Annotated in this window: 110 protein-coding genes, 2 tRNA genes and 2 pseudogenes (2 of these 114 cut by a window edge); 41 read left to right on the top strand and 73 right to left on the bottom strand. The window is 50.6% G+C overall.

From position 1 onward, the window contains the following. Nucleotides 1-942, top strand: the 3' portion of a protein-coding gene (locus ACYVI1_RS08310; protein ID WP_460908734.1) for an aldose epimerase family protein. It extends 90 nt beyond the left edge of the window; 942 of the gene's 1,032 nt are visible here — the last part of the coding sequence; its start codon lies off the left edge, out of view; its stop codon occupies nt 940-942. Between the two features lie 121 nt (nt 943-1,063). Here the strand turns inward: ACYVI1_RS08310 and ACYVI1_RS08305 are convergent, their stop codons facing one another. Continuing rightward, complete coding sequence (locus tag ACYVI1_RS08305; RefSeq protein ID WP_460908732.1) at nt 1,064-1,615, bottom strand: MOSC domain-containing protein; 552 nt, start codon at nt 1,613-1,615, stop codon at nt 1,064-1,066. A gap of 247 nt (nt 1,616-1,862) precedes the next feature. Here ACYVI1_RS08305 and ACYVI1_RS08300 point away from each other — a divergent pair, with 247 nt between their 5' ends. Both ACYVI1_RS08300 and ACYVI1_RS08295 read left to right on the top strand, forming a co-directional pair. Continuing rightward, nucleotides 1,863-2,102, top strand: a complete 240-nt coding sequence (locus ACYVI1_RS08300) for a DUF433 domain-containing protein (RefSeq protein ID WP_460908730.1) — start codon at nt 1,863-1,865, stop codon at nt 2,100-2,102. Nucleotides 2,103-2,144: 42 nt separating this feature from the next. Next, on the top strand, nt 2,145-2,306 hold the full coding sequence (locus ACYVI1_RS08295; protein ID WP_460908727.1) for a DUF5615 family PIN-like protein: 162 nt from the start codon (nt 2,145-2,147) through the stop codon (nt 2,304-2,306). Nucleotides 2,307-2,860: 554 nt separating this feature from the next. Here ACYVI1_RS08295 and ACYVI1_RS08290 read toward each other — a convergent pair. Further along, on the bottom strand, nt 2,861-3,607 hold the full coding sequence (locus ACYVI1_RS08290) for a DoxX family protein (RefSeq protein ID WP_460908725.1): 747 nt from the start codon (nt 3,605-3,607) through the stop codon (nt 2,861-2,863). A 490-nt stretch (nt 3,608-4,097) separates the two neighbouring features. On the opposite strand from ACYVI1_RS08290, the gene ACYVI1_RS08285 reads away from it, so the two are divergent. Continuing rightward, complete coding sequence (locus ACYVI1_RS08285; protein ID WP_460908722.1) at nt 4,098-4,307, top strand: hypothetical protein; 210 nt, start codon at nt 4,098-4,100, stop codon at nt 4,305-4,307. A 310-nt stretch (nt 4,308-4,617) separates the two neighbouring features. On the opposite strand, the gene ACYVI1_RS08280 is transcribed toward ACYVI1_RS08285, so the two are convergent. Together ACYVI1_RS08280 and amaB are read right to left on the bottom strand one after the other, a co-directional pair. Next, the gene (locus ACYVI1_RS08280) at nt 4,618-5,346 is read right to left on the bottom strand and encodes a 3-keto-disaccharide hydrolase (protein WP_460908720.1); all 729 of its coding nucleotides are present in this window, start codon (nt 5,344-5,346) and stop codon (nt 4,618-4,620) included. 139 nt (nt 5,347-5,485) lie between these two features. Beyond that, the gene (gene amaB / locus ACYVI1_RS08275; protein ID WP_460908718.1) at nt 5,486-7,009 is read right to left on the bottom strand and encodes an L-piperidine-6-carboxylate dehydrogenase; all 1,524 of its coding nucleotides are present in this window, start codon (nt 7,007-7,009) and stop codon (nt 5,486-5,488) included. A gap of 137 nt (nt 7,010-7,146) precedes the next feature. Here amaB and ACYVI1_RS08270 point away from each other — a divergent pair, with 137 nt between their 5' ends. From ACYVI1_RS08270 to ACYVI1_RS08250, 5 genes are all read left to right on the top strand, one after another. Beyond that, nucleotides 7,147-8,211, top strand: coding sequence for a fasciclin domain-containing protein (locus ACYVI1_RS08270; protein ID WP_460908716.1), 1,065 nt, complete (start codon nt 7,147-7,149; stop codon nt 8,209-8,211). 238 nt (nt 8,212-8,449) lie between these two features. Continuing rightward, complete coding sequence (locus tag ACYVI1_RS08265; protein ID WP_460908714.1) at nt 8,450-9,004, top strand: RNA polymerase sigma factor; 555 nt, start codon at nt 8,450-8,452, stop codon at nt 9,002-9,004. Beyond that, nucleotides 9,001-9,825, top strand: a complete 825-nt coding sequence (locus ACYVI1_RS08260; RefSeq protein ID WP_460908712.1) for an anti-sigma factor — start codon at nt 9,001-9,003, stop codon at nt 9,823-9,825. The genes ACYVI1_RS08265 and ACYVI1_RS08260 overlap by 4 nt, the downstream gene beginning before the upstream one ends. Nucleotides 9,826-9,856: 31 nt before the next feature. Continuing rightward, nucleotides 9,857-10,360 carry a peptide-methionine (R)-S-oxide reductase MsrB gene (gene msrB, locus ACYVI1_RS08255; RefSeq protein WP_460908710.1) on the top strand — a complete coding sequence of 168 codons (504 nt, stop codon included), beginning with the start codon at nt 9,857-9,859 and terminating at the stop codon, nt 10,358-10,360. A 333-nt stretch (nt 10,361-10,693) separates the two neighbouring features. Beyond that, nucleotides 10,694-13,267 (top strand): penicillin-binding protein 1A, encoded by a 2,574-nt coding sequence (locus tag ACYVI1_RS08250; protein ID WP_460908708.1) that lies wholly within the window; start codon nt 10,694-10,696, stop codon nt 13,265-13,267. Nucleotides 13,268-13,487: 220 nt separating this feature from the next. On the opposite strand, the gene ACYVI1_RS08245 is transcribed toward ACYVI1_RS08250, so the two are convergent. The 6 genes from ACYVI1_RS08245 to ACYVI1_RS08220 form a co-directional block, all read right to left on the bottom strand. Further along, nucleotides 13,488-14,321, bottom strand: a complete 834-nt coding sequence (locus ACYVI1_RS08245; RefSeq protein WP_460908705.1) for a metallophosphoesterase family protein — start codon at nt 14,319-14,321, stop codon at nt 13,488-13,490. Next, complete coding sequence (gene arsB, locus ACYVI1_RS08240; RefSeq protein WP_460908703.1) at nt 14,318-15,376, bottom strand: ACR3 family arsenite efflux transporter; 1,059 nt, start codon at nt 15,374-15,376, stop codon at nt 14,318-14,320. The genes ACYVI1_RS08245 and arsB overlap by 4 nt, the downstream gene beginning before the upstream one ends. Then, nucleotides 15,369-15,815 carry an arsenate reductase ArsC gene (locus ACYVI1_RS08235; protein ID WP_460908700.1) on the bottom strand — a complete coding sequence of 149 codons (447 nt, stop codon included), beginning with the start codon at nt 15,813-15,815 and terminating at the stop codon, nt 15,369-15,371. The genes arsB and ACYVI1_RS08235 overlap by 8 nt, the downstream gene beginning before the upstream one ends. A 30-nt stretch (nt 15,816-15,845) precedes the next feature. Next, the gene (locus tag ACYVI1_RS08230; protein WP_460908698.1) at nt 15,846-16,427 is read right to left on the bottom strand and encodes a DUF6428 family protein; all 582 of its coding nucleotides are present in this window, start codon (nt 16,425-16,427) and stop codon (nt 15,846-15,848) included. 68 nt (nt 16,428-16,495) lie between these two features. After that, a complete protein-coding gene (locus ACYVI1_RS08225; RefSeq protein ID WP_460908696.1) occupies nt 16,496-16,822 on the bottom strand; it encodes an ArsR/SmtB family transcription factor in 327 nt (108 codons plus the stop codon). A 208-nt stretch (nt 16,823-17,030) separates the two neighbouring features. Beyond that, nucleotides 17,031-18,056, bottom strand: coding sequence for a sensor histidine kinase (locus ACYVI1_RS08220; protein WP_460908694.1), 1,026 nt, complete (start codon nt 18,054-18,056; stop codon nt 17,031-17,033). A gap of 213 nt (nt 18,057-18,269) precedes the next feature. Between ACYVI1_RS08220 and ACYVI1_RS08215 the strand changes: the two genes are divergently transcribed. Beyond that, entirely contained in the window at nt 18,270-19,214 is a 945-nt protein-coding gene (locus ACYVI1_RS08215; RefSeq protein ID WP_460908692.1) for an alpha/beta fold hydrolase, read from the top strand. A gap of 60 nt (nt 19,215-19,274) precedes the next feature. Here ACYVI1_RS08215 and ACYVI1_RS08210 read toward each other — a convergent pair whose 3' ends face one another. The 3 genes from ACYVI1_RS08210 to tsaD form a co-directional block, all read right to left on the bottom strand. Then, nucleotides 19,275-20,147, bottom strand: a complete 873-nt coding sequence (locus ACYVI1_RS08210; protein ID WP_460908690.1) for a UbiA prenyltransferase family protein — start codon at nt 20,145-20,147, stop codon at nt 19,275-19,277. A 37-nt stretch (nt 20,148-20,184) separates the two neighbouring features. Beyond that, a complete protein-coding gene (locus tag ACYVI1_RS08205; RefSeq protein WP_460908687.1) occupies nt 20,185-21,054 on the bottom strand; it encodes an MOSC domain-containing protein in 870 nt (289 codons plus the stop codon). Between the two features lie 98 nt (nt 21,055-21,152). Beyond that, the gene (gene tsaD / locus ACYVI1_RS08200) at nt 21,153-22,151 is read right to left on the bottom strand and encodes a tRNA (adenosine(37)-N6)-threonylcarbamoyltransferase complex transferase subunit TsaD (protein ID WP_460908685.1); all 999 of its coding nucleotides are present in this window, start codon (nt 22,149-22,151) and stop codon (nt 21,153-21,155) included. Nucleotides 22,152-22,284: 133 nt separating this feature from the next. Here tsaD and ACYVI1_RS08195 point away from each other — a divergent pair, with 133 nt between their 5' ends. From ACYVI1_RS08195 to ACYVI1_RS08175, 5 genes are all read left to right on the top strand, one after another. After that, a complete protein-coding gene (locus ACYVI1_RS08195) occupies nt 22,285-26,970 on the top strand; it encodes a translocation/assembly module TamB domain-containing protein (protein WP_460908683.1) in 4,686 nt (1,561 codons plus the stop codon). A gap of 144 nt (nt 26,971-27,114) precedes the next feature. Further along, the gene (locus tag ACYVI1_RS08190) at nt 27,115-28,176 is read left to right on the top strand and encodes a glycoside hydrolase family 43 protein (RefSeq protein WP_460908681.1); all 1,062 of its coding nucleotides are present in this window, start codon (nt 27,115-27,117) and stop codon (nt 28,174-28,176) included. Between the two features lie 66 nt (nt 28,177-28,242). Next, nucleotides 28,243-29,391 (top strand): cellulase family glycosylhydrolase, encoded by a 1,149-nt coding sequence (locus ACYVI1_RS08185; RefSeq protein ID WP_460908679.1) that lies wholly within the window; start codon nt 28,243-28,245, stop codon nt 29,389-29,391. A 216-nt stretch (nt 29,392-29,607) separates the two neighbouring features. Then, a tRNA-Asp gene (locus ACYVI1_RS08180) sits at nt 29,608-29,684 on the top strand. A gap of 115 nt (nt 29,685-29,799) precedes the next feature. Further along, nucleotides 29,800-30,984 carry a tyrosine-type recombinase/integrase gene (locus tag ACYVI1_RS08175; protein WP_460908677.1) on the top strand — a complete coding sequence of 395 codons (1,185 nt, stop codon included), beginning with the start codon at nt 29,800-29,802 and terminating at the stop codon, nt 30,982-30,984. Between the two features lie 243 nt (nt 30,985-31,227). Here the strand turns inward: ACYVI1_RS08175 and ACYVI1_RS08170 are convergent, their stop codons facing one another. From ACYVI1_RS08170 to ACYVI1_RS08150, 5 genes are all read right to left on the bottom strand, one after another. Next, nucleotides 31,228-32,004: a hypothetical protein gene (locus ACYVI1_RS08170; protein WP_460908675.1), complete on the bottom strand. Its 777-nt coding sequence runs from the start codon at nt 32,002-32,004 to the stop codon at nt 31,228-31,230. 326 nt (nt 32,005-32,330) lie between these two features. Further along, nucleotides 32,331-33,017, bottom strand: coding sequence for a nucleotidyltransferase domain-containing protein (locus tag ACYVI1_RS08165; protein WP_460908673.1), 687 nt, complete (start codon nt 33,015-33,017; stop codon nt 32,331-32,333). 236 nt (nt 33,018-33,253) lie between these two features. Beyond that, on the bottom strand, nt 33,254-33,421 hold the full coding sequence (locus ACYVI1_RS08160; protein WP_460908671.1) for a hypothetical protein: 168 nt from the start codon (nt 33,419-33,421) through the stop codon (nt 33,254-33,256). Nucleotides 33,422-33,432: 11 nt separating this feature from the next. Next, entirely contained in the window at nt 33,433-33,636 is a 204-nt protein-coding gene (locus ACYVI1_RS08155; protein WP_460908669.1) for a hypothetical protein, read from the bottom strand. Nucleotides 33,637-33,679: 43 nt separating this feature from the next. Next, nucleotides 33,680-34,024: a hypothetical protein gene (locus ACYVI1_RS08150; RefSeq protein WP_460908666.1), complete on the bottom strand. Its 345-nt coding sequence runs from the start codon at nt 34,022-34,024 to the stop codon at nt 33,680-33,682. Nucleotides 34,025-34,518: 494 nt separating this feature from the next. On the opposite strand from ACYVI1_RS08150, the gene ACYVI1_RS08145 reads away from it, so the two are divergent. The 3 genes from ACYVI1_RS08145 (at nt 34,519) to ACYVI1_RS08135 (ending at nt 37,303) form a co-directional block, all read left to right on the top strand. Next, entirely contained in the window at nt 34,519-35,115 is a 597-nt protein-coding gene (locus tag ACYVI1_RS08145) for a recombinase family protein (RefSeq protein ID WP_460908664.1), read from the top strand. A 170-nt stretch (nt 35,116-35,285) separates the two neighbouring features. Continuing rightward, nucleotides 35,286-36,335 (top strand): GmrSD restriction endonuclease domain-containing protein, encoded by a 1,050-nt coding sequence (locus tag ACYVI1_RS08140; RefSeq protein ID WP_460908661.1) that lies wholly within the window; start codon nt 35,286-35,288, stop codon nt 36,333-36,335. Beyond that, the gene (locus tag ACYVI1_RS08135; RefSeq protein ID WP_460908658.1) at nt 36,332-37,303 is read left to right on the top strand and encodes a hypothetical protein; all 972 of its coding nucleotides are present in this window, start codon (nt 36,332-36,334) and stop codon (nt 37,301-37,303) included. Before ACYVI1_RS08140 ends, ACYVI1_RS08135 begins: the two co-directional genes overlap by 4 nt. Here the strand turns inward: ACYVI1_RS08135 and ACYVI1_RS08130 are convergent. The 9 genes from ACYVI1_RS08130 to ACYVI1_RS08090 form a co-directional block, all read right to left on the bottom strand. Further along, nucleotides 37,300-38,244: a BsuBI/PstI family type II restriction endonuclease gene (locus ACYVI1_RS08130; protein ID WP_460908656.1), complete on the bottom strand. Its 945-nt coding sequence runs from the start codon at nt 38,242-38,244 to the stop codon at nt 37,300-37,302. The two genes, ACYVI1_RS08135 and ACYVI1_RS08130, sit on opposite strands and share 4 nt — an antisense overlap. Then, nucleotides 38,241-39,722: an Eco57I restriction-modification methylase domain-containing protein gene (locus ACYVI1_RS08125; protein ID WP_460908654.1), complete on the bottom strand. Its 1,482-nt coding sequence runs from the start codon at nt 39,720-39,722 to the stop codon at nt 38,241-38,243. The genes ACYVI1_RS08130 and ACYVI1_RS08125 overlap by 4 nt, the downstream gene beginning before the upstream one ends. Before the next feature lie 235 nt (nt 39,723-39,957). Beyond that, complete coding sequence (locus tag ACYVI1_RS08120; protein WP_460908652.1) at nt 39,958-40,143, bottom strand: hypothetical protein; 186 nt, start codon at nt 40,141-40,143, stop codon at nt 39,958-39,960. Between the two features lie 117 nt (nt 40,144-40,260). After that, nucleotides 40,261-40,386 carry a hypothetical protein gene (locus ACYVI1_RS08115; protein WP_460908650.1) on the bottom strand — a complete coding sequence of 42 codons (126 nt, stop codon included), beginning with the start codon at nt 40,384-40,386 and terminating at the stop codon, nt 40,261-40,263. A 5-nt stretch (nt 40,387-40,391) separates the two neighbouring features. After that, a complete protein-coding gene (locus ACYVI1_RS08110; protein WP_460908648.1) occupies nt 40,392-41,039 on the bottom strand; it encodes a hypothetical protein in 648 nt (215 codons plus the stop codon). Continuing rightward, nucleotides 41,036-41,815 carry a hypothetical protein gene (locus tag ACYVI1_RS08105; RefSeq protein ID WP_460908646.1) on the bottom strand — a complete coding sequence of 260 codons (780 nt, stop codon included), beginning with the start codon at nt 41,813-41,815 and terminating at the stop codon, nt 41,036-41,038. Before ACYVI1_RS08105 ends, ACYVI1_RS08110 begins: the two co-directional genes overlap by 4 nt. Then, complete coding sequence (locus ACYVI1_RS08100) at nt 41,816-42,481, bottom strand: hypothetical protein (protein WP_460908644.1); 666 nt, start codon at nt 42,479-42,481, stop codon at nt 41,816-41,818. Between the two features lie 6 nt (nt 42,482-42,487). Further along, nucleotides 42,488-43,033 (bottom strand): hypothetical protein, encoded by a 546-nt coding sequence (locus tag ACYVI1_RS08095; RefSeq protein ID WP_460908642.1) that lies wholly within the window; start codon nt 43,031-43,033, stop codon nt 42,488-42,490. 29 nt (nt 43,034-43,062) lie between these two features. Next, complete coding sequence (locus tag ACYVI1_RS08090; RefSeq protein WP_460908640.1) at nt 43,063-43,872, bottom strand: hypothetical protein; 810 nt, start codon at nt 43,870-43,872, stop codon at nt 43,063-43,065. Between the two features lie 129 nt (nt 43,873-44,001). Here ACYVI1_RS08090 and ACYVI1_RS08085 point away from each other — a divergent pair, with 129 nt between their 5' ends. Beyond that, the gene (locus ACYVI1_RS08085; RefSeq protein WP_460908638.1) at nt 44,002-44,250 is read left to right on the top strand and encodes a hypothetical protein; all 249 of its coding nucleotides are present in this window, start codon (nt 44,002-44,004) and stop codon (nt 44,248-44,250) included. A gap of 801 nt (nt 44,251-45,051) precedes the next feature. Here the strand turns inward: ACYVI1_RS08085 and ACYVI1_RS08080 are convergent. After that, the gene (locus tag ACYVI1_RS08080; protein WP_460908636.1) at nt 45,052-46,257 is read right to left on the bottom strand and encodes a DUF4249 domain-containing protein; all 1,206 of its coding nucleotides are present in this window, start codon (nt 46,255-46,257) and stop codon (nt 45,052-45,054) included. Nucleotides 46,258-46,263: 6 nt separating this feature from the next. Beyond that, a complete protein-coding gene (locus tag ACYVI1_RS08075) occupies nt 46,264-48,654 on the bottom strand; it encodes a TonB-dependent receptor (protein WP_460908633.1) in 2,391 nt (796 codons plus the stop codon). Between the two features lie 68 nt (nt 48,655-48,722). On the opposite strand from ACYVI1_RS08075, the gene ACYVI1_RS08070 reads away from it, so the two are divergent. Continuing rightward, nucleotides 48,723-50,000: a DUF4249 domain-containing protein gene (locus tag ACYVI1_RS08070; protein ID WP_460908631.1), complete on the top strand. Its 1,278-nt coding sequence runs from the start codon at nt 48,723-48,725 to the stop codon at nt 49,998-50,000. A 530-nt stretch (nt 50,001-50,530) separates the two neighbouring features. Here ACYVI1_RS08070 and ACYVI1_RS08065 read toward each other — a convergent pair. Beyond that, nucleotides 50,531-53,848: a S41 family peptidase gene (locus tag ACYVI1_RS08065; RefSeq protein WP_460908629.1), complete on the bottom strand. Its 3,318-nt coding sequence runs from the start codon at nt 53,846-53,848 to the stop codon at nt 50,531-50,533. Nucleotides 53,849-54,306: 458 nt separating this feature from the next. Here ACYVI1_RS08065 and ACYVI1_RS08060 point away from each other — a divergent pair, with 458 nt between their 5' ends. Beyond that, complete coding sequence (locus tag ACYVI1_RS08060; protein WP_460908627.1) at nt 54,307-54,480, top strand: hypothetical protein; 174 nt, start codon at nt 54,307-54,309, stop codon at nt 54,478-54,480. Between the two features lies 1 nt (nt 54,481). Here ACYVI1_RS08060 and ACYVI1_RS08055 read toward each other — a convergent pair whose 3' ends face one another. The 18 genes from ACYVI1_RS08055 to ACYVI1_RS07970 all read right to left on the bottom strand — a co-directional run bounded on the left by ACYVI1_RS08055 (nt 54,482) and on the right by ACYVI1_RS07970 (nt 72,741). Next, nucleotides 54,482-54,874 carry a site-specific integrase gene (locus ACYVI1_RS08055; protein WP_460908625.1) on the bottom strand — a complete coding sequence of 131 codons (393 nt, stop codon included), beginning with the start codon at nt 54,872-54,874 and terminating at the stop codon, nt 54,482-54,484. A gap of 685 nt (nt 54,875-55,559) precedes the next feature. Continuing rightward, a complete protein-coding gene (locus ACYVI1_RS08050) occupies nt 55,560-56,081 on the bottom strand; it encodes a dienelactone hydrolase family protein (protein WP_460908623.1) in 522 nt (173 codons plus the stop codon). 774 nt (nt 56,082-56,855) lie between these two features. Next, the gene (locus ACYVI1_RS08045; RefSeq protein ID WP_460908621.1) at nt 56,856-58,835 is read right to left on the bottom strand and encodes a sensor histidine kinase; all 1,980 of its coding nucleotides are present in this window, start codon (nt 58,833-58,835) and stop codon (nt 56,856-56,858) included. A gap of 51 nt (nt 58,836-58,886) precedes the next feature. Beyond that, nucleotides 58,887-59,336 carry a nuclear transport factor 2 family protein gene (locus tag ACYVI1_RS08040; protein ID WP_460908619.1) on the bottom strand — a complete coding sequence of 150 codons (450 nt, stop codon included), beginning with the start codon at nt 59,334-59,336 and terminating at the stop codon, nt 58,887-58,889. Nucleotides 59,337-59,417: 81 nt separating this feature from the next. Next, on the bottom strand, nt 59,418-60,629 hold the full coding sequence (locus ACYVI1_RS08035; RefSeq protein ID WP_460908617.1) for a DUF1624 domain-containing protein: 1,212 nt from the start codon (nt 60,627-60,629) through the stop codon (nt 59,418-59,420). 16 nt (nt 60,630-60,645) lie between these two features. After that, nucleotides 60,646-62,139: an amidohydrolase family protein gene (locus ACYVI1_RS08030; RefSeq protein WP_460908615.1), complete on the bottom strand. Its 1,494-nt coding sequence runs from the start codon at nt 62,137-62,139 to the stop codon at nt 60,646-60,648. A 19-nt stretch (nt 62,140-62,158) separates the two neighbouring features. Continuing rightward, nucleotides 62,159-63,403 (bottom strand): DUF1624 domain-containing protein, encoded by a 1,245-nt coding sequence (locus ACYVI1_RS08025; protein ID WP_460908613.1) that lies wholly within the window; start codon nt 63,401-63,403, stop codon nt 62,159-62,161. 109 nt (nt 63,404-63,512) lie between these two features. Beyond that, a complete protein-coding gene (locus ACYVI1_RS08020) occupies nt 63,513-64,007 on the bottom strand; it encodes a RidA family protein (protein ID WP_460908611.1) in 495 nt (164 codons plus the stop codon). A 153-nt stretch (nt 64,008-64,160) separates the two neighbouring features. Then, nucleotides 64,161-64,652 carry a YybH family protein gene (locus tag ACYVI1_RS08015; RefSeq protein ID WP_460908609.1) on the bottom strand — a complete coding sequence of 164 codons (492 nt, stop codon included), beginning with the start codon at nt 64,650-64,652 and terminating at the stop codon, nt 64,161-64,163. A gap of 33 nt (nt 64,653-64,685) precedes the next feature. Further along, complete coding sequence (locus ACYVI1_RS08010) at nt 64,686-65,018, bottom strand: MoaF-related domain-containing protein (RefSeq protein ID WP_460908607.1); 333 nt, start codon at nt 65,016-65,018, stop codon at nt 64,686-64,688. Nucleotides 65,019-65,087: 69 nt separating this feature from the next. Then, on the bottom strand, nt 65,088-66,071 hold the full coding sequence (locus tag ACYVI1_RS08005) for a dioxygenase family protein (RefSeq protein WP_460908605.1): 984 nt from the start codon (nt 66,069-66,071) through the stop codon (nt 65,088-65,090). Between the two features lie 139 nt (nt 66,072-66,210). Then, nucleotides 66,211-67,548, bottom strand: a complete 1,338-nt coding sequence (locus ACYVI1_RS08000) for an MFS transporter (protein ID WP_460908603.1) — start codon at nt 67,546-67,548, stop codon at nt 66,211-66,213. A 141-nt stretch (nt 67,549-67,689) separates the two neighbouring features. Then, nucleotides 67,690-68,784, bottom strand: coding sequence for a DUF4440 domain-containing protein (locus tag ACYVI1_RS07995; RefSeq protein WP_460908601.1), 1,095 nt, complete (start codon nt 68,782-68,784; stop codon nt 67,690-67,692). Between the two features lie 85 nt (nt 68,785-68,869). Further along, nucleotides 68,870-69,409: a nuclear transport factor 2 family protein gene (locus ACYVI1_RS07990; RefSeq protein WP_460908599.1), complete on the bottom strand. Its 540-nt coding sequence runs from the start codon at nt 69,407-69,409 to the stop codon at nt 68,870-68,872. A 38-nt stretch (nt 69,410-69,447) separates the two neighbouring features. Then, a complete protein-coding gene (locus tag ACYVI1_RS07985) occupies nt 69,448-69,942 on the bottom strand; it encodes a YybH family protein (protein ID WP_460908597.1) in 495 nt (164 codons plus the stop codon). Nucleotides 69,943-70,005: 63 nt separating this feature from the next. Beyond that, on the bottom strand, nt 70,006-70,947 hold the full coding sequence (locus tag ACYVI1_RS07980; RefSeq protein ID WP_460908595.1) for an NAD-dependent epimerase/dehydratase family protein: 942 nt from the start codon (nt 70,945-70,947) through the stop codon (nt 70,006-70,008). A 79-nt stretch (nt 70,948-71,026) separates the two neighbouring features. After that, nucleotides 71,027-71,803, bottom strand: coding sequence for a hypothetical protein (locus tag ACYVI1_RS07975; RefSeq protein ID WP_460908593.1), 777 nt, complete (start codon nt 71,801-71,803; stop codon nt 71,027-71,029). Nucleotides 71,804-72,003: 200 nt separating this feature from the next. Further along, complete coding sequence (locus tag ACYVI1_RS07970; RefSeq protein WP_460908591.1) at nt 72,004-72,741, bottom strand: LytR/AlgR family response regulator transcription factor; 738 nt, start codon at nt 72,739-72,741, stop codon at nt 72,004-72,006. Nucleotides 72,742-72,956: 215 nt separating this feature from the next. Between ACYVI1_RS07970 and ACYVI1_RS07965 the strand changes: the two genes are divergently transcribed. The 7 genes and pseudogenes from ACYVI1_RS07965 (at nt 72,957) to ACYVI1_RS07935 (ending at nt 78,070) form a co-directional block, all read left to right on the top strand. After that, entirely contained in the window at nt 72,957-73,409 is a 453-nt protein-coding gene (locus tag ACYVI1_RS07965; protein ID WP_460908589.1) for a DUF4158 domain-containing protein, read from the top strand. Nucleotides 73,410-73,511: 102 nt separating this feature from the next. Beyond that, nucleotides 73,512-75,356 (top strand): annotated as a pseudogene (locus tag ACYVI1_RS07960) (Tn3 family transposase); the annotation flags it as partial. Further along, nucleotides 75,292-75,660: a Tn3 family transposase gene (locus ACYVI1_RS07955; RefSeq protein WP_460908794.1), complete on the top strand. Its 369-nt coding sequence runs from the start codon at nt 75,292-75,294 to the stop codon at nt 75,658-75,660. The pseudogene ACYVI1_RS07960 and the gene ACYVI1_RS07955, both read left to right, overlap by 65 nt. Further along, nucleotides 75,629-76,060, top strand: coding sequence for a Tn3 family transposase (locus ACYVI1_RS07950; RefSeq protein ID WP_460908587.1), 432 nt, complete (start codon nt 75,629-75,631; stop codon nt 76,058-76,060). The genes ACYVI1_RS07955 and ACYVI1_RS07950 overlap by 32 nt, the downstream gene beginning before the upstream one ends. A gap of 149 nt (nt 76,061-76,209) precedes the next feature. Then, nucleotides 76,210-76,506, top strand: coding sequence for a type II toxin-antitoxin system HigB family toxin (locus ACYVI1_RS07945; protein WP_460908585.1), 297 nt, complete (start codon nt 76,210-76,212; stop codon nt 76,504-76,506). 11 nt (nt 76,507-76,517) lie between these two features. Beyond that, nucleotides 76,518-76,904 carry a helix-turn-helix domain-containing protein gene (locus ACYVI1_RS07940; RefSeq protein WP_460908583.1) on the top strand — a complete coding sequence of 129 codons (387 nt, stop codon included), beginning with the start codon at nt 76,518-76,520 and terminating at the stop codon, nt 76,902-76,904. Between the two features lie 215 nt (nt 76,905-77,119). Further along, the gene (locus ACYVI1_RS07935; protein ID WP_460908580.1) at nt 77,120-78,070 is read left to right on the top strand and encodes a DUF4007 family protein; all 951 of its coding nucleotides are present in this window, start codon (nt 77,120-77,122) and stop codon (nt 78,068-78,070) included. On the opposite strand, the gene ACYVI1_RS07930 is transcribed toward ACYVI1_RS07935, so the two are convergent. From ACYVI1_RS07930 to ACYVI1_RS07895, 8 genes are all read right to left on the bottom strand, one after another. Next, nucleotides 77,965-80,133, bottom strand: coding sequence for a formylglycine-generating enzyme family protein (locus ACYVI1_RS07930; protein WP_460908577.1), 2,169 nt, complete (start codon nt 80,131-80,133; stop codon nt 77,965-77,967). The two genes, ACYVI1_RS07935 and ACYVI1_RS07930, sit on opposite strands and share 106 nt — an antisense overlap. Before the next feature lie 45 nt (nt 80,134-80,178). Further along, a complete protein-coding gene (locus ACYVI1_RS07925) occupies nt 80,179-81,180 on the bottom strand; it encodes a GRP family sugar transporter (protein ID WP_460908575.1) in 1,002 nt (333 codons plus the stop codon). 68 nt (nt 81,181-81,248) lie between these two features. Beyond that, complete coding sequence (locus ACYVI1_RS07920) at nt 81,249-82,079, bottom strand: phytanoyl-CoA dioxygenase family protein (protein ID WP_460908573.1); 831 nt, start codon at nt 82,077-82,079, stop codon at nt 81,249-81,251. Between the two features lie 26 nt (nt 82,080-82,105). Further along, nucleotides 82,106-82,933 carry a sugar phosphate isomerase/epimerase family protein gene (locus ACYVI1_RS07915; protein WP_460908571.1) on the bottom strand — a complete coding sequence of 276 codons (828 nt, stop codon included), beginning with the start codon at nt 82,931-82,933 and terminating at the stop codon, nt 82,106-82,108. A 17-nt stretch (nt 82,934-82,950) separates the two neighbouring features. Next, nucleotides 82,951-83,982 carry a ribokinase gene (locus ACYVI1_RS07910; protein WP_460908569.1) on the bottom strand — a complete coding sequence of 344 codons (1,032 nt, stop codon included), beginning with the start codon at nt 83,980-83,982 and terminating at the stop codon, nt 82,951-82,953. Nucleotides 83,983-84,131: 149 nt separating this feature from the next. Then, nucleotides 84,132-85,712: a RagB/SusD family nutrient uptake outer membrane protein gene (locus ACYVI1_RS07905; RefSeq protein WP_460908567.1), complete on the bottom strand. Its 1,581-nt coding sequence runs from the start codon at nt 85,710-85,712 to the stop codon at nt 84,132-84,134. Nucleotides 85,713-85,743: 31 nt separating this feature from the next. After that, nucleotides 85,744-88,938: a SusC/RagA family TonB-linked outer membrane protein gene (locus ACYVI1_RS07900; protein WP_460908565.1), complete on the bottom strand. Its 3,195-nt coding sequence runs from the start codon at nt 88,936-88,938 to the stop codon at nt 85,744-85,746. Between the two features lie 1,059 nt (nt 88,939-89,997). Continuing rightward, on the bottom strand, nt 89,998-90,723 hold the full coding sequence (locus ACYVI1_RS07895) for a GntR family transcriptional regulator (protein WP_460908562.1): 726 nt from the start codon (nt 90,721-90,723) through the stop codon (nt 89,998-90,000). Nucleotides 90,724-90,837: 114 nt separating this feature from the next. Between ACYVI1_RS07895 and ACYVI1_RS07890 the strand changes: the two genes are divergently transcribed. The 5 genes from ACYVI1_RS07890 (at nt 90,838) to ACYVI1_RS07870 (ending at nt 94,227) form a co-directional block, all read left to right on the top strand. Further along, nucleotides 90,838-91,629 (top strand): helix-turn-helix domain-containing protein, encoded by a 792-nt coding sequence (locus ACYVI1_RS07890; RefSeq protein ID WP_460908560.1) that lies wholly within the window; start codon nt 90,838-90,840, stop codon nt 91,627-91,629. A gap of 42 nt (nt 91,630-91,671) precedes the next feature. After that, nucleotides 91,672-92,691, top strand: a complete 1,020-nt coding sequence (locus ACYVI1_RS07885; RefSeq protein ID WP_460908558.1) for an N-acyl homoserine lactonase family protein — start codon at nt 91,672-91,674, stop codon at nt 92,689-92,691. Between the two features lie 224 nt (nt 92,692-92,915). Beyond that, nucleotides 92,916-93,305, top strand: a complete 390-nt coding sequence (locus ACYVI1_RS07880) for a hypothetical protein (RefSeq protein ID WP_460908556.1) — start codon at nt 92,916-92,918, stop codon at nt 93,303-93,305. Further along, a complete protein-coding gene (locus ACYVI1_RS07875; RefSeq protein WP_460908554.1) occupies nt 93,299-93,643 on the top strand; it encodes a hypothetical protein in 345 nt (114 codons plus the stop codon). Before ACYVI1_RS07880 ends, ACYVI1_RS07875 begins: the two co-directional genes overlap by 7 nt. After that, complete coding sequence (locus ACYVI1_RS07870) at nt 93,640-94,227, top strand: IS3 family transposase (RefSeq protein ID WP_460908792.1); 588 nt, start codon at nt 93,640-93,642, stop codon at nt 94,225-94,227. Before ACYVI1_RS07875 ends, ACYVI1_RS07870 begins: the two co-directional genes overlap by 4 nt. A 563-nt stretch (nt 94,228-94,790) precedes the next feature. Here the strand turns inward: ACYVI1_RS07870 and ACYVI1_RS07865 are convergent. Then, the gene (locus tag ACYVI1_RS07865; RefSeq protein WP_460908552.1) at nt 94,791-95,132 is read right to left on the bottom strand and encodes a hypothetical protein; all 342 of its coding nucleotides are present in this window, start codon (nt 95,130-95,132) and stop codon (nt 94,791-94,793) included. Between the two features lie 145 nt (nt 95,133-95,277). Between ACYVI1_RS07865 and ACYVI1_RS07860 the strand changes: the two are divergent. The 3 genes and pseudogenes from ACYVI1_RS07860 to ACYVI1_RS07850 all read left to right on the top strand — a co-directional run. Beyond that, nucleotides 95,278-95,451 (top strand): annotated as a pseudogene (locus tag ACYVI1_RS07860) (transposase); the annotation flags it as partial. Then, nucleotides 95,448-95,714 carry a hypothetical protein gene (locus ACYVI1_RS07855; protein ID WP_460908550.1) on the top strand — a complete coding sequence of 89 codons (267 nt, stop codon included), beginning with the start codon at nt 95,448-95,450 and terminating at the stop codon, nt 95,712-95,714. The pseudogene ACYVI1_RS07860 and the gene ACYVI1_RS07855, both read left to right, overlap by 4 nt. A gap of 88 nt (nt 95,715-95,802) precedes the next feature. Next, nucleotides 95,803-96,327 (top strand): transposase, encoded by a 525-nt coding sequence (locus ACYVI1_RS07850; RefSeq protein ID WP_460908548.1) that lies wholly within the window; start codon nt 95,803-95,805, stop codon nt 96,325-96,327. 444 nt (nt 96,328-96,771) lie between these two features. Here the strand turns inward: ACYVI1_RS07850 and ACYVI1_RS07845 are convergent. Further along, nucleotides 96,772-96,845 (bottom strand) — tRNA-Ala (locus tag ACYVI1_RS07845). A gap of 168 nt (nt 96,846-97,013) precedes the next feature. On the opposite strand from ACYVI1_RS07845, the gene ACYVI1_RS07840 reads away from it, so the two are divergent. Next, nucleotides 97,014-97,268, top strand: a complete 255-nt coding sequence (locus ACYVI1_RS07840) for a GIY-YIG nuclease family protein (RefSeq protein WP_460908546.1) — start codon at nt 97,014-97,016, stop codon at nt 97,266-97,268. Nucleotides 97,269-97,332: 64 nt separating this feature from the next. Here ACYVI1_RS07840 and ACYVI1_RS07835 read toward each other — a convergent pair whose 3' ends face one another. The 3 genes from ACYVI1_RS07835 to ACYVI1_RS07825 form a co-directional block, all read right to left on the bottom strand. Then, nucleotides 97,333-97,953 carry a C40 family peptidase gene (locus ACYVI1_RS07835; RefSeq protein ID WP_460908544.1) on the bottom strand — a complete coding sequence of 207 codons (621 nt, stop codon included), beginning with the start codon at nt 97,951-97,953 and terminating at the stop codon, nt 97,333-97,335. 68 nt (nt 97,954-98,021) lie between these two features. Further along, nucleotides 98,022-100,157, bottom strand: coding sequence for a Tex family protein (locus ACYVI1_RS07830; protein WP_460908541.1), 2,136 nt, complete (start codon nt 100,155-100,157; stop codon nt 98,022-98,024). 189 nt (nt 100,158-100,346) lie between these two features. Next, entirely contained in the window at nt 100,347-100,538 is a 192-nt protein-coding gene (locus ACYVI1_RS07825; protein ID WP_018620078.1) for a cold-shock protein, read from the bottom strand. Nucleotides 100,539-100,863: 325 nt separating this feature from the next. Between ACYVI1_RS07825 and ACYVI1_RS07820 the strand changes: the two genes are divergently transcribed. Beyond that, on the top strand, nt 100,864-101,655 hold the full coding sequence (locus tag ACYVI1_RS07820; protein WP_460908790.1) for a M23 family metallopeptidase: 792 nt from the start codon (nt 100,864-100,866) through the stop codon (nt 101,653-101,655). 53 nt (nt 101,656-101,708) lie between these two features. Here the strand turns inward: ACYVI1_RS07820 and ACYVI1_RS07815 are convergent, their stop codons facing one another. The 3 genes from ACYVI1_RS07815 to ACYVI1_RS07805 all read right to left on the bottom strand — a co-directional run bounded on the left by ACYVI1_RS07815 (nt 101,709) and on the right by ACYVI1_RS07805 (nt 104,011). Further along, nucleotides 101,709-101,915, bottom strand: coding sequence for a hypothetical protein (locus ACYVI1_RS07815; protein WP_460908538.1), 207 nt, complete (start codon nt 101,913-101,915; stop codon nt 101,709-101,711). Nucleotides 101,916-101,987: 72 nt separating this feature from the next. Then, nucleotides 101,988-103,454: a CCA tRNA nucleotidyltransferase gene (locus ACYVI1_RS07810; protein ID WP_460908536.1), complete on the bottom strand. Its 1,467-nt coding sequence runs from the start codon at nt 103,452-103,454 to the stop codon at nt 101,988-101,990. After that, nucleotides 103,451-104,011: an L-threonylcarbamoyladenylate synthase gene (locus ACYVI1_RS07805; RefSeq protein WP_460908534.1), complete on the bottom strand. Its 561-nt coding sequence runs from the start codon at nt 104,009-104,011 to the stop codon at nt 103,451-103,453. Before ACYVI1_RS07805 ends, ACYVI1_RS07810 begins: the two co-directional genes overlap by 4 nt. Before the next feature lie 181 nt (nt 104,012-104,192). Between ACYVI1_RS07805 and ACYVI1_RS07800 the strand changes: the two genes are divergently transcribed. Then, a complete protein-coding gene (locus tag ACYVI1_RS07800) occupies nt 104,193-105,314 on the top strand; it encodes an AI-2E family transporter (protein WP_460908532.1) in 1,122 nt (373 codons plus the stop codon). Here ACYVI1_RS07800 and ACYVI1_RS07795 read toward each other — a convergent pair. Then, a complete protein-coding gene (locus ACYVI1_RS07795; protein ID WP_460908530.1) occupies nt 105,311-106,318 on the bottom strand; it encodes a nitrilase-related carbon-nitrogen hydrolase in 1,008 nt (335 codons plus the stop codon). The two genes, ACYVI1_RS07800 and ACYVI1_RS07795, sit on opposite strands and share 4 nt — an antisense overlap. 162 nt (nt 106,319-106,480) lie before the next feature. Between ACYVI1_RS07795 and bshB1 the strand changes: the two genes are divergently transcribed. After that, on the top strand, nt 106,481-107,200 hold the full coding sequence (gene bshB1 / locus ACYVI1_RS07790; protein WP_460908528.1) for a bacillithiol biosynthesis deacetylase BshB1: 720 nt from the start codon (nt 106,481-106,483) through the stop codon (nt 107,198-107,200). A gap of 34 nt (nt 107,201-107,234) precedes the next feature. On the opposite strand, the gene ACYVI1_RS07785 is transcribed toward bshB1, so the two are convergent. The 7 genes from ACYVI1_RS07785 to ACYVI1_RS07755 all read right to left on the bottom strand — a co-directional run bounded on the left by ACYVI1_RS07785 (nt 107,235) and on the right by ACYVI1_RS07755 (nt 113,075). Continuing rightward, nucleotides 107,235-107,951, bottom strand: coding sequence for a membrane or secreted protein (locus ACYVI1_RS07785; RefSeq protein ID WP_460908526.1), 717 nt, complete (start codon nt 107,949-107,951; stop codon nt 107,235-107,237). A 64-nt stretch (nt 107,952-108,015) separates the two neighbouring features. Then, a complete protein-coding gene (gene porG, locus ACYVI1_RS07780; RefSeq protein WP_460908525.1) occupies nt 108,016-108,687 on the bottom strand; it encodes a type IX secretion system protein PorG in 672 nt (223 codons plus the stop codon). Between the two features lie 104 nt (nt 108,688-108,791). Beyond that, the gene (locus tag ACYVI1_RS07775; protein ID WP_460908523.1) at nt 108,792-109,796 is read right to left on the bottom strand and encodes a DUF6089 family protein; all 1,005 of its coding nucleotides are present in this window, start codon (nt 109,794-109,796) and stop codon (nt 108,792-108,794) included. Nucleotides 109,797-109,937: 141 nt separating this feature from the next. Then, complete coding sequence (locus ACYVI1_RS07770; RefSeq protein ID WP_460908521.1) at nt 109,938-110,813, bottom strand: NAD kinase; 876 nt, start codon at nt 110,811-110,813, stop codon at nt 109,938-109,940. Between the two features lie 84 nt (nt 110,814-110,897). Continuing rightward, a complete protein-coding gene (locus tag ACYVI1_RS07765) occupies nt 110,898-111,566 on the bottom strand; it encodes a CBS domain-containing protein (RefSeq protein ID WP_460908519.1) in 669 nt (222 codons plus the stop codon). 119 nt (nt 111,567-111,685) lie between these two features. Then, the gene (locus ACYVI1_RS07760; RefSeq protein ID WP_460908517.1) at nt 111,686-112,462 is read right to left on the bottom strand and encodes an alpha/beta fold hydrolase; all 777 of its coding nucleotides are present in this window, start codon (nt 112,460-112,462) and stop codon (nt 111,686-111,688) included. After that, the gene (locus ACYVI1_RS07755) at nt 112,416-113,075 is read right to left on the bottom strand and encodes an anthranilate synthase component II (protein WP_460908515.1); all 660 of its coding nucleotides are present in this window, start codon (nt 113,073-113,075) and stop codon (nt 112,416-112,418) included. Before ACYVI1_RS07755 ends, ACYVI1_RS07760 begins: the two co-directional genes overlap by 47 nt. A 221-nt stretch (nt 113,076-113,296) precedes the next feature. Between ACYVI1_RS07755 and ACYVI1_RS07750 the strand changes: the two genes are divergently transcribed. Next, entirely contained in the window at nt 113,297-114,622 is a 1,326-nt protein-coding gene (locus tag ACYVI1_RS07750; RefSeq protein WP_460908513.1) for a protoporphyrinogen/coproporphyrinogen oxidase, read from the top strand. Between the two features lie 104 nt (nt 114,623-114,726). Here ACYVI1_RS07750 and ACYVI1_RS07745 read toward each other — a convergent pair whose 3' ends face one another. Continuing rightward, a protein-coding gene (locus tag ACYVI1_RS07745) for a carboxylesterase/lipase family protein (RefSeq protein WP_460908510.1) crosses the window boundary here: on the bottom strand, nt 114,727-114,947 show its final stretch. It continues 1,396 nt past the right edge of the window; only the last 221 of its 1,617 coding nucleotides appear in the window; the start codon falls outside the window, past its right edge; it ends in the stop codon at nt 114,727-114,729.

Raw genomic sequence — 114,947 nt, 5'->3', positions numbered from 1 at the left:
GGCGAGTTTATTACGGTCATTCCTGAATTTGGCGCTGTTCTCCGGCGATTGGTTTTACGCAAGGGTCAGCAGCTATTCGCACTAATTCAGGCCCCTGAGTCCCCACAGGCGCTACTCGCCGACGAAAGTTATGCCAGCGCGCTGCTTTATCCCTTTCCAAGCCGCATTCGGCATGGCGTTTATTCGTTTGAGGGAGAACGGTATGCGCTGAAACTGAACGAAACCCGCCGGGACAATGCCCTACATGGGTTCGTGCATGGGCGCGTATTTTCGGTTGTTGGTCAGGACGTTAGCCCAACCCACGCTCAGGTCGTGCTGCGCTACGATTATGCCGGTGATACCTTTGGCTATCCGTTTCCGTTTGCCCTGACCGTCACCTATGAATTAGTGCAGGCTAACCGGTTGCCTTATGGGCCTAATCCTACTGACGACCGGATGTGTGCCCTGCGGATTAGCTACTCGGCGCAGAACACCGGCCCAACCCGCTGCCCGGCGGCCTTCGGCTGGCATCCGTACTTTACGTTTTCCGACGAGTCGATTGAGGAAGCGGCCCTGTCGTTACCTAACCGAACGCCCATCGCGCTTGACGACCACATGATTCCGAACGGACAAAAACCAGCCGAAAACGCGGGAACGATCAACCTGCGCGACCAGCAATTGGATACGGCCTTCCTGATTGAGCCAACGGGCCATTCAGCCGGTTATGATGCCTTTGCCGAAACCGTGCTAACGTCGCTCAAAACAGGCGTTAACCTCATTGTGGGACAGCAAACCGGCGAGGGAAAACTTAATTATTTAGTGTGTTTCACGCCCACCCGACGCGACAGCATCGCGATTGAACCGCTTACGGCCAATGTCGACGCGTTTAACAACGGCGAAGGAGTAGCCATTCTGAATCCGGGCGAGAGCCTTTCGGGCACAATCTGGGTGCGGCTGGAGTAGGTGATCGGCAGAGCCGTACACAGGTTAATCGGCGCTGGTTAGGCAACACCCGCAAAGGCTTTGCTCAGCCTGCTTACTGTTTAGTTACCCGTTGGCAGACACTAACTACCCATAACCAGGTTTATACCCGTTCGAGTTTTTCAACAGGTTCTTCAGGAAGCATAATTTCTATTAAGTCACCTGGCTTAATCACGCCACCAGCCAAAACAATCCCCATAATTCCTGCCTTTCGGACAAGATTTCCATGCTCATCTTTATCCAGAACCGCTTTCAGTAAACCTGGCTGGATACCGTCCAGTTGAGAGCAGGGATTTCTAAGGCCCGTAACGTTTACACGGGCAGTTTCACCGATGCGTAGAATTGTATTTTTGGGTAAACTAAGTAATTCGATACCTCTTGTGGTAATATTCTCACCAATCTGACCGCTGCTGATGCGAAACCCTTTTTCGGCAAGTTCGTCGAATAATTCGGCGTGGACCAAGTGCACCTGTCTTAGGTTTGGCTGCGTTGGGTCCTGGGCAACCCGTGAACGATGTTTAACCGTTTTACCGCAATGGGCATCTCCTTCAACCCCTAATCCCTCTAACAGATTGATGCTGTCCTTAGTTGGTTTCGACATCGTGTGTGCAGCACTTTTACTGACAGCCACGACAACGGCTTTATTTACATTCATCTTTATGTACGAATAGAGAACGACCTGTCAACGCGAACCTGAGGTGTAGACTCCAACACCCACAGGGGTTGATGGATGAGGACGCTAGGTCCCTAAGCACGAACAACTTGCAACCTTTTCACCCCTGCCTGGTTGGGCTACCGACTTTCCTTCGGGACGTGCTGCCTGTCACAGGAAACCCGCCAACGAACAACTCGTACCGAACGGAAAACAAAAAGTCGTAATTTCGTTGAAATATCTACCAATTATGGAAAACCTGCTTGCTCGTATAACCCTTAATCCGGCTGTTAGTCAGGGCAAACCAACGCTTCGCAATATGCGATTTACAGTGGCGCAACTATTAGAACTGTTGGCTGCCGGAATGACCAATCAAGAAATTTTAGCTGATTACCCTTATCTGGAAGAAGCTGATATTCAGGCATCTTTGCTGTATGCGGCTCATATTGCCAATGCCCGCACCATTATTGCTCTGCCCTTGGCCTCTTAATTAATTGTGCTAAAGTTTATTGTTGACACCCAGCTACCACCAATGTTAGCAACCTACCTACGGTGGAAAGGTTTTGATGCTATTCACACTACTTATTTCCCGGATGGCCATCTGTTGCAAGACGCTGACATTGCTAAAATAGCGACTGAAGATAATCGAATTATTGTCACTAAAGACTCTGACTTTCCTGTTCGTTTTTCCTGAAAGGTGCGCCACCCCGCATTATTCATCTTCGACTGGGCAACCTTCGCAATCGTGAGTTAACGGCTTTTCTGGAGACGCGCTGGTCCCTGATTGAAGACCTTTTAGGCCAGGATTCAGGAATGCTTGTTTTGAGCCAGGAGCAACTCATTAGTTATTAACAACAGCTATCCTGTCGAGATGTGCTGTTTGTCACTGAGAACCAGCTTTGTCCCGTCGAACTATTCACACTGGGGCGTTCACTCTGTCGACCGGGACCCGCCCAACGAGCCAAAGCCTGCCTGTCGGGACGTGCAAGTTGTCGCCGAGACGCTGATTTTCACGTACTTTTTAACAGCTTGTTCGGTTCACCCAACGCCCGTGAGGGCTGATGGAAAGCAAGTTAGCTTCCTGAACGCGAGTACCTCCAACCTTTACACCCTCACCTGCGTTGGGCTGAACGCCTGCCTTCGGGGGCGGGCAACCTGTCGCCCGCAACCCGCCCACGCGGAGCGAACAACGATATTCAGTCACTTCCATCCGCCCCTTTTTTATAAATACTATGTTGGTGGCAGGTTTCATTTATCGTTTTTTGTACTCAAACTATCAGTTTTTAAACTTTCTTTTGCCTTGTTATACACTTCTAAACATTGGTCAAGCGGTTTGCCTTTGTTATGAATACAATCACAAAATTCTTCGCAAGCCTTTGGATTACTATTTCCAGGACATCCATTCCAGCATTCCGCTGGTTCATTGCCAGGTCGAATGTCATAAATGACATTGTTTAAAAATACAACAGTTGCAAGAGTAGCCACTACACCTCCAAAAAACATGAATGGAAATTTGTTATTCATTTGTTTTTCATTGGCCGAGTTAGCATCCATTTGAACTTGCTTGAAAGGTAGAATAGATTTAAGTCGGTTGTAGTCCCAACACAATAAAAATAAATTGGCTAATAGCATAAATGTTGCGCCACGAGTGCCTTCAAACCGAACAGCATATGTCAGTACGCAAATGTTCAGTATAATGGGGAAACTGCTAATGGCACCGAGTAGTGCAGTTCTTGGAATGAGTAATAAGAGAGCAACTATTACCTGTCCAATCCCAATAAATGTATAATAGTATCCAGTATTGAGTAAGGCATCAAAATATTGTCCTAATGGATGATTATGAGATAGGCCGGCAGCAAAGCGTTCTCCTTTAATTTTTACTAATCCTGAAATTATCCATGCAACAGCCAAGATCAAACGGCAAAAAACGGCAAAGTAGCCATACCATTTGTTCCTCTTTGCTTCATAATAATATTGCTCAAGTTTATTCGACATTTTGATTTGGATTTAATGCCTACTCTATTCGGTTTTCGGCATCCCCATTATCAAGTGCAAATAAAATCAAAGTACTTTGAAAAACAAAGTGAATTTGAAAACGTTTTTTTCTTTGAAGACTTCAGCTTAAACTCGTTTGCTCAACCTGCCAAATCGGGGCGTTTGCGCTGTCGGGGGAGGGCTGACTGGCAAACCTCAATCTGTTCCAGTCAGGCGGTTGGCCTGTCGCCAAGACCCCGAATTTGAAGCCTAAACCTGCCCAACCGGGGCGTTCGGCTTGTCGACCGAAACCCGGAAATACAAGCCGAAAACCTGACCTCTGCGGCCTGCAACCTGTCGCCGGAACGCTGCCGAACAAGCACTGCTTATATGGAACACCCAACGCCAACAAGGGCTGATGGAGGAGCAGGATAGCTACTATTGGTGAGGTCGTTTCGACCTTTTCACCCTTGTTTGGTTGGGCTGAAAAGCTTCTTTACCGGCGAGCATCTTGTCAGCGGTGACCTGCCCACGCGGAGCGGACACGACGCACGAATCCGATTTCTATGGCGAGCGCGAAGCTCAACAACGCACTTCATTCGCTTTGCCCAACCGGCCTAAGCGGGGCGATTCTGGTGTCGCAAGGAAGCTGGCTCACCTGTCAAAGCCCGACTGTCGGGGCCTTCGCCCTGTCAGCCCAAAGCTGGAAATGGAAGCCTAAAAGCTTTCCTATCAGGGGCGTTCAAGTTGTCGCACGAAGCCCGGCACTCACGCTTTTTTTATACTTGGTCGGTTCACCCAACAAATCATTGTACGTAACACCGCAGCACCAGAGTTCGTAGATTACCAACGGTTTATGGCTCCCCAAATGCCTCAATTACGCCTGTGGAATTGGCTTAGGAATAAAGGAATGGTTTAGTGGTAATACTTCCAAATGAAATGACTAAACGGTCGATATGGCTTTCCGTGCAGTGATTGGCGTAGCGGAGTGAGTCAATAAGAAGTACGCGTCACGCGCCCAGTCCATCCAATTACAACGAACGGATCTTAACGTTCCGGAACCAGACGCTGCTGCCCCAGTCCTGCAGGCCAATTCGGCCAGCGAGTCGGCCTTTGCTGATGGGCGCGTTGTTGAGTTTACTGTTGGCGAGTCGTTGTTTCCAGTCGGCGCCGGTCAGGTCGTGCTCCTGAATGCTGAAGCCGTTCAGCAATACGGTCAGCTTGTTTTTCTTCAGAATAAAGTGGACTTTGTTCCAGCCGCCCACCGGCTGAATCTCCCGGACGCGGGCATTGGCAACACTGAAAAAATCGCCCGCCCGGTGTTTGTTTTCGTCGGCCCCTTCATAGATGGCGTCGTCCAGCACCTGAAGTTCCAAACCTGTGTCGTATATATTTTTATAGGCCGGGTCTTCCTGTACAAAAAAGAAGATACCACTGTTGGTAAATCGCTCCACCTTCCATTCAGCTTTGAACTCAAAATCGCCAGGGAAGACCGCATCGGTCACTAAGTCGCCACCGTTGGGGGCTTTATTGCCAATTCGATTGGGGACGTGTAGGTTCAGGGCACCATTATCAATTTGCCAGGACGCCCCAACGCTTTTGCCGCCATAGGTGTGCCAGCCTGCTGTATTCTGCCCGTTGAACAGCAGTTTCCAGCCTTCTTTTTTTTCCTGAGCCGATAAGGTGTTCAGTTGTTGCGCCAGCGTAACTGTGTAAGCCAGACATAGAAAGGTAATTAACAGGGAGCGTGTCGGTAGCATAGTCGTAGGATTGGCATGAATTCAATAAAGTGAACGGCCCCCGCAAACTCCTCATGTTTGTCAGGACGTGCGTGGAATAGTGAAGTAAGGGCAGAATGTACGGCTGCACGCATCTCCCCCTCCACGCACGCCACTACGCTCACAACTCGAACGTAATGCCCTGTGCCAGGGGCATTGTGGTTCCGTAATTCAAGGTGTTTGTTTGTCGGCGCATGTAGGCTTTCCAGGCATCGGAGCCCGATTCGCGGCCCCCACCCGTTTCTTTCTCGCCCCCAAACGCCCCGCCAATCTCCGCCCCCGACGTGCCAATGTTAACGTTGGCAATGCCGCAATCGGACCCGGCCACCGACAGAAACCGTTCGGCTTCGCGCAGGTTCAGGGTGAAAATAGCCGACGACAGGCCCTGCGGCACACTATTTTGCTGGCTAATGGCGTCCTCTAACGTACTGTATTTAAGCAGATACAGAATCGGCGCAAACGTTTCGCGCTGCACGACCGGCCATTCATTTTTAGCTTCGGCAATGCACGGACGAACGTAACAGCCCGACTCAAATCCAGGCCCCTCAACAAGACCTGGCTCAACGACAAACTGCCCGCCCTGCTCCCGTATTTCCCGAACGGCGGCCTGATACCCGTTTACGGCGGCCTGATCGATGACCGGCCCCACATGGAACGACTCGTCGAGCGGGTTGCCGATGCGGAGTTGTGCGTAGGCATGCTTAAGTCGCCCTTTCACGTCGTCGTAAATGCTTTCCTGCACAATGATCCGGCGGGTAGAGGTGCAGCGTTGCCCCGCCGTGCCAACCGCCCCGAACACAATAGCCGGTATGGCCAGGTCGAGGTCGGCGTGGTCCGAAACGATGATGGCGTTGTTGCCGCCCAGTTCGAGCAGGCTCCGCCCCAGCCGCCCAGCAACGGCTTCGGCAACGGCTTTGCCCATGCGGGTGCTTCCCGTGGCCGACACTAAGGCCACACGCGGATCGCGGGCCAGCCACTCGCCAGCATCGCGCCCACCGGTAATCAGGCACGACACGCCCTCAGGAACATCGTTGTTACGCAACACCTCGCCAATGATTTGCTGACAGGCTAAGGCCGTCAGTGGTGTTTTTTCGGAAGGTTTCCAAATGCACACGTCGCCACACACCCAGGCAATCATGGCGTTCCAGGACCATACCGCCACCGGAAAGTTGAACGCCGAAATAATGCCAACGATGCCCAGTGGGTGCCACTGTTCCATCATGCGGTGGGCGGGCCGCTCGGAGTGCATCGAAAGGCCATAGAGTTGACGCGACTGCCCGACGGCAAAATCGCAGATGTCGATGATTTCCTGCACTTCGCCCAGCCCTTCCTGGAGCGACTTGCCCATTTCGTAGCTGACGAGCGTCCCCAATTCGCGTTTGTAGCGTCGGAACTGCTCGCCCATCTGCCGGACAATTTCGCCCCGGCGCGGAGCGGGCACTAAGCGCCACTCGGCAAAAGCGGCCTGCGCCGTGTCAATAACGCGGTCATAGTCGGTGCGGGTCGAGGTGTGAACACGGGCAATCAGTTGCCCATCGGCGGGAGAGTACGAATCGAGGGTTTTGTCTGTTGACTGCCAGAACTGCTGGCCGGTGCTGGTTCCGGGCTTAACGGGTTGAGTAGGCAATGGAAGAATCGACTGCATAACACGGTTGTGGTTTGTTGACTGATGGGACAAATCTACCGGCCTCGGGCAAACAATGCCTATTCCGCCCTAAACTTTTTAAGCTACAAGCGGTTAAATCAGGATAATTAAGAACCCTCAACGAAAGAAACAGCGTTATGAAAATCTGGAAAACACTTGGCCTTGCTGCGATAGGAATCGCACTGGTCACGACAACAAACTGGGCGCAAACAACGCCCACCGGAACGTCGACCTCCATAACCTATCCACAGGGAGCCGTTGCCCCCGATTCGATGCCCGCCAAACTGTCGCGGGCGCAACGACGGGTTATGAGACAAAACCGGAAGATGACTAATCAGAATTCAAAAGCGAATGCGGGCAGTACGACCAATACCTCTACACAGGATGCCCGCTATCGGCAAAGCTCATCGAGCAACGGTACAGCCATAAATAACAGCAATTCGACAAATTATAATAGCAACAACGCAACGAACGCGCCTACCGGCGCGGGAAGCAACCCCAATACGGCAACGACACCAGCACCAGCCGCCACACCGGCTACGCCACCCAATCCAGGTGAGCAGGTAAGTAATGGGCAGAATAACAGTGCTGCCCGAAGTTCTTCAGGCAGTAGCGGAAGCGGATATGCGCCCAACACAGGCGCAACTAATGCCAACGCAGGGTCGGGAGCCGCCGTATCGGGGGCTAAAATGACCGAAACTCCCGCCGTGACAGCAGGCAGCACGGTTCGTAATACCAGTGTTGGCGATTTTATAGCCTCATCGCCCAACTACACAACCCTGCAAAACGCCCTTCAGGCAGCCGACCTGCACGAAACACTGAAAGGCACCGGGCCTTATACGCTCTTTGCCCCCACCAATAGCGCGTTCAAAAAGTTACCGGCTGCCACACAAGCGGGGCTACTGGAAGGACGAAATCGGGAATCGCTGAAGCAATTGCTGTCCTACCATGTTGTGAGTGGCTCGCTGAGTGCCGACCAGTTAACGAAGCAAATTAAAGACGGGAACGGGAAAACGCAGGTGAAAACGTTATCGGGTAGTATGCTGACCCTCCAGCTTGACCCAAATGGACGTATACAACTCACCGATGAGCAAGGCGGCACAGTTTCGGTAGAGGCAACCGATAATCGTCAGATGAATGGTATGGTCTATGGCCTCGATACCGTACTAATGCCCAAAATGGGGGTCAATTCGTTTCGGTAAGTAGAAAACCAGCTCACGTTGCCTAAATTGGTATTAAGGTAAGGGAATGGCCGCCTGGCAAAAAGCAGCCTTGTATACGCATGCGCTTGCCTGTAAGGCGTTGGTATAAGCTACAGCTTTAGATGTATACAGTCGGTATAATTAGGCCGATCCGGACTTGTATGATAAATTCGGCATTCGCTTTGTCAGGTCATTTTTTAAAATTCTGTCTATATTTGGCTCACTTAACACCGTCTGCGTGAAACGCCAATCTTCATTAGTTTCGGAAAGTATCCTGATCGAAAAGCTAACTCAGCGCGATCAGCAGGCTTTTCAATGGCTTTACGATCAATATTCACCGGCTCTGTATGGGGTTGTTCTGCGTATAGTGCGCGATGACGAGCAGGCGGCCGATTTATTACAGGATATCTTCGTCAAAATCTGGAAAAATTTATCGGCTTACGATGCCAGCAAGGGTCGTTTATTTACGTGGATGCTCAATATCGCCCGGAATACGGCTATTGATTCATTACGGGCGCGTAAGACCCAACCGTTTGCTGCAATCCGAACAGACGACGAGAACGTACATATAGTTGATCGGGAACATAACACGGAGCAACCCAACCCAGACCACATCGGTATTAAGGAGGTTGTGGATCAGTTAAGACCCGAACGCAAGCAGCTTATTGACTTGGTGTATTTTGGTGGCTACACGCACGAAGAAGCCGCCGAGAAACTGAATCTGCCATTGGGTACGGTAAAAACCCGGGTACGGGCTGCCTTGCAGGAACTAAAGCAATTATTTAAATCATGAATGTCACAGAATACATAGCGTCGGGTATCTTGGAATCTTACGTCATGGGTGCGGTGAGCGACCAGGAACGGCGAGAGGTCGAGTGCCTGTCGTCTATTTATCCGGACATACGGCGCGAACTTGACCAGCTATCCGAAGCACTGGAAAATTATGCCCTGACACACAGTGTTGAACCACCAGCATCCGTAAAAGAAAAGCTGCTTCAACAACTTGACTTTGAACCAAAACAACAGGAAACTATTGTTCGGCCAATGCCGGTCGATCTAACGTCCGTAACAACCGGACCTACATTTCGTGTTACCTGGATTGTTGCAGCCTCAATGGGCTTGTTAGTATTATTATTTTCATTCTATCTGCTTTCGCAATTACGAACAAATCAAAAGACCCTGGCATCGGTTCGAACCGTTAACGGTTCGTTGCAGTCCGAAGTGCGCCAACTGCGCGACCGGCAGATGCAGGCCCAGCAGCGATTAGCTGTCTTACAGCGAGCCGGCATGCGTGTTATTCAGTTGCGCGGTAATGAGAAAGCCCCCAGTGGCGATATGCTGGTCTACTGGAACACCATAACCAAACAAATCAGTGTAGACATCAAGTCGTTGCCCACGCTCCCGCCCAATCAGCAATACCAGCTTTGGTCAATGGTGGGGGGCAAGCCCGTAGACGCCGGTGTGTTCGATGCCAACGGCTCTACGCACCTGTTTCAGCGTTTAAGCCGACCTGTTGGTCAGGCCGATGCGTTTGCGGTAACGGTTGAAAAACGGGGAGGTAGCCCTACTCCTACCCTGTCGACCCTGCTGGCCTTGTCGCCCGTGAATGCCTGAACGCACTTACTCAATTTCTTGTTAAATTTTCATGAAACTCACCTTGCTTTTCATCTTATCAGCCTGCTGCGTGTTGGGTGTTGCGTTCAGGAACGCGCTCCCTTCCGATCAACTGGCTACGGTTGCCAATCACGACGACCCACCCCGGCGCGTTGTTAAAACCAATGCTGAGTGGAAGAAAATTCTGACACCTGATCAGTATGCTGTCCTGCGCGAACACGGTACGGAACGCGCTGGCACCAGCCCCCTGGTTGATAACCATGAACAGGGAACTTTCCACTGCGCGGGCTGTCACAATCCCCTATTCTCATCGACGACCAAGTTTGAATCAGGAACGGGCTGGCCGAGTTTCTACGCCCCACTAACCAAAAATGCGGTTAAAGAAAACTCCGACAAAGCCTACGGTATGGTTCGTACAGAAGTACTTTGCAGCGTATGTGGCGGGCACTTAGGCCACGTTTTCAACGACGGTCCCAAGCCTACCGGTCTCCGCTATTGCATGAATGGCGTGGCCATGACATTTGAGAAGAAGTAAGCGGTATTGGTTAGTAAGTTAGTGAGAGACAGCGTCTGCGAATTATTTACTAACCAGTAATCACTCGGGCGGGCCAGCCAATCGCTGCCATCCATTATTTGGGCAGTACACGTTAGTTAATTTCCTCAGAACCAGCCGGGCTGCTTACACAGCCCGGTTTCTGTATATAACATCGGCTGAAAATACGTTATATTTGACGCCGGTCTGGATCGGTCACGGTAGGTTATCCACATCTATCCCAATAAATTTGCTTTACTGTTTTTATAACCGCATACATTGCTGGCCTTCGGGCAGAGCCATGCCAGGTGTATTCGGCTTCTTTGATTATAACGCATGAGTCAATACAGGGAGCGATTCCGCGCCGTCCGGCACGCGTTTGGTGCATTCCGACGACGAATTCGACAACGCCAGCAACAGTTAGGTAGTGTCAGACGCGGAGTAGGCCGGCACATTTACCGGCTGGCTGGCGAAGAACGTGTTAGTTCGTGGGCGAGTACGTATCACTCTTACCGCAATCGCCTTCGTTCGGTTGTTCATCAATACATCGATCCCAATTCCTGGTATTATCCTTATCTCCGAAAAACCATTACCGTGTTGCTCTGGGGCTTGTTCGGGCTGGGCTTCTATGTGTTCATGCTGAACTATAACTTCCTGTATCTCACCGGGCCGATGCCCAGCGTTGAGGAGTTAAAAAATCCGAAGCTGAACCAGTCGTCAGAGATTTACTCACAGGATGGCGTGATGATCGGGAAGTTTTACGCCGAAAACCGAACCCCGATTAAATACGAAAATATTCCAAAACAGCTCATCAATGCCCTGATTGCTACCGAAGATGCCCGTTTTTATGATCACAGGGGTATTGACCCGCGCGCCATTGGCCGGGCCGTTATCAGTCTTGGGCGCGACGGGGGCGGCTCGACCATCACGCAGCAGTTAGCCAAAAATCTCTTCAAAACCCGCCGAAAGACCGATTCGGGCCTGCTCTCCCGAATTCCATTCATTCGGAAAATCATCTACAAGTCGAAAGAGTGGTTGATGGCCCTTAAGCTGGAACGGAATTTCTCAAAAAACGAAATTCTTACCTACTACTTCAATACGGTCGATTTCGGCAGCAATGCGTTTGGGTTAAAAACAGCCGCCCGCATTTTCTTCAATAAAGTCCCTGATAGTCTGAATGTGCAGGAAGGCGCTGTGCTGGTTGGTCTGCAAAAAGCTACAACCAGCTATAATCCGCTCAAAAACCCGCAACGTTCCCGCGAACGCCGGAATGTGGTGATTGGTCAAATGGCCAAGTACGAATTTCTGACTAAGGCACAGGCCGACTCGATTAGCGGATTGCCCTTAGACACTGAATTCACACCTGAGAATCCCTATTCAGGGCCAGCCAGTTACCTCAAAAATGCCGTGCAGGACTACGTCAAAAAATGGGGCGAAGAGAATGGCTATGACCTGTATAGGGATGGTCTGCGGATTATTACGACCATCGACTCGCGGATGCAAACTTATGCCGAAGCAGCCACAAGCGAGAAAATGAAGCAGTTGCAGCGAACGTTTGATAACCACTGGCGCGGGCGCAACCCCTGGACCGACGAAGATGGCAACGAACTTCCGGGTTTTATTGATTCGGTGGCCCAGCGAACGGAACGGTACAAAACCCTTAGCCAACGGTTTATGCCCCTGTATCCTGACTCGATCATGTACTACATGAAAAATGTGAAGTACAAGATGCGGGTGTTTAGCTGGAACAATAAGCGCGGCTACGACTCGACCGAGATGACGCCCTACGACTCCATTGCCTATTACAAGCATTTTTTACAGGCGGGTATGGTGGCCATGGACCCCCGCACGGGCTACATTCGGGCATGGGTGGGTGGCCTGGATTACGACTATTTTAAGTACGACCACGTCAAACAGGGTAAACGACAGCCAGGGTCAACCTTCAAGCCGTTCGTGTATACGACCGCTATCGACGACACGCTTATCAATCTCAGCCCCTGCGACCGGATTCAGGACCGGCCCTTCCGAAAGGAATACCGGGAAAATGGCGAAGATAAAATCTGGGAACCCCGCAATTCGGTTGGTTACTACTCCTACGCGCACATGACCCTGCGCCGGGCTATGGCGCGCTCGGTGAACTCCATAACTGCCCAGCTAACCGACCGGGTCACGCCCGAGCGCGTAGCTGAATACGCACATCGCATGGGCATAAAAAGCCGGTTGGAGGCCGTCCCTTCCATAGGGCTGGGTTCGTCGGATGTGTCGTTGTATGAACTGGTTGGGGCCTATTGCACCTTTGTCAATGACGGCGAAACAACCGATCCCATTATTGTTCAGCGCATCGAAGACCGGGATGGCACGGTTATCGAAACCTTTACAAGCCAGCACAAACGTGCTATTAGTACCGAGACAGCTTTTCTCATGCGGTATATGCTCCAGGGAGGGTTGCAGGAGTCGGGCGGTACGTCGCAGAATCTGTGGTCATACAATCTGTTCAAAAATCGCAACGAAATGGGTGCCAAAACCGGTACGACATCGAACAATTCCGATGGCTGGTTTGTAGGTGTGTCGAACAACTTAGTGGTGGGGGCCTGGGTTGGGGGCGACGACCGCAGCATTCACTTCCGCTCAACGGATCTGGGCGAAGGCGCCAAAACGGCCCTGCCTTTAGTCGGACGTTTTCTGGAGAAAGTGTATGCCGATCCGAAATTCAAACCGTTGCAGGGGCCTTTCCCGAAGGCAGAAGGCATCACCAAAGAATACCTGAACTGCGGCTATTCGGGCGAGGAAGAAACGGAGGAGGAATCCGATTCAACCGATACGCCGGACGTAGTTGGCGACTCTACGTTCTTACCAACAGCCCCCGAAATTGACCCAGCCCCACCCTCCGACACGACACGAGCGCAATAGGACCAGGAAAGGTTTACCCAAAATGGGCATGCTGTTACATAATAGGTATAGGACTCTCGTTTCGGGCCTATACCGGCGATTTAAACATCACTCAGCAGCGTCCAAATTTGATTTGCAAACAAATGATTGAAACACGGCTCGTCTTTCAATCAACATCCTGAGCGGGGCAATGATTGGGAAAAAGTATGCCTGCCAGAATCAGGCTGGTTTTCATCACTCATCAGCGGGCAATGCGTAGTGCCTGGGCATAAGCATCGGGTAATTCGCTTTGCTCAACGGCCTGGGCCGCTTTCTCTACGTCGTAGGCGACGCGCACGAATTCCACGGCAATCCCTTCGCGCGAACCGGGCCGCGCCCCTCCAGGCCGGGCCGTTTCGTCAATACTCAACAGCACATAACCAGCCCTCGGATCACCGTCCTTTGGCTTGCCAACCGAACCGATATTGATGGCGTGGCGGAAATAGGTCGCTTCGTCCTCCGGCTCCGCGCTGACCACTTTATGAAAGGGTTTGTGCGTATGCCCGAAACAAAGCACATCGGCCCCGGCTCCCTCAATCACGCGCCCCAAACTGCGGTCGCCCCGATCCTCGAACAGGTATTCGTTCACGCGCCGGGGGCTGCCATGCACCAGCAGCAATGTAAACGGGGTTTGTTGCTGCCAAAGGTGTTCAGGCGGTCGGTCGCTGCCGTCATTACCCAACTCAAATTCCACCCGAATATGGGTGGGTAGTGTCCGCAAATACTGCCGCTCGTCATTGCCTACATGCTTGTTGGTATAGGCAATGGATACTTTGCCATTGGCTTTTTCTTCTTCTTCGCGGTAGGCGCATCCGCAATCCTCCGAGCTGCGACCGATACCATAATCATAATTCCCGGCGATTGTCGGAATGCCGCGTTTCCGAATGGTGCGGATGACTTCATTGGGCCATATGTTGTAACCGACCAGATCACCTAAACAATACACCGCGTCAGGCTGTCGGCTGTCGATGTCGGCCAACACCGCATCGAGGGCGGGCAAATTGGCGTGAATGTCCGAAAACAGGGCAATTTTCATGCGTGTTTTTGAAAGGCTTTTGTATAATGGGGAACAAACTTCTTCTCTTGTTTCAGCGCGAAATTGACCAGTAGAATCAACGCAGGAACTTCGATCAGGGGGCCGATGACAGCAGCAAAAGCCGCTCCGGAATTGATGCCGAAAACGGCGATGGCCACTGCAATTCCCAGCTCGAAATTATTGCCCGCTGCGGTGAAGGCCAGCGACGTGGATTTGGCGTAATCCGCTCCTGCCCGTTTGGACAGGTAAAAGGCTGAAAAGAACATGATGGCAAAATAGATCGTCAGCGGAATGGCAATGCGTACCACATCGAGCGGGATAGTAACGATCAACTGCCCTTTTAGGCTGAACATTACAACGATGGTAAACAGTAGTGCAACGAGCGTTATTGGGCTGATGGAAGGTAAAAACCGCTCCTCGTACCATTGGCGGCTGAACACCCGCGTTAGGATAATCCGGGAAAACAACCCGGCCAAAAACGGCACACCCAGATAAATAAAAACACTCCTGGCCACCTCACCTATCGTGATGTTGACGGTATAGCCTTTCAGCCCGAACAGGGGCGGTAACACGGTAATAAAAACGTAGGCATAGACCGAATAGAACAGCACTTGAAAAATGCTGTTGAAGGCCACCAGGCCAGCAGCATACAGCCGGTCGCCTTTGGCCAGGTCGTTCCAGACCATCACCATGGCAATGCAGCGGGCAATGCCGATCATGATTAAGCCGGTCATGTATTCGGGTTTGTCAGGCAAAAAGACCACGGCAAGCCCGAACATCAGCAGCGGGCCGATGATCCAGTTTTGCAGCAGCGACAAACCCAATATTTTGGGGTTGGCAAACACCTTCGGCAATTCGCCATAACGCACTTTAGCCAGCGGTGGGTACATCATCAGCACCAGGCCAATGGCCAATGGAACATTAGTCGAGCCGGAATTGAATTGATTGATGAAGCCTTGCGACTGCGGGAAGAAATACCCGATGCTCACGCCGATCAGCATGGCCAGGAAAATCCATAGCGTTAAGAAGCGATCGAGAAACGAAAGTTTAGGCATGGGTGGCGTGGCTCGTCGTTACGTTTTCCTCGATGAATTGTTGGCTGTACGCTTTGATCTCGTCACGCACCGCGCGAAACTGCGCCAACCTGTCATCGCCGGGGGCATGGGATGGATCGGTGAAGCTGTGATGCACTTTCTTGGCCGTGGATGGAAAATAGGGGCATTGTTCGCGGGCATTATCGCAAACCGTAATCACATAATCGAGCGGTAGGCTGGTGTATTCGTCGGCGTGGTTAGACGTGTGATGCGAAATATCTATTCCGTCCTCGGCCATGACCTGAATCGCCATCGGATTGACCCCGTGGGGAGCAACGCCCGCGCTGTAAACCTGGGCGCTCTCGCCCCGGCCCGCCGTATCGGCAAAATGTTGCAAATAGCCGTGGGCCATCTGGGAGCGGGCGGAATTGCCCGTGCAAAGCACTAAGATAGTTTTCATGGGGATTTTGTCTGTCAGGGATGGATTCAATTAGCAGCAGCCGGAATCAGGAGTGCAGGCCGGGGCCGGGGCTCCGATGAGTTCCAAGACGGGTTTGGCCGTTTCCTTCCCGGCGGCTGGGGCACAGCAGGATTCGCCGGAAGTGGTTGTGCCGCAACTCTGCGACCGGGAAAGGGCTTTACACTGCGTGTAATCAGGCGTCAGGCTGACCGTGAAACTGTCGCCTTCGGTCGTTAGCTCGCCGGGATACATTTGGCGGGTGTCGAATTTGGAATTACCGAACTCGATTTTGACCGTGGCCACCGGATTTAGGGGCAACGATTTTTCTACCAGGTTGATGATCGAAAGAGCCTTGCTCACTTTCATGGAGCGGTCGGCCTCTTTGGCTTGCGGCTCCCAGAGCTGCACAATTACTTCCGTCCAGCTGTTCATCTGGCCACCGCAATCGACCGACACGATGGGGGCTTGCTTGATTTCGGTGATATGAAACGACGGATGAACAAATTCGCCCCTGGCGTACTGGAATTGCAAAAATTTGTCGGGATTCTGGATCAGCGTATTTTTAAACGCTTGCCAGGTGATTGGCTCAGATTGGGTCATTCGATTCTCCATTGATTTATTGTAATATTACGATTGAAAAGAACAAAAAATACCTGTCGCTTCGGCCCCCCGGTCCTGAGTCAGCAGCAGGACGTAACCGCGAACGATTCCAGCAAGGCCCCAAACGCTTGCTGGGCTTCCTCCCATACGGGCGGGTTGATGCAGTAGCAAACGCGGGGCGGGGTAATTTCGCCCTGAATGATGCCAATGCGTTTTAGCTCCTTCAAATGCTGGGAAACCGTCGCCTGGGCCAAATCCAATTCGTCCACCAGATCACCACAGACACACGCTTTCCTGGCGATTAGCAGTTGCAGAATGGCCACCCGTGCGGGATGCGCGAAGGCTTTGGCCAAATCCGCAATGCGGTTTTGCCTGTCGGTGAAAATTTCGGTTTTCGTTAGCCCCATGCCACAAAGGTAACAGGAAAATTAATTCATTGCAATATTACGATGAATATGTACGCTGCTGATTCGGCGGGATGAACTGCAAATCCGGCTGGCTTCCCAAACACCCGGACATGGCTGGTATCGGCTTTACTGCGGTCTTGGGCGGGATTGTAATTTTCGTGCACCGTCAGCCCGGATGGATTGGAGCAAAGAACGTTATCACTCCCCCTTAGTTAAGCAAAGGCAGCAAGACCGTAAAATGCTCGTCTTCGTCCCGGATAATGATGTCGGTTTGGGCCAGCATTCGGTATTTGGCCGCAATATTGGCTAAACCAACCCCATTGCTGGCAATCCGCCCATTCTTACGCTGAAGGTTATTTCGCACCTGCAATTGCCCCGTTTCCGTTGTGCTAATCTCAATCAGTAGTGGATGGTCGACCAGAACAACGTTGTGCTTGACCGCATTTTCGACCAGCAGTTGCAACGTTAGCGGTGGCAGGTAACGGGCTAACTGATCGTCAGCTACCCGCATTCGAACGCTGACCCCCGTGCCATGCCGCGTTTGCAGGAGATGCGCGTAAGACTCAATAAACGTCAACTCCGTGCTGAGCAAAACCAATTCCCGATCATTGGCCTGGAGCAGATAGCGATACATCGTTGATAATTCATCGACAAACAGACTGGCCTGCACGGGCGACTCTTCAATGAGGGCCGAAAGGGCATTGAGCGAGTTAAACAGAAAATGCGGGTTAACCTGACTCTTCAGCGAATTAAAGCGGGTTTGCCACTGGATTTTTATGAGTTCTTCTTTCTCTAAGTAGGTCTGTCGCCACTGGCTCAACACGTACCAGCCCTCGTAAAGGCTGAAATAAACGACGTGGTAAAACAATTGAATACCTAAAGAAGTAACGTAATCGACAAGACCAAGCCACAAGGCCTGGCGCGAACCCAGCAGGATATGCAGGCTGAACCGAAAAAAAACGGCTCCGTTTACCAGCAGTGGAGTCAGGAGCAGTAACAGGAAGAGCCGCTTCTGGGTGCGTTTGAGGCCCGGAAACTGACGCTGTAAATACAGAATAATCCAGCGATTGAGCTGCCAGAACAAAAACCCCGCTCCCAGCCCAACCAGTGCGGAGTGAATGAGCGCACGCACAGGGGCCTCTAACCAAAAAGAAAGCCGAAAAAAAACATTACCGAACACAAACAGACCAACGGGGCCAAGCCAGCGCAGGCGGGAATCGTTGATGCGTATCATGGCAGAACACCTCCAGTCACGGCTCTATTCTTGCAATTCACTTAATGGTTTTTTAATCGGTCAACTAATTCTCTTGATAAAGTTAATAAAACTACCTGCTCACACCAAACTTATTGCTCCAATTCAGATTAAGTTAAGGAAGACACTTGAACCAGCATTCATCTTTAAACTTTTAGCACGGGTTTTGTAGTTATATACCCACACTACGGTACTATGAAACGTTTTCTGCACACCATTTGCTGGATTTTACTGGCAATTTCAGGACTAACAGCCGCCCTGTTGATAGTCGCCTGGTTCATCGATTTCCGGCAAACCGACCAGGAACTGGCCGAAGAATTTAAGAGCCAGCGTATTCGCCCAAAGGTGCATTATTACCACGTTGTCGGGAAGTTACCCGCCGAACCTCCCCGCACAATTCGGTTTCTGGAAACGCCGGTTGGTCCGGGTGGCTCCACACGGCCCGTTGTCGTATTTATTCACGGCGCTCCGAGTTCACTATCGTTTTTCAAGGAATTTTTCAAGGATACTACCCTGCTTAATCGTGCCCAACTGGTAGCGGTAGATAGGCCAGGTTATGGATATTCTGACTTTGGCCGGGTCGAAACGTCCATTGTTCGGCAGGCCGAATTGCTCCAGCCCCTGATTGACCGGTATCGGAAAGCGCCGTATCTGATGGTGGTTGGCTCGTCGTATGGGGGGTCGGTATCGGCGCGGTTGGCCATGAACAACCCCGGTCGGATTAACCACGTTGTATTTGTTTCATCCGCGCTGGGGCCAGGCCTGGAGCGAACGTATTCCATCAGCTATCTTGCCGACAGCCCGCTTATCCGGTGGGTTGTCGCTCCGCTGCTTCGGCTGGCAAACGACGAAAAATTAGCGCATCGGAAAGCCCTCGAAGCTATCCTGCCCGACTGGCCCAAGATTCGTGCCAACATCACGATGCTGCACGGCCAGCGCGACAATCTGGTGTATCCTGCAAATGTGTCATTTGCCCAGCATCATTTGGTCAATGCGCGAATGAAACAGTTTTTATTGCCCGAAAACCGGCATGATATTGTGTTCAACAAACGCAGGTACATGACCGAAATCCTGCTCGATATTCTGACCCGGCGCGATGTGAAGGAAACCATCAAAGAGAAGTCGATGGCGGTGAAATAGCATGGGGCGGGGAGCAAGAATATAGAGGAAGCTTTTCCGTGCTCCCCGCCCCATACCTCTTCACAACACCAACGCCGACATCCAGAACACACCATCGCCAAGCCAGCGATAGCGTTCATCTTTGAGAAAATAAGCAGGATACCGCTGAATTACATAGAGCGTCAGGCTCATCAGCGCGAGGATAAGCGCCGATCGCTGTGCAAAGCGGTCGCTCGTCAGGAAGCAAAGCGCAAAACCCGTTGCCACAACAATGAATGTGATCCAGCGCAGGGTGGTATCGCAGCGTTCGTCGCCCAACTCGGTTGCTACCGAAAACAAGGTTTTACCAGACCGGTTCGCAACGGTCGGAGCGTCGCCCGGCAGTTCGCGTTTTTCCATCACGGCAAACAAAAGCAGATTCTGAAACGCAATGCCCATAAACATCAGGCATTCGGCACTGTCGATGCGGGTTATTGCCGGTCGTTGCACCCACACGCTTCCCCAGATACCAGCCGCATACAGCATTGCCACAAGGGGTTCTTTAAGCAATAAAGCCGGATGACGGGCCGGTAGTCGGAAAACAGCCGCTACGTAGGCAGCGCATATCCCACCCAGCACAAGACCAAACCGAACAACGCTGCCCGGCAGGAAAAACGTTAGAATGAGCGCCAGACCAGCCGCCCCCAGCACAACCCGCCACAGCAACGGAGCATGTTGGCGGTGAAACTGATGCCGGGCCGTTAAGGGCTGGCTGGTAGCATCAGCCTTAAACTTCTCGACATCAAGAAGCCGATCGACGGTGTAGATAATGAATACGACCAACCCCAGCACAACGGGCGTAGCCCAATGCACAGGGTCAACATCAGATAGTCGGGTGGCCAGCCGGTTGGATAATACAGCCCCAATGACAACGGGCATGCTCAGGTAGTAAAGCTGGCGCAGATAAGTAAGCAAAGGATGTAGTGTAGGGGTGAACGTATACCAAAACTAATTAAACCGGTTCAGGCAGCGGAAGCCACGGTTCCTGGCGGCTGATTACCTCGACCGGCTGCCCCACGTGCAGTGTACCTAACACCGGCTGGCCCGTCGATTTAACCAACACGTTCTGGCCAAACAGTATTTTAGATTTCCATTGGCGATAGGTTGCCAGCGTTTGTAGGGGTTCTTTGCCTTTCGCCCCCGTTTCGGGGTTTATGGTCGTCAGCACACAACGGGCACAGGGCTTAACGCCGTAGAAATCGATGTCGCCCATTTTGAACACGTTCCAGGCATCCTCCTCGTTTGGCAAACTACCGTCCACCACAATATTTGGCCGAAACCGAAGCATCGTGATGGGTTCGGCCAGTCGCTGGTTCAGATGGTCAAGTGAGGCTCGCCCAATCAGCAGATATGGATACCCATCGGCAAAGCTAACGGCATCATTAGCGCGGGCATAAGCCGGTTCGACCGCCCGGTGGGTAGTTTCGGGCATAAACACCAACCGGCAGGGTTTGCCCAGGGCATTGGTGAACCATTGATCAGCTTCAGCACTGACGGTCTGCGCCGGAACGGCCTTACTGTCCCAAATAGTGACAAGCATTGTTTCGGTTGGCGCATCAACGGCTAACGGGAGCTCTAACACATCGTCGGGCCTGTTTCGATGCCGGACATGCAGCCGTTCACCCGAAACGTCGGACCGCTGAATGGCTACGTCGATCAGCGCCATGTGGTGATTGGTTCGCTGCGTCATAAATTCCCCCGCCGGCGAAACAAGCATAAATCGCCGGTCGTGCCGGAAGCCTTTTTCTTCAACAATCACCTCAGATACGGAAATGCCGCCGAGCGATTTGATGGGATAAATACGCAGTTCGGAAATAGTCATAGTAGTCATTGGTCAAGAGTCGACAGTCGTTAGTCAAGAGTCGATAGTGGCTGACGCGTCCGCTACTGACCGACCACTACTGACTATCGACGATTGACTTACATACTCATTCTTGGCAGTGGGCTAACAGTTTGGTCGGTAAACTCGCCCTGTTCGTATTTAAACTGGGCGGCCATTGCAATCATAGCGGCATTGTCGGTGCAATACTCAAAACGCGGAATATACACGTTCCAGCCCTGTTCGTCGCCCAGTTGAAGTAAGGCACTTCGCAAACCGCTATTGGCCGACACCCCCCCGGCAATGGCAATATCCCGGATGCCGGTTTCGCGGGCGGCCCGTTTCAATTTCGTCAGTAGCATCTGGATAAGTGTATGCTGAATACTGGCGCAAATATGGGTCAGATTTTGGGTTATGAAATCAGGATTGATTTTCGTGTTGTCGCGCAGAAAATACAGGATAGCCGTTTTGATGCCGCTAAACGAAAAGTCCAGGCCGGGCAGGTCGCTCATCGGAAACCGAAAGGCCAGCGGGTTGCCTTCGCTGGCGTATTTGTCGATGAGTGGGCCACCGGGATACGGCAAGCCCAGCAATTTAGCCGATTTATCGAAGGCTTCCCCCACCGCATCATCCAGCGTTTGCCCGATAACCGCCATCGTCAGCGGGCCATCGACGCGTATTAGCTGCGTGTGTCCGCCACTGACGGTGAGACACAAAAAAGGAAACGCAGGCTTCGGACTCTCGATAAAATGAGCCAGCACATGTGCCTGCATGTGATTCACTTCGATGAGCGGAATCTGCAGCCCCAGCGCCAGGGCTTTGGCAAAGGAAGCACCCACCAACAGCGACCCCAGCAGGCCCGGCCCCCGCGTGAAGGCCACGGCGGATAAGGCATTTTTTGGTAGATTTGCCTCGGCCAATGCCCGCTCCACTACCGGCAAAATATGCTGCTGATGCGCGCGCGAGGCCAATTCAGGAACCACGCCCCCGTATTGCTCGTGAATTAACTGGGTGGCAATTACGTTCGACAGCATATGCCCGTTGGCTAAAACTGCCGCCGATGTTTCGTCGCAGGAAGACTCAATGGCTAAAATATTCACGCTGCAAAACTAATGGATAATGATTTCTACCCGAATGAACAAGGAAAGTTGTGGCTAAACCGTTCACTCAGTTAGTGGTCTAAGCCATACGTTTTTTGCCTTATTCGTTGTACATTAGGCCTTTCCGTACTGGATGCATCAGTTTTTCGCCATATTCCTTAAAACGCTGCTTTACCTGTTCCTGACGGTGCTGGTGCTGGCGTTGGGCGTTTTGCTGAGCCTGCAAATTCCGGCAGTACAAACGCAATTAGCGCAGAAAGGCGCCGAATATCTCTCCCAAAAGCTTCTCTTTCCCGTTGCTATTCAAGGAGTTTCCATCAAATGGTTCGATTCACTAACGCTTGAGGGTGTCCGCATTCAGGATCGGCAGGGAAAGCCCATGATTACCGTTGGGCGGCTCGATGCCAATTATAACTTTCGGTATTTGATTGATTCGTCGGCCTACAACCTTCATTTAGATGAGGTTGTCCTGTATCGCCCTGATGTGCAGATGATTAAAAATCCCAAAAACGGCGATACCAACCTCGATGAGTTTATTGCCCGCATCGAAGAACTGACCGCTAATCCCGACAAGCCCGGAATTCCGAATCAGAACGTCCCCTTTACGATTGGCCACATTCATTTGGTCGATGGATCCTACACCCTCGAAGACCCGCGCGAGCCGTTCATGCACGACCGTAACCGCTTCGACTACAACCACTTTACGCTCCGGAATCTTACTGCCGAAGTTAGTAATTTTTTGATCCTGGGCGATACAATTGCCTTCGAGGCAAAGGGGTTGTCGGGGGTTGATCGTGACTCCCGGATAATAATCCGCCAGTTGGATACGCGCTTTTTGTACTGCAACACGAAAATGGAGTTGGGCCAGCTATACGCCCACATTGGCAACTCCATCATCCGCAACGAACTGACCTTTCTGTACGACAAACCGTCGGCCTTCAGCGATTTCAACAGCCGGGTGCTGATGCAGGCCCGCTTCCGGAACAGCGATGTGAAATCGAAAGACCTGGGCTATTTTTCGGACTACCTGGCCGGACTGAACGAAACCTGGCTGCTGACGGGTAATTTCACCGGAACGGTCGAGGACTTCAAGCTACAAAATACCGACCTGCGCTTCGGCTCCAATGGCCGCAGCCGGTTAGTGGGCGATATTGCCTGGAAAGGTTTGCCCGACATGGACAACACAACGGTCAATTTTGCCTTTGCCCCCTCAGTTGTCAACATGGCCGACATCCGGCAGTATTACCCTGATTCATCCTTCAACCACACCATTCAGAAACTCGGCACGGCCTCGTTTGATGCAACGTTTGTGGGCGCTTTCGATGATTTCAAAACCAAAGGTACATTCCGAACGGCCATCGGAAATGTGTCGGGCGAACTGGCTCTCAAATTACCCGAAAATACTGACCAGACGACTTATACGGCTACTTTGCGGGGCGAAAACGTTGATCTTGGCCAGTTAATCAATCAACCCGATCAGTTTGGCAAACTCACCGGTGAGGGACGGATTGCCGGACACGGCACCAACCTCAAACTGGCTACTATTGATCTTGACGGGCGGTTCGACCGACTCGACTGGCAGCGGTACGACTATCGACATGTGGTGGTTCGGGGCAATTTGCAGCAGGCACTTTTTGGTGGTCAACTCGCCATTAACGACCCTAACCTGGTGTTTAATCTCGATGGAGAATTCAATTTAAGCGCCCCCAGAAATCACTACGACCTGCGGGGAATGGTGGAACACGCCGATTTGCGGGCGTTAGGGTATCTGCCTGATTCATTAGTTATCAAAACGGGGTTGGATATTCAGTTGGAGGGCAGCAAACTCGATGATATTGTGGGCCATGCCGTGTTTAACAAAGCAACCCTTAGTTTAAATAAACGGACGCTGGATGTTGATAAACTCACGCTGGCTTCCTCTATCGAACGCCGGACCGGGGTAGCGCCCGACTCGGTGGGTACGCAGCGTTATTTTGATCTTGATTCTGATTTTTTCACCACCCGTTTACAGGGAAATTTTCAGCCACAGCGCACCATTGACGACCTAACCCGGCTGGCGGGCGAATACAACCTGTATTTTAAGGGGGATGCCGCCGGGATGAAAGCGTATTACGAGCAGAAACAACGACAGGCAGCCCGACTCGCCAGTGGCAAGCTACCCGCTCCGCCCCAACGCTATGGGGTTGACTATCAACTTATCACGAAGAATAATACCGCCTTATTAGCGTTCCTGAACTCATCGGTCTACGTGGCGCCCAACACGCGGCTGGAAGGCCGGTTTACGGTTGATAACACGTCGTTTCTAACAGCGGCTGTCAAAACTGATTCGGTGCGGTTTGGGACAATTGGTTTCGGCCCCAGCGAACTGGACCTGACCACTTCGAAGTTTACCTACAGCCACGAAGTACTGGCCTCGGCGGTTATTTCTTCCAAACGGCAGGCGTTCAGTTCATTCCTGCCTACCCAGAACCTTCAGGCCGAAGCGTCGTGGGATGTTGACCATATCGACTTCACGAGCGATATTGAACAAGCCGACAGCAGTGGCCGGTTTACTAATCATGCTGATTTGAACGGCGAGCTGCGGTTCAAAGGGGATGCCATCGACCTGACGTTTCGCCAATCGAAACTGCGGGTGCTGGATGGCGACTGGATACTCAATCCTGAGAGCCTGATCCGAAAAGTGGGCAACGAGTACACCATTCGGAATTTGTCGGTACTGAATGAAAATCAACTGATTCAGGTATCGGGGGAAGTCTCCGCCGATTCGTCTGAACACCTGGCTATCGAAGCGCAGAACTTCCTGCTGTCTTCTCTGAATTCGGTGCTGAACACAACGCTGGGCGGTACCCTGAATGGCTCGCTGGCGATCCGAAATATCTATAACACACCCATAATAGAGAGTGCCCTGTCGGTTCGGGCGTTGTCGTATCAAAACGCGCTGATTGGTGATGTTCGGGGGCAGGGTGTGTGGGATCAGCAGGCCCAGCGACTCAACGTCGATGCCCGCGTTAGCCGCAACAGCGCCGACCTCATGACGCTGATAGGCACCTACACTCCGCAACGTAAAATCAATCCGCTGTCGTTGAAAGCAAAGCTCAATAACGCTGACCTCAACCTGCTGGAGCCATTTACGCTGGGGCTGTTCTCAAACCTTGGGGGCACGGCCAACGGCACGGTATCGGTGGGCGGAACCCCCGCAACTCCCCTGCTCAAAGGTGAGGTAGCGATAGCAGGCGGTCGTGGGCGGTTCGATTACCTCAAAGCCGATTTTCTGTTCGAGGACACCATTTATATCGGCGAAAACGAAATCATTGCCCGCCAACTGACCCTGCGAGACCCCCAGGGCAATATCGCTCAATTGCGCGGAGGTGTTTATCATGAAGCTTTCCGGTATTTTACCTTAGGTTTCGATGCCGATTTTAAGAACTTCAAAATCATGAATACGGCCGCCAAAGATAACGATGCCTTTTATGGGCAGGCCGTGGTGACCGGAAAAGCTGAATTGTATGGCCCAACGGATAATCTGACCATCCGCGCAAACGTGTCGAGCAACAAAGGAACCCGGATTTACATCCCCCTGGATGGAGCCACATCCGTAGCCGCCGATGACCAGATCCGGTTTGTGAATCGAACCAGATTAGCCACGGGTAAACCCGGAAGTCAAACCGCTACCAAGCCCGGAAATCGCCTGACGGACGAGATTGACCTGTCGGCAATTCAAATGGATTTCAACTTTAACATCACCCCCGACGCGTATTGCGAAATCCAGTTGGATCGCCAAACCGGCGATATCATCAAAGCGTATGGCCAGGGGCGGGTAGCCATGAAAGTAGATACCCGGGGTGAGTTCACCATGACCGGCAATTACGAAATTCTGAAGGGTGATTATACCTTCACGTTCCAGAATATCATCAACAAACGCTTTGAAATCCGGCCCAACAGCCGAATCACCTGGACCGGCGACCCCTACGGTGCGCTGTTGGATGTTACGGCGGCTTACACCCAGTACACCTCGCTGGCGCCCCTGCTGGCCGATCAGAAAAGCAGTGCCGACCAAACCCGGCGCTACCCGGTCGATTTGGTTATCAAATTAAACGGCGAACTGGGCAGCCCGGCCATCAGTTATGACCTCGATATAAAAGAATATCCGTCGTCATCCAACTTTCGGCAGGCAGTTACCGCCTTTGAGTCGCGCATTCAAAGTAACGATCAGGAACTGACCCGGCAGGTAAGCAGCGTTCTGTTATTCAATCAATTACTTTCCGAAAATACCAGCCTGTTTGAGCAGGGGCAGTTGAATACGGGGGTGGCCAACAGTGTGAGTGAACTGATCTCGAACCAGATTAGCCGTCTGGCATCGAACCTCAACGAGAATTTAGACATCGGCGTGTCATTTGGCGGATTTACGAGCGGCACGCAAAACGAAAATCTGCTCAACAACCTGCAGCTTCGGTTCTCGTACCGGCTGCTGAACGATCGCTTACGCATCAGCCGCGATGGAGGCTTTACGTATGGGCAAAGTCAGTACAATGCCGCCAGTTTGCTTGGTGAGTGGACGCTCGAATACTTCATCACCCCCGACGGTCGATTCCGGGCAAAAGTCTACAACCGAAATCAGCAGAGCATTCTGGGCCAGATTGGTCTGAACAGCAGTATTACGCCGGGCGGGGGACTGAGTTTTCTATATACTCGCTCGTTCAACCATATTTTTAACAGCAAACGCCCCACGCCGGGGGTGGGGCCTGCCAAATCGGCCGATGAGCCGCAGGTGCCTGCTCCGGTATCGACCTCTACGAGCAGTTCACGCGGGTCGTTGTAATTACTGGATCGGGCAGTATTCATTTTGGTAGTTTTAGGTTCGAATCCTGCCACCACTCGTGGCACATTCGGGAAAAAATCAGGCGCAAAAGGATAAAAGATACCTGTTTCCTTCTTTTGTCATAGAACTCTTTTTCTTTTGTCTATGAAGCTCCTTCAACGCCTGTTTATGGCGGTTGCGCTATGTATGGCAGGTCAATCGCTGCTGGCCCAGCGCACGTTTACCAACCCCATTAAAAACTCTGGCCCCGACCCCTGGGTGCTGCAAAAAGATGGCTGGTATTACTATATGAATACGACCGGCCGAAACTTAACGCTCTGGAAAACCCGGAACATTGCCGACCTCGCTACTGCCGAAAACAAGGTCATTTACACCCCCCCGGCTGGCAAACCCTATTCTAAAGAATTATGGGCACCTGAAATCCACTCCTTTAATGGCCTGTGGTATATTTATTTCTCCGCCGATTCGCTCAATAACCTATCACACCGGGTCTGGGTCATCGAAAACGCGTCGCCCGATCCCATGCAGGGTGAGTGGACAATGAAAGGAAAAATTGGCGATAAAGCCGACCATTGGGAAATCGACATGTCGGTGATAGACTACAATGGTCAACTCTATGCCGCCTGGTCGGGCTGGGAAGGGCCAGCCAACGGGCGGCAGGACATTTATATCGCTAAACTCAAAAACCCCTGGACCGTCGACGGCGACCGGGTTAAAATCTCCCAGCCCGATCAACCCTGGGAGCAGCATGGCGACGTGCCCCAGGAGTGGCAGAAAAACGGCGAAGTGCCGAAGATATACGTGAATGAGGGGCCGGAATTTCTGCGCCACGATAATAGGCTGTTCATTGTTTATTCGGCCAATGCCTGCTGGCTCGATTACTGCCTCGGACTACTCACCTACAACGGTACAGGCGAATTGACCGACCCGAAAAGCTGGACGAAGAGTTCGCAGCCGGTTTTCACCCAGGCCCCCGAAAATAACGTTTGGGCGCCCGGTCATGGTGGTTTTTTCCGCTCTGCCGACGGCAACGGCGGACCAGGTACCCAGGATTGGATGATTTACCACGCCAATCCCTCGGCAACCGATGGTTGCGGCAACAAGCGTGCTCCGCATATTCAGCCCTTTACTTGGAACGCCGACGGGTCTCCTAACTTTGGCAAACCAGCGCCTAAAACGCCAATGCCCGTCCCGGCGGAGCGATAGTCACGGATAGGTTTTTACAAAATAATTTAACGTACATTACCCTTAAATCCCCTTAATTTATCAAGTATGAATCGCTTTCTGTGTATCATTTTTCTGTGTATTTCTACCTGTTCGCTGGCACAGTCTACCACCCAAACGAGCCGCTGGTCGGCGGATAAAGCCAATGCCTGGTATGCTAAAGAGCCGTTTCTGGTGGGTTCCAACTATGCCCCGGCCAACGCCATCAACGAATTGGAGATGTTCCAGGCGGAGAGTTTTGATCCGAAACTAATTGACCAGGAACTGGCTTTGGCAGAAGGCATCGGCATGAACACGATGCGGGTGTTTCTGCATGATTTGCTATGGCAGGACCCAGCCGGTTTCACCAAACGGCTCGACCAGTTTCTGACCATTTGTGCGAAGCATAAAATACGGCCTATGCTGGTGCTGTTTGATTCGTGCTGGGACCCGTATCCTAAACTCGGCAAACAACACGAACCGACGCCGGGCATTCATAATTCGGGCTGGGTGCAAAGTCCGGGCGCCGATGCCCTCTCGGATGTTTCGCAGTATCCGCGTCTGGAAGCCTACGTGAAGGGCGTGGTGGGTGCGTTTAAAAATGACAACCGCGTTCTGGCCTGGGACATCTGGAACGAACCCGACAACGCAAACGACAACAGCTACGGCCAGAATCACACCATCAAGACTGAATTACCCAAAGAGCGCAAAGTAGCCATCGTCACGAACCTGCTGCCCCAGGTATTTGGGTGGGCGCGTAGTGCCGGAGCCACGCAGCCGCTCACATCAGCGCCCTGGCTTTTTGAGGGAACACATGATTGGGGCAATCCGGCTAAATGGACACCGATGGAAAAAGCGCAGTTCGAGAATTCAGACATCATTACCTTCCACCAATATTCCAACGCCGATGCGCTGGAAAAAATGATTCCGGTATTGCAGAAAATGGGGCGGCCCATTATCTGCACCGAATTCATGGCGCGGGGCGTTAACAGCAAATTCCAGACGCACCTGCCCATTGCTAAAAAAGCAAAAATCGGCATGATTAACTGGGGCTTTGTGGCGGGCAGAACGCAAACTTTCTTACCCTGGGATAGCTGGCAGAAACCCTACGTAAATGGTCGCGAACCGGCGGTGTGGTTCCACGAGGTTTTCAAACAGGATAACTCTCCCGTCGACCCGGCCGAAGTAGCGGCCATTAAACAGGCTACTGCGAAATAATTGAATGGGCTGGCGTGGTGCCATAAAATTTGCGTGAACAAACCATCTGATTCCCAATGAGTAGGGGCCTGTAGCCGAATGCAGTCGCAAACTTTTTCGGGCAGGTTCTTGCACAGCATACGGAGAAACGCTACTTTTGTGCCACGATTAAGGAAAACGGCAGCACGGTCGGAATGCCGCATCACCGCCGTTGCGGTTTGTACTTAGTTAAAAAATGGTTCGGTAGTTCAGTTGGTTAGAATACCTGCCTGTCACGCAGGGGGTCGCGGGTTCGAGCCCCGTCCGGACCGCCAAAATCTATAAACCCCGTCAAACAGCACGTTTGACGGGGTTTTCTGCTTCCTAATCACTTCCGAATGGTCATCAATACCGGACAACGAACCAAATTCTTCCGAATAACTTCCGACCGTGAAAACATCTATCAAGCTGATTATCAAGGATGATTACATTAAAAAAGATGGCACGTCTCCCTTATATCTCCAAGTGTTTCTTGAGCAGGAAATGGTTCGATTTCCGTTGGAGTTAAATTGGCCACCGGCCTACTTTGATAAGAAAACGGGAAGGCTAAAGCCCCGCGAAAAGAATGATAAGGACTGGAATGATTACCAGTTGATCATCCAGACGCAAAAAGCACGGGTCAATGAGATTTTTAAATACTATCGACTGTCAAACAAATCCCTCACCCTGGAGCAATTAAAAAAAGACTATTACAACTGGCGGACAAAACAAGACTTTTTAGTATTCTGGGCTAATGAATTGGAAGATCGTTATAAGCGGAAAAAGATAGAACGATCTACCTACAACAGCCAAAAGGCAGGATTGAATAAATTGCAGGATTTTCAGGCGACAATTAGCTTCAATGAGTTGACACCCAAGTTGATTGAGAATTATAAAGCCTGGTTGAAAACGAAGCTAAAGAATGCCCCGACTACCATTGAAAAAAATGTAAAGGATATTCGCACTTACGTACATCTAGCCATTGCGGACGGTATTGCAATGGATAATCCGTTTAAGGTGGTTAAAGTCCGGCAACTGGAAACCTTGCCGGAAGTGCTGACCATCGAACAGGTTGAGCAACTGATCGACTTATATTATAAAGTTGAGACTCCTGCGAACTGGAAACGGGTATTACGACACTTTCTATTTAGCTGTTTTACCGGCCTACGTATTAGCGACATTCAACGGGTTCGCGTCGATCATATTCAGGATGGTTTCTTAGTTTTTCGACCTCACAAAACGCGCAACAAGAAAGTCAAATCTGTAACGATTCCGTTGCATGACGTAGCTCTAACGTTTGTTAGTAGTATTGCTGGAAAGCTATTTGATACGTTTTCTGAACAACATTGCCGGGATATTTTAAAGGATATCGCCCGGCATATGGATTGGTCAATTCGACCAGGAACGCACACGGCTCGACATACTTTTGGTACTAACTTTATTCAGCTTGGGGGCGATGTAGTTACCCTAAAGGAATATATGGGACATTCCAAGATTCAGACCACCATGCAGTATGTGCACATCAACGAGCAGCGTAAGAAAGATCAAATAAGCGTGTTTGACCGGTTCCGACGTAACGCCAATAAAACAGAATAATATTTTTCAACTCGAAGGGAGCCGAATAGGTATTTAGTTATTAGCACTTCATGAGTATTCATTGATTTTTGTATCGATATGGTAGCAAATGGTAATATGTTATGGCAACAACCTATTTCCAAGTTGTACCAAAAGGAAGTATTTCGAACAGCTTTACTTATATATTATACCAGCATTTTTAGTGACTAGTAAACTGTTTGGTCATCTCCTTGTAGTTTGGCAACCACAAAGGTGGCACGGCTACTAGCCTTTTTCAATTGCCCAACACGCTCTTAAGCCCCTTTTTAATAAGACTGCTTCGGATGAAAATTTATCATTGTTGTAACTAATCAAGGCGTCAAGGACTGGTAATGAATCATATTGTTCGCGCAATTGCCGTTTTTGGTCTTCAGAATTTGGACTTTCCTTTAAAAATGTATCTAACTTCTCCATCAACTCCTTCATATTTCCAATAAACACACTAATGTTTTCAACAATACGTGGGTCATCCTTACCCTTCTTCTCTATATAAGCTTTCGATAAAAAGTAAGTTGCAGCCAAGTAAAGGTTAAGATGTGTATCAAGAAGATTAAAGTCTCCTGCTGGGTCAGTAGTCCTTAACGTATTATTCAAAATAACGGCTAAGCCTTTAAAAGTTTCTAATTTAATATCATTAAAACTTTCCTCGTGTTCAACAATCCTTTCTTCTAGATTATCTTTTACTACTCCTATTTGCTTTGAAAAATAACCGTAAGTAAATAGCCCAGCAAGAGCTAATGCTATTCCAACAAGCCACTCAAAATGACTCCCTTGCCGGTCCACTGCCATTACGTAAAAGTCTTCTTTTGCCCGAAAGTAATATAGCTCTTTATTCAGTGAATCATTAGTCCGAAGAAGCTTTTGAAGACCAGCAGAAAGGCTATCTAATCGTCTAACCATTAAGGCTTGTTTCACCTTCAGCGAATCGGTAGGCGTTGGCTTGGCCTGAACCATTGATGCTAACAGGAACAGGCCAATTAGTATCCATAGTGTAGTTTTCATAGAAGCGAAGTTATACATCAATTAGCCATAGAAAGATGTAATCGCTAAGTTAATATAATTGGGAACAGGTGAATATGAAATAAAATTATGTAGTTACTAATAACTTTCTAATTGATTACAATTTGTTGTAAAGCAAAATTCATACAGGATATTACCACAACTTCTAGTACTGAAAAAAGTCCGAACTTTTCGGTATAAAGTGTAATTAATAACATATTATGGTATTTGCTAAAAACAGAATAATATTTTGTGATAGGTCTCTAAAATCGCTCTTCAGCACATCAGCCATAACCCGTTCGTACCCGAAGATCATGAGCAGTAAGGGTTCAGTTGGTTAATTCATTGACTGGAAACACTTGCTTGGTTCGTGTTAATTGCAACACTTCATCCTCTTCGGTATGTAGGCTTAGGTAACGAGAGCGATTTTTTAAAAATGTCAACACATCTCTACGAGCCAGCGAAAATTGGCCCAGTGTATCCGATGGAATCGAACGGCCCTGGTTATGAACATACCTTAAGTATTCCATATTTTTTTGCCCCTGCTGAGTCCCATATTTCGGTGTTATTGTCACGCCAATGTCTAAATCACTTAATTCATTGACATCAGCATTAAGGTAGCTGCCAAAAACGACCACCTTAGTAATCGTGTAGGTAAATACCGTACTTTGATTGGCCGCATGAACCCGGCCTAATAATTCATTCAGTAAAGCAGTGGCTTTTTCCCGTTTCATGGGGGGCACCGCTCTGGCCAGGGCCAGCGACCGACCCAGGTCCGAGAGTCGATACCAGGCTTCTTTTGCATCATAAGCCCGTCCGAACGTATCTTCTGTCATTCGCTCAATCAGCCCTCGTTGATGCAATTCATCCACGTAGTGTTTTGCTTGTCTGGCATTGAATGTAAACACCTTCATGACAGCCTGCACATTAAGATCCCAGCGCAGATGCCGTTTAAAGAAGTCTCTGGTTTTTAGGATTGGGAGACCGCCAATCGTACTGGTTTTATCAAGGCGCATCTGGTTTACGTTTTAGGCTTAGTAGAATCAATAAACACCTTGATGAAGTAAAGCGCAATTCTATACGACAAGATGCGCATTTCCAGCCAAAGTCTGACGTGTTTAGAGGGTGTAGTAAACTCTCCTGTCAATAAATCGTTCTGGATTACAACAAAATAGCCTTACACCAACGGCATAAGGCTATCCTTCATCAGCATAACGCCTGCACAAGAAAGTTCATGAAGCCGGTTAGGGAGTTAGTCAATAATGACATCATCCCCGTATAAGTCACGGATCCGCTGCTCAAGCGTTGACTGCTTGGCCCGGTCATTCTCCGCTTTACTCTTCGCGGCTACCCACACGAGGGTGCCGACAAGCGCCACCCCCAGCAGGGTTAACAAAACTATCGTGAGCGTTCTCATCATCCACCACTGGTTTAGTCGTCGTCTTCCTCGTCATCCAGATTCATATCGGCCTGGATACACCGTTCTAAGCGGGTAATTTCTTGTATGTCGGTCTCGCTCAGGGGTACGCCATCGGTCGTTAACAGGTCAAACAAGTTGCCAGTAACCGGATTGGCAGCCACCGGCATCATTGGTCGAGGAGCCGGTTGAGAAACTTGGGTTAGGTTTATGCTCATGGGAGTAAGTAGGTACACCTCTTGAATCACTGTCGTTATAGCCTTATTTTGTAGGCTTCTTCAAAATCAACACCACCAGCACCGTCGCCACCAGCAGCAGCCCACCGATGACGCCCACCAGCATCAGCGTGTCGGTTCGTTTTTCGTCGTTAAACTTGGCCAGGGCCGCTTCCCGCTCCTGGGTCAGCCTGGTTAATTGAAGCTGAAACTGGGCGTCGGATAGACTCGCATCGTTCATCAACCCTTGCAGCTTGACCTGGTAGTCGCCCTGAATTTTGGCTTTGTCATTTTGCACAATGCCCAAGCCAATGGTACCGGCGGAACTGACCAGTGAACTACCCGTGCCCCCACTGCCAAAGAAGTAGGACCAAAAATTACCCTCTTTCATGGCTTCTTGCGTTTTTTGGTGACGAACCTGGCAATGACGATGCCCACCAGCTCACGTCGGCGGTCGGGGAGGTGTTTTGGCGATCGAAGGCGATTTCGGCGATCATGGTCCTAATTCGATGATACTTGATCCTAGCGGGGGTCGAACGTCCGTCTGCCCCATTAACAGAGGTGGGGCAGTTCGTAGACTGAGCAGGCGTACAAACCAACCCATTCTACAAACCGCCCCCCGGTTTAGCTGCTCAAACGTAGGTAGGCCCCAAACTCGATATATTGCAATTAGGAGTAAACCGCCTGAAAATCGTAGGTTAACTCCTGTTTATCAGCTTTAAGTGCCTATTTGTTGACGAAAAAAGCCGATAAGGAGGAGAATATGCACCGGAAAAAACGAGCGTCTACACCCGTCGATTCGGCCAAACACAAGGCACGGCTATTTTCGGCGCAATTCCACCGGAAAAACACCGTATATTTGGTTTTTACCGAATCAGCGTCCACATGCCTAAAATATACTCGTATTTGCGCGTCTCGACCGAGGATCAGGACTTGGAGAAAGACCGGATGCTGGTGCTCGACTACGCCAACCGGCTGGGCGTGGGTCCGGTCCACTTCGAGACCGAAAAAATCAGTGGCAAAACTTCTTGGCAAAAACGAAAGGTGGCGAGCCTGATCGCTCAGCTTCAGCCGGGTGATCTGTTGATTGAGCCGGAGATGTACCGCATGGGCCGTAGTCAGTTGGAAATTCACCTGATGGCCGACGCCATCCGCCGGAGCGGAGCCACGATGCACTTGATCCGGGAAAATATCGTGCTGGATGGCTCGCCTATCGCCGATCTGATATTATCCATACTGGCGGGTACGGGTCAATTCGAGTTGCGGTTGACCTCCGAACGTACCAAAGCGGGTTTGCGCCGGGCCAGGGCCGAAGGCAAGCAATTGGGCAGGCCCACCGGTCCTGGCAAATCAAAATTAGACGAGAAGGCGGTTGAGATCCGGTCGTTACTGGCCAATGGCTCCACTAAGAAGTTCATTGCGGGTCGGTATGGCTGTTCGGAAAGTACGCTGCACGAGTGGATTAAGAAGAAAAAAGTATAATATGAGTGGCTATGAGGGCGGTTTTCTTCTTTCGGCACTGGTCGAGCGCGGCCAATAAATGCAAACGTTTGTTTTTCTTTCCGCTCTCGATCTCGGTGTAATGAGCCGTGACTTGGGTGTATATTGCATCACCTAACAATAACGGGCAAACCGCCCGGCTAAATCAACTTATGCAAAGGCAACCAACTATACATCAAGTGAGCTGGCTTTTAGATCTAAAGAGCAATGGCCAACTAGACTTAAATCCTGCTTATCAAAGAAAGAGCGTATGGAGTGTAAAGGATAGAAAATTTTTCCTTGATACCATTTTTAGAAACTACCCAACTCCACCCATATTCTTACATCGTGAAATGGACGATTATGGCAAATCCACATACCATGTAGTTGATGGCAAGCAGCGATTAGAAACTATATTAGATTTTGCTGAAAACAAAATTGCTATTGATGCTAATTTCGGCGATGCGAATTTAAACGGCAGAAAGTTCAAAGACATACCAACTGAATTTAAGAGGAAATTATGGGATTATATTCTGGTTGTAGATTACGTGGAAAGCATCAATGGAAATAGCATCAATGATATTTTCGATCGAGTTAACCGCAACGCCAAGAATTTAGAGCCACAAGAATTAAGGCATGCCAGATATGACGGATGGTTTATAAAATTAGTTGAAAACGAAGCTTCAGAGCCTTTTTGGGTAGACTTCAAAATAACAACCTCAGGCCGCGAAAAACGCATGAAGAATGTGCAGTTTATCTCGGAGCTTTTCTTGGTAATTATTGATAGCAAGATAGTAGGCTTCAATCAAGACTATTTAGATAAAAATTATGCCGAATTGGATTCTCCAGAAGAAGAAAATCCTGACTTCGACACTGAAGAATTTATCTACAAAAAGGAACGAGTCAAATCGTTGATCGAGGCTATAAATGGAGTAAATAACTGTGTCTTGATATATACCAAGTCACAGGCCCATTTCTACACTCTGTGGGCGTTAGTAAGTCTAAATTTAGACCGTATTCATCAACTTGGACATAAAGAGTTCGCAACAAGGTATGCTGACTTTATGCATTCGGTTGGAAAGGTTCCAACTGATAAATTGGATACAAGAGATAAAGCCAATTTAGATCCTTATACAAAATATGCGATGTTTTCCGGTGGTGCGTCAACAGATGCCATGCCTCGATATGAAAGGCTTCATGCATTATCTTTAATACTTGAATGAAAATAGTACTTACTGTCGAGCAAGTATACCTTGAGCAATCCGCTATAATCGAGAGGCTAAAAGACCGAGTTGACAAGCTTATAACTGGCATTAAAAAACCTTCTTGGCATTACTATAGCCGTATCAAAGAAAGAGAAAGTTACGCCCTTAAATTAGAGACTGGTCGTGTATCAGACCCGAAAGGATGTGAGGATTTTTTTGCTTGTACGCTTGTGGTTGAAAACCTCTCTCAAGTACATGTTGCTCATGAAAATATTCATAACAAGTTCGATATTATCGAAAAAAGGCCCAATAATTCCAACTTCACCCACAAAGACCCTTCATCATTTCAGTTTGATGACCTGAGACTATATATTAAGTTGCGACAGGTAGAAGGCATTGAACCTACCCCCTTAGATAACATTGTATTTGAACTGCAAATAAAGACGTTTCTTCAACATGCTTGGGGAATAGCGACTCACGATTTAATCTATAAATCAGAAACGATCAATTGGCCTAAAGAAAGAGTTGCCTATCAAATCAAGGCTATGCTCGAACAAGCAGAAACAATGATTAGTGGAATAGATAAAATTATTGAGATACCCGAGCTTGCTAAAGAAAATGCAACGACAAAGGCATTGAATAAAATAATAGAAATGCTGAAATCGACATTCCCGAGCGAAGAGCTACCCAAAGACTTAAATCGGCTTGCCAGGATTACCTATGATTTAAAAAGGAATTTACATCTCGAAATCGACGCAATTAAAGAAGCTATAGATAAAGAATCTGAACAAGGCAGGGGCACAAACCTACGGAACTTGTCCCCTTATTTTGTCGTCACTCAATGTTTAATAAATCAGCGTACGCAAGTAGTCCAAGACTATATAAATAAACCTAATCAGAAATATAAGCTGTTTATCACACCTGAACTGGATGTCAGTAAATTGGATCTAATGCAATCCTTGAACTGCATCTTTTTGAAGGCTTAGCCAGAATAGGGTCCCAAAAACCGCTCGCCGTTGAAATGGATTAGGTGACTTGGAGCCTCGGAAACCCACACTTCGGTTTCCCACGATATTTCGGTCAGGTAGCGCGCCATAATCGAGCGCGACGGGAAAGCGGTCACATAAACCAAGCCCGGTTTGGCCTTTTTAAATAAGTGCGCTAACTCGCTGTGCCGCTTTCCATCCACCGGCCCGTGGCTGGTAACGGATTCAACCAGGACAAGCCAACCTTTGGCCGGGTAATACAAAACCACATCTGGCATTTTGCCGTGGGTATCGACAGTAACGCCCAAATCTGCTAACAAATCCTTGTCGAAGTACCCCATCTTTTCCCCGGTATCTCCGGCGTAGATCAGCACGGCACCAGGCACGAAACGTGGGGCAAATTCTTCGATGATGGCTTTGATGAGTATGCTGTGTATGCCTGGGCTTACTTGTATTTCCTTACCCTCCGCAATTTGAATCGGAATTTTCTGCAAATCCCGTTCATGGGCATATTTGGCAACCAACGTTTGCCGGACTGACAAATAAGCGGCCAACCGATCCGACCAGTCGGGCGTTCTGAATGCTTGAATCAGCGCCAAAGCATCAGGCTCGACCTGGTACACCGCTTTAGGGCTATTCACCGGGCGGCTTGGTGCATCAGGATTGTATAACGCAAGGCCAGCATCCACGAATTGGTGCATGGTCTGTCGCCGAACGGTTTCCCGTGTGTTGGGAGCGTAGACCTTGCCGTAATGCTGAGCAGCAAATTCCATAATGGGCGTGATGCCGATTAACGGGGCGGTAGCGTCCTGCCACGTCTTTTGGGGTGTCAGATCCAGCAACGCTAATAGGCTTAGCGCAGATCGTTCATTCTGCTGCGCCCGCGGCAATCCGAATGCCACGATGATTTCTAAAGCCTCATCAAGTAAGGTGTGGGTCATGAAATAGAAGCGACTTTCTTATCAATAGCGGCCTGCTCAAATGCAGGCATTTTTTTTGCCCAATTACCCAGGCTCTCCAATGCTTCCTGACTGGGATATTTGAGCAAACGTAGATCCGTTGCGTTTACTTGAGTGTGTCCGTTGAACTGCCGAAAATATTGGTCGATCAATGATGAATTAAGATAAACGGCGAGCCCTAAAGCCAGCGGTTCCGTCAAACCCTGCTTCTTTGAATGAAATATATTGAGGTGGTTTTCAAAACCGTAGTGAGAACCCGGCAGTTCCTCTGGGCTTACCACTCTGGCCACGATACGTTTCTTTTCTTCTTTCGAGGAAAATCGTTTTACGGCCGCGTAAAACCCTGCAGGGTATAGCCACTTTGCCGTTTCTGTGTTGTAGTCAATGGCATTCGCTTTCTTGAAATCTGGCTTTGGCCAGTTCATGCTTTTTTCTCCGAAATGTGCCGGGTAGAGCAAAGGAACGCTTAATTCGTCGGGCTGCATCCGTAGATGCTCTTTCACCCGAAAATCGACAACCGGGCCGGTCGATACGGTAAGACCAATCTGCGCTAGTGAATACCTAAAGGCTGTTGGTAATTCTAAGCCGTTTTCCTGATGACTTGTCGGTATGTGAAAAACCTTTTCCGAGTTGGCTTTGACAATCTGGTCAAAATTGAACGCGGTAGTCTGCAGGTCGTTGAATGTATCATCGGTAGACGTGGATATAGTTACCTGGGCTTGCGGCTCACCTTTGACCAGGTGAATAACGATGTTTTCCTGCAAAACGGCATCTTCCCCAAATGCCTTGGAACGAGATTTAAACAAGTGGATTTGCTGAATGGACGTTTCTGCAAGTAACAGATCGCGAAAAGGCCGATAGTACGGGCCATTGCAAAAGCTACGGGGAATGATGGCCACGATCTGTCCGCCCTGCTTCATCTGCAGCACCGATAAGGCAACAAAAGCCGTGTACATATTGACCGTTTCAATCCCTGCGATACGCAACAATTGCCGGTGGCTTGACTGGCTATTGATCTTCTTATAAGGCGGATTCAAAATTGCGTAATCGAAAGACGAATTTCGGCCGGACTGCAGCCGCAAAATTGTGTCCTCAATGAAATCTTTAGCCTTTACCTCAGTCGATAATTTGACGCCGAAACTCAACGTAAAATTTTGGTAATCAGCCAGGTTAGTTTCGAGTATCCGTAGCAAGGTAGGGTCTATTTCATAAGCTGTGGCTTGAATTTGACGGAAGCCTCCCCACCCCGTTTGTACCCGTTCCAGAAAGGCCGCAGTGAGTGATCCAACACCCGCCCCTGCATCTAACAGCGATACACTTTCATGCGCACCCTCAGCGAATAAGGAGGCCATAAAACGAGCAATACGGCTGGGTGTCATGAACTGACCAAGCTGGGCGCGTCGTTCATGGTTTAAACCGGGACTGACTTCCCGACGAATGGTGTCAATTTGATCGAACATCGGCCGAAGTTAGTCAAATTTCAAACGTCGGCTGTGGCTAAGGTGTGAGTCAATAAGGCTTCTATGAGTTGATTCAGTGTTTGGTACCACTGCAAGCCGTATTTAGCGAGTGGAGTAAGCGGCAACGGTCGTTCGTAGTTTATAATACCCAAACGAAAAAAATACTTATTCTTGCTAAAGGAAGTAGGACGTAATCTTCTGAATATCGCACGGTTATAGATGAGGTCAACAAAGTCTACTCCTTCGTTTCTTCGTAATCCGTGACGAATTTATCCATGATGAACTTGACGACGGGCGGGTTAAGTAGTTTCCGGTAAGGAACCCACCCCAACCGGATCATGTCGATCCAATCATCGGGGGTGAGCAAACATTGAAACAGCGTCACGTCTTTGTAGCCGGCGCGCCTAGCGATATCGGTCATGAAACAGGGGCGATACTTCTGATTGATGGCCATTGGTCATTTGTCTTGTTTAGAAAGCTTTCTCTCACTCAGTTTGGCCGTTATACACGCCTTGAGCACCTGCCTGATATTACACGGCTAGAAATACCAGTAAAATGTACCCTCACTTTCCTGCTCGGCTCGCCGAATGCGATAGAGCGTCGATAATGAAAGCGTGACTAAATTGGCCGCTTTGTCGTAATCCGGGCAGCGTTTTTTCGCCATCGTGCTTAATTGGCTGCGGTTATATCAAGCACGCGAAAGGCAAGTTTGGGCTGCTCCGGGCGGGGGTATAGTCGCTCGTTCTCCGCTTTGATCTCCCCCATCGCCCACTCAATCAGGTGCGGTACCGGTACTTTGGCTGGCAGTTTCACATCGGAGGTTTTTCGTAAGATGATGTACTCCGAATGGCGAAACAGGAAGGGAGCGGGTTCGGCCAGGCTATGCAGGTTAAACAGGTAGTCGTTGCACAGATTGCGGCTGTTGAGAATCAATTTCCGCACCGGCTTGCTCAGGTTGCCAGCCATGTAGGTGGTGGCGTCCTCGAAGACCACAAACGCATTCCGCACAAACTCATTAACCTTGGTAAAAAACTTGTCGATGTCGTCCGACTCCCGACAGACAAAAAAGGGGTGCGCTTCCTGTCTGGCTAATTGATTAAACCGGGGTAGATCCGCAAGTAACAGGGGCAGATAGATGTCATATTCGGCCTGTGAGCCGACATCAAAGACCAGTATGGGTTTGCCCTGCTTTTTCCACATTTCGACCTGAATGTTGATGCTGCCCTGCGTTTTGCCCGTTTTCTTGGCTCCCACGGCCAAAAAAATGGACGACGCTCGTTTTTTGTTGTCCAGGTCGGGAATAATCAGCTTATTCATAACGGATTAGATTCTAAGCAGAACGGTTTGGTGCTGCGACCCTGCCAGTTGACGCCCATTTCGGCCCGTTCGCTATCGAGGTGAATGCCGTAGAATTCCGGAATCAGGTGGCGTTTCCCCATGGGAAAGGCTTTAGAAAACACCACGTCGGTATGATCAGCGCCCACGCTGTTTTCCGGGTAGCGGGTAATGCCCGATCCGGCCGGGTGCCAGAGCTGAAAGAAACCAATCGGAAACCACCCGTCAGGTTGGTTGTAGTGCGCGACCCGGCTCCCCAGAGGAAAGGCGCGGGCCTGCACCAGGTAGTACAGTTCGTGCATGGCCACCGGCCGGGCCAGGTAGTTGATCCAGTCGCGGTAGCTGTGGCATAGCAACCGGTCCAGGCCGTAGATGGCTTCTTTGTCCAAATGAATCGTATCGAGAATGTGCCGGGTCCAGGGCGGCAAATAGATGTCCGAATCCAGATGGACCACCCAGTCACAATCGCCCAGGGCGGCTAAGCCTATGTTGATGCCCCGCGCCTTGTTGAAGGTGGCTCCGTCATCAAAGAAACAGTCGGTTTGAATGCACTCCACCCGGTAATACGCACAGACGTCACGGGTAAACCGGTCGGCTTTACTGGTCACAATGACGTAGCGGTCAAAGTGGTGGCGGTTGTGGGGCAGGGTTTGGACCAGAAAATCACCGTAGTTCACGCAGACGCTCACGGCGTCGATGCGTCGGCGGGTCGTACTCAGTGTACAGGGGGTGTAGTCGGTGGGCTTGGGAGCGTACATTTAGCGCATGGTTTTATCGACCATTTTGTTGACGGTCATCATACTGACTTGCATCAGGGGAGCCATTGCCTTGATAATCATGATCTCGAACAGGGTTTCGGCGATACTGCCCGTTTTCAGAGTGCCCCGTTTGTTTTTGGCCTTCAGGTCCGCTTCGATGGCCCGGCGCAGGAGCGTGAGCTGCGCGTCGGTCAGGCGGGCTTCCTCATCGGCCTCTTCTAAAGCTTCTTCAAAGTCATTCCAGCGTTCACGGGCGGCATGGTAAGGATGATCCATCTCGTAATGCGGCAGGTTGCCCGTCGCCTTCAGGTAATGATCGTACTCTTTGACGAGTTGCTTATCGCCCTCTCGTAGCTTCTGATACGCCGTGTAGCGGTGAATGAAGCCAAAGAACAGGGCAATGATGGCCCCCCACATCTCCGCTTTGGACTCGGCCTTTGTCTTGATCTCCTCCGGGGTAAGTGGTACGTAGGGTTCGTCATCGGGATCCGTCTCGACCGGCGTGGGTGTAGCTTGTGTCGCTCTGGGGCGAAAAAGATTCGCCAAATCAAACGGAGATTCGTCGGCAGGGGTAGCCAGAGTTTCGACCAACCGGGGTGCTTCGTTGAGCATGTCCGACAGGGGCGATCCGGACCGGGTTTCAACCAATTGGGCAAGTGGCGTCATGGGCAATTAATTGTCGGAAGGCGTCGGGAAGTTGTCAGCAGCGGGGGTTGTCTGGGCGGGAAAGTACTGGCGAATGATGGGCAGGACGATGGCCGAGCGGTGGGGCTGCTTGACCAGTTGGGTGAGTACCGCTTCGGTCATCGGACCGGCGTGGGCGGTGATGGCATCCCAATTGACCTCGATGTCCTTGCCCTTCTTGATGGTTTTAGCACCGGTCTTGATGGCCGACATGACCATCATCCCCAGGGCGCTATCCCGAAAGTCCCTGGAGAACATTTCTTTGTTAGCCAGCAGAAACCGGCAGATGCTACCGGGGGTGTACTCCGAGGTATGCAGGCCGTTTTCGTCGATGAGTCCCGATTTAGTCAGGATCTGAAACAGGTTTTCGCAGAACTGCTCCCACTGGTTACGGGCCATCACGCCCGCGTTCCATTCTTGTAAGAACGTTTCCGCCAGAATGCCCGGAATGGCCTCTGCACGTTTGATGAGGAGTGGTCCCCCGTTTAAGGGTAGAATTTCCCCCTCAATTTCGATATACGCTAGTATTTTCATAAGCAGACAACTCAGACATGATAAAGCAATTACTGGAGGTGGGGAGCTAACAACTCCTCGAAATAGGTACTGTAGTATTCCGGGGTCCGCCAACTGTTGTTGGCCGCTTCGACGCACAATTGTTCGATGAGTTGAGGCAGCACCTGAATGACATTACCAAGGGATAGTAGCTGATCTTTGTCCTTCTGGTGGGCATCGACGGTCGCCTTTAACTCTTTTGCCACATCCTGATAGCGTTCATACCAGGTATCCTTTGCAGGCGGTAGTATCTCAGGTAGTACCCCAGGTACTACCGATTCTGGCGGGACGGGTGCGGGAGGTGTACCGTTTAGAGAATTGGCCTTGTTGAGTTCACTCGTTAACGTGCTTAGCTCATAGCGGGCTTCCCGCAGTTGAGTCTGGGCAATCTGAAGTTGACCTTTTAAGGATTCGGCTTCCAGAAAGGACCGGCGTAACTCTTCATGCTTGCTCAATAATTCGACGCCATAAGAGTGCATCGTAACGGGGGGTGTACCGTAGGGTAATACCGCATTAAGGTTGGCGATCATCCGCTCCATTGTCGGTATTACCGACATGGGTAATTTATAGGTTTTAGGTATTGTTCCTTCGGTAATACCTTCGGGTTCATGTTGCGGTAAACCGGCCAGATTACCTTGAATTACCGGGTTTACCGGGGTAATACCGGGTTGAGGTATTACCGGTAGTACCGGCTCGGAGGTATTACCTGATAATGCCTGTAAAGGAATCGTTACGGATGGGTTTTGAGGGGCTTCGGCTGGCGACTCAGCCTGGGGAGGTACTACCTCAGGTAGTACCTCGGTATTACGTTCTGTTTGCATCGGTAGTACCTTGTTTCTGTCGAAGGTAGTACCCACTATTCCGCTAACTTTTACTTCTCTAATTTTATGGTATCTTGTGACACTTTTTGACACTAAATCAGGTGTATACACCGGTATACCTCACAACCAATGTCGAATCAACACAATCCCCGCGAACGCCTGACGGCGAAGGATTTCCAAAACATCATGGGCTTTAAGCGATCCCGCGCGTTGTCCTATTATCGCCAAATCAAGCAGGCTAAAAAGCGACGGGCAGAGCTGAAAGGAGCCAGGCGAGCAGACAGTATTGAAGCGACGACGACCTATGTGTTTGTCGATGATTTAGCCGAGTATTCGGGCCTGAGTCGCGAGGTCATTAAAGCGGGATTAGTCGATTAGCTGACGGGGCGATAAGCAGCTATGTATGGTAGTTTTATCGTTTTGTACAAAATCCGTAGTTTGAAGCTATGGGCAATTTAGAATACAAGTTAACGATCAGTCATCAGCTTGTAATCTTCCCAGACGAGTTGGATAACTAACTTTATGTAAAGGGAGTATTCATATATAAGCTTAAAAAATTCTCAGCCGTCATACTTGAAATAATGTAAATCTTAACCGTTCATAAGGAATGTGGCTGTTGCAAAAGTGGTAGTTGATTCCTGGAAGCCTGACTTATCCGCCCATTTCTGGCCATCAAAAGATTGAAAAATACCTTTTTTTACAGAGTTATTTTTAGTCGGTTTCGACTTTTGCAACAGACACAATTCTTATATTGAGGGAATATTCTAAGATCAACCACCTTATACAGTTCATAAAAACAAGCTGAATTGTCCTATGGAAAGGGAAGAGAAAAGCGCACTATTATGTTAATGGAATATCCCTAGACTGAGACTGTCAACTGTGAGTAAAATACCGCTAAAAACGGCTTTTTGATAGCTATGTAACTTTACACAATTACTGATTATACAACAAATCGTTATACAATTTTAAATCTGAGCAGGGATGGTACGCATTTGTGCTTTTTTAGTCATCTTCGTAATCAGTGTAGATAGCCTCATTGCACAGTAGTGTAATGTTAAGGAAGAGATTAATCCCCTGAATGACTCTTTGTGTTGGATCATAGGCACAAAATATCACCTCGAATTCATACCAGAAGCACTTTGTACCGCTGATTCCAGCTTCGGGCGTTTAATTCACGTTTTAGTCTCGCCAGCCCTGCGGTTGAAAGGGTGTACGGCTGTCGCTGGGTACGCACACGGCTAAAGGCGGGCGACCGCGTACACCCGCTACCGGCTCCTTAAAAGCAGACCGACCATTGAGGTAAGTGAATAACTTTGGCCGCTCGGTATCGCCGGGGGCGGCTGGTAACTCGTTTGTCACATTTTTGCGGTCGAGCCAATAGCGAACCGCCGAAACACCCGACGCCGTAAAATACCCAACCACGTTTTCGCGGTCATCCGTTACATTGCGAATGTTGCCAATCGGAGCCGACGGGGGCGTGTCGGTCAGGCCACCCGTGCGCTGGCTTTGCTCGGCTAAGCGTTTGATATAGGTATGAGCCGCCAGCGTCAAAGCCGATTGCCGCACTTCGACCAAGGCGGGCGAATACTGGTAGAACGGAATCTGGCCTACCCGCCGATTGGCGATAATTTTTCCATCGCTGTAGGTGTCAGCGAACTGGTTTAGCTGCGCGCTGAACAGAATTTCCCAGCACTTCGTCCGGCACTCGTAATCAATAGATAGCGGAGGAGGAAACGGCAGTGGCGCAATCCGGTTGTTGAACACGCACCCCTCAACAAGCGTGTTGGTCGCGTCCCGTTCGACGTAAACAAAGTTTTGGGGGCAGGTCCGGCAAAAGTCCTGCCGTTCCCACAGCACCCAATCCCAGCGGTAATAATTCGGCGTACCGGCGGGGTCATTCGTCTCGACGTAAAGGTCATTGGCCGCCCTTAATCCATCCCCAAGCGCGTCTAAACTACGGGGGTTATACTGGTCGGTGATCCTCTCAATGGGCGGTACAGCGGGCATTGTCTCCTCGGAGGATTCGTAACCCATGCCGTCGCTTAGTTGAAAGTGAAGCCGGTAGCGGCCACCCACCCGCCCCCGAAAGCCATCCGGCAGTTGATAAGTGCCGGAGTTGGTCTCCCGCGCTTTTACGGTTTCTACCCCATCGACTATTACCTCAACCGTTGCGCCGGTCAGGGGAATGTTGCCGAAGCGCCCGGTGAAGCGGTCCGCCTTCGAGCGGTTGAGCCGGATGGTCTGTGGTTCGTCTAAGTCAGTAATGGTGCCGTCAACTACCACTACATCGACGGTCGAATCGAAAGCCGGGTCGTAAGGATCGACGCAGCCTGTCAGTACCGTACTGAAAATAAGGCAATGTATAGCCAGTTTGACTAATCGCATCGGTTTTCATTTAAACTCAAAATTGTAGGACAGGCTGGGAATGGGCGCGGCAAAGATCGCCAGCCGGTAGGGAGTTTCGGTTCGGAAGAAGATCGAATAGGCATTCGCGCGACCGTACAGATTGTAGACCGTGAACGTCCATCGGCCCTGCCAGCGACGCCCTTTCTGACTTGGGTTATTGATATTCCAGGCGAAATCGAGCCGGTGGTAATCGGGCAGGCGGTACTGGTTGCGCTCGTCGTAATACGGGTAATTGCGGCCCTGATAGCGCACAAATCCTTCAGGGGCCGTATAGGGTCTGCCGGTGCTGTAGACGAAATTAAACGAAAAACTGTGGTGCTTGGTCTGGTTAATGTTCAGGCTGAGGTTCAGGCTGTGCGGACGGTCATAGTTGGCCGCATACCAGTCGCCCCCGTTGATGCGCTCCCGAAAGTTGGCGCCTTCGGCCACCTGATTAAAGGTGCGGGCGTAGGTGTAATTGACCCAGCCGGTCAGTTCACCCTTTTTCTTAGCCAGCATAATTTCCAGTCCGTAAGCCCGGCTACGACCATGCAACAATTGCGTTTCGGGGTATGGCTGAAGCAGGAAATTGGCTCCTGGCCGGTAATCAACCACATTCTGCGTTGAGCGCCAGTATACCTCCGCCGAGAGTTCGTAGATATTACTCTTAAACGTCTGGAACCAGCCCGCCGACCATAACTGGCTAATTTGGGGGCGAATAAACCCGTCGGCAGTTTTCCAGCGGGCGGTTGGCAGGGGCGTCGTCGTATTGGTTATCACCTGCAAATACTGCCGCATGAGGTTATACCCGACCTTGATGGAAGCATTAGCACCCACCGCGTAGCGCAGACCCAGCCGGGGTTCTAAACCGCCGTAGTGCTGGGTAACCTGCCCGGCCCCATAGCGCACCGAGTCGATTACCGTCGTTTCGTCAGGGAGAGTGCCAGTTTCCGCTCCCGCGTATCGACGCACGAGACTCGGCCCCACATTCATAAAATACGAGTAGCGGAGACCCGCCGAAACCGCCAGCCGTGGCGACAAACTCCATTCGTCTTCGGCGTGGAGGGCCAGTTCGAGACCGTTTTCGATGGGTGTGGTCTGGGCGTTCACGCTGTTGCTGCTGCCGGGCAGCAGTTCGCCGGGGTTGAGCCGGTAGTGGGTCATGCTCACGCCCGCTTCCGCCTTATGATCCGTAGCCTGGTAGCCAAGACTCGATTTCACCTGCCGTTGCACAATTCCCTGCCGAAGCGCGACTTTATTGGCCGTTACGGGTTCCAGCGACAGAATCTGGGGCACATAATGGGCCACCAACGCGGTGGTTTGCAGGTTCAGCCGGGGTTTGATGGCCCAAAACCAGCGCACCATGCCGTTGCTGGTCTGGTGATCATACTGCGTAGCGGTGGCGTTGATGTTTGCTACACTGCCCAGCAAATCGGTCTGAAAGAAGTCGCGGCTGAGGTAACCCATCGCCGTGAGGGTATGCCGATCATTGAGTCGCCAGAACACTTTACCGACCAGATCACCGAATTTAGCCTTAATCTGGTCAAAGCGGGGCGAAACCAACGGCAGCAGAAAGTCGTTGACCGCCCCCCGGCCCGAGATCAGCACCCCCAGCTTTTGCCGCACAATGGGCACTTCGGCCGTTAGCCGGTTGGACACAAAGCTAACGCCCCCCGTCAGCCGGAACTGCTCCAGATCGGGCGTTTTGAGGGCAATGTCGAGCACTGACGCAGCCCGACCACCGTAGCGGGCCGGTACGCTGCCCTTGTACAGATCAAGCCCGCTGACGGCATCGGCGGGAAAGACCGAGAACAGCCCGAACATGTGCGTAGGATTGAACACGGGCGTGTCGTCGAGCAGAATCAGGTTCTGATCGGTGGTGCCGCCCCGGATATTGATGCCGTTGGCCGCTTCGCCCACGCTGGTGACGCCGGGCAGCAGTTGCAGACTGCGGAGAATGTCGACCTCGCCTAAAGCCGTTGGCAGTTTCTGTATGGTCTTGATATTGATCTGGTTAACGCCCAGCAGGGGTTGCCGCACCGTTCGGTCGAAGCCCTTGCTGGTCACGATTACCTCCTCCAACTGACTGGCCACGCTGGGCAGCCGCACGTCGAGGGTGGTGTTTTCGCGCACACGCAGGGTCTGGCGAAACGTTAGGTAGCCCACGTGCCGCACCACAACGATATGCCGACCAGCGGCTGTATTAATCGAAAAACGGCCCTGTCTGTCGGTATACGTGCCGGACGCGGCTTTTTCATAGTCGAGGACAATGGCCGCCCTCTCTAAGGGTTGCCCCGTGGCTGAATCGCGGACCGTGCCGCTGAGGGAATACGTTATCTGGGCATGTACAGCGTGGGCGAACACGACGAAACCAAGCAGCAGAACAAGTCGGTTCATAAAGTAGGGTGCGAATTTTGTTCGTCGTGTACGTAGAACCAGGAAGACTATTGCTTTTAAAGGGAATTATGGACATTTGTTACCTATCGTTCACGCGCTTTCCGTCCGGTCTCATCTTCGGTTGTTTACTATCGGTAATGCTCATGGCAAGTTGCGTCGACCGTTACGAACCCGTCTTCAATGCAACAGTCGATGTCATCGTAGTGGACGGTACGATTACCAACCTGGCCGAACCCCAAATCATTCGGCTCAACCGTTCCAAGGCCGACCCCTTCACAGGCCGCTTTGGGACGCTGCCTATGACCAAGGCAACGGTTGAGGTCGTGGTGGATTCCGCGCAAGTCATTGCCGCCCATGAAACGACGGATGGGACTTATCAGTTGCCAGGTGATTTCCGGGGACAGATCGGTCATACCTACCAATTGCGCTTTACCTTGTCCGATGGCCAGCGATACGAGTCGGCACCCGAGACGATACCCGCCCTGGTGCCCATTAGCCGCGTGTACCACTCCTTCAGCCCAACCGCTCTGCCCACCCAACGCCCCGACGGACAGGCCAGCCGCGTTCGGGCAGCCAGCGAGGTCTTTGTTGACTGGCAGGACCCTGCCGACCAGCGCAACTATTACCGTTGGGGCTGGAAACTGTGGGAAAAGCAGGAATGGTGCCGCACCTGCCAGGATGGCTTCTATCTACTCTGGAATCCATTTAATGAAAACCAGGTCTACGAAGACTGCTATGCGCCCTATACGATGGTCGCGAACGGTGGCGAAGCCATACCCGCTTTTGTTAATGACTACCGGTGTCGAACCCAGTGCTGGGAGATACTGTATGACTCCGATCTCAACCTGTTTGATGATCGATTCAGCAATGGCGGCCAGCTAACCGGACGACGAATCGCCCAGATTCCCTACTACCAGAGCACAGGCTGCTTGGTGGAGGTTCGTCAGTCGTTGCTGACACCAGCCGCCCACACGTATTTCAGTCGATTAGCCGAACAGTCCCAGAATACGGGCGGATTGGCCGATTCGCCCCCGGCCGCGCCCATTGGCAACGTGCGAAACCTGACGAATGACCGGGAGGCCATTGTTGGCCATTTCTCGGCGACATCGGTCTCTTCCGTGCGGTACTGGATCGACCGGAAAGACGCGACCGGTAAGCCGCCAGGTTTGTTTCAGGCACTCAACGGCCTGGAGCCTTCGCCGGAATCGCAGTTTCCCGACCCCAATACCGGTCGGTTTAAGGCCAACCTCGGTGGTGGCGGTAAAAACAGTGATCGGTCGGTCACGGCCATCTGTTTTCCAGCCGACAACCGAACGCCGTTTAAGCCCGAAGGCTGGCGGGATTAAAGTCGATTAGTATTCATTGTGTCTAGTCTAAATTTATAGTCAGTAGATTAGAAACGGTCCTCAAAAGTTGGTATAATGAGCCTTAGATTGTCGTATAATCACCATTATGATTAGCTAAAGCCTTGATTCTACAAAATATAACCCAAGTGACGGATTTTGTACGAAACGGCAAAGCTACTCTATTTGGGAAAACTGGGGTCATTCAAGCAGCGACCACTCGCTATATTCATCTTATGCCTCGCTCAGAGGATGATTTAGATGTTAGCAAGATCGAAAACTTGGTTATTCCTGATTGATCGATCTATCGTTCCAATTGAGTAGCCTCTCGTTAAACATACCTTTCAATACTGAGTGGGCTTACGAAGCCCGATTTACGTTTAATCGGTTGCCAATCGCCGTGCAGACTGGGCTAATTAACCAATTACCAGAACTTGTTAAAAAATATGGGTAGGGCTGACGTTTCGGGCAAAAACCGTCAAGTGACGGTTTTGATCGGTTCAACGGCTTTCAAGAGTCAAAAATTCGAAAAGTCATGGCTTTTTCGCAGGCGTGGAATAGGATGGATTGACTACTGAAGGCCAAGGTTCCTTCTGGAGTAATTTCAGCGCTTCCTCAACCGCTTTTTCGAGTTGCAGATCGTGGCCTTTCGAGACGGCGACGGCGGAGATGGTTTGCTCCATATCGGGCGCGATGCCCGTGTTCTCCGCGACCCATTTGTTACTCATTGGGTCAAAAATGGCGTTGTCAGGGGCCGTCATAGCGCCACCGTCCACAAAGGAATAATGCACCGACGATTTCACCAGACCACCCCAGGTGCGGGTACCGATCAGGGGACCCACTTTCTGTTGACGGAAGATCCAAGGAAAGAAATCACCGCCTGAACCAGCTAGTTCATTGATTAATAATACTTTAGGGCCAAGTATACCGGCAGGTAATCGCAGTGCTTTACCGGCAGGTACTTCATTGGTGATGGAGGCCCGTAGCCGACGGACCATCAGATCAACCATATAGTCGTCCAGGAGTCCTCCTCCGTTAAAACGCTCATCAATAACGGCTCCCTGCTTATCCTGTTGAGCAAAATAATAGCGGTTAAAACTTTCGAAACCTGACCCGCCCGTATTCGGTACCCAGACGTAGCCTAATTTCCCTTTAGACAATTCATCAACTTTACGCCGATTATCTTCTATCCAGGCAAGCTGGCGCAGAGCATTTTCGCGCGTGCCAGGTTGCACTCGTATCGTCCAGGCCCCCTCGGTTGTTGGTTTCATATTCACCGTTAGAATGGTTTGTAAATTAGCCGTCCCATTCAGCAGTTCGTAGGGATCTTTGTCCGTCGTTAGCGGTTGTCCGTTGATGGCCAACAGATAATGTCCCTCTTCTACTTTCAGGTTGGGTTGAGCTAACGGGGCAATCAGACCAGGGTTCCAGCTTTCGGTCGTGTAAATGCGTTTGATCTTCCACCGGCCATCGACGGGGATCAAGTCAGCTCCTAACACTCCAACCCGCGATGTGTCTAACTCAGGGTAGTCGCCACCAAAAACGAAACTATGTCCTACGGAGGTTTCCCCACCGAGTTGGTCAAGTAGGTACGTTAGATCGGCGCGGTGTTTGATATACGGCATCAAGGGAGCGTAGTCATTCCAGACGGTCTGCCAATCTCTGCCGTGCATATTTCGGTCGTAGAAATAGTCGCGTTGATACCGCCAGGCTTCTGTAAAAATTTGCTTCCATTCGTCAAGCCGATTTAACTCCATCCGCAGGTTCATGGCTACGGTTCCTTCAGTGGTGCTTGATGGCTTGGTCGTTGACACGACCCGCCAGTTTTGACCGGCTTTGAACAATAGTTTTTCGCCATTGGCCGATACGGCAAATTGAGAACCCGCTTTGACTAGGTCCTCCAGTTTTTTATCCGCAATCGTGTATTTGCTCAGTGATTTGCCGGTAGAGATGAGCAAACTTCCTTTAGGCCCTGTCAGCAGATCATCATAATTGCCCACTGGAATCGGCATCGCTATAATTCGCCGATCCAAATACTTCCAGTCGATTCGAACGTCTTTAGCTGCTGTTGTGTCCTTTTTGACAACGGCCTTTCTTGAAGCTTTAGGTTTTGGGCCTGGATCTATTTCTGGTTTACTAAGAAGCGCCGGTTTACTGGTGCTATCCGGCTCTTCGTCCGTTTTAAGCGGAAATGGGTTTGTATCATCCTGGCGTAACAGGGTAATATAGACCCCGAACGTTGGTTTGGCCTGTTGGGAACTGGTATTGGCCCAACCCGAGCCCAGGGCGGTATTCGTGCTGGCTAAAAAATACAGATAACGCCCATTCAGGTCCCAGGCCGGCGACATCGCATCAGCTAGAGGATCGCTCAGCGGTCGCGTTTTTTTACTGTCTACCGACCAAACCATGACGTTTCTGAAATTATTAGCCGCGGATTTTATGTAGGCTAGCCATTTGCTGTCGGGCGACCAGGTTAGGCTCATATTGCCCCGGTCTAAATTGGTACCACCCGTATCGACCGTCGTAATGGCCCCGTTCGCTAACTCGAGTATTCGGACTTTTACCGCATTATCGGTGAAGGCAATAAACTTCCCGTTGGGCGACCAAGTAGGATTCCAACCTAGTTTACTGTCACCGATGGAAATCTTTCTTGGCTCTTCGATCCCTTCCTGATCAGCGACATACAGCGCATAATCCTGCCTGTCTTTATCGGAAAACCAAGCAATTTCTCGCCCGTTGGGCGACCAGACGGGTCTGCGATCAGCGGCATCGGAGCTTCGAGTTAGGTTTCGAGGATCACCATTTTCAACCGGCACGGTAAATATATCGCCCCGGGCTTCCAGCAAAATCCGTTTACCCGTCGGCGACAGGGACGCACTGGTTGCCGATTTGGTGACTACTTCTGTATGGGTTTCCGTCCAGGGGAAATCGCCAACAACCTTAATAACCAGTTGATTGCTTTTCCCCGTTTTAGGATCAAGCAGATGCAGATAACCCTTGTGTTCATACACTAGTTCGTTGCCGTTACCTTCCAGCCACTTGATGTCGCCATTCGTTAACTTAGTCACCTGACGTAGTGCGGACGTAGTTGGATTAAACGCCCAGACGTTCATGATAAAGTCGCGGTCAGAGAGGAAGTAAATCTCCTCGTTCATCCAAATCGGACGGATGTCCATGCTGCCTTGCGTTGGGATCGGCTGTTCGGTTAGCGTCTTCAGATCGACTATTTGCAAAGGGGTATTTTGCCCACCCCGATAATGCCGCCATTCGCTATCCCAGCGGCTTACCCGGTCAATGATTAGTTTACTGCCGTCGGATGCGTAACGACCATCGAACCCCCAGGGAACTGGTAATAAAGTAGATGGCCCGCCTTTAGCAGAGACGGTCCAGAGCCGGTTATACCCCGTAGGAGATGTCTCCCGGCTGGAGGCATAGAGGACCTGTTTACCATCAGGTGACCAGCCCCGGGGATACGACGCAGCCGGATACCAAGTGAGCCGGGATGGACTTCCCCCCTGAGACGATACCATATACACCTGCGCGATACCTGACCGATTTGAGCTAAAGGCAAGCCATTGTCCATCCGGCGAAAAATGCGGGTTTTCTTCAGTAGCGGCCGTACTGGTTATGCGTCTGGGTTCCCCGCCGTTTTTGGGCGTTATCCAGATATCTCCGCCATACTCAAATGCTATTTGGGTAGCACTGATTGCGGGTTGTCTAAGCAAGCGTGTTCCTTGATCTTGAGCAAAGGTGGGTGCCCAGATTGTAAGTACGTTCAGGCAGAGGAAGGTTATCGTTTTGGTGAACATCTTAGTATTGAGGGTGGTTTTGACTAAAAGTACATAATTCATGCCGGGCCGCCTGAGCGGTCATTCGACCCTTTTAACCGAGTCGACTGCTCCAAGAAAGGCAAATGAACGTTGAATTTAATCAATCTATCTTCTTGAGCCCTAAGTCATTAATGACTTTATGAATTAGGTAGCGGTCAGAATTGAGATTACAAAATAGGTTTAGCACTACTGCTGTCGTTTACTTAATGATATTCATTTTCAGGTCATAATATACTGAAAATTAGAATTGTAAATAATTTGGTCTGTTCAAACGATTGCGCCGGCGGCCCGGCGCAAGTCGAACGCGACTCCGAGACGAACCGCTCAGGTAGCCCTTTGTGAAAAATATACTTTTCAACTGAACTATCCTAGCTGCAACTGTTAGAAAATCTATTTTCATTTTGCTTCGGCGGTCCGACTGGATGGCCCCGTTTTGCACTAAAGCCCCTCATTTAGAGTCCCAGTTTACCTGACGCATTATGTTTGCGGATATTGCGACGGCGGTCATAGCGCTGGATCATCGTCGTGGTACGGTGTTTGGTCTGATTCATCACTTCCAAATCATCGGCTCCATTGACCTTGGCAATGGTGACAAAACTGGCTCTGAGGGAGTGGGCCGTAAAGTGCTCACCCAGCTGGTGCCGGACCAATAAGTTAACCCACTCGTCGGAAAGCCGCTCCCCAGTGACTCGTTCCCCTTTTCCGAATCCGAACAAATAAGGGACCCTGCTCCCGATCCAACAGGCTTAGCCATTGCTGAATGGCTCCAATGGGGCAATACTCAGGCTCGTTGGCATATGAAACGGCTTTTTCTTCGACTTCGCCAAATTGATTGGTTTTGGAGCGGTCCAGCCGGATAACCATACCGGCTTCGTCGATCGAGATGTGATTGACGTCGAGCTGGGCTAATTCACTGCGTCGAAAGGCCCCCGTGAAACCCAGTAACAGGATCGCCCGGTTGCGCAAACCAGTTGGGGTATGGGGCAGCGCATCCAGAGCCTGGCGCAACTGCCGAACCGAAAAGTCAGGCGCCTGTTTCTGACGCACAGTCTTTTTGAGCTTAAGCCTTTCATAAAGACTTTGAACTGCTCGTAGGTGGTCGGCGATTCGACCCGGTTCTGGCGGTGGAGCTTGGCAATACTGGCCAGATGGCGCTGGATGGTAAAGAAGGAACGCGTCCGTCCCAGGAAGGTCACGTATTCCACCAGGGCAACGGCCGACAGTGGCGTTGATTCGTACCCGTTCTCCCCACACCAAGCCCCGTACTGACGAATGTCCGTCGTAAAGGCCCGGTGAGAATTAGGGGACTCTTGCCGACCTGCCCGCAGATACTCCCGGGCTCTTGCTGAATCTGTTCGTCCACCCGTAGCGAGAGGCTTTGCTGGGAAGCTGGACTGATCGTCAGAGCTTGAGGACCGGTATCGAGTTGACTCATGGGTTGGAAAGGGAAAAGAAAGTCGATGCCTTCTACTTGACCGATTTGATTAAAAAGAAGGCTTTTTGGCAAAGATAGGATTAGTTGTGATAATTGATGGTTATCACGAATAACGAACTTTATAGTTAAATTAAGTGGGTTAGGCTAACGGACAATCAGCCCCGATGAAGATGCCGGGAAAAAGCCGCTTTCACCTGCTGCCACATGGCCCCGAAAGCACATGCCCTTGATGGACTTCAATCAAAAAGGTAAAATTCTCCCAGGCACCCGCTCGCTGATAGGCTTGGCCAATTCGCACTAAGCTGGCTCGAACCGAGTCAATGGGGGAGCCGGGGTCCTGCTCGCCAAAATTAAGGTGCAGCGCCCGGGGGCGATCAGGGAGGCAATCTCGGGGGTATCCCCAAATTGAGCCCAGCCAGGAACAAAATTAGCAAAGCAGTGCAGCAAATGCTGGGCTTCAATGACCTCGTAGGTTGGTAAGCAACAATTGCCCACAATGCAGCGCAACCGAGGTTCCAATGGCCCCACTAACCAGCCGTGGGTTGCGCCCATCGAATGACCATAACAACCGATCTGATTGGCTACTACCTCTGGACGGCTACATAGGTAATCTACCGCACAACGCATATCCAGCACGTTTTTCCAGGCCAAACTACGGCCCCGCACTACCTGGCGCAAAAACTCGAATCGTTCATAGTCGCCATTGGTAAGTTTACCAGTTGGGTCCTGCCGTTCCCCGAAACAGAGCGTATCGGGACACAGGACGACGTAGCCTTCCCGGACCAGCGCTACGGCCGTATGATGGGCATAACCAAACAAACAGGGTAAATTTCCGACTTATGCCTAAAGTGCTGAAATGTTTGCATTAAAATGGACGGGTGTGTTGAAAAAATAGTTTACAAAGAGCCGCGTCCGTTAACTCCGGACGCGGCTTTTGTTGGCTGGCAGGTGTAGTCCCGAAATCACCTGTTTCTGCGTAATCCATTCTGCCTGCCATTGCCACCAGACCAACCCGCCCGCACCACTTAACACAACCAAAGCAAGCTCAATCAACGCCTACCCCCAATACCAAAATGGGCGTTGGCGAATGGGCGGAACGTCGGCAGATAAATCATTGGTCAACGGTTCGAGAAAATTCGCAACTGGAGCCAACTCAAGAGTTTCGGGCAGGGTGGACAGTCTTGTTTCGCGAAACTCGGACGGACTCAGGGTAAACTCTGCCGTGAATTACTTGCTGAGATTTTGGGGGTTCGTCATGCCCACCGCATCACCAATCTCCGAAATGCGGAAGTCAGTGCTAGCCACCAATTACTTGGCGACCAACAGCCGACGTTGGCGGATATACAGCGAAACCAAAAACGGAGAATAGTTTTTTAGGGAACGGTACAGGTGCGACCGACTAACATTCAGTTCATGACAGAGCGATCAGCCGAAAGCGACGAGACATCGAACCACCGAACCACTCGTCGATCAATCGATCAAGTTTAGTAATGAAGCTCTTATTAGGCGATACCATTCAACGCGGTGAACTGGGTTAGATGCCTAAAGATACGGACCCTCGGCTTCTGAAAAATAGATACCGAAATTTAGGTTTTATCGGGTAAATCGGAGGTTGACCAGCGTGCCATTTTGGTTTTCGTAGGTCAGCGTGCCACCTAATTGCCGGGTGAGCAGGTCAATCAGTTGCGTGCCAAAACCTGTTCCTTTGGCCGGGTCGCCGGGTAGTTTGCCGACGCCGTTGTCGGCCACCTGAAGCAGAAACGAATCGTCGTCGGGTCGGCGCGTCAGGCTGATGCGGATGGTGCCACTGTCCTTACCGACGAACGCATATTTCAGCGAATTGGTCAGCAACTCGTTGGTTATCAAACCCACTGAAATAGCCGTGTCGATGTCTAAGACCAGTTCGGGCATGGAGCAATCAATTTTGACACGCCCGGCGGCATCGAACGAATCGAGGATGCTCTCGCTCAGGTTGGTGAAGTAATCGCGCATTTCGATGGCCGCCAACTGCTCGCCCTGGTAGAGTTTCTGGTGGATAATACCCATGCTCTGCACCCGGTTCTGGCTGGCCTGCATGACTTCCTGCACGTTGGGGTCGGTGATTTTAGCCGACTGCAAGGCCAACAGGCTCGACACCACTTCGAGGTTGTTTTTGACCCGGTGGTGAATCTCCTTCAACAGCAGTTCGTTCTCGGCATTGCGCTTATCGAGGGCCGCGTTGGTCGTCGCCAGATTTTCATTCAACGCCTGCAACTGCCGGGCCGATTTTCGGCTGTTGCGGTAGCTAAAAAACGCACTCGCTAGGAGCAGCACCAACAACCCGCCGATGCCGTAACTGAGCCGTTGTATTTGCCGCTGTTGCTCAATTTGCCCCGACTGTTGGGCGATGGTCTGGTCTTTTTGTTGGGTTTCGTACTTGATGAGCAGTTCTTTTCGGAGCGTCTCATTTCGTTGCCGTAACGCATTGACCTCCAGCGCATTTCCCCCCGCAGCATACACATAGGCCGAATCGGGTTGCCGCAGAGCCTTGTACGATTCGGCCAGCCAGACGTAGTGTTTCTGTAGCTCTTCGGGGAAATAGACTTTTCTGTTTTTGAGGTGATTGATGTAATCTTTCAGATACGGCACGGCCCGGGCATACTGGCCGCGCAGGAAGTAGATGCTGCCGACATCACCTTTCCAGCCATTGGCGTTCGCGGCTCCGTACACCCCCTGTATGCCTTTCCAGGCGTACTCAAAATCGGCTAAGGCTTCGTCGTATCGCCCTAACGCCCGGTACGCTTTTCCGCGCCAGGCCCGCACGTTGTACGATTCCTCGGCCCGGAGGTCTGCTGGCATTTTTGGGAGCAACGCCAATGCCTGATTAACGGTCGCAAGGGCCTTTTCAGGTTGTTTCAGAGCGATGTAAATGTTGTTCCGAACAATTAAGGTCCGAATCTGCCCGAGCGTTTCCCCGTCCTGCTGATAGGCTGAAACCGCTAACTGACTGTATTTAAGAGCCGAGGCAAAGTCTTTCGTCTGATAATACAGTCTGGCAAGCGCGGCATAAATCGAATTGACGATTTTGGGCGACTTGATGGCTTCGGCCAGCCGTAACCCCTTGAAATACTGAACTTCGGCCTGAGCGAATCGTTGCAATTGCCCCAAATTGTCACCAACCGTTTTGTATGTCTCGCTGATCGCTTCCTTGTCGTTGGTCTGGAGAAATAGCATCAGGGCTTTCTGGTTATGGAAATAAATAGAATCCGGGTTTTCGGAACTCATACTGCCGTAGTGCCAATTCGCTATCTGTTGATGGGCTTTGGCGATAGATAACGGCATCCTGGTGGCCTCGGCACGGGTCAGCGTCTGCCATACGTCCTGCTTTACCTGGGGATCAGTCGCGCCGGTCATCTCATTTGTCGCTATCTCTAATTTGGCAAATACCGTGTCTAACGGCAGCGATTGCAGCGTTACCCCGTCGGCCAGTTTGTAGATGGTAGCGGGGGTTTGTTTTGGCGTTGGCTCGGTTTGGGCAATGGCTACTGCGCCGATCAACAGCAGGGCGAGGGGTAGGGCTAGGCGGGGTTTCACAGTCAGCGTTGGTTCTTCGTTTTATTCCGGGTTAATACCTTACCTGTTTTGTTAACTTCGTTCAATCAGCGTTGAGTGTAAATGCCTAACCTTCCACCGTTTTTTTACTTTTGCTAAAGCTACGGTTTCCAGCCATAATGATGTGATTAGTTTTGCGTTTTTGGCTATTGTTGAACGAAGGCGATACGTGACCCAGGCCGTAGTTTTATCGGTTGTCGTGCTGATGAAATCAAACGAATTGGTGCGCTTAAAATCGACTGCTGTGTTCCTCTTTATGGCATTCGTGACGAGGGTGTCGATGGTCCAAACCTTGCCATATTCGTACAGCGTAATGTCAGGTGTGCAATACGTTTTCAGACGTACCGAATCTCGGTTAGAAAAGGCTTCAAAAAAATGTATAACCGTTTGCTGTACAGCCTGTTGGTCTTTTGTGCCTACTTGCTGTGCCTGTACCGGTATTGAGAATAAAGCTGTCATGAAGATGAGCATTATCTGTCTCATTTTTGGCGTTTTTTAGTTGATATACACTGTAATCACTTCTTGAATATTACCGCCTACGTTGGTAGCTGACCATCCTACCAATTACAAATAACTCAGCCACCACTGCTCTTTGTGGGCTTGTTTATAGCGGTCGAATTTTTTGCAGACCGGATAAAGTACCAGAATAATCCCAATCCAAATGGCGTACACGATGGGCAGGTCAAACCCGAATCCTTTCAGGCTTTCGGTTCTGAATGGCATTTGCGTTAGGATCATTTTCTGCCAGCCAAATCCCGTAGCTTCGGCCACAATCAGGGCCAGAACGTGAATCAGATAAAGATGGATGATGTAATAGAAAAACGGCACTCGTCCAAATACACAAAAGAAACCAACTACTTTACCTTTCAGGCCTGCTTTCAGGTGTTCGGTGTTTGCCAGAAACAGCAGCGTTGCGCCGAGGGTCAGGAGCAAAAACGTAAGCGATGCCGGGTATTTGGTCAGCCGCAGAAAGGAAAATACCGTTTGTGAAAAATGGTCATAAACTGTCCAGGGCAAAGCATTACCATAAACGTTTGCCCCTCTGATTATCAGCATAAACGCCACTGCCGAAAGCCCAATAGTTTTGAATAGCTTCCGCCGGGCATCGGCCCCAAAAGATGGATTGTAAAACGGGCCGAACCAGTACCCCAGCGACATAACTGCTACCCACGGAATCAAGGAATACCCCGCCCGAACCACGTGGCCGGGACCAATCGGGAAAGACGCTCGGCCATGGAGTAAGGCCCACAAAAAAATGCCCTCGACCTGAATACCATCGAGCAGATTATGACCGAAAATAATGACGCAGCTAAAGACGAGGATGGCTATTCGGGGCAGATGAAGTAAACCCGCCAGAAAAATCATGCTGATGCCCAGCGACCAGATCACCTGAAAGTTTACCTCCCGAAACTGAATATCGAAATACCAGCCAAAATCCATCACGACTAATTCCACGAAAATCAACCAAAGTCCGCGTTTCAACAGAAATACGGATAACTCGTTCCGCGTTTTTCGCCTGCCCACCAAAAAGGCCGATAGTCCGGCCAGAAAACTGAAGGCCGGGGCGCAGAAATTGGTGATGAACCGCGTCAGAAACAGGGGCCATGTGGTGAACGCGGGGTCGGTTGCGTCGAAAAAATAGGCATCCTGATGAAAATAGTCCCGCACGTGATCCAACGCCATGATGACCATCACCACGCCTTTCAGCAGGTCAATGGATTCGATGCGGGCGGGACGCAGGGCCGTAGCGGGTAAGGCAGGTAACAGCGTGTTCATCTGATGTTGGGGTTGACTATTGCTTGAACTTCCCATACACCGGTTGCCCCGGCAACGTCCCGGCCATGGTTTTGCCGTTCCGCAGCACGACGCTTCCGTTTACGAGTACGTACTCAATCCCTTCTGAAAAGGCCAAACCGGTTTCAAACGTGGCTTTGTCAGTGACGGTCTGCGGATTGAACACCGTAATGTCGGCATCGGCCCCGACCTGAATCCGGCCTTTGAACCGCATGGTGGGGGCTACGGTTTCGAGCATGTTGGCCGTCAGGTACGTCATTTTTTCGATGGCGGCAGGCAAGTCGAGTATCTTGTCTTCGCGCACGTATTTGCCCAGCACCCGCGCAAACGTACCGGCCGTGCGGGGGTGCGCCAACGGCGCATACGGCCTGCCGTCGGAGCCAATCAGCACACCCTTCGCCCGGATACCGGCGGCTACCCAGTCGGGTTTCATGGCGTGGAAAATGACGATTCCCTTCGTTTTTCGGTACGCGTCGAAAGTCTCTTTGGTAAGCCGTTCGCCGGTTGCCGCCCATTGCAGGTCCTTGTAGCCGATGCCCAGCCGCTCTTGCCAGCCATCGGCAAACATATTGGTAAACAGCCCCGTAGAACCGGCGGTGTAGGGGTAAATTTCGGCGGTGATCGAAAAACCTCTTTTTTGGGCCGTCTGTACCATCTCGATGCCCACCTCAATCTGCGACAGCATCATGCTGCCGATATGCACCAGGTGCATCGGCGCGTTGGTCAGCATGGCATCGGCGATGGCCTGTTGAACATACACGAGGTTTGGATCGCGGACGTGGTTGAAAATAGTGGTCTGCATCTCGCCCGCCAGTTGATAGACCCGAAAGACCTCTTCGGGTTTGGCCCCCGGCACGTACCCAATGTACAGTCCAATGCCAATGCCCCCAACTGCGAGGTCGTTTCGGATGTTGGCCAGCATGGTTTGGGTTTGGGCTGCGTCGATCCCTTTGGTAAACGAACCGCCCACCGCACTCATGCCCACGTCGGCATGGAAGGTCTCATTCGCTACGGCCTGCCTCAGTTCGGCGGCTTCGTTGGCGTAGCCGGGTAACGCCTGCATCCGGGCAAAGCCCCAGTTGACACTCGCCCCGTAGTTGAGGAGGGCCTTTCCCCGACGAGTCTTGTACCACTCATCCAGAAATGGCACGCCCACTTCCAACTCCAAGGCCGTCGTGATGCCGTCGTGCAGTTGGTATTCCTGCTCTTTGTTGCTGATGCCGTGCACGTGCGGGTCAATAAAACCGGGGGCCACCACCAAGCCGGTTGCGTTGATGACCTGCTTCCCGCGCAGGGGGTCCGCCGAAATCTGGGCAATTCGTCCGCCGATGATGCCCACATTCCGCACGGCATCGAATTTGGTTTCGGGGTCGATCACCCGGCCACCGAGAATCACTATGTCATACTCAGGCTGCGACTGTGCAAGGGCAGTTGGCGGAACCATTGCGCCAAACAGCAGGCAGACCGGCAGGAAAAGGAGGCTATTTTTCATGTTTTCTGGTAAAAGGGGTTCACAAATAGCTCAGCCACCACTGCTCTTTGTGGCTCGTTTTGTAGACATCGTACCGCCGGCAAATCGGATAGAGCGACGCAATGACAGCTAGCCAAATCACATAGACAACCCAGAGAGAGTAGCCGCCCTCACCCGGCAAAACAAACCGCATCGGGATTGTTTTCAGGGCTTCGTCGGCCTCGGCCATCGTGTGTCCGGCGGCAAAAAAGACGAGCATCCGCAGCGTGTGCAGCACGTACCAATGGATGGTGTAGTAGAAAAACGCCGTGCGCCCGTAGGTACGCAGCACGCTGGTAACGCCGTTTCGCACCGGTTCCAGCAGGGCCAGCCCCACCAAACCCGGCCCGACCGTAATGCACATATACAGCAGCGATGGGGGGTATTTATGCACCTTCAGGAACGAGAATAACGTGCTGAGTCCGTCTTTTTGAACGCGCCACGGAAATGGGTCGCCATACACGTTCAGCCAGCGTAGCCCCACGAACAGCCCCATGGCTCCGGCTCCGAGTGTGAGCAACACCCTGCGCCGTTGGGCGGGCGAAACGGTTGGTTCAAACCAACAACCGAGGCAGTAGCCCAGCATCATCAGGCCCAGCCAGGGCAGAAACGGGTACAGGACTATCAGGAACCGACCCAGCGCATATTCAAATACCCGTTGGCTGCCCCCATGCACCAACGCCCACCAAAACCCCGATGAAAACCCCGGCGACTGCTCCCAATAATCCAGCAAGTTATGCCCCAGCACAATTACCAACCCGATGCCCAAAATAACCCGAAACGGTAGCCACGTCAGCCCGGCCATACACACCATACTGATGCCCAGCGACCAGAACACGACCAGCGTAATGGGATTGAAGAGTGTAAACGTGTCGGCTGGCGCAATCAGCAGTACCTCGGCCACGATCAGCCACAGCCCGCGTTTGAGCAGGAACCTACTCAACTCGATGCGGGACTTCCGCAAGCCCTGCAAATAAATGGACGTGCCGGACAGCAGCGCAAACGTGGGCGCACAGAAGTGGGTAATCCAGCGCGTGAGGTAAAGCGCGGGTGTGGTTGTTGCCAGATTCAGCGGATCGTCGGTCATGGCCTCGGCGTGGAAAAAATCCCGCGTGTGGTCCAGGGCCATGATGACCATAATCAGGCCCCGCAGCACGTCGATGGACTCGATGCGGCTTTTGATGAATGAAGGCGCTGGATTGAGAGAGCCTTCGGTTACAGATTCATGGGGGAGCGGAAAAGTCATTTCGGTATAGCGGCTAAAACTCGTCTATGTGTGATGGAAGATTTGGGCTAACCCCAGGCAGGAATCTGTCAAAAACGATGAGCCTCAACATCGACTTCGCTTAACTGAATTAGCGCGCTTTATAGGCTTCTAACTCAATCTCAATCAACTGGCCGGGCAAGGCTAATTCCTTCACGCCAAACCACGACCCGGTCGGAAACTGCTTTTTGTAGATCGTATTTCGGTAAGCCGACTGGTTCACAAATTCGGGCATGTTCGTGGTCAGAATATTCTCCACCACAACGTCGTCCCAGGTGTAGCCATAGTGCTTCAGAATTTTGTCCAGATCGGCGTAGCAATTTTTCATTTGTTGGCCCAGATCACCTTTAGCCGTCAGGTTTCCTTTCTCGTCCATACTGACCGCGCCCGATATTTTGAGTTCATTGCCAATCCGAACGGCATGGGAATAACCATACGCTTTTTCGACTTCGGGCCGTAACAGGAAGTACTCCGGTGCATCGGATTGAGCCGCTGGTTTCTCATCTGCTTTTTGGGGTGCGGTATTGCAGCCGACGGTAAACAGGAGCAGGGCGGCAAAAGCAGGAATAAATTGGTTGATTTTCATGGGTTTATCGAATAGAGAAAAGGCTACGAGGTTATTAGCTTTATATCCGCTTTACAGCTACCTAAAAAAAGTAGAAAGGCAACAAGCAGGACCGGGTAGGTTGATGGCTTCATTTTTCTGTTTTGAGCATGGGGTTTACGTTAAAAATCCGCCTTACTGTGGCGCGCTGGTGTTCCAGATGTTGGCGTAGAGTTTCCAGTCGCCGTTTTCCTGCTTCCAAACGTTCAGGTAGTTCCCTTTTTCGGTGATGTTGTCCTTGCCGTAGCGCATCAAATACGGGCCTTCACTAATCAGATAGTCCCCGCTGCCGTACAGGGCCGTTATCTCTTCGTGAAACTTGCTGATACCGTAACTGACGTATTCTGCGTTGATGGCTTCAATCGAGCGTCGCCCGGTTACCATATCCGAACCAGGCGCAAAAATTCGGGCATCCGTCGTGAAGATATTATTCAGAAACGTGGTATCGCCGGTGATGTGTGCTTTGGTGAACCGGCGGGTTTTGTCCTGAATAATTTTTTTTGCTTCCACTATGTCGGTACGGCTGTGTGTATCGGTGGACGGAGCGGGCGCGTTGCAACTTATGAGTGCCAGGCCAATGAACGTACCGGCCAGCCAGACAAAGTGGATTGGTTTCTGGGTAAGCATGGTTTGGGCGTTTTATTTTTTCGGCTCGAGCGTTCATTTCATCGGGATAATCCTTCCGTCGGGCCGGAATACGTGGCAGCGGGCTTCGCCGGTCGCAAAATCGGAGTAGAGCGAGACAAACGTTTTGTCCGCTTCCTGCCAGCCAGTCAGCACGGCGTGGTCGTTGATGAGGACCGTTTTACTTTTGTCGGTTTCCGCCCTGTTTTTGTCCTGCCAGTGCAACGTCGATTCTGACAGGAATGTCATATCCACTTCGTAGCCGCTGAGCGAATAATGCCATGCGTTGTTAAACCGGTCGGTCGCGGGAGTCTGCGCCACGGCGGATGACGCGACCAGCAGCATGGTGAGCAAGAGGAGGACTTTCATAGGTTGTTTATTGAGTTATCACTTGCCCGGAAACTACCAGGCACATCCATGTGAAAAGTAGGGCGAGAATTACACTCGTGTGCCATGCAACTCTTGTCCATCCCGCGCCCGAAACGTGGCCGACACTACCTTACCGGCGGCATTGCGGCCAAACGTCAGCACCGTGTCGTAAAATGAAGCCGCATCGAACTGATCTTTGGCTTTCCAGAACAGTTCGGCTTTGGGGGCATTGGTGGTAGTCAGATAAAGCAGACCATCCTGTTGCTCCACCTGCATGGTAACCTTGTCGTAGGGGCCACCCAGAAAGTTATTGAGAATATACTCATAGTCTGTGCCTTTCGCCTGCAATACATACTCGCCGGTGTAGTCGGCCAGGACCTTCGCGGGCAGCATACCCACCTGCACCTTGTCGAGGTTGATTGTAAACTCGATGGTTGGCGTTGGGGTAGTTTTGTCTAATTTACTTGTCAGCCGCATCTGTTCTTCGTGGGTAAATGAGTTTAGAATCTCGTCGGTCCTGTTGCGGGCCTCTCCATCGAAGTAAAGTTGCGTAACCAGTTCGTGGTAGCCGCGTTTAGCCACTTTGTAATGGATATGCCGCGCCCGCCGACCATACAATCCCGGCAGTATCGTTTTGAACTGGTATTCTCCCTTTGCATTGGTAACTGCCTGCGCCCAGCCCTGAAAGTTGGGGTCCGACTGGCCGGAGTCGCCATACTCGTGGCGGTATTTGCCGTGGTGATTAGCCTGCCAAATCTCAACAATAGCCCCGGCAATGGGCTTGCAACTGGTGTCGAGTATTTGACCCTTCACGATGATGACCTCACCCGTAGCGATGCCTGCCTGTCCGGTTATCTGCGTGAGGTCAACGTCATGGTCGGCCTGCGACCGGAACTGCATAGTTGGGAATGGCCCAAGTTCCTGACGGGGCGTAACGGCGCAACGGTCTTTGTCGGCATCGGTCAGCGTAAACGCCGTGCCGACTGTGCCGGCAGCCAGGCCAACGCTTAAGCGGAGCCAGCTTCGACGGGGGATGTTTGGTTGCTTTTCCATGGATGCTTGGTTTAATTGACTTACTGGTAATACACGCGATTAAAAAAGGCCGTAAGCCTGGCCGACGTTTCGGCTACCACATCGGTCATTCCTACGGGATTTGCCAGGACGAGGACTACGGTTTGTTTCATGGTATCGGTCATGCTGTCAGTGCGCCCACCGCTGCCGGGTTTGCATTCTCCAATTCCGCTACTTGCATCAGGTGCTTTTTGAGGTTGATGCCCTGACTAATTAACAAAGCGACGAGGGCGATTCCCGCGAAAGCAAGCAGGGTGTAGTTCCAACTAAACTGGTCTCGAAGTGGCCCGATCAGGGCGGACCCCGCCGTTTGGCCAAGATTAAAAATGGCCATCGACAGGGTGAATTGCAGGGCGGAAATTCGTTTCCAGCAACATTGCATGACCAGGGCAAAAATGGCGATGATGACAAACGTGTACAGGAGACTGAAGACCGCGATATAACCGTCTACAAAATACGGTCGACTCCACCAGGTTTGGCCAAAGGCCAGAAGGACGGTGAACAGGATGAGTAAAACCAGGTACGTGCTAATCATCCGTAGTTTCCCGAACCGATCCACCAAAAAACCACCCGCCAGCATCCCCAGGATGCCTCCGGCCAGCGAAGTAGCGGCATAGACCGAGGAATAGGCCTGGTTTGACCAACCGAGTACCTGAATGGTGAAAATTGGAAACAGGGTTCGCATGAAAGCCAGTGCCATCATGATGGTAAACGTCGCAACCAGCAACACGAGGGTATTTGGCAATTTCAGCACCCGAAACAAGGAGGTGAAGATTTCGTTGAAGCTGCTCAACTGCATGGCCGCTGTGACCGGCGATATCCTGCCCGCCGTCCAGGGAAGCAGTTTTTCGTCCGGGTATTCGCGCAGTAACAGCGGCACCAGCGAGATCAGGAGCACGACAAACGACAGCGAAAAAAGCGTGGTGAAGAAACCGTAGTGATTGAGCAGCCAAGTGCTAAGAGCCAGTGAAGCCGCCGTGCCAACGACTTTGGCACCCCACATCATTCCATTCGCTTTGGCCTGTTCATTTGGGGGTACGATGTCAATGACTAGGGCATCGGTTGCAATATCCTGAAAGATGCTAAAAACAAAAACGCAGGAAACAACGGCGATCAAGGCGTTCAGGTTGCTCAGGGGATCGGGCAAAAAAGCCATCCCAATCATACTGGCAGCGATGCCTGCCTGCCCAAAAAGAATCCAGGGCCTTCGGCGACCCATGGCTAAAAATGTGAACCGTTCGATCAACGGAGCCACAATGATTTTGACGCTAAAGGGTAAAAAAATAAGGGCTGAATAATTACCGATTTCGGCGGGCGTTTTCCCATGTACTGCCAGCCAGGCCGGCATCGCAAACAGCATTATTCCTTCCGGGATGCCCTGCGCCACGTACAGCATCGCAAAGCTGAAGTACCGTAACGAACGGTGTTGTGAGAGCGTAGGCAGGGTTTTGAGTGACATGGTTTTTCAGATTAACTTCTACCCATCTGGCCGTGCATTTGACCAGATGGGTGAAAGACTGGTTCGTTCCTTCAGAAGCTGTCAGCAACGTCTCATTCCGTGCCACCCGGCAGATGTGGACATAGACGGAAAGGCCGCGACTTATTTTTTGCTCAGAACCATGACGGTTGGTTTGCCCTGAACGCCATCTTTCTGCATGGTGGCGGCCAGGTCAGGGCGGGCAAAAAAAGCCTGAGCCGCTTCAGCCGAGGCCCACTCGGCAATGATGCACACCATGTTGGGGTCATCCTGCAACGTACTGACTTCGGCGCTCAGCTCGCCCGCAAACCGCCGTTCGTTGGCGAAGGTGTTGAACCCCTTCTTCCAGGCGGCATAGTCGGCTACCTTGTGGTAGGTGACGGTTTTAACGACGGGCATAGTCTTTATCTCGCTGAGTTTCCACTGCCCGTTTTCTTTGACCACCCGGTTGCTATAGGCTCCGTCGTAGTGAATGGACTGGCCTTTGGTTGTGCGGCCATTCTGACGAAAGATGCCCGTCAGGATGACGCTGCCATCAAACTGCGGTATGCCGTTCGAGATGCTGATCGCCGTATTCACATCCTCCTCGGCAAAGGCTTTGGTTAGACCGGCAACCTCCTTATCGAGTCCGGTTTTGGTAGTGCCATCGGGTGCGGTCCTGACGATGCCGCTGGTCATCAGGGTTTTGAGCGTGGCGAGGTCTTCGCGGTTGTAGGCATCCTGAAATTTCTTCACCACCTCGGTCATTTCATCGGCGAGGCTCGAAATACTCAATAGCAGCTTTTCCTGCTGTATTTTCCACTGACCGCCTTCCTTGGCAATAATCAGGTCCATCGAACCAGGTGCGGGCTGTACTTTGGCGTTGGTCTTGCGGTCAAAATCGTAGCCCGTGAACGTAGTGGTGATGGCCATTTTCCCACCGGGCAGGGCTTTGGTGCTTTTCACCGTGAAGTCCTGGTAGGTACCCACCGTTTCGCCGAAATCGCGAACGTAATCATCGTTCCAGTACGACTTAGGCAAGATTTTACTACTGCCGTCGCGGTTGACCCGGCTAACGCTATCGCTGAACAGGGTCATCAGGGTGGTGCGGTCGCCTTTGTTGTAGGCATCCTGATAGGTTTTCACGAAGGCCACGGCCTCTGGGTTCAGGGACTGTGCGTGAAGCGAGAAATTGCCCAACAGCAGGGCAACGAGCATGAGTAATTGGCTGATTTTCATAAGAGGTTTGGTATGATTATTGGGTTTGTTCAACAGGGCCAATTCTTAAGCGGGTCAAACCTTCGTCCCCCCGCATACCGACGATCTACTTGACTGCTACCGGTGCCGATGCCGACTCCTGGTAAAAGGTCGCTTTCCACGCGCCATTGATTTTGGTGAAGAGCATCGTTCCCGCTACGTGTTCAAACTTTATTTTCTGGCCGGTTTTGAGCGTTGCATCCTGTTCCATCGAGAACGTATAAAGCACCAGCGAGTCAGTCAAAACCCGTATCGCTTCCTTGGTTGGCACGACACTCAACGTCTTCATTTGGCTAAACCCGTCTGCGTTCAATTTTTTTAGCGCGTTGTAATCGCCGAAGGTGCCATCGGGATTGACCGCCTGAAAATCAGGCGTATTTTCAAAGTAGGTCATGCACGTTTCAATATCCAGTTTTTCGACCTGTTGGAAGAAATCTTTCACGAGGCCAGAAATTTCTTTTTCAATCGCCTGCTTTTGTTCAGGTGCCATTGCCGACACGGCGGTTGCTTTGGCGTCAGTTTCCTTGGCGGGTGAACTACAACCGGCGGCAAACAGGAACAGGGCCGTAACAACGGCCAGTATCTCGGGTAGTTGATTAGTTTTCAATGGGATATCTTTAAACAGGGTTGATTGACTGTATTGACCTACTTAGCCGCAGGCAGGGGTAGATCGGAGTTTGTTATGTCGCGGAAGGGCCTCCATTTACCAGCTTCTTTTTTCCAGAGGACGATGTACTTGTCTTTGATCACCTGCGTACGGGCTTTATCGAACAGGCTTGCTTGGCCTTCCTCCGACACGAAATCGCCGGTTCCCCATACGTCGATGGTGGTAAACTCAGCTTTGGCGATTCCAGAACCGAGGACGTTGTGTATGGCCGTCTGAATATTTTTGCGGCCTACGATAGCTGGTGCGTTCGAGAACATCAGCTTCGCGTCTTCGGTATAAAAATTGGCCATGCCCACCGAGTCGCCTTTAGCAATGAAGCCCGCGAACTCAATATTGGCGGCTTCGATTTCTTTTTTGAGTGTGGCGTTATCGACCGTCACAGTACTTTCTTTGGCGGGCGAGTTGCAGCTAGCGGTGAATACAAGCGTAGCCGCAAATGCAGCCAGCATCAATGGTACCTGGTTGGTTTTCATGGGTTTTAGGATTTGGATTGACTGAAAACGGGTCTATGCGAACGTTAGAAGCCTGTATCAGGATCAAACGTCGGCCCACTCGTTGAGCGGCACCTGGGCGGGTTGAAACTGCATTCCCAACTCCTGAGTGGCTAGCGCGTTGCTATACACGTTTCGGGCAGCGTTGACCGGGGCTTTGCCGTTCAGCATAAGCGTCATGTCTGACATTTTATAGCTTTCGCTATTGAGCAGGTAATTCCTGCCATGCAGCCCGGCGGTGGTTGCGGCCCGGAAGATTCCCTCGGCCACGTCGGAAACCGACACAATAGCCATCTCCACGTCGTGGTCAAACATCATCTGCACGAACGGATTGGGGGCAATTTTATGCTTGATAAGGTATTGCAGGCCCACTGACGTCGAGTCATCGCGGGCCGACAGCGGTTTACCCATCACGCCCGTGGGCGACACGCTCACGATCTCGAAACCGGGTTGGGGATACGTAGCCACGAATGTTCGCACGGCCTGGTCGGCGTAGTACTTGGCCTGCGCGTAGGGAATGGATTCGGGGTCCAGGTACGGCTCGTCTGCTTCGGTATACTGGTGGTCGGCAGGGTAGTGGGGGACGGGCATCGGGTAGGCAGTGTTGAGCGCACCTACTGAGGCCACGAACACCACCTTCTGTACCGAAGGCGTCTGGCTGACCACCTTCAGGAAGTTCTCGGTTCCGTGGACGGTCGGCTGGAATACCTCTTCCTGCGGATTCTCAGTGGCTAATTGAAAGGGAGTGCCGCTATGAACCACAATGTTGCAATCCCGTAAAAACTCGCCAAGGGCTGCTTCGTTGGTTACGTCCACTTCCCTGATGGTCAGGTTTTCAGCGAGAGAAAGCTGATGCAGATGCTGGTATTTTTCGGGTTTGGCAAGGTCAGTAGTGGATACCTTCACAGTATAGCCTTCGTTCAGAAATTTTTGGGTGACGTAGCTGCCAATGAAGCCAGCTCCGCCAAGGACACCTACCGTTTGCATACAGTTTTTGGATTAAACCGCCGGGTGTTCGTTGCCCGACGGGAATTGACTGGACGTGGTTATAGAAGACTGGAGATAATTAGTTCACTGGCGAATACGACAAATCGGGTCGCAGGTGACCAATTCTCGATTCTATGCGTCGGATGAATGGCTTCATTTCGGCAAAGAGGTTCTTAAAGCCAGCCCGAAATTCTTCCGTATTAGCTTCATCTCTCGCTTTAAAGTCGGCTTGACTGTTGGCTAGGTCTTCAACCAGTATGAAATTTTCGGTAGTACCGAACCAGCTCATATATACGTTGTACGGTATCTTTCCCGCTTTGCTGGTGTAGAGTTCCTTAAACCGGTTAAATAGAGCTTCTATCTTACGCTGATGCTGCGGTTCGTAATAGAAGTAATCGTACCCTCGGTAGGCGTACTCTGACTGACTGGTTTGGTCAGGTGCGTAGGAATAGTCCGGGAGGTATGCTAGTATATAATCGCGGTGGCTGGGGTAGCACTTGTCGAAATTGGCGAATAAGTTCGCGTAGGCCTCTTCGCCCATCGTCTTCTGCAAACGAGCCAGCGGGTCTTTGTCGAGATCAGCCATGTGCTCAATTGGCTCGATGGTGTAATACCGATAGTCATTGTCCTGAATCGTGAGCCAGCCGTTCTGTATACTGTACTTTCGGCATTGACTGACCAGCTCCTTCGATGTCCGTTCGTATTGGTCCACCATCGTTGGTAGAACGGGGGCCTCATGGATGTGAAAGAACTGCGGTTTGGCGGGCATGGTCTGAGCCTGCAGCATGGCAGTGGGCACTAACCAGAAGAAGCAAAAAATTACTTGAGCACGTACAAAAGTGAAATGCAGCGGCATGGTTAAGGGTACTGATGGGGTGGATTCGAAACGGAGCGGCCCAATCGACTCGACAAGCGATTTGGCCGATAACGGATCTAAACTATCGCCATCGTATTTCCCAACCAAGTTCGCCCGGACGAGCGCATCCTTTTACTGTCCGAGAGGGGGTATTTTCTTACCGGATGTGTGAACGGTAATGCCGGTTTAGCCCGGCGGCCTCAAATGGTCTGGATTCGTTTCAGTAGTGCCTCGCGCAGGAGGTGGCTGAGCGGAATCGTTTTACCCCCGATTCCGATATGGCCTTCGCCTACCTCATCGACCTGCGTCAGATTTGCCAGATAGGAGCGGTGCACCCGCACAAAATAGTTGACCGGGAGTTTGTCTTCCATCACCTTCAAGGTCGTTGTCAGCAGGTATTTTTTGTCGGCCGTATAGAGGTGGCAATAGTTGCGGTCGGCTTCCACATAGAGAATATCGGCGATGAAAATCTTGACGATCTTTTCGCGGTGCCGCACAAAAATCCGGTCACTGAGCACAAAAGGTGCATCAGGAGCAGGGTCGGCAGTGGCGTGATGCTCGTCGGCCATGCGGCTGATGGTCAGTTCGATAGCTCGTTGAAGGTCAAGGCTTCGGATAGGCTTCGTGATGAAGGCATAAGGGCGGGTTTCTCTGGCGCGATTAAAGGTGGCCTCGTCCGAATTGGCCGTTACGTAGATGATCGGAATCGGGGCGAGTTGGTTCAACTGGTGGGCCGTTTCGATACCATCGAGCGTGCCTTTCAGGTGAATATCGAGCAGGATTATATCGGGTCGGTTCTCTGCGGCCTGCCTGATGGCCTCTTCCCCACGGGGTACAATAGCCGTCACCTCATAGCCCAGGCGGGTAAGTTGCAGGGAAGTTTTGGCGGCAATCAGCATATCGTCTTCCACGATAAGCAGTTTAATCAGGTTTGTCATGGGGCAAAGGCCAAATTAGGATGTCTTATCTTGGAATAACCAAGTGATTGTATCAGCACAGTTGAGGATTCTCTTTATGATACTCAGCCCTAATAAGAGGGATGTAGTTAGCTCATTATCAGCAATTAGAAGTAAGGGGGGTATCGAAATGATTAGCTTTACCTCACCACAATACTTTTCCAGAATACTCTTTAAAAATATGATTGTGGCTACTGATGGCTACCCTACTCCAAATTCATGCTGACCAGATTCGGGAAAACTTTGAAAATACGCCCCAGCTTCTGTCGCCTGATCGCCAAAAGCTGTTTGACTTACCTCCTGGAATAGAGGACATCGTTGCTCAACTTCATAACGAAGTAAGCCGATTAGGCTTCATCCTCCAATTAGGCTACTTCCGGGCCACCCATCGGTTTTTCCCCATTAGCAAATTCCGGCAGGAAGATGCCCGACACGTCATTGATCGCTACAGCCTTGCTATCGAACCCGAACAAATCGGTGAATATGCTTCTTCCACACTCTGGGATCATCAAAAAGTCATCTGTCGACTTTTAGGCTTCAACCGCTTCACTAAAGCGCACCAGAAACTATTGGATGTCGAAACCCTACGACTCGGCACCATCCACATGAGGCCGGACGATCTCTTCGACTACCTGCTTTGCTTCCTCTAAGAACGCCACATCGTGATTCCCTCCTACCACACCCTGGCCCAGATCATTACCGGAGCCTTGCAAAAAGTCGAACGTCGCTGGGCCGAACAGGTCGAACGGCTCATGACCCCCGACGAACAGAAACGTCTGGATGAACTGCTCAAAAACACACCCGAAACCGACGACAAAGAAAAGGAAACTTTCGGTCTGAAACGCTACCGCCTGACCCATCTCAAATTTATCAGCCAATCCCTCAAAACAGGCTCTATTGACGAACGGGTCGAACATTTTAAGTATCTCCAGGTCGTCTTCAACACCATTGAACCGTTCGCCAAACGCCTGCAACTGCCTGACCAGACACTGCGCTATCTAGCCCAGTATGTGCTCAAAGCCCAGCCCGCCCAGCTTTATCGGCGTAATCACCGACTCTATCTCTATCTAGTAGGCTTCATCGTCCACCAGTATCAGGAGTGGACCGACGCCCTGGTCGATACGCTGCTCCAATCGGCTAGTCATTTCTTCTCTCAGTGCGAGGAGCGCCTGAAGGAGCAGTACTACGAGGATCGGGGGGAAGCGGGTAAACTCACTCAGGCGGTGACGGACCAGAGCCGTGAGCACCTTAGAGCCCTGACCCAGATTCGGCAGGTGGTTAAGCAGACCGAGGGGAATCAAGAAGCAAAATTAACGGCCATCGAGAAGCTGATTGACCACTACCTGCCCGATGAACAAACTCTGGAACCGTTACATAGGCAACTGGGAGAGTTGGAGAAGATTAACGGGCGGTATCATCACCAGGAGGCCTACTACGACTGGCTAAACCAGCATTCAATCCGCTTGCAACGGAAAGTATCAGTTTTGGTCTGCCTGTTGCCCTTGGATGAAGCCACGTCGAGCAAAGAGATCGTGGCCGCCTTGAATTACTTCCGTACCCACAAAGACCTCACCGGTAGCCCGCCCACGAATTTTTTGTCGTTGATTCAGAAGGGCAAAGTGCTGGACGAAAAAGGGAGCCTACGCGTATCGCTCTATAAGGTTCTACTGTTTTATCATACCACCCTTCGTATAAAATCGGGCCGACTGAATTTGCTTCACAGCTACCGCTATCGCTCTTTCGAGAGTTATTTGATACCCAAAGACCGCTGGCTGAAGGAGCAGGCGACCCTGTTGGAACGAGCCAATCTGACCGAGTTTTCGGACAGAGCCTCGGTCTTGGCTAGGCTGGGCAAACAACTACACGGGCAGTTGGTGACTACCAACGAACGCATTCTGAAAAGCCAAAACCCGCATGTAATTCAGAAAAAAGACGGCCAACTCGTGGTGGACACGCCCAAAACCGCGAATGATGCCTTGCTGGATCCCTACGAACTCTTCCCTTCTAATAAGGTCATCTCGCTTCAGGAGGTGCTGGCCACGGTCGATTCGCTCACCCACTTCACCGACTCGCTCACCCACTGGCAGCCTAAGCACATCCCCAACCGACCCAACACCTCGCTGTTTCTGGCGGGCCTGATGGCGCTAGGCTGTAACGTGGGTGTTCGGCGCATGGCCCAGATCACCCGCCAGGTATCGGAGAAGGGGCTTGATGAAGTCGTCAAGTGGTATTTCTCGCTGGAAAATCTGCGGCAGGCGAGCGATGTCATCGTGAACTATACCAAACAGTTGAAGCTGCGAATCCATCTTAAAGACGACCCTGATCTGACCTATACCAGTAGCGACGGACAAAAGGTCGAAGTGGCCCAGGATTCGTTGTTAGCTCGTTCCTCGTTTAAATATTTCGGCAATCGAAAAGGGGTGTCGGCATACAACTATATCGATGACACGCTCTTGTTATTTGATTCGCTGGTGTTCAGTGCAGGCGACCGGGAGGCCACTTACCTGATGAATACGCAGGTCGTGGATTCGGATGTTCACTCGACGGATTCGCACGGAGCCACTGAACCCATGTTTGGAGGTACGTACTTTTTGGGCGTTCGTTTTGAACGGCAGCGGCCGATCGTCTCGTATCAAGAATTTTCTTCGTCAGCAGCTTTACGGTTTGGAGCCTGTGAGCCGCTACAAAGACCTGAACTACCCGGTCTCGCCCAGCGGTCGCATCAACTCGGAGCGGATTCTGGAGCAGTGGGACCCGATGTTGCGGTTGATGACGACGATCCGGTTGCATCACAGCAGCCCTTCGGAGCTATTCAACCTACTCAACTCATATGGGGCTGACAACCCATTATACCGAGGCCTGAAGGAATTTGCGGGGCCGCCCGTGCGGCCGGATTATTAAAAGTATCTTTCTGGCCCAGTACATCGACAGTGTAAAAATGCGGCAACGGGTTCATCGTCAACTCAATCGGAGTGAGAGCATCCACCAGTTGGTGAAAAGCGTGTGGTTTGGTCGTCACGGACAGATGGGTTGGGTGAGCCGTGGGGATCAGGAAGTGGCCGAGACAGCCAAGCGAGTGATTCTGAACTGCATCGTGTGTTATAATTACCTGCACCTATCCGACCGCATCAGTCAAATAGCGGACCGCGAGGAGCGTCGGGCGTTCATTAACCGACTCTCCAAACTGATAGTATTGACGCATCATCACATCAATTTTAACGGGATGTACGATTTCATAGATGGGGTAGATTTGGGGAACATCCCTTTCGATTTGTCTAAAATAGACAAGTTAGAGATATAATTTTCGCAATATGGGCACGAGTCGGAAATTTACCCTGTTTGTTTGGTTATGCCCTACAATGACTTTTTTATAATTACATAATATGTAAATAATTATTTGATTATGTAATTATTATACTTTATCTTTATAGAGTTAGAAAAGGGTGATTAATGGTCATTATTACTAAAACAATCCTTAACGAGTTCGGCCTCAAGCATACAGATTCGGCATTAGCTCTAAATGACTGGTATAGTACTGTAAAGGCAGCTGACTGGAAGAACTTGGCGGATATAAAGCAAACCTTTAACTCCGTTGATTACGTAGGTAATGACCGTTATGTGTTTAATGTTCGTGGCAACCGATATCGAATCGTAGCGATGATTTTTTTTGATAAACGTACCGTATTCATTCGCTTTGTGGGTACTCACGCCCAGTATGATAAGGTTCCTGATTGTTCAATTATATAATACCCACTCTCATGCAACAACCAACTAATCATGTTGAGTATCAACAGCTAATGGCGCGCATTGAAACCTTTCTTCAGAAAGCTACTGTGGGAGGAGGATTTGAGGCTTTAAGCTCCGATGAGGCCACTGAACTGGCACATCTTTCCCAATGGGCAGAAGCCTACGAAGATAGCATCCCATTGATGCCGATTAAAGTTCCCCAGTCCCTCGCTGAAATGATTGAGTTTAAAATGTACGAAAAAAAAATGAAGCAGCGGGATATGGCTCGCCTACTGGAAGTACCTGAAACCAGACTCTCGGAAGTTCTCAGGGGTAAGCGACGGGTATCTTTGGCAATGGCTAAAAGTCTTCGCACAAAACTTAATATCGATGCCGATTTCATTTTAGAGCATGCTTGACTTATAGTTTCGCCACAATTTTGATTCACGTCTTTACGCTAAACTGTCTGTCTTCTTGGCTATTGACTAGTGCTAGAACATTTGAGCATTTACAAAAGCCTGATCCACCCCAAATTAAGGTCAAAAAAACGTAGATTTGAATAAATCTAACGTGCTATAGCACAATTAAATCTTGAATTTGTTTACTTTACCTAAGTTATCTCCTCACCATCACCATGCACATAGCTGATCCGAAGAAGTTCACTTTCTCTGGGCATGATTCGTTTCAATGCCGGTTGCTTTGGCTGAAAAAAGGCTTTGATTTTCTTCAAAAAGGCCATTCGTTTAATGATGCTGACGCTCCTGTGCTATTGGGCGTGGGTAATAATATGGTTCGTTCAATTCGCTACTGGCTTCGTGCATTTGGACTACTTGAAGAAGATCTAGAGACGCCTACTAGTTTGGCTGAGTCAATCTTTTCTGATGATAACGGTTTTGATCCATTTTTAGAAGATCAAGCTACACTTTGGTTTTTGCACTATAAACTCATTAAAACGCATTACGCTTCGACATATTGGCTTATTTTCAATGAATTAAGAAGACGTAAAATAGAATTTACGAAAGAAGACTTTGTCAATTATGTAACCCTAAAATCCCAACAGGAGAAGTTCTCGGCAAACCCTGGTACTGTTGGCGATGATTTTGTGGTCTTTATTAAAATGTATTTACAGGCTGGTAAGCAGCCAAAGGATAAAGATGATTCGGTTGCTGGCATCCTGAACGAATTAAATCTAATTCGGACAATGGAGCGCCTGACAGATGATGAAAAAAAGACGGTTCCTATCCATACTATACCCCTAATTGACCGGGAAGATCTGCCAGCCGTTTTACTGCTTCTATGCCTATTAGAAACGCCTGGAGTTGGCTTATCGGTCAGTCTAGAAACGCTTGAAAATGACCCTGATATGCCTTGTTCAATCTTGCGCAATAAACCAGTTCGGTTCATTGCAAATATTGAACAAGGCATATCAGGGTTATTTAGATGCTTGCGTTTATGGTTACTGCCGATTAAACTTCCTGGTCATTGGGTATCTGCCACACACCGAAAACCCACAGTTGCGCAGCGATCCAGGCCCGGGGAGGTCATCAGGTATTTGGCCCCGAAACTGGTTTTTTGCGCGCCCTGATCGGCGTACCATTCCGAGCCACGATTAATGTACCAGGCCCCGCCCCGCAGGATGCAGTACGTGTTAGACCCATCCGTGCGTTCGCTCTCGGTAAGTTGCCAGACGTTACCGCTCATATCATACAGGCCCGTTGAGTTACGGCCGTTGTCGAACTTCGTAACAGGCGTCGTGCCACCCCACTGGCCGGTGTTCACCCGCGTCGAATCGAAGGTTTTGCCCCACGGATAGGGGTTAGCTGCCTGACCGTTTTGGGCCGCCCACTGCCATTCAATTTCGGTAGGTAGTCGCTTACCAGCCCATTTGGCGTAGGCGCGGGCATCGTCGAGGGTGATCCAGACCACGGGGTGATCGGCCAGCCCGGCTGGTGGCGCGTTGTTCACCCAGTGTTTCAGGAAATTTTCGGCATGGGCTGGTTTATAGCCACTGGCGGTCAGGAACCGGGTAAACTGCGCGTTGGTTACCGGCGTTTTATCCATCGCAAACGGCTTGAGATTAACCACTACTTTCTCCGCTATAATCTCATTACGGTTCTGGCTGTAGGAATAATCTACAAAATTACCAACGGGGTAAAACCCGCCCTCCCGCTGCCGGAACGTGATGGTCAGGGTAGTCGACCCCGGCGGAACAGGAATAGGCACCATGCCGTCGGGCAACGTAGTCAGGGTGTATTTTTGGGTCGGTGCAATGGGCGTCAATCGGTGGCTGGGCAGTTGGTAAGCCGTGCTGAAATCAGAGGCCTTATTAATGGCTGCCTGCTGCTTGAGAAACGCATAAAACTCGGGCGTCAGCTCACTTTCGGGGATTGACAGAATGCAGCCGATGGCTTTGGGTTTTAACTCGGTATACAACGCCAGTTTTCCGTTTTCCAATCTTGTTTTCAGTTCCGTACCAGCCACAAGATCGAAGTATTTCTGCCCGTTGATGAGGTCCACATCCAAGAGTTTGCCCGGCATAGCATTCTCCTGTCGGTTAATAATCGTCCATAGTTTTTGGTTGCCCAACTGCCATTGGCTGGCAAAGACCCGGTTCAGTTTCGTTGGAAACAGCGGATACCACTCGCCCGCCGTGAAAAACGACGAATAGCGTCGCAAAATGGGTAGCATCGCCCGCAGCAGCGACCGGTCACGGGGGTTGAGCGGGTTGACTGTGCCGAACACGTTTTCCCACAGTACCACGCCACAGCCATTGACCCACGCATTCTGAATCAGTGTAGACTGCTCATGGCTAAAGCGCGACAGCCGGTAGATCAGGTGCCGCTGTTCCAGCCACCGATTCCGCACTAAAACGGGCACATCGCCAAATTCAAGGTTTTTGTAGGTCTCGTTCCAGCCCACTTCCAGCCATGACTGATGCACCTGATTCAGGACTTCGGAATTAATCGGAATTTCCGACTGGAAAATAGCGCCGGGATTGGACTGCTGCATCTGCTGAAAAAAGCCCTCCACGTTTGAAATCGTATCTAAATAAACCCCGTCGGCCCCGGTTTCTTTCAGCAAATCGAGCAGTTCGTCTTCGTCTGTTCTGCCCTGCTTTCGGGCGGTATTGTCCCAGGGGTTATAAGCGATCAGCAGCCGCTTGCCCATCCGGTGCAGTTCGTTGACGAGTTGTTTCAGGCCCGCTACACCCCCCGGCAGGTTGCTGTAAAACGAGTATTGCGTCCGCCCGTCGAAGCCCAGTTGGGGATACGTTGGCCACAACACCACCAGGTCTACCCCGCCGTAGTGGGCCTCGTATTTAGCCAGACAGGTGCGGATGTCATACTTCCCGGTTTTGTCGTACAGGCTTTTGTCATTGGCCATCAGAAAAAACGTGGAGTAGGCACTGGCCGCCCAGTTGTAATCCGGGTTTTGATAGTTGTTACCGGTATAATGCAGCAACGCCCGCGTCGAGTCACGCCAGGAACGTAGTTCATGCCGCCAGGCGTTCCACTTGCCAGGGTCGGTGGGTGCTTCGATGAGCTGGTAGTAGCGCTCCATAATCTTGCGGTTGCCTTTGTTTTGCGCTTGGCTAAGTAGCGAGCAGCAAACCAGTAATAGACCTGCAAAGGGTGGTAATCGAATCATGAAAAGTAGCGGTTAAGACAGCGTCAAAAATGGATTTGGGGTTGTTCAGCCTACCCGCGCCCATACCAGCAGGCCTAAGCCCAGGAGGTAGAAAACGAGCATCACAGTCAGTAACCGACTGGTGGTGGGACCACTGCCTTTAAATTCTTTCCAGACGAAAATGCCCCATAAGGCCGCAATGAAGGTGGCCCCCTGACCCAGCCCATAGCTGATGGCAGGACCCGCTTTTTCCGACGCTAACAGACTGAAAAATAAACCTAAGCACCAGATAATTCCGCCCAGTAAACCGAACAGATGCACTTGGGCAGTGCCTTTGACGTAGTCCGAAAAGTGAACCGGAGCACCTGAGAACGGATGCCGCATCAAGTACGTGTTGACCAACAGATTGCTGGCCACCAACCCCAGCGAGAAGATAAAAACTGCCGAATAAGGGGTAAGCAGCCCTGGCTCCGGCGAAACGAAATTGGTGGTCATCGAAACTGCGACAAACCGGAAGAAGAACCCCATCAGAATACCCCCCACAACGGATAGTATCAGGCCGGTTCGCTGACCCGCCGTTGGTTGGACACTGTTCATGCGCCGACTGATGTAGGCCCCCGTCACGATGGCCAGTAAGATGAAGGCGACCCCACCGAAAATGTAGAGGGGGTTGCCAATGGGCGACGCGATGTAATTGACAATGACGCCGAGGGCAAGGGCAATACCCACCAGAATCGTGATGGCCAGCGACAGGCCGATGAGCGAAATGGCCGCCACCAGCATGACGTTGCCGACGTTAAAAACAATACCGCCTATAAAGGCCCAGCCAAGCGACTGGAGACTACTTTGCGACAGGTCGGCAAGGAAAGGGCGTCCCTGAGGGCCCCAGCTTCCGAGTGTCAGACCCACCAACAGCGACCACAGCAGTACACCAAAGCCGTAGTCCCAATAGAAAAGCTCGAACCGCCAGCTACCCACTAATTTCTGGGTGTTAGCCCACGACCCCCAACTCAACATGGCCAGAAAACAGCAGACAACGGCCAGCGGATACGATTCGATAATGAACATGAATACAGGTTTAGGAAGGGTAGGAATGGTGGAAAATACGCCGACAGGAGTTGAACAAACCGGTTTGTTCAACTCCTGTCAGTAACAGTCAAAACAGGTAACTCGCTGACCAGATCGAACTGCATAATGGCCTCGCGGGGCACCTTTACCAGTGGTTCGTAATTGCCGTATTCGCGCACTTTTTTGTAGGGCGCATTCGAGACCGTGTTGTACGACACGATGAAACTCCAGCGGTTGTGATCGGACTGGTTCGAGTCGGACCGGTGCAGTATGTTGCCGTCGAAAAACAGGGCGTCGCCGGGTTCCATTTCTAAGTATTCGAGGTCGAAGCGCTGTTTGGCCATTTCGACCCGTTCAAGGTCAATTACATACTGCTCGTTGATCCGGTCGTGGTTAATCCGCCCAATTTTATGCGAACCTCGCAACACCTGAAGGCATCCGTTTTCTCGGGTAGCCCGGTCAATAGCAATTGTGCAGGAGTTCATCGAAGGCATCAGACAGCCGTAGTTGTACCAGTAGCCGTAGTCTTGGTGCCACTCCCAGGCGCCCCCCTCGCGGGCATTTTTTAGAATCATCTTGGCCGAATACACGTAGACCGGCTCACCAAACAGCCGCTCGGTATTATCGACGATGCGCTCGTTTCGGGAGAACATCCCATACAGATCATCTTCGGGGCGGTTCCACATCCGCAGTTTGGTTGCATTGCCAGTCTTGTCGCCCTTCACCAGCACCTCATCAGGTGTAATGGTTTCCTGGGCGTATTCTTTCAGTTTGCTTACTTCGTCGTTATTAAAAAGGCCCTTTACCAGAATGAACCCACTCTCGTGATACGTGCGTATCTGTTCGGGCGTAAAGCCGTCAAACCCCGTTTCGCGGACAATTTCAGAGTCGTGTACCATAAATTCAGTTAGTTTTAAGGTTGTAATTAATTGATAAATTGGGCAGAAACTTGATTGAATAGGGCCTTTTCCCGATGCCATTGCCAATCGCAAATGGCCCACACATCCGAAACGGGCTCCTGAGAAAAAGGCAGGGTATGCTGGTAGGCAGGTGGCCCATACTCCGGTGTAAGCGTAGAGACGAGTTGACCATTCCGGGCCTGCGCCCGCCAGATTTGCTGCCACCAGCGTTCATGAGCCGCCAGATGACCAGCCCACTCCGGGGCCGCCGGATCGGTTACCTGTGGCCCCTGCTCGTAACCCACCCGTGCGTGGATGTGGATACACCGCTCGGCACATTGCTCAAGAACGGCTAATTCGCTATCCAGCAGCCGTTCGCAGACCGTGACCCAATGGCTGAAATCACAGGTTAGCTTCATATCGCTGAAGGTGGTTAACAACTGACTGGTATCCCAGGGCGAAAAAGTGATTCGCCCTCGATGCGTTTCGTGCGCTACGGTCAGTCCAAGGTCCTGCTCCATGCGTAGTGCCTGCCCAATAAACTCTTCCTTTTGGGTCCAGTTCCAGCGGTCAAGGCCGCTCTGACTGTTTATAAGCACAGGGCGGAGGGGTAATACGTTTTCGATCAGGCTCTGAAAAGACAGTAGATGCTCGGCTACGCTTTGTCCCGTCGTATGAATTTGTGCAATAAACTGCATGTCGAGGTCATCGAGCCATTGGCGAAAATAAGGGGTGTTGCGGGCATGAATACCCTTCCATTCAATGCCTGAATAAGCGGCTTCCCTGAGCAACGGGAAGACCTCAGTTACTGGTCTGGTGATACCCCATAAGCAGCGAAATCCCTGTATAATCATTAAAAAAGAGGTTAAAATCAGACCAGGCTGGATACACTCGCTAAAAATTGGGTCACCTCCTGATGCGTGTGATACGAAGGAATGGTATTGGCACGGGTGGTTGACAAACCCGCCACGACATTGGCATAAGCGGCTGCTTCGCGCAATGGCTTACCGTCGATCAGCGCGGCCGCCAAAGCCGCATTGAACGCATCGCCGGCACCAGTTGTATCCGTAATCTGGTCGAGAGAAAGTCCCGGAATGCGTTCAATGCCCTCCGCACTGGCCAGAATACAGCCCCGTGCTCCCACGGTCATCAGTACTGTTTTTACACCCAGGGTGAGCAGTCGGCAGGCAATCTCCGCATCATCGGTGGGATCGTCGGGTAATAGGCCAAGGCACACCCGGGCTTCGGTTTCGTTGGGTGTTAGAATGTCGATGCACGATAAGTCATGACGGGTCAAATCTTCCGCCGGAGCCGGGTTGCAAATAACGAACGCGCCCTGCTGGTGTGCCTGCTGAGCTGCGTACAGGGCCGTATCGGTCAGTATCTCATGCTGCGTAATGACAATGGTTGTGGGCCTAAAATGCTGGCGAATTTTATCAATTTCGTTTCGGTCAAACCGTTTATTAACGCCGATATCAATCGTAATGGAGTTATGCCCATCGCGGCAGGCAACAATAAATCCGGCACCGGTTGGCAGTTCCCCTTTTCGGCTGAGTAACGCCAGGTCCACCCCTTCCTGGCTGGCCATCTGGGCAAAGTGGTCTCCATAGGCATCCTGCCCGACACAGCCCGCAAATCGCACCGGCTTACCCAACCGGGCCAGTTGTACTGCCATATTAGACCCCTTGCCACCAAAGGTCTGCCGGAAGTTGTCGGCTGTCAGTGTTTCGCCCCGACCGGGGAAGCGATCTACATCCATCACTAACGCCACTAAGTAGGCGCCGATGACGATGGCATCTCTATTTGCACTTGTCGGTGTGTGGCTCGTATGGGCGAGTTTTGACGAACTGCCGTTGGCAACTTTTAGCGTTGAAGCGGGCTTTGTAATGCCGGGTAGATTCATTTTTTTACAACGTCTATAGCCGCCGTTGGGCAGTTGCGTTAGTGAGATACGATGACTAATCTGTCGAATTAGGTTGCAGAGGCTACCCAATCGTTTGCGAAGATTTTGATTATTTCCTGGATGGATATTCGTAGCCTTGTTGGCCTACATTACCAGTTGGGATTCTGGGTAATGCTCCGATTTAGTTCCGTTTCCCGTTGTGGAATGGGCCATAAGTAATCGCGGTTTTTAGTAAACACTTTTGTAAAGCCTGATTGCGACACTGTTTTCAATACGCCATTATTGTCGGCATACGTCATACCGTAAATAACACCCGGAACTAGATTTTCAGCGACTTTCCAGCGTCTGATATCAAAATAGCGCAGTCCCTCGAAAGCAAGCTCCACTAAGCGTTCTTTTCTCACTATTTTCCGCATTTCATCCTGTGTTCCCATACTGGTAATTGAGGGCATTTTAACATCTCCGCGCTGCCGGACTATGTTGATTGCGTCCAATACACTCTGATCCAACTGGTTGGATTCAATCTTCGACTCTGCATACGTCAGCAGCACTTCCGCGTACCGAAGAAGAATGATATTTATACCCGCGTTGGAAGGCTGTTGGATATCTTCTTTATTCAGATATTTTTTAACATTAAACCCGGTTGCGGTGGCATTTTCTGAGTGACCAATGGCATCGGGCGTACCACTTGATGGTCTTGAATCATACACAGCGTTATTGGGTAGCTTTTCACCTAAAACAATCATTGAATACTTCAATCGTGGGTCCCTGTTCTCGTAAGGTTTGAACGCATCAAATCCACTGGCAGGATCGGTAATATCTTTGCCATTTTTCATTTGATAAGCATCAACCGCCTGTTTGGTCGGTACAAAACTGTTTGCCTGGGGAAAGATGCTGTTTGGCGTGGTCAGCAGAAAAATATTATTAGGTTGGATATCCTTAATGTGCTGACGGTCCAGTATGACTTCCTGATTATTTTCCGCTTCGTAGGAGAAAAGTTTTTCATACGAGGGATAGATCGTGTAAGCACCGGATTTAATTACCTCATTAGCGGCTGTTGCCGCTTCAGAATAACGACCGGCAAACAGCAGCGCACGGGCTTTCAACGCCAATGCAGCCCCTTTGGTAATTCGCCCTTTATTCGACTGCGTTACCGGCAAAATAGCAGCCGCTTCACCGAGTTCCTTCGCAATGAAATTCCAGACCTCGGCAACGGGTGTTTTGGTTAGCGTCCTGCTTTCTTCGATTGATAAGGCTTTTACAGGTAATGGAATATCGCCAAATAAAAAGGCAAGCTTGATATACAAATAGGCGCGTAGCACCCTTACCTCGCCTTTTAGCCGGTTAATAAGTTCTGGATTCGTCGTTTGAACCCGGCCCACGTTATCTAAAAACGTATTCGCAGCCTGTATACCCCGATAGGCATTATTCCATTCCGTAGATACCCTGGGCAGTGTCGCGTCAAAAGCCCCCTTCTCAATGCTCGATTCATCCCGCCAGGTGAGGGTAACATGGCCGATATCCGACATGGCATCCCAGTGAACAAAGTCCCAGACGTTTTCTAAGTACGGATAAATCGCATTAGCCCCTAATTCTGCGTCTTTATCCGTTTGCCAATATATTTCTGATGAGATTCGGTCATTGGGCAGGGTTTCCAATAAGTTAGGATTGCAGGCCGCCAAACAAGTTGCCACCAGCAGAGTACAGGCTGTTTTTTTGAGCGTTTTCATAAGTTAATCTCCGAAACGGATGGTTAAATTTTTAGAACTGAATGTTAGTGCCAACAGTCGAAACGGAGGTTTGTGGATACCGTTCTGCCCGGGTGCCGGGGGGCGTTTCCGGATCAAGATTCCATTCGTTAAAGGAAGCAAACGTGAGCAGATTGGTGGTGGCAACATATACGCTCATACCTTTAATCCGAAGTTTGGATGTTATCAGGGAAGGTATTTTATAGAGAAGCTGAACGTTTTTCAACCGTAGGTAAGCGGCACTTACCAGCGACCGGTCGAACATATCATCATTTCGGGTATCAAATTTAACGGGTCTCGGAAACCTTGCATCGGGATGTTCAGGCGTCCAATAGTTATTGGTAATTAACTCGTGGGTGAAGCCTCCCCAAACCCCCATTTGAAAAATAGCCCCACCCAGCCGAGTTTTGGAGCCTGCTATTCCCTGAAACAACAGGTTCAGCGCAAACCCTTTGTAGGTCAGATTTAAGGACGAACCAAACGTGTATTTAGGAAACGTTAGACCTAAGTAGGTCATATCATTCGGTGTAATTTTACCATCCCCATTTAAGTCGACAACTTTTACATCTCCCGGCGCAGTGCCCGGCCTGAAATTTGGATAACTATTAACCTGATCCTGGGTCTGAAATAATCCATCTGTTTTATATCCCCAATAGGCTCCGTATGGATACCCTTCACCCACTATATTTTTATCTTCCAGACCACCGGTGATGTAAGGGCCCGTACCTGCCAGATCAATGACCTTATTATTATTTATGTTAAAAATTAAATTTCCATTTAACCCAAATTTTCCGAAATTATTTCTTGATTCTATCAAAAACTCCCAGCCTTTATTATCCATTCTGCCTGCATTCTGGTACGTAGGATTTAAACCAAGCGTTCCGGGTACGGGCAATAAAAGCAAAATGTCATTCGTCTTTTTGTGGTAATAATCTATGGATATGGATAGCCTGTTATTTAACAGTTGTGCATCCAGTCCAAGGTTTGCCTGGGTAGTGGTTTCCCAGGATATATCTTTATTGGCCAGTGTCTGTTGCTGATAACCCTGAACCGGAGTTCCACCAAATGAATAAGTAGATGGATTTAACGTAACCAGGCCGGTATATAGACCAACGGCCTGATTACCAGTCTTTCCCCAGGAACCCCGGAATTTCAGTTCATTAATAACCTTATCGACGCCTATGCTACGCCATATCGGCTCTTCGGAAATACGCCATCCGGCCGAGAAAGAGGGGAAAAAACTATAGCGATTATTGCCAACGAATCTGGATGAGCCGTCGTAACGGGCGTTTGCCTCGATAAGATACTTTTCTTTGTAGGCGTAATTCAACCGGCTGAAATAGGACCGTAAGCCCCAAGTTGCTTCATTCCCGTCATTGCTTTTAGTACCATCGTTTGTGCCAACGCCAATCGATTGGATACTGTTGTTATAAAAGCCTTGCCGAAAAGCCGATAAATTATTGGTTACATTCTCTATTTGCGAATAGCCTGTTAGGATATTAAACGAATGACTGTGAGCCATTAATGAATACGTAAGCAAATTATTCATTGTAATCTCCCGGGAACTATTCCGGGTTTCTAAGAGGGAATTGATTGGTACGGCTTTTCTGATTATTTTAGGGTTATAGTAGTCAAGGACTTCGTAGCTATTCGTGTAATTTTTTCCGGTAATCGAGGTAATGGAGGCAGCGATTTGTGTCGAGAATTTAAGCCCTTTTACGATTGTCCAGTCTGCTTTAATATTTCCCGTCAACAAATCATTTTTTAGCCGGCTGGTACCGGCGGCTTCTGCATACAACAAGGGATTATGTCCGTCCGAACTGATTCCGTACGTTCCATCGGGATATTTAGGAACTGTCCACTGCGACGTTTGCAGCATACGCGTGAAAACAGCATTTTCATTAATTGGCGAGAGCGTGTTTGAAAACCGATAATTGATATCAGTTGCAATTGAAATTTTAGGCGATATCGTATAGTCGGTGTTTAACCGTATTTCGCTGATTTTTGACCCCGAATTGGCAATAATCCCGTCCTGATCCTGGTACCTGAGACTAAGCCTTGCTTTTACTTTTTCACTTCCCCCTGCAACAGCCAGCGAATGATACAGTTGGGGAGCAGGACTTAACACAGCATCAAACCAGGTATTGGGCAATGGATATTTCAGTCTATCAGTAGCATTGATATACTCCTGAATGGTTGCCTCCGAGTAAATAGGAGCTCCAAACGAATTATTATACGCTATATTTTGAAGGCGCATATACGCTTCAAGTCCCATATGCACTGGGTTATTGGCACTTTTTTGAATGGCATAATACCCACTATAGGAAACCGAAACTTTTTCGGATTTGGCTCGTTTCGTTGTAATCAAAATAACGCCATTGGCCGCCCTGGACCCATAAATGGCCGTTGAAGCCGCATCTTTCAGCACCGATACGGTTTCAATGTCGTCCGGGTTTATATCCGCGATTCGTTGTTCGATTCCGTCCACGATGACTAGTGCATCGTTATTACCCAGGGTGGTTATTCCCCGAACGCGCATCACCATGTTGGATTTACCAGGACCTGCTCCCTGATCAATAATAGTCACCCCGGAAACCTGCCCCTGCAAAGCCTGCTGTACATTAGAAGTCGTTCTTTTCACCAAATCAGTCCCTTTTATCTGACTGACGGCTCCGGTGACACTAACCTTCTTTTGCGTTGCATAACCAACCACAACCACCTCGCCAAGTGCTTTGGTTTCGGCCTCCATTTTTACGTTAATCACCGACCGCCTATTAATTGCAATCACCTGATTCACAAAACCGATATACGTAAAAACAAGCTCACCATCTTCGGGTGCCTTTATTGCATATTTACCCAAAGCGTCGGTAGTCGTCCCGTTGAAAGTACCCTTTAAAGTTATGTTTACACCAGGTAAAGGTTCCCCGTTAACATCCTTCACCTCACCTCTTACGTCTATGTCTGCACTCATTTTCTGATTTAGTATATCAGCACAATGGGCATTTGTGGCCGCCGAAGTTTTCCCGCCAATCAGGCACAGCCATAAGATTACCGCACTAGTGCAAAGAATTGAAAAACCTTTCGAGGATAGGTAGTTCATCATACCCACTTTACGTATTAATTCGTTCATTTGATTGGTTATTAAGGGTTTAAGAATACTTAATTTGAGGAAGTGGATTTCTTGTTCTGCTAAAATTTTATCAATCATATTTAACTCCTGGGCAAATCAACTTACAGACTAAAAACTGATATTATTTATGAGATGATGAGTGATATTCTACTTGTTGCATGTAGTTGGCATCATCTATTTTGATCACTTAAACTGTCTACACCAACTTTGGCAATTCGATTACAAAGCTTCTGTGACGGGACTCTGTATAGTACCAGGAATGATTCGTTAAGTACAAGAACTTATGATGTTGACAAATGTATAGTAAATTTATTATAATAAATTTTTTGGGGATAAATTTTTTTTGTGGGCTACTACCAACAACCGAACTGAGTAATATTCTATGTAGCCAGGGGCAGCAGTGCTATCTCCTGGAAGATCAACTCCTCCACAGGCGCAGTTGTGGCAATATCATTTTTGATAGGTAATACACTGGGCGTTTAGTCTCTGGAATTTCTTTAGAGCATTGCACAGTACTTTGCCAAAACGGGCAATACTGCCCATTTTGGCTTAAAAATGGTATATTTTCATTTTTCCGGAATTGATTATAGTATTAGATGGATATTTTTTTTGCTATGCGTTTGTACCAGATATGCGCCCAGCTTATTCCCTAATTTACGCCAAACTTCATCGATTAGCCTACTCCTAAAGCTTGTAGTTACAGGTATTTCGCTTCAAAACTCTGTCTCCTGTCAACATCTATAGACCAGTGCACAGCCATACTTATCTAAGCTAACTTCTTATTTATTCAGTATAATGAATTTCAAAGTTGGAATAGTTGAGCAAAATATATCCTATTATCAGATGCGTTAAGTACTTGGCAAATAGTAGTGGGGAATGAATCTTTCCTGCTGGGCATACCGCTCCCTCCGGCAAAGTGCCTGCTATCGTATTGTCACCAGGCTTGTATGCCGCTTATAATGGAAGCTTGGCAAGTCTAGCGCATTTTGGGGTTTTCGGAGATCCAAAAAATGAAACCCGTATATAATCCTCCGGTGTATCAAACTAAAATGAGGCTGTCTCATTGTGAGACAGCCTCATTTTAGTTTAACAATTTTCATACCCATCATGGCACTGAGGCTCAATGGTTGAAACGTATCAAAAAACTCCGTGAAGGAGATATTTGTCTGTGCTGGCAAACAATGAAGAGTAGATACTGAAATTAAGCCGGTTGGTGTCCGTGCGTTTTTCCAACCTTTGGATAGGGCTTCCTGGGGAAACCTTTAAGATTTCACTAATAATTGGATCAGCCGCAACTGCCCATATCTTTTGTTCACCCCCTTTTATAAATAGTTTATACTTCGTGCGAAGCAGGTCAAAAAATGAACAATCATTCAGGTTCTGATTTAAAAAGCCTGGTAGATTGATATTAGGAATGAAAACTTTTTCATAAAAGACTATGTCCTCCTCAACCTTACGGATACGTTCAAAAAAAATAAATCCAGCCTCAATTTGCTCCTGAGTGGGTAAAAGTGAAATTATTTCAGGAAAAGGCCCATACTGAGGTTCGCGTAGAATATAGGTATTTAACTTTAATTTTTGGCTATCCGAATTGGCCAGCCTTCCCTCAATAGAAAGAATGCCTAGGCCGACAGGCAGGGGAAGGACGGTACTGCCTCTCCCCTGGACCTTTTTGATATAACCGTCATTGACAAGCATACTTAATGCCTGTCTTACCGTTGGCTGAGTGACTTTATAGGTATTCTGGAGTTCCTTTTCCGTTGGAAGCAACTCACCCTCCTGGTAAACCCCTTTCGTAATTTGCTGCCTGAGCATCTCGTACAAATGTTGGTACAGAGGCATGCGTGGCAATTGGTCGGTCATTACTACTGTTAATTTTGACTAAGTTTAACAATTATACTTAAGAAAAGCTCAAGTAAGGGTTTATCTTTAAAAACTTCACCATCGCGCCGATTATTGGCCAGACCCTACATGTATATGACGACGCATCCGGTTTCGGCGGGGGCTTATCTGTTTTTCTGGCCCGGCCAGTTTCTATACATCGGCCCGGCCCTCGATACGCATACCCACGACCATCATGCTCTACAGGTCATGGTCAGTCTGGATAAGTCCTTTCAGATTCGAACGCCCCAGCAAGACTGGCAACACCACTCTGCCGTATTGATTGCCTCCGATCAGTCTCACGAATGTTTAGCCAGCCAAAGTACCATCCTGTTTCTGAACCTTGACCCGGAAACCCGGTTGGCACGCTTTCTAAAGGCTACTTATTTGGAGCAATCAACGTTTGCATCGTTGCCGGATGCCGTTACGATCCCGTTTGTTACGGCGTTGAGGCAAACGCTGGGCGGATCGGTAAGCTGCCTGATTTTAGCCCGGCAGCTTACCGAGTTGACCGATACGCTGGCCGGACCATTGGCTTTGGTTACGCTTGACGACCGCATCATTCAGGCGCAGACCCTGTTAAAAGAATCGCTTGAGCGTCCCATCCCACTGGCAGAATTGTCGGACTTAGTCTGCCTGTCAGAAGGGCGGCTGGTGCATCTGTTTAAGGAACAGGTGGGTATACCCATCCGGCGCTATGTGCTCTGGGAACGACTGTTGCTGGCCATTCAGCAACTTACCGGCGGCTATAACCTAACCGAAGCCGCCCATCAGGCTGGTTTTAGTGATTCGGCTCATTTTAGCCGCACTTTTACCCGAATGTTTGGCTTACCGCCCTCGCTGCTGACCAAGAATAGCCAGTTCGTTCAAGCACAAGTGTGCCGCTAACCCCACCTTTGTGTCTGTCAATCAACTAAAACTCGACAGACCATGCAACGACGTGAATTCATGCAGCAAACGAGTCGCTTAGCAGCAGCCACGCTGGTAGCTACCCAACTTACCCAACGGGCAATGGCCCAGTCACCTCGCTCACCTACCTACAATCCCCCGACCATGTCCCTTACTTCACCTTACCCGGAAAAAAGCGTGCATACCACAACCGTGTTGAAAAATGGGCAACCTGTCAAAATTCACGCCATCAGCACCGGCAGCGTAGCCGTTACCCAGGCATTCCGCCGGGCAAAAGGGGGCGAGTTGTTTCGTAAAGCAAACATTCTGCTCGACAGTCATTTTACCGAGTTTATGCCCATCTGGGTCTGGGTGATCGAACATCCCGAAGGCGTGCTTGTAATCGACACGGGCGAAACCAGCGACGTACTCAGGCCGGATTACTTCGATCAGGTTGGAGTTCTCAACCGGTTTGTTAATAAAAAAGCGTTTCGCTTCGAGATCAAGCGGGAACAGGAAATAGACCGGCAACTGGCGCAGTTGGGCATAACGCCCGACCGCATCCGCCGGGTCGTGATGACGCACCTGCACTTGGACCATACCGACGGGCTGCGCTATTTTCCGAAAACCGAAATTGTGGTGGCCCGCCCCGAATTTGCCCATCCCTACAGCAACCTGCCCGAACTGTATCCGAGCTGGTTTAGTCCACGTTTAGTGGATTATCAAACTGAAAAAGTGGCGGGCTTTAGCCAATCGATGCCCCTGACCGATGCGGGCGATTTGCTGCTGGTCGCTACGCCGGGGCATACCCACCACCACAGTTCAGTGCTGTTTCAGGCCGATGACGCGCATTACCTGTTTGCCGGGGATATGTCTTATAGTCAGGGCCAGTTACTGCGGGGCGAACTGGCCGGGGGCAACGCCAGTCAGTCCCAAGCCCGTCAAAGTTATCAGCAGGTATTGGCTTACGCAGTTCAACACCCGCTAGTGTATCTGCCCTCCCATGATGCTGATGCAGCCAACCGGCTCCGAAACCAACTTGTTGTGCCAACCGCAGTGTGAACGAAATAGTAGTAATTAATGGCGTACAGTAATGCTCAATTTCCTTCAACCAAAAATAGCTCGATAACCCCTCCTTAGGCCTGTGGAGTAGGTTGCGTCGCGTTTTCTTTACGCAACTAACTTGTTATATATCCATACAGTCTCTCTTCTGCTCAACTGGTGACTTGTCCGGGAATATGTTGACCATAAATAGTCAACTCATGGACAGACTTGTTAAACTACGTATGAAACAGCCTAAACGGATCATGCGTGAAATGGCGGCCGCCGTTCTGCTCGGCCAGCTCAACATTGACCAGGCCGCTGAGCGGTATAAGGTCAATCGACTAACGGTACTGCGCTGGATCAGGAAAATCGAAGAGGAAGCCAAAGCTAAGAAGCAAGCTGCCTCAACTGACCCTGATTTGCTGCCTCCTTCCTCAAGAAAGTCAACTCGGCCTTCTACCCCAGAGGACCAAGTCAATCAACTGCGGGCCAAGGTGCGTTCGCTCGAAGATGAACTGGAAACGGCCAACTTTAAAACCCTTTATTATTCGACTCTGGTGCGAGTGGCTAAACATGAGCTGGGGGTCGATATTGAAAAAAAGTCCGTTACCAAGCCATCCGGTTTATGCTGATGAACTATCCCAATCTGCATATTCGGCACTTAGAGGGTGCGCTTGGTTTCTCCCGACAAGGCTACTACCAATACTGGCAACGGCAAGCTGGCCAGATCAATAATGATGAAGATATTCTAGGCCTGGTCAAGAAGGTTCGTAAAGATCATCCGCGAATGGGTGGTAAAAAACTCTATGAGCTGATCAAAGAGGAACTGATTGGAAAGGGAATAAAAACAGGCAGGGATCTATTATTTGACTTATTCGCAGGTAACCACCTTTTAATCAGGCGACGAAGGCGGAGGGGAGGGTACGGACTACCTTTTCGGGTCATCCATACCGAAAATACCCGAACCTGATCAAGGAATTAGTAGTGGAAAGGCCCAACCAATTGTGGGTGAGTGATATAACTTACTGGTTTACTCAATACGGATGCCTGTACATATCGTTCGTAACTGACGCCTATTCCAAACGAATCATGGGTTATTGTGTCGCACCGACGTTGGAGGCAGTTCATTGTAAGACTGCTCTGCAAATGGCGCTGAAAAAGATTAATCGACGAACGGCCAAAGCCTTGATTCACCATTCTGACCGAGGTATTCAGTATGGTAGCGCCATCTATATTGGGTTATTAGACGCTTATCATGTTCAAATTAGTATGACCGAGACGGGCGATCCACTGGAGAATGCCATCGCTGAACGAGTGAACGGGATCATCAAGAATGAGTATTTAGCTCACCGAGCAGTGTACTCGTTAGCCCAGGCCGAGCTCGTGCTTGAGCAAGCGGTATTCCTTTACAACTATAAGCGTCCACACTTGAGTTGTGATATGCTGGTACCGGATCAAGCTCATCAAGGGGAAGGAAAATTAAAGCGAAGATGGAAGAACTACTATCCTCAAAATCAGGAGGTGGCTGTAGTAAATAATGAAAATAGGGGTTAAATTACTGGTCAATAAAAATACGGACTACCAACAAACGGTCAACACTTTTCCGGACGGGTCATGGTTGTTTCCGATCAATAAATGGGTAACGGAGCTATTTAATGAACTTATTATGTTGCTATCAATGAACAGGTTGCGTGAATATCAGCTACCGCTGGAAATTGTTCAGTAATATCTCCGAATAACTTCAGTGTAAGACATTACCTGCGTCTCAGCCGGTTCAGTAAGCCCATTCCTAACAGAGCGGTAATCAACAGAAAGGCTATTAGTGAAAGCTTAGTCCTCTGCGTAAGTGTTCGATTTGAGAGAACCAGCGTTATGGCTGAAATGAACATAGCTGCCAATAGGAGCAGTATACCTATAGTCAGAATTACCTTGAGCGCATGAATTGATCCGCGTTTCTTTTGGAGAAAGATTGGGTTCATCGGTAAGGGTTGTTAATCGACGAGAAGTAAATCAAAAGTGCCAGTTACATTAACGTCTTTGTTGGCTGAAACACCTACGCCCGTACCCGTTAGGGCCGTCTGGAGAGTTCCCTGAAGGCGATAGAGCTTACTGGAACCTTAGGTTTTAATGAGCGTAGACTCGGTAATAGTGAGACTTCCCAACCGGGCTGAGTACAACTGTGGAGCGGGCAGATTCAGGATTACATCCGCAGTGGCCCCGGTAGGCGTCGGTTTGCTCTGATAGCCCATTGGATAGATGCCAGGTACGAGAGCGTTAATTACCAGCAACTGACCATTCGCCTGGTATTCTGTCGGCACAGAATAGGTCTGCTCGAAGGGCAGGGGTTGGCCAACGGTGAACTTAACCGTGATGTCGGTGGTGACGACATCACCCAAAACAACCGAGTAAGTATTCTTGGCTGGGTCAAGGTGCTCTGGCCCTTCCGCTCGAATCGTCAAATCACCGGCTATTGTAAGGAGGCCCGATCCAGCCCACTGAGGTGGTCCAGGTTTGCCGGACAGTCTAAGTGCTTAACTTAGCTGTACCCTGAGTAAGTCACAAACCCCAAAGGTACCGCGCCCAAAGTAGGACGAAGAAGTTAACCATGAGGCCGTCCGTCTGGTAACCACCGGCACCCGGAGTGTGCCAGATGCGGCCCGTTCGTTGGGTATCTCCCAGAACCTGCTTTACCGTTGGAAGGGGTATAGTAAACCAAGTGGGCGGCAAAACGAAATTACCCAACATCACTACGACCAATTACGTGAGCAATTGCGTTGAACGAAACACGAGCGCGACATCTTAAAAAAAGCCCGCCAGGCGGCCCCGTTGAGCATTTCCAGTCGGATGACCTGACGCTATCCGACAGGTTGATCACCGAGTTAGCCCTTGATTTTCCAATAGAAAGACTCTGTAAAATGCTCAATGTTGGCCGTAGTGCCTATTATGCCTACCAGGCCGGACAAAGCCATCGGCTAACGGAAGGGAAAGAAAAATTGCGTCAGGCGATGCTGAACAGTTTTACTGACCATCGTCGGCGGTAGGGAAGTCCGGGGCCGCCCGTGCGGTCGTTTGCTGACTGAGCTACAAGAGCAAGGTTACGAAGTAGGCCGTCATGAGCTTAGACGCCTGATGCAAGAAGCTGATCTTCATGCCATTCAGCCACGTAGCTTTATTGCCCGAACCCCTGACCGTCGCCACAACGGCCCATTTAGTCAGAATCTATTACTGGAGACGGACGTACCGACTCTTGCGGGCCGTGTGCTGGTAGGCGACAGTACATATATTCCGCTGGCTGGCAGCGAGTGGGGTTATCTGGCGGCCTGGATGGACTTGTTTAGCCGTAAAATTAAAGGCTGGTCAGTAGCCGACAACCTGGGAGACGAACTGGTGGATAATGCTTTGCGAAAAGCTATTGATTCAAACCAATTAACTCCTGGTAGTATCATTCATTCGGATCGTGGCGGACAGTATATCGGTAAGTCATTCCGCCAAACACTGGCCGATTTCAGATTTAGACAAAGTATGAGCAGGCCTGACGACCCCTATGATACTGCTTTTATGCCGGGCCGCCGGAGCGGAGTCCTGTTGGTCACGATTGAAGGCAGAGTTATTCGAGAATGGTGTATTCAGATCGTTGGCAGATGCTCGTACTGAGTTAGTTGAGTACATCGAGAGTTAGTACAACCGGAGACGGCGGCATTCGTCGCCGGGCAACATCAGCCCTGAGCAATTTGAGCAGACGTAGTACTTAAATTTGAATCAAAACTTGCATAGTCGACTATCCGGCTAAACAGGACCACCCCAACCTACCAAACCGGAACGGCGGACTTTTGCATCCTTTAGCTTGTTGAATTTGCCAAAGTAACGACGCTCTAAAGATTGAGTCTTGATATTCCATTAATAGAATACCAGAAGCTATTTTTTTAGAAGTATCGTAATCGAAATGGTGGAGTTTACAGGGGCGAAGGGAAGTATTGATTGAGAGTTGTTTTTAGGCAACTCCATCAAGGTATTTGTTAATTTTTGTGTTAACTTCTGGTAGGCATACATGATAGTAGGTTATAATTGCCTAACTATCAGGCTCCTGCATTACCGTTGTGGAGAATATCGGAGTCGAACCGATGACCTCTTCCATGCCATGGAAGCGCTCTAGCCAGCTGAGCTAATCCCCCAATAAAAATGCATTTAAGCGTTTTGTGGGTGCAAATATGGGTAAAAAATCGACGTAGCACAACCCAAAGTACATTTTTTTCGCGTGGTGAGTCGTACTGTTCCGCTTACACAGATAATATTTGTTTTGTATTACCAATTGCGTAGTTTTGATAATAGTCTCGACACCCATGCATACAGTTTATATTATTTACAGCCCCAGCACCGACCAGTATTTTATTGGCCAGACCAAAGACCTGAAGATTACCTTGTGGCAACATAACGCCAAAACGAACCCTTCCACGGCCAATGGGAAGCCGTGGGAAGTGAAATTCACCCAGCAATTTGCTACCCGAAATGAAGCGTTGAGCCTGGAAATGAGACTGAAAAAGAAAACTCGCGAACACTGGGAGGAATTAATTACGAATGCCCAGCCCGCCCTTTAAGAGCCATACCCGAACAATAAAAAACCGCTCTCGCAGCGGTTTTTTGGTTTAATTTCATTCAGCATCAAAACGGTCGCAGGGCTTTCACAAACCGACCTTTGAAATAGTCGGCATAGAGGTAATCCTCACGAACACCGCGCGATGAGGACGCGTGTATGAACCGGATATTCTGCATCCCGTTTACCTCTGTCACGATGCCCGTGTGCGACACATACCCGGCCTGCCCTTTGTCGGGCACGAAGAAGATCAAATCGCCGGGCAAAATTTCCTTTACATCGACTTCGTGCCCTACTTCCGACTGCTGCCACGAAATTCGGGGCATTTTTAGCCCCACCGTATTGAATACAGCATAGACCAATCCAGAACAATCAATACCATCGGTGGTGTTGCCCCCCGACTGATACGGTGTACCGGTATACGTTCGGGCGATTTTTACCACTTCAGGCACATACCGATTTTCATACGTGCGGCTGTCGACCACTTTGCCGGTTGGCTTAGCCGGAACAGAAGGCGGACGGACAGGTGTTCGACCGGTTGATGTCCGGCGGGCAACGGGTCGTGATGACGGACGGCGGCTCACTGAGGAGCCAGAGGAACGAAGAGCCTCACAGGCCGTAAGCATCGAAAGAAGGCAGGCACTTAGCAGTACGGGACGTAGCCTTTCCCGAAACCAGCGTAGTTGCATACAAGGAAGGGTTAGGGTTGATTTAGGCGTTTAGGAAACGCTATGGCACATAGGAACAATGCAACCTATTAAAATTTCATGGATAATGCAATGCGTTTGCGGGCCTTATCGACCTCCAGCACCTTTACTTTTACTTTCTGGTACACATTGACAACGGTTTTCGGGTCCGAAACGTAATGATTAGCCAATTGCGAGACATGAATCAGCCCATCCTGCTTGACGCCAATATCGACAAACGCCCCAAAAGCGGTGATGTTGGTAACGACACCAGGCAACACCATACCTTCGTTTAAATCATCAACGGTTCGAACGCGAACATCGTATTCAAACACCGAAAGTTGTTCGCGCGGGTCGCGGCCCGGTTTGGCAAGTTCGGCCAGAATGTCGCGGAGTGTGGGCAGGCCAACCGTTTCCGTTACATAACGCTCGGCCTTGATTTGCTGCCGCAGGTCGGCCCGGCGTATTAACTCAGCGACGTTGCTCCTCACATCCCTAGCCATCTGCTCCACAACCCCATAACGTTCGGGGTGAACTGCGCTGTTATCCAGCGGGTTCCTGGCTCCGTCGATGCGTAAGAAACCAGCACATTGCTCAAACGCTTTGGGTCCCAGACGCGGCACTTTTTTGAGTTGGTCGCGCGAGGTGAATGCGCCATGTTCCGTCCGATACGCCACAATGCTGCCCGCTAATTGCGGACCCAGCCCCGACACGTAGCGCAGGAGCCACGCACTGGCTGTATTGAGCGACACGCCTACCTGATTTACGCAGCGTTCAACAACTGTGTCTAAACTGGCCTTCAAATCGGTCTGGTCGACGTCGTGCTGATACTGACCAACGCCAATCGACTTGGGATCAATCTTGACTAACTCGGCCAGCGGGTCCATAAGCCGGCGGCCGATGCTGACCGCTCCCCGCACGGTCACGTCGCGGTCGGGAAACTCCTCACGAGCCACCTCCGATGCCGAATAAATCGACGCGCCCTGCTCACTGACCATGTACACGGGTTTATTCAGGTTTAAGCCCTGAATAAACTCCTCCGTTTCCCGCCCGGCAGTGCCATTTCCGATGGCAATTGCATCGATGTTATACTGCGCTACCAATTTCTGAACGGTCTGGATCGCCTGTTGTCGCTGGCTTTCGGATTGGGCCAGATAGAGTACGGTGTCGGTCAGCAAATTACCCTGTGCATCAAGGCAAACGGTTTTGCAGCCGGTTCGGTAGCCGGGATCGATGGCCAGCACGCGCTGCTGACCAAGGGGGGGACTCAGGAGCAACTGACGCAGGTTATCGGCAAAAATCTGGATAGCCGCAACATCGGCTTTTTCTTTTGAACTGTTGGCAAATTCGGTTTCCAGTGAGGGTTTAAGCAGGCGTTTGTAGCCATCCCGAATGGCCAGCGCCACCTGTTCTTTGCAGGCAGACGTACCTGACCGCTCGGCCACAAACTGCCGGTCGAGCCGGTCAATAGCCGCGGCTTCGTCGGGACCAATGCTTACGGTTAAAAAACCTTCGGACTCTCCCCGGCGCAGGGCCAGCAGCCGGTGCGAGGGTACGCGTCGGAGTGGTTCGGCAAAATTGAAATAATCGGTAAATTTTATGCCGTCTGTTTCTTTCCCTTTCTTTACAACCGACCGAATGACAGCCTCCCGCTCGAACAGGTTACGCATGCGCTGGCGGGCATCGGCATCTTCGCTGAATCGCTCGGCCAGGATGTCGCGTGCGCCCTGCAACGCATCGGCCACCGTCGGAACGGCATCCGACAAATACCGTTGCGCGATTCGGTCAGGAGCCGTTTCGCGCTGATTAACGAGCACATTGGCAAGCGCTTCCAGGCCGCGCTCAATGGCAATGGCCGCGCGCGTTTTGCGCTTTTGTTTGTAAGGCAGATACAGGTCTTCGAGGTCCGTAAGGGAGTCGGCCGCGTCGATTTTCCGGCGAAGGTCAGGGGTGAGTTTACCCTGTTCGTCGGTAGATTTCAGAATCGCGTCCCGGCGTTTATCGAGGTCGGCCAGTTTTTGGCGTGTATCCTTTATCTGACCAATTTGAACCTCATCGAGGGGGCCTCGGTCGGGCGACGCAGTCGCTTCTTTCCGGTAACGGGCAATGAAGGGTACAGTAGCTCCGCCGTTGAGTAATTCAATGGTGGCAGCTACAGATGTAGGACTCAGCCCCAGCCGGGCAGCAATTCGTTGTTCGAGTGACATGTATGGTCAGGAGTGGTCAGGTCGTGATCAACTGTGATATGGGTCGGCAAATAAGTCTTATCTGACTATAGCTGACCACTACCTAACCCGTTGTTTACGACCGCAAAAATGGCTTTCTGAACTGACAGGGCAAAAAAAAACATGCCAGAAGGCATGTTTTTTACAACGGGTGTCTGCTATATCTTACAATTAAGCTATTTCGACGTTCACGGCGTTTAAGCCTTTCTTACCGCGTTCGACATTGAATTTAACTTTGTCGTTTTCGCGAATTTGGTCGATGAGACCGGAAGCGTGTACAAAAATATCTTCGCCACCTTCATCGGGTTTAATGAAGCCAAACCCTTTGGTTTCATTAAAAAATTTTACAGTTCCTGTTTGCATTGTTTGTTTTAAATTTGGGCGAATAACGATACAATAAAATTGATTTCCAAATCTATTCTATAATTTTTCGCTTTTGAGTCTAAAATATTTATTTAAACCCAATAAGACTGACAAATATTGCTACAGATAAGTTCAAATAGAGACATCTTTATTGTTTAGAAGGGACTACCCGACGTAATTCCGAAAAGACATTAACTGCTTCGCTACTGGCTGAATTGGCAATGTGGCTCCAGGCCAATCAGTATATGGGCTATTTCACTACTTTGCGTATTTTTGGCGACTTTATTGAAAAAACAGCGTAGTGAAGATTGACGTAACTTTGTTCATGCGAATAGCGGGCATTGTGGGAGCATTACTGGTTGGCGGACTCAATGCGGCTTCGTCGCAGGTTGTCCAGAACAACGCCAATGACCCCGCACTATATACCTACTGTCAGCAGTTTCAGACCTTATACACGCAGATTCGGGAGCAGGCCGTTACGCCCGACTCGGCTCGTTTGCAATTCAGCCGCATCATGCAGGCCTTACAAACGCGTTTTCGGAGCCAGGAAAGCTACCGACAGGATTCGCTCCAGCACGACAGCCTTCGCCGGACTGGGCTTTATTTTAGCTTTCCCGTTCGTGGCTACACGCCCAGTGCCATTGGCGGCACGCATGGCGAAGGTTACCGGGGCAACGGCTTCGACCTCTTCGATTATAAAGTACGGGGAAGTCACCCGGCTCAGGATATTTTCATCCGCGACCGTAATCAGGATACTATCGACGACCGAACGGAGCAACCCGTCGATATACTGGCCATGAGCCGGGGGGTAGTGCTGGGCATTGAAACGGCCTGGAAACCCGGTTCTGAATACCGGGGCGGCAACTGGATTTGGGTTTATGACCCCACCCTGCACGGCCTGTTCTACTACGCCCACAACAGCGGGGTGAACGTGTCGCCGGGGCAATGGGTCAGCGCAGGGCAGAAACTCGCCGAAATGGGCCGAACGGGTTTCAATGCCTACAAAACCCGCTCACCAACGCACCTGCACCTGATGTATCTGCAAATTCAGCCAAACGGACTGCCCCAGCCACTCAATCCGTATGAGTGGCTGCTGACGGCACAACTTTCTAAATGAAGAATGGATTCGTGCAATTATCATGCTTCGTTTTACATTATTCATTCTCGTCCCTACGATTCCCGCACCAGATTCACGCCCGTCAGAAGGAAAATCATGCCCACAATGAAGGGCGCTGCCGATTCACCTTTTGATACGTGGAGACCCAGAACGGGCTTACCATCGGATAAAAAAGCCACTAAAGCAAAGAGAACGACAACGACACCAATAATGGTGAGCGATGCGCCAAAGAAGCGCCGGAAATTGGTATTGTTATTCATGAAGTTAATGTAGAATGTGTAATGAATACGATAAAATGCAGAATGAAAATTGGCTCATAACTTCATTTTTCATTATTCATTTTTCATTGTTTTTAATCCGCGTTTGCGGCCTTCTTCGAGTAAAAACGGGTAGGCCATATCGAGGGAATTGGGAATAATGCCCTCTAAAATAGCTTCCCGCATAACGGTTTTTAGCTCACCTACTTCTTTGGAAGGAGGCAGACCGAAGATTTCCATAATTAATTCACCCGTGATAACCGGCTGAAAACTACGCAGTTTATCGCGTTCTTCAAGGTCATGCAGTTTGCGCTCGACCCGGTCGAAATTACGCAGGTGTTTCTGAACGCGCTCGTAATTTTTCGAAGTTATATCGGCCCGGCATAGGGCCATCAACCCCTCTAAATCGTCGCCTGCATCGAACAGCAGCCGGCGGAGAGCAGAGTCGGTGATTTGTTCTTTAGTGAGCGCAATGGGCCGTAAATGCAGCCGAACGAGTTTCTGCACAAAACGCATGTGCTCGTTGAGCGGCAATTTCATGGTTCTAAAAATGGCCGGTACCCAGCGCGCGCCGAGGTCTTCGTGCCCGTGAAACGTCCAGCCAACTTTCGGATCGAACCGTTTGGTGGCGGGTTTGGCAATGTCGTGCAGCAGGGCCGACCACCGCAGCCAGAGTTCATTTTCTGAATTCATACCCGAATAGGCTGAATCAGCGCGGTTGGCAATGTTGTCGAGAACCTGCAGCGTGTGGTAAAAGTTATCTTTATGGCCCTTGCCTTCAATGGTTTCAACTCCTCTTAGAGCCACCAACTCCGGGAAAATCCGCTCCAGCAAACCGGCGTGATACAGCAGTTTGAAGCCATACGACGGTGTGGCCGACAGAATGATTTTATTCAGTTCGTCGGTTACGCGCTCCCGCGACACAATGCTGATGCGCTCGTTCATCCGCACGATGGCATCGAAGGTATCCGGCTCAATATCGAAACCCAGTTGCGAGGCAAACCGAATGGCCCGCATCATCCGCAGGGGATCATCGGAGAAGGTAATATCCGGATTAAGTGGCGTGCGAATGAGTTTCCGTTTACTATCCTGCAGGCCGCCAAACGGGTCAAGTAGTTCGCCAAAGCCACGCTCATTCAGGCTGATACCCATTGCATTGATGGTAAAGTCCCGGCGATTCTGGTCGTCTTCGAGGGTGCCATCTTCCACAACCGGTTTGCGCGATTCGCTCCGGTACGATTCTTTTCGGGCACCCACGAATTCGACTTCCCACCCCTCGCCGTTGGGCCGGATGGACGTCCGCAGCATGGCCGTGCCAAAATTCGGAAATATCGACACGTTGGTTCGCAAGGCTTTCCCTACAGCTTCGGCTAAGGCTATACCGCTGCCAATACACACAATGTCAATGTCTTTCGAGGGGCGACCCAGTACTAAATCGCGCACGAACCCACCAATAACGTAGGCTCGCACCCCAAGGATTTCGGCCTGGCGGGCGACGACGTCAAAAATCGGATTCTTCTGTAAGATGTCGCTAAAATTCATTTTCGTATAAAACTCACTTCACCATTCACCCGCAGCCGCATAAGGCGCGGTCGCCTGGGCGTGGCTGGAAGCGTTCCAAATCGTTCGGCGGTTATTGCTTCGGCGGCTGGCGGCAGTATTAACGACTCAAACGGGATAGTCAGTAAACCACGGCCAAAGCTGCCAATAAGCCGCTGCACCTCAACTGTCAACGACCGCCGGACGGCCACTTCACCCTTTGACAAAGTTGCCACCGGCTCCTCTCCTATTGGTTGCCATACAGTCAATGACAGGTTTTTTCCCTGTTCATAAACGACCGTCAGCGGGTTTTCGGCAAACTCCACTAAATCGTAGGCGACGTCCGGCAATTTAGCTACGTATAAGCCCAACTGGTCGGTGTTCTGAATAAGTATGGTTGGCATCAGGCCCGGAGGCATACCCGCTTGTAAGGTAAGAAGTTGAGCCACAGCCGGATCATTGACGGGGTCGGCGGCAACTGACCAGCCGGTTTCGTCGGCGAGGGCAATAAGTTTTCCCTGCCGAAGTTGAAAAGCGATGTCGCGGATAGAGGGTGCCATAGTTGAATAATCCGCAAAAATACAGCAAGTTTGGCGAAAGACGGTCAGCCACCCGGAAGATAGACCCTGCTGGTGGGTAGGAAACAAAAATGGAGGTCTAATGTTGACACTATACGTGATTTTATTCCGATTTAAGTTTACCCAATCAACCACCTTCTCTCCTTAAACCCCAGTGAATTGTATGGCTACCGAATCGCCTGTACAGCCCCATTACCACCAGTTTTCGCACTCCCTGCTTTCGCTGGCTATCTTAACAGCCGCCCTTTATGTAGGGCAGAGTATTCTGGTACCGCTCGCGCTGGCGGGCCTGCTTGCGGTGTTGCTGCGCCCTATTGAGAATAAACTTATTCGGATGGGTACGCATAAAGTGATTGCCATTAGCTTAGCCCTCCTCCTGGCGATTATTGTTGCAGTAGGGATAGCCGCAGCCATCTCGATGCAATTATCTGATCTCACCGACGACCTGCCTAAAATCCGCCAGAATCTGAACGACTTTTTCAGTGATGCCAAACGATGGGTTCGGCGGGAATACAATGTGAGTTATCGGGAGCAGGAAAAATACCTTAAAGAAGCGAAGGCGCAAACGCTCGATAGTTTGCAAAGCCCTGACGCCATAGGCCTGATTGCCGGTCCGCTCGGCACGCTAACGCTGCTTCCCATCTACGTTTTTTTGCTGCTCTATTACCGGACCATGCTGCTGCATTTCGTTGTGGTGCTTTTCGCGGAGAAGTATGCCGAACGAGTACGGGAGGTGCTGGGCGAAGTGAAGTCAATTGTCCAGAGCTATATGGTTGGTCTGCTCATCGAGACGGCCTGCGTGGCTGCGCTTAACACCATCGGCTTACTGCTGTTGGGTGTTCAGTATGCCCCTTTGCTGGGTATTATGGCGGCTATTCTGAATCTGATTCCCTACATTGGCGGGCTGGTGGCCACCGTCCTAACCGTTATTATCACCTTCAGCAATAATCCGGAGCCTTCCGTTATTCTGGGCGTTGTTGTTGTTTTCTTACTTGTGCAGTTCATCGACAATAACGTACTGGTACCGCTCATTGTCGCGTCTAAAGTTCGGGTCAACGCGCTGGTGTCAATTGTTGGTGTATTGATTGGCGGGGCGTTGGCGGGCTTTTCGGGCATGTTTTTATCAATTCCGGCTATTGCCATCCTGAAAGTGATTTTCGACCGTGTCGACAGTCTTCGGCCCTGGGGCGTTCTGCTGGGCGACCAAACACCCGAAGAAGCGGGCAGTAATTTATTTCGCCTGCGCCGACGCCGACGAAAGATCGATATAAAGGAAGAGGTTTAACTGTATAATTTCTTAATGACCTCTTGTTGCGTCCGCATAAAATGGGAACGTTCGGCGGGTTGGCTCAGGAGCGTACCGGGCGGGTAAGCAGTTGATTTCGCGTAACTCTCGGCGTATAGTTCAAACCGCTGGCGAGCCAGTAGATTGCCGTCGGCGGGTCGCTGCCGAAACTCGCGCAAAGCTGCCAGGTCGATTGTGGCATGGGCCGCAAGGCTTTCGCCAGGCCCTGCTTCGGCCAGCACAAGTCCCTTTGGATCAATGAGTTTAGAGGCTCCATCGGTTGTGCCGGATGGCAGTGGGCTACCCAGCATACCCCCCGAATTTGCCGATACGACATAAGCCATATTTTCGGCAGCCCGTGCCAGTTTCGCCACGTTTTTTTGCGTCAGCAGCGGACTACCCACCTCCGAAGTCGAGTGCAGCAGCACTTCGGCCCCACGCATGGCTAAACAACGCGCTACTTCAGGGTACAGAATCTCTTCCGATGCCACACAGGCCAGATTACCAATGTTGGTTTTGGCCACCGGAAAGAGCGAGTCGTAGCCATAAGCATCCAGATACAACTCCCAGACATCGTGGGGCGTGGGGGTGAACATGGCATTCAACCGCCGATACCGCAGCAATACGTCGCCATTGGGCCCCATGATAAAGCTGGTCTGAAAATAGAGTTCGGGGAAGAAAGGGTCCTGTTCATAAACATTGCCCGAAAAATAAATCTGTTGCCGCTGCACCATGGCGCTGAGGGCTTCGTAGATGCGACCGTCGATATCGAGTGCGGCCTTTTCGCGCCATTGCTCTACGGTTTCGTCCATTGGGGGGCCGGTCAGAAAATGCTCTGGCACAACAACCAGGAGGGTGTCGCGGCCAATAAATCCAATCGACGCGGCAATTTGCTGGTCAATCCGCTGAATGGTTTGAAGCATAACGGCTTCGGCTTCATCACGAGTTTGGCAGGCATTAACGGTTTGGCAGGTTAGCTGAAGGGCAAGGGCTTTGTAGGACATACGTTCGGTTAAGTAGGGCAGGTAGCTGGCAGTTGCGTCGCCAAAATAAGGCGTTTCAATTGAAAAATCGCTACCCGACCTTTTTGGTCAATTCAGGAACAAATCGACAGGCCGATGGATTATTGGTATCTACGCTCACTACCCCAGTTGATTACTACTCTTATGACCGTTGACGTACTGGCCATTGCGGCCCACCCCGATGATATTGAAATGACCTGCGCGGGCACTGTTCTTTCGCTGGTAGCCCAGGGTAAAACTGTAGCCGGAGTTGACCTGACCCGCGGGGAACTTGGCACCCGTGGAACACCCGAAATTCGCCTGCAGGAATCAGCCGAAGGCGCCCGGCTGATGAATCTGACGGCCCGCGAGAACATGGGTTTTCGCGATGGCTTCTTCCGAAACGATGAAGAACATCAACTGGCGCTGATCCCGATTATTCGGCACTATCGACCCGAAATTGTCTTAACCAACACCCCCGACGACCGCCATCCCGATCATGGCCGGGCGGCAGCACTCGTTGTAGAGGCCTGTTTTTATGCCGGTTTGCGCCAGATTAAAACGACTGGAAAAGATGGGCGGCCACAGGAAGCCCACCGGCCGAAGTTTGTCTATCACTTCATTCAGGATCGGTCGCTCAAACCCGATTTTGTGGTGGACGTTACACCCTACTGGGAGCAGAAACTGGCGGCCATCAACGCCTATAAAAGTCAATTTTTTAACCCCGACAGCCCCGAACCGCAAAGTTACATTTCGGGCGAAGCGTTTATGAAGTTTCTGGAAGCCCGCACCCGCGAACACGGCCACCTGATTGGCGCAGAGTTTGGCGAAGGCTTTGTCAGCAAACGGATGCTGGGTGTTCAGGACTTATTTTCGCTGGTGTAAAGCGAAAGAATTTGACCGCTGCAAAAGTGGTTCCTTAATTTTTTTCGCGGCTCCACACTTCGCTGATAGGGCTGCCCGCTGAACTTTGGCCGGTATGGCGCCACTCCGATTCGGTTACATCGGCCCCAAATGTGAGCGAGCGGCCTACCCGGCTGTTGTCGCGGGAAAAGAAGTCGATTGTCTCGGTGTACTTACCAGCGTTCAGGCTGTAGGTGCCGCCCCCCGTTCCGAAAAACTGTTTGGTTTGCGGGTTAATGGCTACCCACTGAAATCGGCTGCCGGTCAATAGTTTGATAGTTTTGCGCGGGCCGCGCTGCATGGTTGTTATCTGGCCGGCATCGTTGGCCCGGCCCGTAATCCGCCACAGGCCCGTTAAGGGCGTTTTGGTTTCAACGATGCGGCTAAACGGTCGATTTCCGGCTACACCCGTTAAATACAACTGGCCGTTGTTCAGCGAAATTCGGTAGGCTTCTGTTTGGCCAACCCGGCTGCTATCCTGTGTATCGAACTCAACCGTCACATTTAATTTATCGCTATCCTGCCGATAGGCACCACCTCTCGTGCTTATGTAACGGTTTGGCTCATAGACAGTTTGTATTAGATAATCGTCGGTTAGTGTCAGCAGGACGGTTGCTCTCGACGGCTCCACGAGTCGCCAGGCTCCGCCGATTTTATTGAGTTGACGAGGTCGAAACGAGGCTGCTACAAGGCCGGTACTCAGAAACAAAAGCACAACGAACAAATTTTTCATAGCCCCTGCGTTGATTTATAAACCTGGCGGCAAGCCTACGGGCAAACGAAACCTGGCGGCAAGCCTACGGGCAAACGATTTTATAGAACGTATAGCTCAGCGTTAGCGCAGTGTAGGTATAACTGTCTGCCAGGCTGGGGTTTCCCTGCGAGGTTTTAGCCGTCGTTTGGCCGAATGTATTTTCCCCTAAGCCATCTAAATAATCGCTGTTGGTGAAGCGCGTGCCAAACTCCAGTCCAACGCTCCAGGGTCGCTTTATTTCGTATTTAATGCCCACGCCCAGGGGGTATGTGACAACGCCCCCAGTACGGATTACGGCGTTATTAAATCGGCACAACCCGATACCGGCGAACACATAAGGCGTCCAGTTTTTTACTTTGGGCAGCGGTTTATAATTCCGAAAATTATATTCGATATCAACCAGCCCTTCCAGAATATTCGTGCTGAACGAATAATTACGAGCCTGCTGGAATGGATCGCGGCTGACGCGGTCGTCGCCCCGAAAGTTGCCAATGGTACCGGAGGCTCGGATTGCAAACGACCGGGTAGCATTGTAACGAAAAAAAAGACCACCCGCCGGGCCATAGAACCGGGGGTTCAGGGCCGGAGCCACATCTCCTTTGTAGAGCATACCCCCTAAGCCTCCCCCCACTTCGATTTTCTGCGCTCGTGCCGTAAGGCTGATAAAAAGCCCGGCTATAAGCAGCCGGGCCATGTTGATTCGGTATTGATACATGAGAGATCGTCAAGAGTCGCCGGTAGTTAGTCGTTAGTGGCTGACGCATAAGTACTACTTTCGCCGGTTCGGCCAGCCACTAACGGCTAACTACTGCTGACTATTTACTTGATTGGCGGGCACTTAATTTTGCCCGGAATAACGTATTGAATGGAAAAATTCGTCAGTAAATAACCGTCCGAGAGGACACCGGTAGCACCCCGCACCGGCGTCTCCAGGGCGTCCTGAATGGCGGGCTGTAAATCGGGTCTCGACTGGAATAAACTTTGCAACACAGCATACCGGGCCGGTGGGTCTTTATAGCGGGCTGCATTTGCTTCAAACCGCCGGTTTGCCATAATGGTCGATACGCCCTGCTGGGTGTCAGGGTCAGGATAGGTACCGCCCCCCACATCGTCCAGGTAATCAGTAAAGGTGTAGCGATAGCCAATCTCGGCACCCAGATTAAAATGCTCGTTCAGGCGGTAGCGCACACCAAAACCAACCGGAATGGCTACCGTTACGAGCGAATAGGGCTTGTCGCGGTTCGGTTGCCCCTGCCCTTCCGTATTCAGGGGCTGAAGTTTCACCCATGTCTGAGCTTCATACTCTTTGTTATCCGGCTCAGCCGGTGTCCGGGCTTCGGGGCTATGGGCCAGCAGGGCCACACCCCCAAACACATACGGTGTTATCCTGGCCCGAACGTTTGAGTTACGCCCGTCGGCCACAAAATTATACAAACCCGTAACGGCAAACTCCTTCAGGTCATTGCGAAAGTGCAGATTGCGGGCGTACTGCATCAGGTTTCCTTCAATATCGTTCTTTGTGAATGTGTAATCATCACCTGTAATCCGCGCCCACGTAAACATGGCCCGTGCCGCAAAATTAGGGGTAAACTGGCGCGTATAGCCCAGCCCTACATTCCATCGGGGTAGCGTAAACAAGGATTTAAAGGGTTGCCGATACCCAGCCATATCGCCCAAATAAGTGGAGGTTCCACCCCCAAACGTAACCGACGAATACGGAACGAATTTCGTACCCGACTGTCGTTGCGCTGAACTTTCTGTAACCTGGCCCATAAGCAGACATACGGCCGCAATGCCCATTACCAACTGTTTATAGCTATTCATACGTGCGTAATAGGTGAATCAACCCTGGCGACCCATAAGCCAGCCAATTCCGAAACGGCAGGGCTGTCGCTTTTATTGGCAGATGCCCTAAAAATTATGCCACAAACGGGGAATGAGGGTGATTTGGGGAAATAAATTAATTCAATTGCGGATATCCCAGCCCCAGTTAAGTTTACTACGCAGTGTATTCAGAAAATTGTCGTCGCTAAGTTTAAGCAGCCTTGCTTTGAAGGTTTCTTTCTCAAGGCTGATTCTGACGGATGTCTCTACCGTAAACGAGCGGGAATCTAAGGCCGCCAGAAAATTACCTGAACGGCTTTCGACCTCAAACGCTAACTGGCAGGTATCCATCACAACCATGGGCCGCACATTGAGGTTATGCGGGCTGATTGGGGTTATAATAAGGCTGTCGGTATGGGGGAGCAGCACCGGCCCTCCGCAACTGAGCGAATAGCCGGTGGAGCCGGAAGGGGTTGAAATGATAAGCCCATCAGCCCAATAGGAGTTCAGAAATTCGCCATCCAGATAGGCATGAACGGTGATCATCGACGACGTTTGGGTGCGGGTAATGGTGAAATCATTCAGGCCAAAGGGCAGGTTACCGAAAATATCCTGACTCGACCGAACGCTAACCAACGTTCGTTCATCGATGCTGTATTGGTCGTTGAAGAGCGCATCGATCATGAGTCGCACCGACGAGGGCGCTACCGTTGCCAGAAAACCCAGCCGGCCAATGTTGATGCCAACGATGGGAATTTGCCGGGCACCCACGTGCGTCACCGCATCGAGCAGCGTACCATCGCCCCCCAGGCTAAAAATAAAATCCGCGTCGGTAACACCCTCATCGACCGTGTAGGTAGCCTGGCTGTAGTGTGCCACGCCCGCATTATCCAAAAACTCGCGATACCCGTGCGAAATGATAAGCTCAGCCTGCCGTCGGGCCAGTTCCTCAAACATGGACTGGATATAAGGCCGGGCCGATTCGGGAAAGTTGCGCCCGTGAATGGCGATTTTCATAAAAAAACAGCGTTAGTCGATAATCGATGATCGATAGTCGCTGTGCGTTCACTAACGACTACTGACTATCGACCGTTGACTATCTTACGTATTAAGATAACGAAGCAGCGAATCGAGCCGCTCCTGGTCAATATTTTCGACGGGAGCGTTGGCAAAAGCGGCTTCTATATGATAGCCGAAGCGCTCGAGCGTCGATATAATGGGGGTGATATCACGCCGGTTTAGCTTAAGCGTCAGCCGCGACCGGTCGGGCATTCCATAGGCCGCACTGGAAAAATAACTGCTGATGATTTTAACATTATTGGATTCAATCAATCGGCTGATTTCCGACATCGAGTAATCACGTTCGTTCATGTTCAGGATCAGAATGGCGCCCGCATCCTGCGTCCCTAATTCATGAGCAAACTGTTTAAGCAGCTCGCTCACCGAAATCGTACCCATAAACTCCCGCCCTTCACTGACCACGGCGACCACGTCGATCGGGTGCTGGCCAACCAGGGCAACTATTTCCAGTAAGTGCTGATGCTCATACACATAGGTTTGTTCAAATAGGCGCATTACATCGCTCAGAGAACGCGTCTCGTCGGCAACGTCCAGCAAGAGTTCTTCACTTACGATACCCCGGTATTCGGCCTGGTCGGTCAACACGAGTTGCCCGACGCGATGTTCCTGCATCCACTCCAGCGCCTGCCCAACCGAATCGGTTGGCTTCAGTGCGGGAAGCATAGGGTCTATCAGTTCGGCAGCCAGCATAGTAGTAGACTAATAATAAAACCAGTTTGCCAGAAAACTACGGAAATTCTCCCATAGTTACCAAATCTTATTTTGGTGAACGAGCCAAAAGCTGCCGCATCCACTATTCGCTCTTCTACCTACTCCACCAATTCTCCCACCGGGTAGTGGGCGAGCCAGCTATTGAGTAATTCGTTAAATCGGCTGGGGCACTCCATCATAGGTGCATGACAGCACCTGTCGATAAAATGCAGCTCTGAACCTACAATGAGCCGGTTGAACTCGTGGCCTACCTCCGCCGGGGTAATGGTATCGTTTAACCCCCAGACCAGCAGCGTTGGTACCTGAATCCGGTGCAAATCTTTTGCCACATTATTACGCTGCGCCGACTTGGCAATGGCCACAATGCTCATGCATTTGGGAATACTGCTCGTAATGGTAAATACTTCGTCAATTAATTCTTTGGACGCTACCTTCGGGTCGTAGAAGGTGTAGGCTACCCGCTCGGCAATGTAGGTGTAGCTGCCCCGTTTGGGAAACGAGCCACCCATCCCATTCTCGAACAAACCCGAACTGCCTGTCAGGACCATCCGACGAACCTGGTCGGGATTATTGAATGTATAGAGAATGGCTAAGTGTCCGCCCAGCGAGTTGCCAAGCAGGGTCAGGTCCTGAAGCGATTTTTGGGCAACAAATTTTTCGACATACGCCACCAACCCCTCTAAACTGGCCTGTCGGATGGGCATTTCATAGATGGGCAGCAACGGAATAACAACCCGATACCGATCAGAAAAGGTGCTTATTACGCTGTCCCAGTTGCTGAGCGCCCCAAACAGGCCATGCAGCAACAGCAGTACCTCTCCCTGACCCTCATCTACATAGCGGAAACCCGCTTCTTCCCGAATCTGATAGTTCATACGAATGTGGCACTAAGGATGTGATGGAGTCATTCTTTTTATACGTAAACAAGACAAAATCAATCCAGTTCTTAATCAGTTGCAATCCATGCTGGGTCAGGGCCGCTTCCGGATGAAACTGCACCCCCCACACCGGCAGCGTCTGGTGGCGCATGGCCATTATTTCCTGCATGTCTGTGGCGGCTGTAACCACCAGCGAGTCGGGCAACTCGCTTATTACCAGTGAATGATACCGCGTTACGTCAAACTGGGCTGGCAACCCGTACCACAGCAGATCATCCGTTAACACATGAATTTCCGATACTTTGCCGTGCATCGGCTGATTGGCGGGTATGAGTTTCGCTCCGAAAAATTCGCCCAATGCCTGGTGACCCAGGCAAACGCCCAGCATGGGTACCCGGCGGTAATAATACCCAATCAGTTCCATTAACCGACCTGCCTGTTCGGGCACTCCCGGCCCCGGCGACAGCACAACCGCATCGACAGGTTCGCCGGTAAGGCTGCTCCAGGATTCGTTGTTTCGTACAACCCGGCAACGGGCACCGGCCTGTTGCAGGTAGTCTACCAGCATGTAGGTAAATGAGTCGAAATTATCGATCATCAAGAGGTTCATACCCTGGAACATAGTTGACTGGTGCAAAAGTACTATTTTCTTGAAAAAAGAAATAATGTAATTATTTTCAGTATTGATAGTCAATTAGTTAGCTTATACAAGCCTTATATTATCCTAATTTTATAAAAAAAGTACTACCTTCCTGAACGTTAGCCATTCCATGAATTGCTCAGACCAGCCATTAAATTTGCCTTTTATTCACGACCAAACCTACTGTCGATATGGCCATAAACGCACCCGGCCCAAATTCGCCCGTTGTTATTGTTGGGGCTGGCCTGGCTGGCTTAACCTGCGCTGTGTATCTGAAACAGGCCGGTATTAACGCTCTCCTGCTTGAATCGGCTGATGGCATAGGTGGGCGCGTCCGCACCGACATTGTAGACGGCTTCCGGCTGGACCGGGGTTTTCAAATCCTTTTAACGGCCTATCCCGAAGCCCGGCGACTTCTCAATTATAGTGCCCTCGACCTGCAACCTTTTCGGTCGGGCGCGCTGATTCGCCACCAGCCTCCCGGCGTACCCGCCCAATGGCTACCCTTACTCAATCCGTTTCAGGAACCGTTATCGGTGTTTCAAACGCTGGCCTCGCCCGTTGGAACGCTGGGGGATAAACTTCGTATTGCCGAATTGATGCGCCGAACCCAAAGCCTGACAATCAGTGAATTATTTCAGCAAACGCCCAGTACCACACTGGCGTTTCTTAACGAGTTTGGCTTCTCCGACCAGATTATCGACCGATTTTTCCGGCCCTTTTTCGGGGGCGTTTTTCTGGAAGACGCGCTTATAACGTCGAGTAATTTCTTCGAGTTTTGCTTCCGAATGTTTTTCTCGGGCGAGGCTGCCGTTCCGGCACGGGGCATCGGTGCCATTGCCGACCAGTTGGCAAGTCGGTTGTCGGCTACTCAGATCCGGCTCAACAGTCCGGTTAAGCAGGTAGAGGGCAATAGGGTTCGGCTAACAACTGGGGAAACGATTCGGGCACGGGCGGTTGTGCTGGCGGTCGATGCGGCACAGGCGGCTGTACTACTGAGCCGTCCGGCACCGGCTGAGTACCTGTTCAATCATACCACCTGTACTTATTTTGCGACCCCGCCCGGATTGGCCGGGCTGCGTCAGCCTACTGGGGGGCCTGCCCAGAAAAAGCTCTTATTGCTAAACCCGCACCGCAGTTCAGCCGTGCATAATGTGGCGATTATGAGCGATGTGGCACCTACTTATGCTCCCGCGGATCAAACGCTGATTTCGGTCAGTACGCAAAGCCTGGAGTTACTGAACGAAGCCGCTTTAACCGCCCGGATCCGACAGGAATTAAGCGCCTGGTTTGGCGGTGACGTGCAGCAGTGGCGGCACCTGCGAACTTACCATATTCCGCATGCCCTACCCGCCTATAGTCCTGAGCAAGCCGGTACTGACGCACTCCGGAAGCCCCTCAAACTGTCGGATACGCTCTACCAGTGTGGCGATCAAACGGCCTATCCATCGCTCAACGCGGCCATGCAAACAGGGCGGCAGGTTGCGGAGATGCTGATTAGTGTCAATGGCTTTTAATTCCCCTCACCCCAACCCCTCTCCCAAAGGGAGAAGGGCTTATTAGAGTTCGCTTTTTTAACCCCTCGCCCTTTGGGAGAGGGGTTAGGGCGAGGGAATTTTAATTACGGTTTCGCATTACCCTGGTCCAGAAACAGATACCGCGCCCGGTTCGTCTCCGATTCGGAGCGGGTGTTCACGTCAATCTGCATGAACTGAACGCCATCACCGCTCACCGCCGACCATTTTGGCAGGCCCGGCCCGTTCGGATTGCCGGTTTTGATGAAGTTGGCGAAGTAATTCTGCATCACTTCCGACACCTTATAATCGTCGGGTGTCCAGGCAT

It is taken from the genome of Spirosoma areae (assembly GCF_054781775.1).
The sequence above is the reverse complement of the archived record's forward strand: the minus strand, read 5'-3'. Positions and strand labels throughout refer to the sequence as shown.

Excerpts from the sequence above, each read along its gene's own strand:
- ACYVI1_RS08305 (WP_460908732.1), bottom strand. The coding sequence starts at position 1,615 with ATGAATGTAAATAAAGCCGTTGTCGTGGCTGTCAGTAAAAGTGCTGCA.
- ACYVI1_RS08300 (WP_460908730.1), top strand. The coding sequence starts at position 1,863 with ATGGAAAACCTGCTTGCTCGTATAACCCTTAATCCGGCTGTTAGTCAG.
- ACYVI1_RS08295 (WP_460908727.1), top strand. The coding sequence starts at position 2,145 with ATGTTAGCAACCTACCTACGGTGGAAAGGTTTTGATGCTATTCACACT.
- ACYVI1_RS08290 (WP_460908725.1), bottom strand. The coding sequence starts at position 3,607 with ATGTCGAATAAACTTGAGCAATATTATTATGAAGCAAAGAGGAACAAA.
- ACYVI1_RS08280 (WP_460908720.1), bottom strand. The coding sequence starts at position 5,346 with ATGCTACCGACACGCTCCCTGTTAATTACCTTTCTATGTCTGGCTTAC.
- amaB (WP_460908718.1), bottom strand. The coding sequence starts at position 7,009 with ATGCAGTCGATTCTTCCATTGCCTACTCAACCCGTTAAGCCCGGAACC.
- ACYVI1_RS08270 (WP_460908716.1), top strand. The coding sequence starts at position 7,147 with ATGAAAATCTGGAAAACACTTGGCCTTGCTGCGATAGGAATCGCACTG.
- ACYVI1_RS08260 (WP_460908712.1), top strand. The coding sequence starts at position 9,001 with ATGAATGTCACAGAATACATAGCGTCGGGTATCTTGGAATCTTACGTC.
- msrB (WP_460908710.1), top strand. The coding sequence starts at position 9,857 with ATGAAACTCACCTTGCTTTTCATCTTATCAGCCTGCTGCGTGTTGGGT.
- ACYVI1_RS08250 (WP_460908708.1), top strand. The coding sequence starts at position 10,694 with ATGAGTCAATACAGGGAGCGATTCCGCGCCGTCCGGCACGCGTTTGGT.
- ACYVI1_RS08245 (WP_460908705.1), bottom strand. The coding sequence starts at position 14,321 with ATGAAAATTGCCCTGTTTTCGGACATTCACGCCAATTTGCCCGCCCTC.
- arsB (WP_460908703.1), bottom strand. The coding sequence starts at position 15,376 with ATGCCTAAACTTTCGTTTCTCGATCGCTTCTTAACGCTATGGATTTTC.
- ACYVI1_RS08235 (WP_460908700.1), bottom strand. The coding sequence starts at position 15,815 with ATGAAAACTATCTTAGTGCTTTGCACGGGCAATTCCGCCCGCTCCCAG.
- ACYVI1_RS08230 (WP_460908698.1), bottom strand. The coding sequence starts at position 16,427 with ATGGAGAATCGAATGACCCAATCTGAGCCAATCACCTGGCAAGCGTTT.
- ACYVI1_RS08225 (WP_460908696.1), bottom strand. The coding sequence starts at position 16,822 with ATGGGGCTAACGAAAACCGAAATTTTCACCGACAGGCAAAACCGCATT.
- ACYVI1_RS08220 (WP_460908694.1), bottom strand. The coding sequence starts at position 18,056 with ATGATACGCATCAACGATTCCCGCCTGCGCTGGCTTGGCCCCGTTGGT.
- ACYVI1_RS08215 (WP_460908692.1), top strand. The coding sequence starts at position 18,270 with ATGAAACGTTTTCTGCACACCATTTGCTGGATTTTACTGGCAATTTCA.
- ACYVI1_RS08205 (WP_460908687.1), bottom strand. The coding sequence starts at position 21,054 with ATGACTATTTCCGAACTGCGTATTTATCCCATCAAATCGCTCGGCGGC.
- ACYVI1_RS08195 (WP_460908683.1), top strand. The coding sequence starts at position 22,285 with ATGCATCAGTTTTTCGCCATATTCCTTAAAACGCTGCTTTACCTGTTC.
- ACYVI1_RS08190 (WP_460908681.1), top strand. The coding sequence starts at position 27,115 with ATGAAGCTCCTTCAACGCCTGTTTATGGCGGTTGCGCTATGTATGGCA.
- ACYVI1_RS08185 (WP_460908679.1), top strand. The coding sequence starts at position 28,243 with ATGAATCGCTTTCTGTGTATCATTTTTCTGTGTATTTCTACCTGTTCG.
- ACYVI1_RS08170 (WP_460908675.1), bottom strand. The coding sequence starts at position 32,004 with ATGAAAACTACACTATGGATACTAATTGGCCTGTTCCTGTTAGCATCA.
- ACYVI1_RS08165 (WP_460908673.1), bottom strand. The coding sequence starts at position 33,017 with ATGCGCCTTGATAAAACCAGTACGATTGGCGGTCTCCCAATCCTAAAA.
- ACYVI1_RS08160 (WP_460908671.1), bottom strand. The coding sequence starts at position 33,421 with ATGATGAGAACGCTCACGATAGTTTTGTTAACCCTGCTGGGGGTGGCG.
- ACYVI1_RS08155 (WP_460908669.1), bottom strand. The coding sequence starts at position 33,636 with ATGAGCATAAACCTAACCCAAGTTTCTCAACCGGCTCCTCGACCAATG.
- ACYVI1_RS08150 (WP_460908666.1), bottom strand. The coding sequence starts at position 34,024 with ATGAAAGAGGGTAATTTTTGGTCCTACTTCTTTGGCAGTGGGGGCACG.
- ACYVI1_RS08145 (WP_460908664.1), top strand. The coding sequence starts at position 34,519 with ATGCCTAAAATATACTCGTATTTGCGCGTCTCGACCGAGGATCAGGAC.
- ACYVI1_RS08140 (WP_460908661.1), top strand. The coding sequence starts at position 35,286 with ATGCAAAGGCAACCAACTATACATCAAGTGAGCTGGCTTTTAGATCTA.
- ACYVI1_RS08135 (WP_460908658.1), top strand. The coding sequence starts at position 36,332 with ATGAAAATAGTACTTACTGTCGAGCAAGTATACCTTGAGCAATCCGCT.
- ACYVI1_RS08130 (WP_460908656.1), bottom strand. The coding sequence starts at position 38,244 with ATGACCCACACCTTACTTGATGAGGCTTTAGAAATCATCGTGGCATTC.
- ACYVI1_RS08125 (WP_460908654.1), bottom strand. The coding sequence starts at position 39,722 with ATGTTCGATCAAATTGACACCATTCGTCGGGAAGTCAGTCCCGGTTTA.
- ACYVI1_RS08120 (WP_460908652.1), bottom strand. The coding sequence starts at position 40,143 with ATGACCGATATCGCTAGGCGCGCCGGCTACAAAGACGTGACGCTGTTT.
- ACYVI1_RS08115 (WP_460908650.1), bottom strand. The coding sequence starts at position 40,386 with ATGGCGAAAAAACGCTGCCCGGATTACGACAAAGCGGCCAATTTAGTC.
- ACYVI1_RS08110 (WP_460908648.1), bottom strand. The coding sequence starts at position 41,039 with ATGAATAAGCTGATTATTCCCGACCTGGACAACAAAAAACGAGCGTCG.
- ACYVI1_RS08105 (WP_460908646.1), bottom strand. The coding sequence starts at position 41,815 with ATGTACGCTCCCAAGCCCACCGACTACACCCCCTGTACACTGAGTACG.
- ACYVI1_RS08100 (WP_460908644.1), bottom strand. The coding sequence starts at position 42,481 with ATGACGCCACTTGCCCAATTGGTTGAAACCCGGTCCGGATCGCCCCTG.
- ACYVI1_RS08095 (WP_460908642.1), bottom strand. The coding sequence starts at position 43,033 with ATGAAAATACTAGCGTATATCGAAATTGAGGGGGAAATTCTACCCTTA.
- ACYVI1_RS08090 (WP_460908640.1), bottom strand. The coding sequence starts at position 43,872 with ATGCAAACAGAACGTAATACCGAGGTACTACCTGAGGTAGTACCTCCC.
- ACYVI1_RS08085 (WP_460908638.1), top strand. The coding sequence starts at position 44,002 with ATGTCGAATCAACACAATCCCCGCGAACGCCTGACGGCGAAGGATTTC.
- ACYVI1_RS08080 (WP_460908636.1), bottom strand. The coding sequence starts at position 46,257 with ATGCGATTAGTCAAACTGGCTATACATTGCCTTATTTTCAGTACGGTA.
- ACYVI1_RS08075 (WP_460908633.1), bottom strand. The coding sequence starts at position 48,654 with ATGAACCGACTTGTTCTGCTGCTTGGTTTCGTCGTGTTCGCCCACGCT.
- ACYVI1_RS08070 (WP_460908631.1), top strand. The coding sequence starts at position 48,723 with ATGGACATTTGTTACCTATCGTTCACGCGCTTTCCGTCCGGTCTCATC.
- ACYVI1_RS08065 (WP_460908629.1), bottom strand. The coding sequence starts at position 53,848 with ATGAATTATGTACTTTTAGTCAAAACCACCCTCAATACTAAGATGTTC.
- ACYVI1_RS08060 (WP_460908627.1), top strand. The coding sequence starts at position 54,307 with ATGTTTGCGGATATTGCGACGGCGGTCATAGCGCTGGATCATCGTCGT.
- ACYVI1_RS08040 (WP_460908619.1), bottom strand. The coding sequence starts at position 59,336 with ATGAGACAGATAATGCTCATCTTCATGACAGCTTTATTCTCAATACCG.
- ACYVI1_RS08035 (WP_460908617.1), bottom strand. The coding sequence starts at position 60,629 with ATGAACACGCTGTTACCTGCCTTACCCGCTACGGCCCTGCGTCCCGCC.
- ACYVI1_RS08030 (WP_460908615.1), bottom strand. The coding sequence starts at position 62,139 with ATGAAAAATAGCCTCCTTTTCCTGCCGGTCTGCCTGCTGTTTGGCGCA.
- ACYVI1_RS08025 (WP_460908613.1), bottom strand. The coding sequence starts at position 63,403 with ATGACTTTTCCGCTCCCCCATGAATCTGTAACCGAAGGCTCTCTCAAT.
- ACYVI1_RS08020 (WP_460908611.1), bottom strand. The coding sequence starts at position 64,007 with ATGAAAATCAACCAATTTATTCCTGCTTTTGCCGCCCTGCTCCTGTTT.
- ACYVI1_RS08015 (WP_460908609.1), bottom strand. The coding sequence starts at position 64,652 with ATGCTTACCCAGAAACCAATCCACTTTGTCTGGCTGGCCGGTACGTTC.
- ACYVI1_RS08010 (WP_460908607.1), bottom strand. The coding sequence starts at position 65,018 with ATGAAAGTCCTCCTCTTGCTCACCATGCTGCTGGTCGCGTCATCCGCC.
- ACYVI1_RS08005 (WP_460908605.1), bottom strand. The coding sequence starts at position 66,071 with ATGGAAAAGCAACCAAACATCCCCCGTCGAAGCTGGCTCCGCTTAAGC.
- ACYVI1_RS08000 (WP_460908603.1), bottom strand. The coding sequence starts at position 67,548 with ATGTCACTCAAAACCCTGCCTACGCTCTCACAACACCGTTCGTTACGG.
- ACYVI1_RS07995 (WP_460908601.1), bottom strand. The coding sequence starts at position 68,784 with ATGAAAATCAGCCAATTACTCATGCTCGTTGCCCTGCTGTTGGGCAAT.
- ACYVI1_RS07985 (WP_460908597.1), bottom strand. The coding sequence starts at position 69,942 with ATGAAAACCAACCAGGTACCATTGATGCTGGCTGCATTTGCGGCTACG.
- ACYVI1_RS07980 (WP_460908595.1), bottom strand. The coding sequence starts at position 70,947 with ATGCAAACGGTAGGTGTCCTTGGCGGAGCTGGCTTCATTGGCAGCTAC.
- ACYVI1_RS07975 (WP_460908593.1), bottom strand. The coding sequence starts at position 71,803 with ATGCCGCTGCATTTCACTTTTGTACGTGCTCAAGTAATTTTTTGCTTC.
- ACYVI1_RS07970 (WP_460908591.1), bottom strand. The coding sequence starts at position 72,741 with ATGACAAACCTGATTAAACTGCTTATCGTGGAAGACGATATGCTGATT.
- ACYVI1_RS07965 (WP_460908589.1), top strand. The coding sequence starts at position 72,957 with ATGGCTACCCTACTCCAAATTCATGCTGACCAGATTCGGGAAAACTTT.
- ACYVI1_RS07955 (WP_460908794.1), top strand. The coding sequence starts at position 75,292 with ATGTTCACTCGACGGATTCGCACGGAGCCACTGAACCCATGTTTGGAG.
- ACYVI1_RS07945 (WP_460908585.1), top strand. The coding sequence starts at position 76,210 with ATGGTCATTATTACTAAAACAATCCTTAACGAGTTCGGCCTCAAGCAT.
- ACYVI1_RS07940 (WP_460908583.1), top strand. The coding sequence starts at position 76,518 with ATGCAACAACCAACTAATCATGTTGAGTATCAACAGCTAATGGCGCGC.
- ACYVI1_RS07935 (WP_460908580.1), top strand. The coding sequence starts at position 77,120 with ATGCACATAGCTGATCCGAAGAAGTTCACTTTCTCTGGGCATGATTCG.
- ACYVI1_RS07930 (WP_460908577.1), bottom strand. The coding sequence starts at position 80,133 with ATGATTCGATTACCACCCTTTGCAGGTCTATTACTGGTTTGCTGCTCG.
- ACYVI1_RS07925 (WP_460908575.1), bottom strand. The coding sequence starts at position 81,180 with ATGTTCATTATCGAATCGTATCCGCTGGCCGTTGTCTGCTGTTTTCTG.
- ACYVI1_RS07920 (WP_460908573.1), bottom strand. The coding sequence starts at position 82,079 with ATGGTACACGACTCTGAAATTGTCCGCGAAACGGGGTTTGACGGCTTT.
- ACYVI1_RS07915 (WP_460908571.1), bottom strand. The coding sequence starts at position 82,933 with ATGATTATACAGGGATTTCGCTGCTTATGGGGTATCACCAGACCAGTA.
- ACYVI1_RS07910 (WP_460908569.1), bottom strand. The coding sequence starts at position 83,982 with ATGAATCTACCCGGCATTACAAAGCCCGCTTCAACGCTAAAAGTTGCC.
- ACYVI1_RS07905 (WP_460908567.1), bottom strand. The coding sequence starts at position 85,712 with ATGAAAACGCTCAAAAAAACAGCCTGTACTCTGCTGGTGGCAACTTGT.
- ACYVI1_RS07900 (WP_460908565.1), bottom strand. The coding sequence starts at position 88,938 with ATGATTGATAAAATTTTAGCAGAACAAGAAATCCACTTCCTCAAATTA.
- ACYVI1_RS07895 (WP_460908562.1), bottom strand. The coding sequence starts at position 90,723 with ATGACCGACCAATTGCCACGCATGCCTCTGTACCAACATTTGTACGAG.
- ACYVI1_RS07890 (WP_460908560.1), top strand. The coding sequence starts at position 90,838 with ATGACGACGCATCCGGTTTCGGCGGGGGCTTATCTGTTTTTCTGGCCC.
- ACYVI1_RS07885 (WP_460908558.1), top strand. The coding sequence starts at position 91,672 with ATGCAACGACGTGAATTCATGCAGCAAACGAGTCGCTTAGCAGCAGCC.
- ACYVI1_RS07880 (WP_460908556.1), top strand. The coding sequence starts at position 92,916 with ATGAAACAGCCTAAACGGATCATGCGTGAAATGGCGGCCGCCGTTCTG.
- ACYVI1_RS07875 (WP_460908554.1), top strand. The coding sequence starts at position 93,299 with ATGCTGATGAACTATCCCAATCTGCATATTCGGCACTTAGAGGGTGCG.
- ACYVI1_RS07850 (WP_460908548.1), top strand. The coding sequence starts at position 95,803 with ATGCAAGAAGCTGATCTTCATGCCATTCAGCCACGTAGCTTTATTGCC.
- ACYVI1_RS07840 (WP_460908546.1), top strand. The coding sequence starts at position 97,014 with ATGCATACAGTTTATATTATTTACAGCCCCAGCACCGACCAGTATTTT.
- ACYVI1_RS07835 (WP_460908544.1), bottom strand. The coding sequence starts at position 97,953 with ATGCAACTACGCTGGTTTCGGGAAAGGCTACGTCCCGTACTGCTAAGT.
- ACYVI1_RS07830 (WP_460908541.1), bottom strand. The coding sequence starts at position 100,157 with ATGTCACTCGAACAACGAATTGCTGCCCGGCTGGGGCTGAGTCCTACA.
- ACYVI1_RS07825 (WP_018620078.1), bottom strand. The coding sequence starts at position 100,538 with ATGCAAACAGGAACTGTAAAATTTTTTAATGAAACCAAAGGGTTTGGC.
- ACYVI1_RS07820 (WP_460908790.1), top strand. The coding sequence starts at position 100,864 with ATGCGAATAGCGGGCATTGTGGGAGCATTACTGGTTGGCGGACTCAAT.
- ACYVI1_RS07815 (WP_460908538.1), bottom strand. The coding sequence starts at position 101,915 with ATGAATAACAATACCAATTTCCGGCGCTTCTTTGGCGCATCGCTCACC.
- ACYVI1_RS07810 (WP_460908536.1), bottom strand. The coding sequence starts at position 103,454 with ATGAATTTTAGCGACATCTTACAGAAGAATCCGATTTTTGACGTCGTC.
- ACYVI1_RS07805 (WP_460908534.1), bottom strand. The coding sequence starts at position 104,011 with ATGGCACCCTCTATCCGCGACATCGCTTTTCAACTTCGGCAGGGAAAA.
- ACYVI1_RS07800 (WP_460908532.1), top strand. The coding sequence starts at position 104,193 with ATGGCTACCGAATCGCCTGTACAGCCCCATTACCACCAGTTTTCGCAC.
- ACYVI1_RS07795 (WP_460908530.1), bottom strand. The coding sequence starts at position 106,318 with ATGTCCTACAAAGCCCTTGCCCTTCAGCTAACCTGCCAAACCGTTAAT.
- bshB1 (WP_460908528.1), top strand. The coding sequence starts at position 106,481 with ATGACCGTTGACGTACTGGCCATTGCGGCCCACCCCGATGATATTGAA.
- ACYVI1_RS07785 (WP_460908526.1), bottom strand. The coding sequence starts at position 107,951 with ATGAAAAATTTGTTCGTTGTGCTTTTGTTTCTGAGTACCGGCCTTGTA.
- porG (WP_460908525.1), bottom strand. The coding sequence starts at position 108,687 with ATGTATCAATACCGAATCAACATGGCCCGGCTGCTTATAGCCGGGCTT.
- ACYVI1_RS07775 (WP_460908523.1), bottom strand. The coding sequence starts at position 109,796 with ATGAATAGCTATAAACAGTTGGTAATGGGCATTGCGGCCGTATGTCTG.
- ACYVI1_RS07770 (WP_460908521.1), bottom strand. The coding sequence starts at position 110,813 with ATGAAAATCGCCATTCACGGGCGCAACTTTCCCGAATCGGCCCGGCCT.
- ACYVI1_RS07765 (WP_460908519.1), bottom strand. The coding sequence starts at position 111,566 with ATGCTGGCTGCCGAACTGATAGACCCTATGCTTCCCGCACTGAAGCCA.
- ACYVI1_RS07760 (WP_460908517.1), bottom strand. The coding sequence starts at position 112,462 with ATGAACTATCAGATTCGGGAAGAAGCGGGTTTCCGCTATGTAGATGAG.
- ACYVI1_RS07755 (WP_460908515.1), bottom strand. The coding sequence starts at position 113,075 with ATGAACCTCTTGATGATCGATAATTTCGACTCATTTACCTACATGCTG.
- ACYVI1_RS07750 (WP_460908513.1), top strand. The coding sequence starts at position 113,297 with ATGGCCATAAACGCACCCGGCCCAAATTCGCCCGTTGTTATTGTTGGG.